At 40.0% G+C, this 100195-nt stretch carries 95 protein-coding genes, 1 other RNA gene and 1 pseudogene (1 of these 97 running past the window's edge); 87 read left to right on the top strand and 10 right to left on the bottom strand.

What is annotated here, in order from left to right:
• The 21 genes from ORH16_RS07895 to ORH16_RS07795 all read left to right on the top strand — a co-directional run.
• Positions 1-759, top strand: a 759-nt coding sequence (locus ORH16_RS07895; RefSeq protein WP_265456670.1) for a sodium ion-translocating decarboxylase subunit beta, incomplete at its 5' end; no start/stop codon positions are given.
• A 91-nt stretch (positions 760-850) separates the two neighbouring features.
• The gene (locus ORH16_RS07890; protein ID WP_265456672.1) at positions 851-976 is read left to right on the top strand and encodes an OadG-related small transporter subunit; all 126 of its coding nucleotides are present in this window, start codon (positions 851-853) and stop codon (positions 974-976) included.
• 367 nt (positions 977-1343) lie between these two features.
• Positions 1344-1652 carry a citrate lyase acyl carrier protein gene (citD, locus tag ORH16_RS07885; protein ID WP_265457755.1) on the top strand — a complete coding sequence of 103 codons (309 nt, stop codon included), beginning with the start codon at positions 1344-1346 and terminating at the stop codon, positions 1650-1652.
• Complete coding sequence (citE, locus tag ORH16_RS07880; protein WP_265457753.1) at positions 1640-2527, top strand: citrate (pro-3S)-lyase subunit beta; 888 nt, start codon at positions 1640-1642, stop codon at positions 2525-2527. Before citD ends, citE begins: the two co-directional genes overlap by 13 nt.
• Before the next feature lie 2 nt (positions 2528-2529).
• Complete coding sequence (gene citF, locus ORH16_RS07875) at positions 2530-4062, top strand: citrate lyase subunit alpha (RefSeq protein WP_265457751.1); 1533 nt, start codon at positions 2530-2532, stop codon at positions 4060-4062.
• Positions 4055-4606 (top strand): citrate lyase holo-[acyl-carrier protein] synthase, encoded by a 552-nt coding sequence (gene citX / locus ORH16_RS07870; protein ID WP_265457794.1) that lies wholly within the window; start codon positions 4055-4057, stop codon positions 4604-4606. The genes citF and citX overlap by 8 nt, the downstream gene beginning before the upstream one ends.
• A complete protein-coding gene (locus ORH16_RS07865) occupies positions 4599-5993 on the top strand; it encodes an oxaloacetate decarboxylase subunit alpha (RefSeq protein ID WP_265457750.1) in 1395 nt (464 codons plus the stop codon). The genes citX and ORH16_RS07865 overlap by 8 nt, the downstream gene beginning before the upstream one ends.
• A 176-nt stretch (positions 5994-6169) precedes the next feature.
• Entirely contained in the window at positions 6170-7216 is a 1047-nt protein-coding gene (citC, locus tag ORH16_RS07860) for a [citrate (pro-3S)-lyase] ligase (protein ID WP_265457748.1), read from the top strand.
• A 221-nt stretch (positions 7217-7437) separates the two neighbouring features.
• Complete coding sequence (gene pcrA / locus ORH16_RS07855; protein ID WP_265457746.1) at positions 7438-9729, top strand: DNA helicase PcrA; 2292 nt, start codon at positions 7438-7440, stop codon at positions 9727-9729.
• A 19-nt stretch (positions 9730-9748) separates the two neighbouring features.
• Complete coding sequence (ligA, locus tag ORH16_RS07850; RefSeq protein ID WP_265457744.1) at positions 9749-11773, top strand: NAD-dependent DNA ligase LigA; 2025 nt, start codon at positions 9749-9751, stop codon at positions 11771-11773.
• 215 nt (positions 11774-11988) lie between these two features.
• On the top strand, positions 11989-12294 hold the full coding sequence (gatC, locus tag ORH16_RS07845) for an Asp-tRNA(Asn)/Glu-tRNA(Gln) amidotransferase subunit GatC (protein WP_265457742.1): 306 nt from the start codon (positions 11989-11991) through the stop codon (positions 12292-12294).
• Positions 12294-13763: an Asp-tRNA(Asn)/Glu-tRNA(Gln) amidotransferase subunit GatA gene (gene gatA / locus ORH16_RS07840; RefSeq protein ID WP_265457740.1), complete on the top strand. Its 1470-nt coding sequence runs from the start codon at positions 12294-12296 to the stop codon at positions 13761-13763. The genes gatC and gatA overlap by 1 nt, the downstream gene beginning before the upstream one ends.
• Positions 13763-15193, top strand: coding sequence for an Asp-tRNA(Asn)/Glu-tRNA(Gln) amidotransferase subunit GatB (gatB, locus tag ORH16_RS07835; RefSeq protein WP_265457738.1), 1431 nt, complete (start codon positions 13763-13765; stop codon positions 15191-15193). The genes gatA and gatB overlap by 1 nt, the downstream gene beginning before the upstream one ends.
• Positions 15194-15203: 10 nt before the next feature.
• Positions 15204-16244, top strand: coding sequence for a diacylglycerol kinase (locus ORH16_RS07830; protein ID WP_265457736.1), 1041 nt, complete (start codon positions 15204-15206; stop codon positions 16242-16244).
• A gap of 327 nt (positions 16245-16571) precedes the next feature.
• The gene (gene rlmD, locus ORH16_RS07825; protein WP_265457735.1) at positions 16572-17942 is read left to right on the top strand and encodes a 23S rRNA (uracil(1939)-C(5))-methyltransferase RlmD; all 1371 of its coding nucleotides are present in this window, start codon (positions 16572-16574) and stop codon (positions 17940-17942) included.
• Positions 17943-17944: 2 nt separating this feature from the next.
• Complete coding sequence (locus ORH16_RS07820; RefSeq protein ID WP_265457734.1) at positions 17945-18082, top strand: hypothetical protein; 138 nt, start codon at positions 17945-17947, stop codon at positions 18080-18082.
• Positions 18083-18444: 362 nt separating this feature from the next.
• The gene (locus ORH16_RS07815) at positions 18445-19845 is read left to right on the top strand and encodes a M24 family metallopeptidase (RefSeq protein ID WP_265457733.1); all 1401 of its coding nucleotides are present in this window, start codon (positions 18445-18447) and stop codon (positions 19843-19845) included.
• 23 nt (positions 19846-19868) lie between these two features.
• Entirely contained in the window at positions 19869-20348 is a 480-nt protein-coding gene (locus tag ORH16_RS07810; protein ID WP_265457731.1) for a hypothetical protein, read from the top strand.
• A 329-nt stretch (positions 20349-20677) separates the two neighbouring features.
• Positions 20678-21313: a helix-turn-helix transcriptional regulator gene (locus ORH16_RS07805; protein ID WP_265457729.1), complete on the top strand. Its 636-nt coding sequence runs from the start codon at positions 20678-20680 to the stop codon at positions 21311-21313.
• A gap of 27 nt (positions 21314-21340) precedes the next feature.
• Complete coding sequence (locus ORH16_RS07800; RefSeq protein ID WP_265457727.1) at positions 21341-22156, top strand: pyruvate, water dikinase regulatory protein; 816 nt, start codon at positions 21341-21343, stop codon at positions 22154-22156.
• Positions 22149-23993, top strand: a complete 1845-nt coding sequence (locus ORH16_RS07795; protein WP_265457725.1) for a fructose-1,6-bisphosphatase — start codon at positions 22149-22151, stop codon at positions 23991-23993. Before ORH16_RS07800 ends, ORH16_RS07795 begins: the two co-directional genes overlap by 8 nt.
• Positions 23994-24071: 78 nt before the next feature.
• Here ORH16_RS07795 and ORH16_RS07790 read toward each other — a convergent pair whose 3' ends face one another.
• On the bottom strand, positions 24072-25616 hold the full coding sequence (locus ORH16_RS07790) for a helix-turn-helix domain-containing protein (protein WP_265457723.1): 1545 nt from the start codon (positions 25614-25616) through the stop codon (positions 24072-24074).
• Between the two features lie 197 nt (positions 25617-25813).
• Here ORH16_RS07790 and ORH16_RS07785 point away from each other — a divergent pair, with 197 nt between their 5' ends.
• The 18 genes and pseudogenes from ORH16_RS07785 (at position 25814) to ORH16_RS07700 (ending at position 42285) form a co-directional block, all read left to right on the top strand.
• Positions 25814-26491 (top strand): hypothetical protein, encoded by a 678-nt coding sequence (locus tag ORH16_RS07785; protein WP_265457721.1) that lies wholly within the window; start codon positions 25814-25816, stop codon positions 26489-26491.
• Position 26492: 1 nt separating this feature from the next.
• Positions 26493-26999 (top strand): hypothetical protein, encoded by a 507-nt coding sequence (locus ORH16_RS07780; RefSeq protein ID WP_265457720.1) that lies wholly within the window; start codon positions 26493-26495, stop codon positions 26997-26999.
• 104 nt (positions 27000-27103) lie between these two features.
• The gene (locus tag ORH16_RS07775; RefSeq protein WP_265457718.1) at positions 27104-27373 is read left to right on the top strand and encodes an ACT domain-containing protein; all 270 of its coding nucleotides are present in this window, start codon (positions 27104-27106) and stop codon (positions 27371-27373) included.
• Between the two features lie 15 nt (positions 27374-27388).
• Positions 27389-28732 carry a PFL family protein gene (locus ORH16_RS07770; RefSeq protein WP_265457716.1) on the top strand — a complete coding sequence of 448 codons (1344 nt, stop codon included), beginning with the start codon at positions 27389-27391 and terminating at the stop codon, positions 28730-28732.
• A gap of 19 nt (positions 28733-28751) precedes the next feature.
• Positions 28752-29363: an HAD-IA family hydrolase gene (locus ORH16_RS07765; RefSeq protein WP_265457714.1), complete on the top strand. Its 612-nt coding sequence runs from the start codon at positions 28752-28754 to the stop codon at positions 29361-29363.
• 36 nt (positions 29364-29399) lie between these two features.
• Entirely contained in the window at positions 29400-29840 is a 441-nt protein-coding gene (locus tag ORH16_RS07760; RefSeq protein ID WP_265457712.1) for a DUF1149 family protein, read from the top strand.
• A gap of 202 nt (positions 29841-30042) precedes the next feature.
• Positions 30043-31433: pseudogene (locus ORH16_RS07755) on the top strand (L-cystine transporter).
• 150 nt (positions 31434-31583) lie between these two features.
• Positions 31584-31955, top strand: a complete 372-nt coding sequence (locus tag ORH16_RS07750; protein ID WP_265457710.1) for a VOC family protein — start codon at positions 31584-31586, stop codon at positions 31953-31955.
• 107 nt (positions 31956-32062) lie between these two features.
• Positions 32063-32968, top strand: coding sequence for a rhodanese-related sulfurtransferase (locus tag ORH16_RS07745; protein WP_265457709.1), 906 nt, complete (start codon positions 32063-32065; stop codon positions 32966-32968).
• 179 nt (positions 32969-33147) lie between these two features.
• A complete protein-coding gene (locus tag ORH16_RS07740) occupies positions 33148-33882 on the top strand; it encodes a metallophosphoesterase (protein ID WP_265457708.1) in 735 nt (244 codons plus the stop codon).
• 94 nt (positions 33883-33976) lie between these two features.
• Positions 33977-36154 (top strand): Tex family protein, encoded by a 2178-nt coding sequence (locus ORH16_RS07735; protein WP_265457706.1) that lies wholly within the window; start codon positions 33977-33979, stop codon positions 36152-36154.
• Positions 36155-36174: 20 nt separating this feature from the next.
• Positions 36175-36651, top strand: coding sequence for a SprT family protein (locus ORH16_RS07730; RefSeq protein WP_265457705.1), 477 nt, complete (start codon positions 36175-36177; stop codon positions 36649-36651).
• The gene (locus tag ORH16_RS07725) at positions 36623-37390 is read left to right on the top strand and encodes an ElyC/SanA/YdcF family protein (protein WP_265457703.1); all 768 of its coding nucleotides are present in this window, start codon (positions 36623-36625) and stop codon (positions 37388-37390) included. The genes ORH16_RS07730 and ORH16_RS07725 overlap by 29 nt, the downstream gene beginning before the upstream one ends.
• Before the next feature lie 347 nt (positions 37391-37737).
• Entirely contained in the window at positions 37738-39072 is a 1335-nt protein-coding gene (gene murC / locus ORH16_RS07720) for a UDP-N-acetylmuramate--L-alanine ligase (RefSeq protein ID WP_265457701.1), read from the top strand.
• A 227-nt stretch (positions 39073-39299) separates the two neighbouring features.
• On the top strand, positions 39300-39788 hold the full coding sequence (locus ORH16_RS07715) for a MaoC/PaaZ C-terminal domain-containing protein (RefSeq protein ID WP_265457699.1): 489 nt from the start codon (positions 39300-39302) through the stop codon (positions 39786-39788).
• 92 nt (positions 39789-39880) lie between these two features.
• Positions 39881-40570 carry a Bax inhibitor-1/YccA family protein gene (locus ORH16_RS07710; protein WP_416207846.1) on the top strand — a complete coding sequence of 230 codons (690 nt, stop codon included), beginning with the start codon at positions 39881-39883 and terminating at the stop codon, positions 40568-40570.
• A 156-nt stretch (positions 40571-40726) separates the two neighbouring features.
• On the top strand, positions 40727-41329 hold the full coding sequence (locus ORH16_RS07705; RefSeq protein ID WP_265457697.1) for an NUDIX hydrolase N-terminal domain-containing protein: 603 nt from the start codon (positions 40727-40729) through the stop codon (positions 41327-41329).
• A 68-nt stretch (positions 41330-41397) separates the two neighbouring features.
• Complete coding sequence (locus ORH16_RS07700; RefSeq protein ID WP_265457791.1) at positions 41398-42285, top strand: alpha/beta hydrolase; 888 nt, start codon at positions 41398-41400, stop codon at positions 42283-42285.
• Positions 42286-42344: 59 nt separating this feature from the next.
• Here the strand turns inward: ORH16_RS07700 and gap are convergent, their stop codons facing one another.
• On the bottom strand, positions 42345-43355 hold the full coding sequence (gene gap / locus ORH16_RS07695) for a type I glyceraldehyde-3-phosphate dehydrogenase (protein ID WP_265457695.1): 1011 nt from the start codon (positions 43353-43355) through the stop codon (positions 42345-42347).
• A 284-nt stretch (positions 43356-43639) separates the two neighbouring features.
• On the opposite strand from gap, the gene obgE reads away from it, so the two are divergent.
• The 17 genes from obgE to ORH16_RS07610 all read left to right on the top strand — a co-directional run bounded on the left by obgE (position 43640) and on the right by ORH16_RS07610 (position 60170).
• On the top strand, positions 43640-44953 hold the full coding sequence (gene obgE, locus ORH16_RS07690; RefSeq protein WP_265457693.1) for a GTPase ObgE: 1314 nt from the start codon (positions 43640-43642) through the stop codon (positions 44951-44953).
• A 151-nt stretch (positions 44954-45104) separates the two neighbouring features.
• Positions 45105-45836 (top strand): polyphosphate polymerase domain-containing protein, encoded by a 732-nt coding sequence (locus tag ORH16_RS07685; protein WP_265457691.1) that lies wholly within the window; start codon positions 45105-45107, stop codon positions 45834-45836.
• Positions 45826-46512, top strand: a complete 687-nt coding sequence (locus ORH16_RS07680) for a DUF4956 domain-containing protein (RefSeq protein ID WP_265457689.1) — start codon at positions 45826-45828, stop codon at positions 46510-46512. The genes ORH16_RS07685 and ORH16_RS07680 overlap by 11 nt, the downstream gene beginning before the upstream one ends.
• 23 nt (positions 46513-46535) lie before the next feature.
• Positions 46536-48341, top strand: a complete 1806-nt coding sequence (locus ORH16_RS07675) for a carbohydrate-binding domain-containing protein (RefSeq protein WP_265457687.1) — start codon at positions 46536-46538, stop codon at positions 48339-48341.
• Positions 48342-48423: 82 nt separating this feature from the next.
• Complete coding sequence (locus ORH16_RS07670; RefSeq protein ID WP_265457685.1) at positions 48424-49002, top strand: DUF1269 domain-containing protein; 579 nt, start codon at positions 48424-48426, stop codon at positions 49000-49002.
• A 67-nt stretch (positions 49003-49069) separates the two neighbouring features.
• Positions 49070-49753 carry a response regulator transcription factor gene (locus ORH16_RS07665; protein WP_265457684.1) on the top strand — a complete coding sequence of 228 codons (684 nt, stop codon included), beginning with the start codon at positions 49070-49072 and terminating at the stop codon, positions 49751-49753.
• Positions 49754-49761: 8 nt separating this feature from the next.
• The gene (locus ORH16_RS07660; RefSeq protein WP_265457683.1) at positions 49762-51150 is read left to right on the top strand and encodes a sensor histidine kinase; all 1389 of its coding nucleotides are present in this window, start codon (positions 49762-49764) and stop codon (positions 51148-51150) included.
• Between the two features lie 68 nt (positions 51151-51218).
• A complete protein-coding gene (gene rnz, locus ORH16_RS07655) occupies positions 51219-52142 on the top strand; it encodes a ribonuclease Z (protein WP_265457682.1) in 924 nt (307 codons plus the stop codon).
• A 12-nt stretch (positions 52143-52154) separates the two neighbouring features.
• On the top strand, positions 52155-52943 hold the full coding sequence (locus ORH16_RS07650) for an SDR family NAD(P)-dependent oxidoreductase (protein WP_265457680.1): 789 nt from the start codon (positions 52155-52157) through the stop codon (positions 52941-52943).
• A gap of 16 nt (positions 52944-52959) precedes the next feature.
• A complete protein-coding gene (locus ORH16_RS07645; protein WP_265457678.1) occupies positions 52960-53406 on the top strand; it encodes a LapA family protein in 447 nt (148 codons plus the stop codon).
• A 309-nt stretch (positions 53407-53715) separates the two neighbouring features.
• Entirely contained in the window at positions 53716-55752 is a 2037-nt protein-coding gene (locus tag ORH16_RS07640; protein ID WP_265457677.1) for a BglG family transcription antiterminator, read from the top strand.
• Between the two features lie 11 nt (positions 55753-55763).
• Positions 55764-56384 (top strand): bifunctional 4-hydroxy-2-oxoglutarate aldolase/2-dehydro-3-deoxy-phosphogluconate aldolase, encoded by a 621-nt coding sequence (locus ORH16_RS07635; protein WP_265457675.1) that lies wholly within the window; start codon positions 55764-55766, stop codon positions 56382-56384.
• Positions 56385-56402: 18 nt separating this feature from the next.
• On the top strand, positions 56403-56861 hold the full coding sequence (locus tag ORH16_RS07630; protein WP_265457673.1) for a PTS sugar transporter subunit IIA: 459 nt from the start codon (positions 56403-56405) through the stop codon (positions 56859-56861).
• Positions 56862-56881: 20 nt separating this feature from the next.
• Positions 56882-57163, top strand: coding sequence for a PTS sugar transporter subunit IIB (locus ORH16_RS07625; protein WP_265457671.1), 282 nt, complete (start codon positions 56882-56884; stop codon positions 57161-57163).
• Between the two features lie 20 nt (positions 57164-57183).
• Complete coding sequence (locus tag ORH16_RS07620; protein WP_265457669.1) at positions 57184-58557, top strand: PTS galactitol transporter subunit IIC; 1374 nt, start codon at positions 57184-57186, stop codon at positions 58555-58557.
• A gap of 1 nt (position 58558) precedes the next feature.
• Positions 58559-59704, top strand: a complete 1146-nt coding sequence (dgoD, locus tag ORH16_RS07615) for a galactonate dehydratase (RefSeq protein WP_265457668.1) — start codon at positions 58559-58561, stop codon at positions 59702-59704.
• Positions 59705-59720: 16 nt separating this feature from the next.
• Positions 59721-60170, top strand: a complete 450-nt coding sequence (locus ORH16_RS07610; protein WP_265457667.1) for a hypothetical protein — start codon at positions 59721-59723, stop codon at positions 60168-60170.
• 61 nt (positions 60171-60231) lie between these two features.
• Here ORH16_RS07610 and ORH16_RS07605 read toward each other — a convergent pair whose 3' ends face one another.
• Both ORH16_RS07605 and ORH16_RS07600 read right to left on the bottom strand, forming a co-directional pair.
• On the bottom strand, positions 60232-61092 hold the full coding sequence (locus ORH16_RS07605) for a sce7725 family protein (protein ID WP_265457666.1): 861 nt from the start codon (positions 61090-61092) through the stop codon (positions 60232-60234).
• Positions 61092-61763 (bottom strand): hypothetical protein, encoded by a 672-nt coding sequence (locus ORH16_RS07600; RefSeq protein ID WP_265457665.1) that lies wholly within the window; start codon positions 61761-61763, stop codon positions 61092-61094. The genes ORH16_RS07605 and ORH16_RS07600 overlap by 1 nt, the downstream gene beginning before the upstream one ends.
• Before the next feature lie 149 nt (positions 61764-61912).
• On the opposite strand from ORH16_RS07600, the gene recJ reads away from it, so the two are divergent.
• From recJ to ORH16_RS07585, 3 genes are all read left to right on the top strand, one after another.
• On the top strand, positions 61913-64207 hold the full coding sequence (recJ, locus tag ORH16_RS07595; RefSeq protein WP_265457663.1) for a single-stranded-DNA-specific exonuclease RecJ: 2295 nt from the start codon (positions 61913-61915) through the stop codon (positions 64205-64207).
• A gap of 89 nt (positions 64208-64296) precedes the next feature.
• The gene (locus ORH16_RS07590; protein ID WP_265457661.1) at positions 64297-64809 is read left to right on the top strand and encodes an adenine phosphoribosyltransferase; all 513 of its coding nucleotides are present in this window, start codon (positions 64297-64299) and stop codon (positions 64807-64809) included.
• A 300-nt stretch (positions 64810-65109) separates the two neighbouring features.
• On the top strand, positions 65110-67248 hold the full coding sequence (locus ORH16_RS07585) for an LTA synthase family protein (protein ID WP_265457660.1): 2139 nt from the start codon (positions 65110-65112) through the stop codon (positions 67246-67248).
• Positions 67249-67390: 142 nt separating this feature from the next.
• On the opposite strand, the gene ORH16_RS07580 is transcribed toward ORH16_RS07585, so the two are convergent.
• From ORH16_RS07580 to lexA, 3 genes are all read right to left on the bottom strand, one after another.
• On the bottom strand, positions 67391-68584 hold the full coding sequence (locus tag ORH16_RS07580) for a peptidoglycan-binding protein (RefSeq protein WP_265457659.1): 1194 nt from the start codon (positions 68582-68584) through the stop codon (positions 67391-67393).
• A 241-nt stretch (positions 68585-68825) separates the two neighbouring features.
• Positions 68826-69029, bottom strand: coding sequence for a hypothetical protein (locus ORH16_RS07575; protein ID WP_265457658.1), 204 nt, complete (start codon positions 69027-69029; stop codon positions 68826-68828).
• Positions 69030-69144: 115 nt separating this feature from the next.
• Positions 69145-69768, bottom strand: a complete 624-nt coding sequence (lexA, locus tag ORH16_RS07570; protein WP_265457656.1) for a transcriptional repressor LexA — start codon at positions 69766-69768, stop codon at positions 69145-69147.
• A 158-nt stretch (positions 69769-69926) separates the two neighbouring features.
• Between lexA and ORH16_RS07565 the strand changes: the two genes are divergently transcribed.
• The 15 genes from ORH16_RS07565 to nth all read left to right on the top strand — a co-directional run bounded on the left by ORH16_RS07565 (position 69927) and on the right by nth (position 85422).
• Positions 69927-70166 carry a DUF896 family protein gene (locus ORH16_RS07565; protein WP_265457654.1) on the top strand — a complete coding sequence of 80 codons (240 nt, stop codon included), beginning with the start codon at positions 69927-69929 and terminating at the stop codon, positions 70164-70166.
• A gap of 111 nt (positions 70167-70277) precedes the next feature.
• On the top strand, positions 70278-72263 hold the full coding sequence (tkt, locus tag ORH16_RS07560; protein WP_265457652.1) for a transketolase: 1986 nt from the start codon (positions 70278-70280) through the stop codon (positions 72261-72263).
• 134 nt (positions 72264-72397) lie between these two features.
• Positions 72398-73327, top strand: coding sequence for a cysteine synthase A (cysK, locus tag ORH16_RS07555; protein ID WP_265457650.1), 930 nt, complete (start codon positions 72398-72400; stop codon positions 73325-73327).
• Positions 73328-73446: 119 nt separating this feature from the next.
• On the top strand, positions 73447-74115 hold the full coding sequence (locus ORH16_RS07550) for a response regulator transcription factor (RefSeq protein ID WP_265457648.1): 669 nt from the start codon (positions 73447-73449) through the stop codon (positions 74113-74115).
• Positions 74106-75209, top strand: coding sequence for a sensor histidine kinase (locus ORH16_RS07545; protein WP_265457646.1), 1104 nt, complete (start codon positions 74106-74108; stop codon positions 75207-75209). The genes ORH16_RS07550 and ORH16_RS07545 overlap by 10 nt, the downstream gene beginning before the upstream one ends.
• Before the next feature lie 224 nt (positions 75210-75433).
• Complete coding sequence (locus ORH16_RS07540) at positions 75434-76702, top strand: ABC transporter permease (RefSeq protein WP_265457644.1); 1269 nt, start codon at positions 75434-75436, stop codon at positions 76700-76702.
• Positions 76699-77379, top strand: a complete 681-nt coding sequence (locus tag ORH16_RS07535) for an ATP-binding cassette domain-containing protein (RefSeq protein ID WP_265457642.1) — start codon at positions 76699-76701, stop codon at positions 77377-77379. Before ORH16_RS07540 ends, ORH16_RS07535 begins: the two co-directional genes overlap by 4 nt.
• A 15-nt stretch (positions 77380-77394) precedes the next feature.
• Positions 77395-78882, top strand: coding sequence for an ABC transporter permease (locus ORH16_RS07530; RefSeq protein ID WP_265457640.1), 1488 nt, complete (start codon positions 77395-77397; stop codon positions 78880-78882).
• Positions 78883-78923: 41 nt separating this feature from the next.
• Positions 78924-79598, top strand: coding sequence for an ABC transporter ATP-binding protein (locus ORH16_RS07525; RefSeq protein WP_265457638.1), 675 nt, complete (start codon positions 78924-78926; stop codon positions 79596-79598).
• Positions 79591-81207: a PASTA domain-containing protein gene (locus tag ORH16_RS07520; RefSeq protein WP_265457636.1), complete on the top strand. Its 1617-nt coding sequence runs from the start codon at positions 79591-79593 to the stop codon at positions 81205-81207. Before ORH16_RS07525 ends, ORH16_RS07520 begins: the two co-directional genes overlap by 8 nt.
• Before the next feature lie 151 nt (positions 81208-81358).
• Complete coding sequence (perR, locus tag ORH16_RS07515; protein ID WP_265457634.1) at positions 81359-81790, top strand: peroxide-responsive transcriptional repressor PerR; 432 nt, start codon at positions 81359-81361, stop codon at positions 81788-81790.
• Positions 81791-81807: 17 nt separating this feature from the next.
• A complete protein-coding gene (locus tag ORH16_RS07510) occupies positions 81808-82191 on the top strand; it encodes a RidA family protein (RefSeq protein WP_265457632.1) in 384 nt (127 codons plus the stop codon).
• Between the two features lie 307 nt (positions 82192-82498).
• Positions 82499-83869, top strand: a complete 1371-nt coding sequence (locus ORH16_RS07505) for an FAD-dependent oxidoreductase (RefSeq protein ID WP_265457630.1) — start codon at positions 82499-82501, stop codon at positions 83867-83869.
• A gap of 205 nt (positions 83870-84074) precedes the next feature.
• Positions 84075-84785, top strand: coding sequence for a DnaD domain-containing protein (locus tag ORH16_RS07500; protein WP_265457628.1), 711 nt, complete (start codon positions 84075-84077; stop codon positions 84783-84785).
• Positions 84778-85422: an endonuclease III gene (gene nth, locus ORH16_RS07495; protein WP_265457626.1), complete on the top strand. Its 645-nt coding sequence runs from the start codon at positions 84778-84780 to the stop codon at positions 85420-85422. Before ORH16_RS07500 ends, nth begins: the two co-directional genes overlap by 8 nt.
• 55 nt (positions 85423-85477) lie before the next feature.
• On the opposite strand, the gene ORH16_RS07490 is transcribed toward nth, so the two are convergent.
• Both ORH16_RS07490 and recU read right to left on the bottom strand, forming a co-directional pair.
• On the bottom strand, positions 85478-87721 hold the full coding sequence (locus ORH16_RS07490) for a PBP1A family penicillin-binding protein (RefSeq protein WP_265457625.1): 2244 nt from the start codon (positions 87719-87721) through the stop codon (positions 85478-85480).
• Between the two features lie 3 nt (positions 87722-87724).
• Positions 87725-88333, bottom strand: a complete 609-nt coding sequence (recU, locus tag ORH16_RS07485) for a Holliday junction resolvase RecU (protein WP_265457624.1) — start codon at positions 88331-88333, stop codon at positions 87725-87727.
• A gap of 62 nt (positions 88334-88395) precedes the next feature.
• Between recU and ORH16_RS07480 the strand changes: the two genes are divergently transcribed.
• From ORH16_RS07480 to ORH16_RS07430, 11 genes are all read left to right on the top strand, one after another.
• A complete protein-coding gene (locus ORH16_RS07480; protein ID WP_265457622.1) occupies positions 88396-88947 on the top strand; it encodes a DUF1273 domain-containing protein in 552 nt (183 codons plus the stop codon).
• Between the two features lie 85 nt (positions 88948-89032).
• On the top strand, positions 89033-89458 hold the full coding sequence (gene gpsB, locus ORH16_RS07475; protein WP_265457620.1) for a cell division regulator GpsB: 426 nt from the start codon (positions 89033-89035) through the stop codon (positions 89456-89458).
• An 11-nt stretch (positions 89459-89469) separates the two neighbouring features.
• An RNA gene (gene rnpB / locus ORH16_RS07470) (RNase P RNA component class B) lies at positions 89470-89834 on the top strand.
• 206 nt (positions 89835-90040) lie between these two features.
• A complete protein-coding gene (locus tag ORH16_RS07465) occupies positions 90041-91198 on the top strand; it encodes a THUMP domain-containing class I SAM-dependent RNA methyltransferase (protein ID WP_265457618.1) in 1158 nt (385 codons plus the stop codon).
• A 12-nt stretch (positions 91199-91210) separates the two neighbouring features.
• A complete protein-coding gene (locus ORH16_RS07460) occupies positions 91211-92707 on the top strand; it encodes a carboxypeptidase M32 (RefSeq protein WP_265457616.1) in 1497 nt (498 codons plus the stop codon).
• A 90-nt stretch (positions 92708-92797) separates the two neighbouring features.
• Entirely contained in the window at positions 92798-93448 is a 651-nt protein-coding gene (locus ORH16_RS07455; RefSeq protein ID WP_265457614.1) for an HD domain-containing protein, read from the top strand.
• 189 nt (positions 93449-93637) lie between these two features.
• Positions 93638-94180, top strand: a complete 543-nt coding sequence (locus tag ORH16_RS07450) for a DUF924 family protein (protein WP_265457613.1) — start codon at positions 93638-93640, stop codon at positions 94178-94180.
• Positions 94181-94219: 39 nt separating this feature from the next.
• Entirely contained in the window at positions 94220-94576 is a 357-nt protein-coding gene (locus ORH16_RS07445) for a hypothetical protein (protein ID WP_265457611.1), read from the top strand.
• A gap of 164 nt (positions 94577-94740) precedes the next feature.
• A complete protein-coding gene (locus tag ORH16_RS07440) occupies positions 94741-95175 on the top strand; it encodes a GNAT family N-acetyltransferase (protein ID WP_265457610.1) in 435 nt (144 codons plus the stop codon).
• A gap of 60 nt (positions 95176-95235) precedes the next feature.
• On the top strand, positions 95236-96417 hold the full coding sequence (locus ORH16_RS07435; protein ID WP_265457609.1) for a VanZ family protein: 1182 nt from the start codon (positions 95236-95238) through the stop codon (positions 96415-96417).
• 67 nt (positions 96418-96484) lie between these two features.
• Entirely contained in the window at positions 96485-97834 is a 1350-nt protein-coding gene (locus ORH16_RS07430; protein ID WP_265457607.1) for a DEAD/DEAH box helicase, read from the top strand.
• 108 nt (positions 97835-97942) lie between these two features.
• On the opposite strand, the gene ORH16_RS07425 is transcribed toward ORH16_RS07430, so the two are convergent.
• Positions 97943-98386: a GNAT family N-acetyltransferase gene (locus ORH16_RS07425; protein WP_265457606.1), complete on the bottom strand. Its 444-nt coding sequence runs from the start codon at positions 98384-98386 to the stop codon at positions 97943-97945.
• 67 nt (positions 98387-98453) lie between these two features.
• Between ORH16_RS07425 and ORH16_RS07420 the strand changes: the two genes are divergently transcribed.
• Positions 98454-99506, top strand: a complete 1053-nt coding sequence (locus ORH16_RS07420) for a hypothetical protein (RefSeq protein ID WP_265457604.1) — start codon at positions 98454-98456, stop codon at positions 99504-99506.
• 81 nt (positions 99507-99587) lie between these two features.
• Positions 99588-100195, top strand: partial view of a DUF4352 domain-containing protein gene (locus tag ORH16_RS07415; RefSeq protein ID WP_265457602.1) — the 5' portion only. Its footprint extends 487 nt past the window's final position; only the first 608 of its 1095 coding nucleotides appear in the window; the start codon lies at positions 99588-99590; its stop codon lies beyond the right edge, outside the window.

Genomic DNA, 100195 nt, shown 5'->3' with positions numbered 1-100195 from the left:
GTGGCTGTATTAATTGGTTTTGATATTAACGATGCGGCGTCAATCGGAATTATCGGCGCGGCGGATGGACCAACCTCCATCTTCGTAGCCAATACTTTGAATTCGAAATATCTAGGGGCCATCATGGTTGCCGCCTATTCCTACATGGCGTTAGTGCCAATTATCCAACCGGTGGCAATCAAAGCGGTGACAACCAAACATGAACGCCGGATTCGCATGAACTACCGGGCAGGGGAAGTCTCGCAAACAGCGAAAATTATTTTCCCAATCGTCATTTCGATTGTGGCTGGGTTAATTGCACCTGCATCACTGCCATTAGTTGGGTTCTTGATGTTCGGAAACTTGTTGCGAGAATGTGGTGTGTTAGACCGTCTGTCGTTAACGGCCCAAAACGAATTGGTAAATATTATTTCGATTCTATTAGGTTTGACAATTTCTGTGCGGATGCAAGCGAACGAATTCCTACAAGTGGATACCTTAATGGTAATTGGCTTAGGGTTAGTTGCATTTGTAATGGATTCAATCGGTGGAGTACTCTTTGCCAAAGTCTTGAACCTATTCCGTAAAGAAAAAATCAATCCAATGATTGGGGCTGCTGGGATTTCAGCGTTTCCAATGAGTAGCCGAGTGATTCAAAAAATGGCAACCGAAGAAGACCCGCAAAACTTTATCTTGATGCATGCGGCGGGTGCCAATGTTTCTGGACAAATCGCTTCAGTAATCGCTGGTGGATTAGTTTTAGCCCTGTTAGGCGGTTAAGACAATTTTTGTTTCCATTCCCTCAACGAGTTACACGTTGAGGGAGCTTGTCAAAGTGCATTACACGATATAAAAATGAGGAGGAACCAACATGTCAGAAGCGTTACAAACAGCGTTGCAGTTATTAGTTTTTGGTTGGGGCGGCGTTTTCGTCGTGATTCTAGTCATCTACTTTGCCTCAATGATTTTGAGTAAATTATTTCCAGTTAAAAAATAAAAGGATTATGGCATAAGTCGTTTTACAAAGACATTACTCACATTATTTATAATGGGAGCTCACTCCAACAGAGCCTCTACAAAAAGTGGAGGCTCTGTTGGACAAGACGATTTGAAATATAAATTGAAATTGTTTAACAGCTTCTATTTTAAATAATATTTGGCTAGTACAGGTTTAGATGAACTTGTGCCATAACCCGAATTGTTACAAATATTCAGCAACGAAGGTTGTTTTAAATGCTGCTATTATTCTGGAAACACCAGATGAAGCCGCTTACCATGACGGTAAAAAAGTCATGCCTAAATTACTTTCGCTGAAAAAGCTATCACGATTTGCAATAAACCATCAATTACAGAGGTGAAGAGAAGTGGAAATTATCAAAAATGCTGTAGCTGGCACAGTTGAATCTAGCGATATTATGATTACGGTCAAACAAAATGATGCCAATGAAGTGGCCATCTCGTTAGACAGCAGTGTTGAAAAACAATACGGCCAACAAATTCGTCAAGTTATCAAAACAACTCTTAATAATCTTGGTGTCACTTCAGCAAAAATTGATGCTGTCGATAAAGGTGCCTTAGATTGTACAATCCAAGCCCGTTTAATTACGGCTGTTTATCGCTCAGCAGGGAAAGATGCTTTTGATTGGAAGGAGATTGACTCATGGAACGCTTAAGAAGAACAATGATGTTTGTACCAGGCGCTAATGCAGCCATGCTAAGAGATGCTCCTTTATATGGCGCTGATTCTATTATGTTTGATTTAGAAGATGCGGTATCTTTGAAGGAAAAAGATTCAGCCAGAGCTTTAGTGCATTTTGCTTTAAAAACATTTGATTACAGTAGCGTTGAAACCGTCGTGCGGATTAATGGCTTAGATACCGTTGGCGCACAAGATGTTGAAGCAATGGTCTTAGCTGGCGTTAACGTCGTCCGCTTACCTAAAACTGAAACTGCTCAAGATATTGTCGATGTAGATGCTGTGATTACACAAGTGGAAAAAGACAATGCCATTCCTGTTGGCACTACTAAAATGATGGCAGCTATTGAATCAGCTGAAGGTGTTTTAAACGCACGAGAAATTGCCGTCGCTTCAGATCGATTAATTGGGATTGCTTTAGGTGCTGAAGATTACGCAACCAATATGAAAACAGTTCGCTATCCAGATGGGCAAGAATTATTATTTGCCCGCAGCATGATTATCCACGCTGCTCGGGCGGCTGGTATCGCTGCAATCGATACCGTTTATTCAGATGTTGACAATACTGAAGGCTTCGAAAATGAAGTTCGCCGAATCAAACAGCTTGGCTTTGATGGCAAATCAGTCATCAACCCACGTCAAATTCCATTGGTGAATGCTATTTATGCGCCAACAGAAAAAGAAATTCAAAATGCTAAAGAAGTCATTTGGGCGATTCGTGATGCCGAAGCAAAAGGTTCCGGCGTTATTTCACTAAACGGCAAAATGATTGATAAACCAATTGTTGAGCGGGCAGAGCGTGTGATTGCCTTAGCTAAAGCAGCTAAATTGATTACTGAGGAGGATATTTAATCATGGTTTTAAATAAAGTAGGTAAAGATATTCCTCAAGAATATGCTGACCAATACGGAGTGTTTGAAGGCGAATTAGCAAATATTAAAGATTATCAAGAAGCTAGTCGGAAAATTAAGCCGGTAAAACCTAGAGATACAAAATTAGTCAGCAGTATTCGTGAAGCTGTTGAAAAAACTGGCTTAAAAGACGGTATGACGATTTCCTTCCATCACCACTTCCGTGAAGGTGATTATGTGATGAACATGGTCTTAGCTGAGCTGTCAGAAATGGGCTTCAAAAATTTATCAATTGCACCAAGTTCTATCGCCAATGTTCACGAACCAATTATTGACCACATTAAAAGTGGTTTGATTACTAATATTACTTCCTCAGGCTTAAGAGATAAAGTTGGAGCAGCAATTTCTCAAGGCATCATGGAAAATCCAGTTGTGATTCGTTCCCATGGCGGTCGAGCAAGAGCGATTGCGACAGGCGACATTCATATTGACGTCGCATTTTTAGGTGCGCCAAGTTCTGATCCTTACGGAAATGCCAACGGGACTGTCGGAAAAGCAACCTGTGGTTCACTAGGATATGCGATGATCGATGCGAAATACGCTGACCAAGTGGTAATTATTACCGACACTTTAGTTCCTTTCCCTAACACGCCAATTAGTATTCCGCAAACGGATGTTGATTTTGTTGTGGAAGTTGATGCTATTGGGGATCCTCAAGGGATTGCTAAAGGCGCAACACGCTTTACTAAAAATCCAAAAGAATTATTGATTGCTGAATATGCAGCAAAAGTTATCACTAATTCACCTTACTACAAAGAAGGTTTTTCTTTCCAAACTGGTACAGGTGGCGCGGCTTTAGCAGTGTCACGTTTCCTAAGAGAAAAAATGATTAGTGATGGCATTACTGCCAGCTTTGCTTTAGGCGGCATTACCAATGCGATGGTGGAATTATTAGAAGAAGGCTTAGTTGAAAAAATTATCGACGTGCAAGACTTTGACCATCCATCAGCAGTTTCCCTTGGCAAAAATAGCAACCATTACGAAATTGATGCCAATATGTATGCTTCTCCATTAAGTAAAGGCTCTGTGATCAATCAATTAGATACAGCAATCCTTTCTGCATTGGAAATTGATACAAACTTTAATGTAAATGTTATGACCGGTTCTGACGGTGTTATCCGGGGAGCTTCAGGCGGACACTCAGATACAAGTATGGCTTGTAAAATGAGTTTAGTGATTGCGCCAATTATTCGCGGTCGAATTGCGACTATTGTTGATCAAGTGAATACCGTTGTGACACCAGGTTCAAGTGTTGACGTTGTTGTAACCGAGATTGGGATTGCTATCAACCCTGAACGTCAAGATTTAATTGAACATTTCAAAAAATTAGATGTACCACAATTAACCATTGAAGATTTAAAAGAAAAAGCCTATAGCGTTGTTGGAACACCTGAAGCGATTCAATATGGCGACAAAGTGGTTGCGTTAATTGAATATCGTGATGGAAGTTTAATTGACGTGGTTAGAAATGTCTAATTCAACCTTTGCTGGTCCAGAGGTGAATCTTTTTGAAATGCTTGATGCAAGAGAAATGCGACGGAACACCCAGTTAGACATTCTTCAAATTGCCGCAGATACAGCTTTATTATCGGCTACGATGAATATTCCGGGTCCGGTTAAACGTTCTGATGAATTAGCTGAGATTTTTAAAGACATCCAGCTAGCAATCGAAGAAGCGTTGGCGGATACACCGCCTTCTGCCAATTTATATCGAGATGAAAAAACTGGACTAGAATATTTTGCCCTGACCACTTTAACACCACAAGAACTGAAGCGTCGGATGGTACAGTTGGAAGAAAATCATCCCCTTGGTCGCTTGGTTGATTTAGATGTGTTATGGTTAGCTGATGATGAACTGACTTCAATCAGTCGAGAGGATTTAGGATTGCCCCAAAGACGTTGTCTGATTTGCGAAAAATCGGCCAAAGACTGCGGGCGTAATCGGACCCACTCCGTTGAAGACATGCAGGCTAAAATTGTAGAAATTATTGAGAAAGGAAGGATGCACAAAAATGACTAAAAAAATTCGTTTCATGGAAACCGTCTTGCGGGACGGTCAACAGAGCTTAATCGCCACCAGAATGCCGACATCCGATATGTTACCCATCTTAAAAACAATGGACGAAGCCGGCTTCCATTCTTTAGAAATGTGGGGAGGGGCAACATTTGATTCCTGCCTGCGCTTTTTAAATGAAGACCCGTGGGAAAGATTACGTGCCATTCGCAAAGAAGTTAAAAACGCTAAACTACAAATGCTGTTACGAGGACAAAACCTCTTAGGCTACAAAAATTATGCCGATGATGTGGTGAAGGATTTCGTGACCAAATCGATTCAAAACGGGATTGATGTGATTCGTGTGTTCGATGCCTTGAATGACACACGGAATTTAAAAACATCAGTTTTAGCTGGGAAAGAAGCTGGCGGACATATCCAAACGGCTATTTCTTATACGACTAGTGACTTCCATACGGTTGATTATTTTGTAAAGTTAGCCAAGGAAATGGCAGATTTAGGTGCAGATTCAATTTGTATTAAAGATATGGCGGGAGTGCTTACGCCTGAAACTGGTTTTGAATTGGTGAGCCGTATCAAAGACAGTATTGATTTACCATTAGAAGTTCACACTCATGCAACTAGCGGGATTTCTGAAATGACCTATTTGAAAGTCGCAGAAGCGGGCGCAGATATTATCGATACAGCTATTTCTTCTTTTGCTGGTGGCACGAGTCAGCCAGCAACGGAATCTGTTTCGATTGCGTTAGAAGGATTAGGCTTTGATACAGGTTTAAAACAAGATAAATTAACCGAAATTGCCGAATACTTTAATCCGATTCGTGATCGATTCCGCAATGAAGGCATTTTGAATCCCAAAGTGAAAGATGTCGAACCAAAAACATTAATTTTCCAAGTGCCTGGTGGGATGTTGTCGAATCTGTTGAGCCAATTAACAGAACAAGGCTTACAAGATAAATACGATGAGGTACTAGCTGAAGTGCCGAAAGTGCGGGCAGATTTAGGTTACCCTCCTTTGGTAACGCCATTGTCTCAAATGGTAGGAACTCAAGCGTTGATGAACGTGATTTCTGGTGAGCGTTACAAATTAATTCCAACTGAAATTAAAGACTACGTGAAGGGCTTATACGGCCAGCCACCTGTCGCTATTTCAGAAGACATTAAAGAAAAAATCATCGGCGACGAAGCAGTGGTGACCGTTCGTCCAGCTGATTTAATTGCGCCACAGTTACCTGAATTCAGAGAAGAAATCAAAGAGTATGCAAAATCAGAAGAAGATGTCTTAGATTACGCCTTGTTCCCACAACAAGCCAAAGACTTCTTAGGCCGCAGAGAAGATCCTTTCTATGATGTGCCAGTGCAAACAGTAAGTGTCACAATTGAAGCTGAGTAAGCTTGAAAAGTCTGCGATAATGAGGTCTGACCTTTTATCGCAGCTTTTTTTAAATAAAATGCTAGTTTTACTTGCTGCCAATAAAAAAATCCTTTTGAAAAAACATTAGCACTTTTTTACCATACATAAAACGATTTTCAATCGTTTGTTAGTTTAAAAAGGAAGGGAAATTTAAAATGAATGATTATCTGATTGGTGAGATCTCACCAAGAAATAAACAGGAAATGTTGATTGTCGAAGGACTTTTAGAACAAGAAGGTATTACCTTAGACGCAAATTTGGATTATACCTGTGGTGTTTTCGACCGCAACCGAAAATTGGTGGCCACCGGCAGTTGTTTTAAAAATTCTTTACGCTGCATTGCAATTGATGAACATTATCAAGGGGAAGGCATTATGAATCAGCTGATTAGTCATCTGATTCAATATCAGTTTGAAAGAGGCAATGATCATCTTTTTGTTTACACAAAAAAAGAAACAGCCATTTTTTTTGAGGACTTAGGTTTTTATACAATTGCGAAGGTCGACAATCGCCTTGTCTTTTTAGAAAATCGACGGGATGGTTTTAAAGAATATTTGACGAATCTTGTACAGACACCAGCAGATAAAAATACGGTGGCGGCAATTGTTATGAATGCCAACCCGTTTACTTTCGGACATCAAAAATTAATCGAAAAAGCAGCAGCAGAAAATGACTGGCTTCACCTTTTCATGGTTAGCGAGGATGAGAGTTTAGTCCCTTATGCCGTCCGGAAAAAATTAATGATGGAGGGCACTCAGCATCTAAAAAACATCAGCTATCAAGAAACTGGCAGTTATTTGATTAGTATGGCGATTTTTCCCAGCTACTTTTTAAAGGAAGAAAATCAAGTCATTGATGCGCAAGCTAGTTTAGATGGGACAATCTTTGCTAATATTTCTCAGCAATTAGGTATTCAGCGGCGCTATATGGGAACGGAACCGACTAGTCGAGTGACTGAATTATATAACCAAAATACGATTAAAGAATTAGCTAAAGTGGGCGTTGAAGTGGTGATTGTGCCTCGCTTTGAAGCTGAAGGTGAGATGATTAGTGCCTCAACGGTGCGACAGCTGCTAGTCGATCATCAGTTTGCACAAGTAGCTGAATATGTTCCTAAGACGACATTAGCCTTTTTTGAAACAGCTGCTGGTCAAAAAATTATTGATCAAATGTCTTTGGCAAAAGAAATCAAGCATTATTAACAAAATTATCATTTGAAAAGAAGACTCGCCTCTAATTTGCTCAAGGCTAAAAGCCGCTGAGCTTTAGAGGCTCTTTATTTTGATTATTTCAAATTATTTAGAGGTAAATGTTTCATCGGATGTGCTGGCAATGCTATAATGTGAAGGATGATTTTTTAGTTTGCTCGTCTGCGGCAAAAACTTACTGAGAAGCTTTTTAAGCAAATAGAAAGGAATTAAGCATGACTTCAACCAATGAACTATTAAAAAGCATGAATCCCCGGCAAAAGGAAGCCGTCTTGCATACTGAAGGACCCTTATTATTAATGGCGGGTGCCGGCAGCGGAAAGACCCGTGTGCTGACCCATCGCATCGCTTATTTAATTGAAGAAAAAGAGGTTAATCCTTGGAATATTTTAGCCATCACCTTTACTAATAAAGCTGCTCGAGAAATGAAGGAGCGGGTCAACGGTCTGTTAGGTCAAGGTGGAGAAGATGTCTGGGTCTCGACTTTTCACTCCATGTGTGTTCGTATTTTAAGACGAGATGTTGACTTTATCGGTTATAGTCGTAATTTTACGATTGTTGATTCCTCTGAACAGCTGACTTTGATGAAACGTGTCTTAAAAGAATTAAATATTGATCCAAAAAAATACGATCCCCGTTCCATTTTAGGAACCATCAGCAACGCTAAAAACCAATTGCTCTCTCCAGAAGATTATGCCCAAATGTCTGGCAGCTTTTACGAGGAAATTGTGACAAAGGCCTATGAGCGCTACCAAAAGGAATTGCGGAACAATCAAAGTATGGACTTTGATGATTTGATTATGAATACTATTCGCTTGTTTGAGGAAAATCCGGATTCATTAACTTATTATCAAAATAAGTTTCGCTATATTCATGTGGATGAATATCAAGATACCAATCATGCGCAATACACGTTGGTCAATTCTTTGGCTGCCCGTTTTAAAAACTTATGTGTGGTGGGGGACGCCGACCAAAGTATTTATGGCTGGCGGGGAGCCGACATGCAGAATATTTTGGACTTTGAAAAGGATTATCCGAATGCGAAGGTCATCTTATTAGAACAAAATTATCGCTCGACTAAAAATATTTTAGCGGCCGCCAATCAAGTGATTGAAAATAACCAAAACCGCCGTAAAAAAGAACTCTGGACGGAAAATTTAGACGGGGAAAAAATTGTGTATTATCGGGCGGATAATGAGCGGGATGAAACCCGTTTTATCGTCGCTCAGATGCAAAAAGAAATGCAGGATAATCAACGTCAGTATGGAGATTTTGCGGTATTGTACCGGACCAATGCCCAATCGCGGGTGATGGAAGAAACCCTGCTAAAATCAAACATTCCTTACACGATGGTCGGCGGGCATAAGTTCTATGACCGCAAGGAAATTAAAGATATTTTGGCTTATCTGACTGTGATTGCGAATCATAAAGATTCTTTGAGTTTTGAACGGGTGGTCAATTCGCCAAAACGAGGTATCGGCCCTGGTTCGATTGATAAGTTGCGGCAGTTCGCTGAAATCCATGATTTTTCATTGCTTGAAGCAGCTGAAAATATTGATTTAGCAAATATCTCCGGTAAAGCTGGGCGGGAGCTGGGAAATTTTGCGACGATGATTGACCAACTGACAAAGATGGTCCCTTACATGTCAATTACAGAATTGGTTAAGGAAAGTTTGGAGCGCAGTGGCTATCAAGAGGATTTAGTTCGCCAAAATAATTTGGAAGCCCAAGCCCGCATCGAAAACTTAGAAGAGTTTTTAACCGTGACAAAAGAATTTGATAAACGTTATGAAGCCCAAGAAATTGATGAAACACAAGAAGAATCCCCAGTTGATAAACTGGTAATTTTTCTGAATGATTTAGCTCTTGTTTCAGATTTAGATAATTTGGAGGAAAGTACCTCACAAGTCACTTTAATGACTCTCCATGCTGCCAAAGGATTGGAATTTCCAGTAGTCTTTTTAATCGGCTTGGAGGAGGGCGTCTTTCCGCTGTCTCGGGCGATGATGGAAGAGGCAGAATTAGAAGAGGAACGACGCTTGGCTTATGTCGGCATCACCCGTGCGGAAGAAGTGCTCTATGTCACCAATGCGTTTTCCAGAACGTTATATGGTAAAACTCAGTACAATCGGCCATCACGCTTTTTAAATGAAATTGATGAAGAACTGATGCAGGTACAGGGCATGCGGACAGCAGGCAGCAGTCAACCGACGCAAACGTTCAATCCGAAAGTTTTTCAACCGGGAGCAGCGGGACAAAAAGTCTCGACTAGAACCGGTAGTACCCCGAGCCGAACCCTACCTAATCAAAAAGTCACCAGCAAAGTTTCAACTGGTGGGGAAGCGACAGGTTGGGCCGCTGGCGACAAGGTGAAACATAAAAAATGGGGCATCGGCACCGTTGTCAAAGTCGGTGGCAATGCCAAAGATATGGAATTGGATATTGCTTTTCCAGAGCAAGGCATCAAGCGACTGCTAGCAGCCTTTGCACCAATTGAAAAAGTTTAAACGTGAAGGAGGAGTTTTTGTGGGCCAATTAAATTTAACTGAAGCGACGCAGCGAGCTGCCGAGCTGCGGCAGGAATTGAATCATTATTCTTACGAGTATTATGTTAAAGATCGACCTAGTGTCGAAGATTACGTTTACGATAAATTATATGCAGAATTAGTCGCAATTGAAACAGACTATCCTGATTTAGTGACCGAGGATTCGCCAACCCAACGAGTCGGCGGCAAAATTTTACCTGGATTTGAAAAAGTGACCCATGATGTCCCTCTGTATAGCTTGAATGATGTTTTTAGCAAAGAGGAGCTAATTGCTTTTGATGCACGAGTGCAAAAAGCAGTCGGTCAGCCAGTAACGTATGAATGCGAATTGAAAATTGATGGACTTTCCATTTCTCTTAAATATGAAAATGGTCGCTTTGTGCAAGGAGCGACTCGAGGGGATGGCACAGTCGGCGAAAATATCACGGAAAATTTGAAAACTGTAAAATCAATTCCCTTAACTTTAACCGAACCAATCTCAATCGAGGTGCGGGGTGAATGCTATATGCCGAAAGCTTCTTTTGTGAAATTGAATCAGCAGCGGGAGGAAGCCGGGCAAGAAATTTTTGCCAATCCCCGTAACGCAGCGGCTGGTAGTTTGCGGCAATTAGATACCAGAGTTGCCGCAAGCCGCAACCTGAGCACTTTTTTATATACGGTGGCGGATTTTGGTCCTATGACTGCGACTACGCAAGAAACAGCATTACAGGAGCTTGATCAGTTAGGCTTTCGAGTGAACCAAGACCGGAAACTGTGCCAGACAATAGCTGAGGTTTGGGATTACATTGAAATGTACCATGAAAAAAGAACACAGCTGCCTTATGAAATTGATGGAATTGTCATAAAAGTAAACGAGTTTGATTTACAAGATGAGTTAGGTTTTACTGTCAAAGCTCCTCGTTGGGCTGCAGCTTATAAATTTCCGCCGGAAGAAGCAGAAACAATAGTCGAAAATATTGAATGGACGATTGGGCGCACTGGTGTTGTAACACCGACCGCTGTTATGAAACCAGTTCGAGTTGCTGGCACAACCGTGAGCCGCGCTAGTTTGCACAATGTTGACTTCATTAAAATGAAGGATATTCATTTGAATGATCCGGTGATTATTTATAAAGCTGGCGACATTATTCCCGAGGTTGCTAAAGTAATTTTAGATAAACGACCAGCTGACAGCGTGCCTTATGAGATTCCGACCCATTGTCCTGTCTGCGATAGCGAGCTGGTTCATTTGGAAGATGAGGTTGCCTTGCGCTGTATCAATCCAAAATGTCCCGCACTTTTAAAAGAGGGATTAAATCATTTTGTCTCCCGCAATGCCATGAACATTGATGGCTTGGGACCACGGGTTTTAGAGCAGATGTATGATAAGGGCCTAGTCAAAGATGTGGCCGATTTATATAAGGTTACCGAAGAAAACCTCTTAACGCTAGATAAAATTAAAGAAAAATCCGCCAATAATATTTTATCGGCGATTGCTGCCAGCAAAGACAATTCGGTTGAACGCTTGATTTTCGGCTTGGGAATTCGCCATGTCGGAGCCAAGGTGGCAAAAATTTTGGCAGAGCATTTCGGAAATTTAGATAGCCTTAGCCAATCTGATGCCGAAACAATTGTCAATTTGGAAACAATTGGCCAGATTATCGCTGATAGTGTGGTGACCTATTTTTCTAACGAAGAGGTGCATGAACTATTAGCAGAATTGAAAGCTGTGGGGGTAAACTTTGAGTACAAAGGCCTCCGGACGGCTGACTTGGTAGAAGTTAGCTCGCCCTTTAAAGATAGAACAGTGGTCTTGACTGGCAAGCTGACCCATTACACGCGGGAAGAAGCCAAAGAAAAAATTGAAACTCTAGGCGGTAAAGTGACCGGCAGTGTTTCTAAGAAGACGGATATTGTTGTTGCCGGCGAAGAGGCCGGTAGCAAATTGACAAAAGCCCAAAGCTTAGGAGTTACCGTTTGGGACGAGGCTCAGATGGTAGAGGCCTTAGATAACAGCAGTCTTTAAAAAAAACTTTGATATTTTTTATGAAATATTACAGAAAAATGGAAAACATATGATAGAATAAAGAGAAATTTTTGTTGAAGACCTTGACCTCAGCAGAGTTTGCTTCAGAAAATTATTTTTAATAATTTTTTTAACCCGGTAAAGGCATTCGGTCCTTTAGAATTTTATTTCAGCAAAATTATAATCCTTTACAGGAAGTAGGAGGAGACAAAACGATGGCAATTAGTGAAGAACAAGTCCAACACGTAGCCAAGCTTGCCAAGCTTTCATTTAACCAAGAAGAATTGCAGGGATTTACTGAACAATTAGGCAAAATTATTGATATGGTGGAATTATTAGAAGAGGTTGATACGACAGGCGTTCCGTTTACTTCAAATGTCGCTGAAGCAATCAACGTGATGCGGGAAGATGTGGCAGCACCTGGTTGGAACCGTGACGAATTAATGCGCAACGTTCCAGAATCTGAAGACGGATTTATTAAGGTTCCGGCAATTATTGACAATGGGGAGGCCGGTGCCTAATGGAAAAATTATACGATAAAACGCTAGTCGAATTACATGACCTATTGGTTTCAAAGGAAGTTACCTCAGCGGATGTCACTGGGGCCACCTTTGAGCGGATTAAAGCGACAGAACCTGAAGTTGAAAGCTTTATTACTTTGAATGAAGAAAAAGCGATGGCGATGGCCAAAGCAATCGATGTCAAAGGTATTGACGAAAATAATGTTTTAGCCGGTTTACCGATTGGCATTAAAGACAATATTGTGACCAAAGATCTATTAACGACGGCGGCTTCAAAAATTTTATACAACTTCAATCCAATTTACGATGCAACCGTGATGGATAAAGTTTATCAAGCGGATTTAATTCCTGTTGGTAAATTGAACATGGATGAGTTTGCCATGGGTGGGAGTACCGAAAATTCTTATTTCAAAGAAACGAAAAATGCCTGGGATCATACAAAGGTTCCCGGCGGTTCCTCTGGCGGTTCTGCTGCAGCTGTTGCAGCAGGTCAAATCCCGGTTTCTTTAGGGAGCGATACCGGCGGCTCAATTCGTCAACCGGCTTCTTTTAACGGAATTGTCGGTATGAAACCAACTTATGGTCGCGTATCCCGTTTTGGTTTGATTGCCTTTGGTTCTTCTTTGGATCAAATTGGGCCATTGACTCGAACAGTAACAGACAATGCGTTAACTTTGAACGCTATCAGCGGATACGATCCAAAAGATGGCACCTCTGCTGGCAATTCTGTTCCTGATTTCACCGCTGGTTTGACCGGCGATATCAAAGGCATGAAAATTGCCTTGCCAAAAGAATATTTAGGCGAAGGCGTTCAACCGGATGTGCGAGCAGCTATTTTGAAAGCTGCTGAAACCTTTAAAGAACTTGGTGCAACTGTTGAAGAAGTCAGCTTACCCCATTCAAAATATGGAGTAGCCGTTTATTATATCATCGCCTCTTCTGAAGCGAGCTCCAATCTGCAACGTTTTGATGGCATTCGTTATGGCTATCGTTCTGAAAATGTCAAAAACTTAGAAGATGTCTATGTGAATTCTCGTTCTGAAGGTTTTGGTCTAGAAGTGAAACGCCGGATTATGTTGGGCACTTTCTCATTGAGTGCTGGTTATTATGATGCCTACTTTAAAAAAGCTGGACAAGTAAGAACCTTAATCATGAATGACTTTAAAAAAGTCTTTGATAACTATGATTTAATCATTGGCCCATCTTCGCCGACGGTGGCCTTTGGCTTAGGAGAAAATATCAACGATCCAATCACTATGTATATGAGTGATATTTTAACAATTCCAGTCAACTTGGCAGGACTGCCAGGGATGTCCATTCCGGCTGGATTTTCTGAAGGCTTACCAATTGGTTTGCAAGTGATCGGTAAGCATTTTGATGAAGCTAGCATGTATAAAGCCGCTTACGCTTTTGAGCAAGCGACTGATTTCCACAAACAAAAACCAGTGATTTTAGGGGGAGAAGCATAATGAATTTTGAAACAGTTATCGGCCTTGAAGTCCATGTTGAATTAAAGACCAACTCTAAAATCTTTTCACCAGCGCCAGCTCATTTTGGTGCGGAACCCAATAGCAATACTAATATTATTGACTGGGGCTATCCTGGTGTTTTGCCAGTGATGAATAAGGCTGCTATTGAATTTGGTATGAAGGCCGCCTTAGCTTTAAACTGTGAAATTTCTAAGGACACCCATTTTGACCGGAAAAATTATTTTTATCCGGATAATCCAAAAGCTTATCAAATTTCACAATTTGACCAACCGATTGGTCATGATGGCTGGATTGAAATCGAAGTCGAAGGCCAAAAGAAAAAAATCCGCATTGAACGGGTCCATTTAGAAGAAGATGCTGGTAAAAATATGCACGGCATCGGCGGTTATTCTTACGTTGACCTAAATCGTCAAGGTACACCTCTGATCGAAATTGTTTCAGAAGCTGACATGCGTTCACCTGAGGAAGCTTATGCTTATCTGGAAGCACTCCGGTCAATTATTCAGTTTACCGATGTTTCTGATGTGAAAATGGAAGAAGGCTCAATGCGTTGTGACGCCAATATTTCTTTGCGCCCTTATGGTCAAGAAGAGTTTGGGACTAAAACAGAATTGAAAAACTTAAACTCCATGAGCTTTGTTAAAAAAGGTTTGGCCTTTGAAGAAAAACGCCAAGCGAAAGTCTTATTATCCGGCGGCAAAATCGATCAAGAAACCCGTCGTTTTGATGAAACGACAAACAAAACAATTTTAATGCGGGTTAAAGAAGGTTCTAGTGATTACCGGTATTTCCCTGAGCCTGATATTCCTCGTTTTGTGATTGATGATGAATGGATTGACCAGGTTAGAGAAAGTCTACCGGAAATGCCAGCGTCACGTCGTTTACGTTATATCAAAGACTTAGGCCTGCCAGAATATGATGCGATGGTCTTAACCTTGACGAGAGAAATGTCTGATTTCTTTGAAGATACTTTGAAAGCCGGTGCCGATGCTAAACAGGCTTCGAACTGGTTGATGGGGGAAGTTTCTGCTTATTTAAATAGCGAAAAATTAGAATTGACTGAAACGAAAATTACCCCTGATAATTTAGCCGAGATGATTGCTTTAATTGCTGATGGCACCATTAGTTCTAAGATGGCGAAAAAAGTCTTTAAAGAATTAATCGAAAATGGTGGTGGCGCTCGTGAAGTCGTGGAAGCAAAAGGTTTGATTCAATTGTCAGACCCTGCTCAATTACTGCCAATTATTAATGAAATTTTGGATAACAATGAACAATCTGTTAATGACTTTAAAAACGGCAAGGATCGTGCGGTTGGCTTCTTAGTTGGCCAAATTATGAAGGCGACAAAAGGACAAGCCAATCCAGGCGTTGTCAATAAATTATTACAAGAAGAATTAGCAAAACGTTAAGAGGAAGTTTATGAGAAAAGCACGCGTCATTTATAATCCTACTTCTGGTAAAGAAGTCTTAAAAAGAAATTTAGCAGATATTCTTCAAAGCTTAGAAGAGGCCGGTTATGAAGCCAGTGCTTATGCCACAACACCAGAGCCGAATTCTGCTAAAAGCGAAGCCCGCCGAGTTGGTGAGCTAGGTTTTGAAGTCGTGGTGGCAGCCGGTGGTGACGGTACGATTAACGAAGTGGTCAATGGTTTAGCACCGTTAGCTATTCGCCCTAAAATTTTGGTGATTCCAGCGGGGACCACCAATGACTATGCACGGGCGTTACGCATCCCGAGAGGCGACATTAAAGGGGCTGCTGAGATAATTAAACGCAATCAAACGGTTAAGATGGATATCGGGAAGGCTGCTGACACTTATTTTATTAATATTGCAGCCGGCGGTTATCTGACAGAACTAACTTACGAAGTTCCTTCGGAGTTGAAAAGCATTTTTGGCTACTTAGCGTATTTAGTCAAAGGAGCAGAAATGCTGCCTCGGGTAAAACCAGTCCAAATGCATATCGAATACGATGATGGCGTTTATGACGGACAAGCATCGATGTTTTTTATCGGCTTAACCAATTCAGTTGGCGGCTTTGAACAAATTGTGCCGGATGCTAAATTGGATGATGGTAAATTTTCTTTAATCATCGTCAAAACGGCGAATATTTTTGAAATTGTCCATCTGATTGCTTTAATGATGAACGGTGGCAAACACGTCAACGACCCGCGGATTATTTATCAAAAGACCAACACTCTTTATGTGGAAACCGAAGAACTGGATAAACCGTTGATGATTAATTTAGACGGAGAATACGGCGGTGATGCGCCGATGCGTTTTGAAAATCTCCATCAGCATTTGGAATTTTTTGCCAATACCGATGCGATTCCTGACGAGGCTATCACTGGCGTTGATCCAGAAGAAGCCGAATATGAAGAAGTCGGTAAAGAATTTGTCAGAGAAGTTGAAAAATTAACTGATGAAGACCTCGATGGCGACGGTCAGATTGAAGATAAATAATAGTCATGATGAGTGGCTGTGACACAAGTTATTACAGAAAAGTTTTTCCGAAGAATATTCAGTAGAAGTTGGTAATGGAGCTTTTAGCTAGGGATTTTAAATAAATTTTTAGTTAGAGCTTTTAAGATAACCTGCTGAGTATTGAGATAATGTTGCTTTGCCTTTGAGGAACAACTGGACCACAGAAGCAAAGTCTTTATTTTTCGGGATATTCTGTAAGAAAAACTTGTGTTACGGTCACTCTCTTTTAAGGTTACAAGGAATTGATTGCTTTTTAGCGGGGAATTCTTTATGATGTAGCGAGAAGAAAATTTTAAGGAGCACACAATGAAAGAGTACCCTGTAGAAAAAAATCAGCAAATAATTGTTGTAATTACGGATTTGACCCATGAAGGATTAGGGGTTGCCAAAATTGATGGCTATCCCATTTTTATTGAAAATGCCTTGATTGGCGAGGAAGTCAAAGCGTTAGTCGTCAAAGTTGGGAATAAGTTTGGCTATGGTAAGGTGTTAGAATTATTAACAGAAAGCCCAGACCGTCAGCCATTGGCTAATTTAGATTTACTAAGAACTGGCATTGCACCTTTAGGCCATTTGAAATACGAAAAGCAGTTGTTGTTTAAACAACAGCAAATCGAGAAAGATTTAGCCCGCATCGCTAAATTGCCGGAGGTGCCTGTTTTGCCCACCATTGGCATGGCCAACCCAGTCGGCTATCGTAATAAGGCTCAAGTGCCGGTAAGAAAGATTGATGGCCAGTTGGAAATCGGTTTTTATCGGAAAAATTCCCATGATGTCGTACCGATTGAAGATTTTGTTATTCAAGATCCAAAAATTGACGAAGCTTTGCAAACAATTAAAGCAATTTTATGTCGCTTCAATGTTAAACCTTATAACGAGACAGATAACAGTGGCTTTTTACGCAATATTATTATTCGTCGGGGCCATTATAGTCATGAAATGATGGTAACATTAGTAACCAGATTAGAAAAATTCTTTAAGGGTAAAGAATTGGCGGAGCAAATTGCCAAAGAACTTCCCGAAGTGGTGTCGGTCATTCAAAATGTCAACGAAAAAGTGACCAACGTCATCTTAGGTGATAAAGAAATTTTGCTTTATGGCAAGCATTATATTGAAGATCAGCTTTTAGATAATAAATTTGCTATCTCTAGTCGTTCATTTTATCAAGTGAATACTTTACAGACGGAATTTTTGTATCAAACGGCCTTTGACTTTGCTGGTTTGACTAAAGAAGATGTTGTCGTCGATGCTTATTCGGGGATTGGCACAATCGGTCTGTCATTGGCAAAACGTGTGGGACATGTCTATGGTGTGGAGGTAATTGCTGAAGCAGTTGCCGATGCTAAAATGAATGCTCTGTTAAACGATATCGACAATGCTGATTACAAACTGGGTTCTGCTGAAAAAATGATGGCCAAATGGGTTGCAGACGGAATCAAACCTTCTGTGGTTTTTGTTGACCCGCCTCGTAAAGGCTTGACCAATAGTCTGATTGACTCGATTGCCGAAAGCGATCCAAGTCGAGTGATTTATATTTCTTGTAACCCAGCTACTTTGGCACGGGACTTAAAACTTTTTGCCGACTTAGGCTATCAAGCGGAAAAAATTCAGCCAGTGGATTTATTTCCGCAAACTTATCATATAGAAAGTGTCACACTGCTGACAAAAAGAGCGTAAACATGACTGAAAAAAATACCAAAGAAAAAATGTTAGAAATTATCAAAAAGAAACAAGGGGGCGGCAAGTCAGCCAACACGAATACTCCCCGCAACGACCGCAAAAATATGCGCAAAGGACCAAAAATTTATAATAAATAAGTTTTGTGCTGAGTCAAGATTCCGTCAAAGAATCTTGGCTTTTTCTTTGTCTTTTTTGAATATGCAAGTAAGGAAGAAACAAATTTCTAAGAAAACAGTGGTTGTGAGAAGCTGAACTCTGTTATTGGTCATTAAGCATTTGCTAACACTAATCTAAGAAATTCGATAGCGAAAGTATTTTCGGCCTACCGATAAACTTGAAAGCAAGACAACTGACTTACAATTAAATTTCGAAGCAGCCACAGAGGTCAAGCTTATTTTTCAAGAATAAAAATGTTATAATAATAGGAATCTAAGATTCATTATTAAAATTGCTTCCTAAAAAAATAATCGTTAAAAATCACAATAGAAATGAGCGACTTATGACAATCACATCCGCAAAGCAAATTAATTTGACGAAAATTCAATTACCAGAATTGACAGAATTAAAACGAGTGCCTCTGACTGACGAAACGCTGGCCGCTCGAAGAGAAAAAGTCCTAAACCTAATGAAAACCAAGCAACTGGACAGTCTAGTAATTTATTCAGACTTGGAGCATGGCGGCAATTTTGAATATTTGACTGGCTTTGTCCCCCGCTTTGAAGAGGCGCTGCTAGTTTTACATCAAGATGGTCGAGGGTTTTTATTATTAGGAAATGAAAACTTAAACAAAGCCGATAAAGCTCGTCTTTCAGCAAAAGCGATTCATGTACCTCATTTTTCTTTACCAAATCAGCCAATGACCGACGATAAGCCGTTAACGGAGTATCTTGTTGAGGCTGAATTAAAGGAAAATACTCGTGTTGGTTTAGTCGGTTGGAAATTATTTACTAGTAATCATGCAGACAATCAAAGTTTGTTTGAAGTGCCCTATTATTTAGTAGCGGCTTTAAAAAATGTCGTTGGAGAAGATAACTTAAGCAACGAAACAGGCTTGTTCATTGATAGCAGTCAAGCTGGTGCCAGAACGCAAAATAATGCGAACGAAATTGCCCACTATGCCTTTGGCGCACAATTAGCCGGGCAGGGGATTTTTTCTGCTATTAAGAATCTGCAGCTAGGCGTCAGTGAATTTGAAATTGGCAGACAGCTAAATCAATTAGGTCAGTCAAATAGTGTTGTTACGATTGCTGCTTTTGGGGAACGTTTTAAAAAGGCTAATTTATATCCAACCGAAAAAAAATTGATGCTTGGCGAGACGATTTCTTTAACTGTTGGGTATAAAGGTGGCTTGTCCTCTCGAGCAGGTTATGGCGTCAATGAGGCGAGTGAATTACCTGAAGGGCAGCAGGATTATTTGGAGAAATTGGCGAAGCCGTATTTTGCCACTGTCGTTACTTGGTTAGAAAATTTGCAGGTTGGTCAAACCGGTGCTGAGGTGTATCAATTAATTGAAGAGGCTCTGCCAAAAGCCACTTATCATTGGCATTTGAATCCAGGTCATTTAGTTGCTGATGAAGAATGGCTGTCATCGCCAATCTATCCTAATTCAAAAGAAATTCTAACCAGCGGCATGCTCTTACAATTAGATATTATTCCTTCAATGGCGGGTTATGCCGGAGCCAGTTGTGAAAGTACCTTATGCCTTGCCGATGAAAAGCTGCAAAATGAATTAAAAGCCAGCTATCCAATTTTGTGGCAGGCGATTCAAACACGGCGAGCCTTTTTAAAAGATGTGTTAGGTATCCAAATAAGCCCGCAACTTTTACCGCTTTCTGATACAGTGGCTTTATACAGCCCGTTTATGTTGCAGGCCGACCAAGTGTTAACCAAAAAAATGTGATCGCAATCAAGGGGTGAACAGCGATGCCAGTTGAAGTTTCACAAACATTACAAAAACAGCTCCAAACTGATTTTACGAAAGGCTATCGGCAATTTATTCAAAACTCGCCAGTAGAAGAAGGGCTGGCGGAAACTATCGGCAGTCAGTTGGGTATTTTTTATTTGCTAGGGCAGACCGCTTCTTTAGATAAGACTCGTGTGCTGTCATTTGATGTTGACGGTCAACGACACGCAACTTATTTTCACTGGTCTGAGGATTTGGCAATTCAAGGGGCACAGAGCAGCCGCTTTTTTCTCCTGCTGACGGAGTTTGGCTTACTATCGGGTATAGAAATTCATCATAGTGAGGGAGTGGAGGAAAAAATCTGGCAGGATTTTCTGGGAGAAAAAAGTGTCACAGAGATTCGTGCCAGTTTGAGGAACCTTCAAGAAAAGGGTCATTTTTCTAAAGACCTGCCTCTTATCACAAAGTATGCAGAAATTTTACAAAGTCTAGCTGATTAAATGGCGGGTAAATAATCACAGAGACTCAGATATTAATTAAATCAAAATCAAATTTTCTGAAACGAGCTGGCAATTTCTGTCAGCTCGTTTTTATTTTTGAGGCTGTCTATTAGATTTCAGCGGTAAAGCTACTTTCTAGTGTATAAATAGATTGGTTTATTGCAGCCGAAAATCTGCAGATTCATCTATTGCTAAGATTAATAGCATGGCTTCTTTTTAGTATGTCTTAAATGCAATTAAAAGAAATATATATTATATAAAAAACGTTATTGAAAATATATAGCGTAACATATATAATTAATTATGATCTTGTTGGAGGAGGTGTCTTAGTGGAATTAAGCAAACGTCAATTGAAAATTATCGATATCGTGAAAAGTAACCAACCCATCAGTGGTGAAAGCATCGCCAGTCAATTAGGCTTGAGTCGCGCAACGTTGCGCAATGATTTATCAATCCTGACGATGACTGGACTTTTAGATGCTCGCCCGAAGGTTGGTTATTTTTATACCGGTCAAATGGTGGAGCCACTGATTTATGACCAACTATTTACGATTAAGATACAAGATATCATGGTCAAGCCTTTATTAATCTCTCAAGAAATGTCAGTGTACGATGCCATCACTAGTTTATTTATGTATGATGTCGGCTCTTTGTATGTCAAAAATGCTGATGAGGAATTAATCGGAGTAGTCTCGAGGAAGGATTTGTTGCGCTCGGCCGTCAGTAATTCAAATCTTGAGCGCACACCTGTAGCGATGATTATGACGAGAATGCCCAACATTGTCACCGTTACCCCGGAGGAAACTATCATGCAGGCGGGTAATCTGCTGTTGCAACATCAAGTTGACTCGCTGCCGGTGGTATCGTCAGAGAATCCTAAAAAAGTTGTCGGGAAAATTACTAAAACAAAATTGATGACTTATTTTGTTGAGTCAGGCAATGCCTTCAAAAATGAAACATATTAATTTAAAAACTTATTAGAGGTGGAGAAAATGAAAGCTGCAAAAATTTACTTAGTGTCTGATTCAGTAGGGGAAACAGCCCAAAAAATTGTCACAGCGGTTAGCGCCCAATTTCCAAGTGTGGATTTAAGTGATGTCACGTTGTATCCCTTTACAACAGACGAGGAAAACCTGATTGACATTTTACGGGATGCTTTAAAGGAAAAAGCGATTGTCGTGACGACTTTGGTGGAAAAAAACTTAGTCAACGCTGTCAAGGATTTTGCCAGCCGGACTGGTTTACAGACGGTGGATTTAATGTCACCTCTTTCGACGATTATTGAATCAACCTTTGGCGTGCCACCCTTGGAAGAGCCTGGTGCGATTCATCGGTTAAATCAAGAATATTTTAATCGGGTAGCGGCGATTGAATTTGCTGTAAAATACGATGATGGGAAAGATGCTAAAGGCTTTTTAGAAGCGGATTTAGTAATTCTGGGTGTTTCACGAACATCTAAAACACCTCTAAGTTTGTATTTGGCAAATCGAGGCATTAAAGTTGCCAATCTCCCTTTGATTCCAGAAGTAGAGATGCCTAAGGAAATTTTTGAAATTCCCCATGAAAAAATTGTCGGCTTGACCACCAATGCAGATCGTCTAACAAATATTCGTAGATCAAGAATGGCTTCTTTAGGCTTAAAGGGCGAATCAAAATATACGAATCCAGAGCGGATTACGGAAGAATTAGCTTACGCAGAAGAAATTTTTGCCAAGCTCGGAGTAGAAGTTATCAATGTCAGCGAACGCTCAATTGAAGAAAGTGCGGTCATCATCGAAGATTCTTTGAAAGCGACCGCAAATGGATAAAACAAAAGCACTAGAAGATTTAGTAGAAGTTATCAATCTTGATGCCATCCAGCATTTACCGAAGCCAACTGAGCATTTTATCAGCGATCTTCACGGCGAATACGATGCCTTTGAGCATATTTTGCGAAATGGCTCCGGCAGAATTCGTGAAAAGGTTGACTATTTGTTTAAGCGACAGCTGCGCTCTGAAGAAATTTCTGAACTGTGCTTTATTATTTATTATCCAGAGGAAGTCTTAAGCGAAAGCGATTACGACGAGCAGCAGTGGTTTGTGTTGATGGAGCGTTTGGTTAAAGTGGCGCGTTTTAGTGCCGGCAAGTATACCCGCTCAAAAGTTCGTAAGGCGTTGCCGCAGGATTTTGCTTATATCATTGAAGAACTTTTGTATCAATACGATCAAGAGTATGAAAAAGAATGGTATTACGGTTCGATTTTTAATAAAATTATTGAACTGGATTTGGCTCAAAAATTCTGTGAAATTTTAGGTCACCTCATTCAGCGTTTGGTGGTGGACCACTTACATGTGTTGGGGGATATTTATGATCGAGGACCTGCTCCGGATAAAATTATGGACAGTTTGATGACACTGCCTTCTTTAGATATTCAACTAGGCAATCATGATATTTTATGGATTGGAGCTTTTTGCGGCTCTTTAGGCTGTTTGACGAATTTACTGAGGATTTCAGCCCGCTATGGCAATTTAGAGCTACTTGAAAAATACGGGATTGATTTAGCGCCTTTAAAAAAATTTGCTAAAAAAAATTACCAAGAAAATGCGGCTTTTGCTCCGAAAATTGAAGCGGGAGAACTGTCGGCAGAAGATTGCAAGGATGCCATGCGGTTGCAGCAGGCACTGGCCATTATGCAATTTAAAGTTGAAGGTACCATTATTAACCGGCGGCCAGAATTTCAGCTGGATGAGCGTCTGCTGTTGGATAAATTAACAAAGGACCAGACAGAGTTAAACTATTTCGGAACCAAAATTCCACTGATTAACGGCTGCTTTCAATTAGTCGGTCAAGACGCCTATCAACTTACCGATGAAGAGAAAATAGTCTTAACAGGTCTGCTGCAGGATTTTCAAAATTCTGAGCGGTTGCAAAAGCACATTGCATTTTTAGTGGAAAAAGGCACATTGTATTTGCGCTATAATGGCAATTTGCTTTTTCACGGTTGCCTGCCCTGTGACCAGCAGGGGGAGTTCCTCAGCTATCAGTTTGGCGGTCAAACCTATCAAGGAGTCGAGTTGTTGGACTTTTATTTAGAATCCATCCGAACTAGTTTTAAAAATCCTCAGGAGCATGAGGATTTAGCGACAGATATTATTTGGTATTTGTGGTGCGGAGCTGGTTCGACTTTATTTGGTAAGAAGGCAATGAAAACCTTTGAACGCTATTTTATTGCGGATAAAAAGCTGCACACAGAAGAAAAAAATGCCTATTATCAACTGCGGGAAAAAGCCGCTTTTTGCGAAACTATTTTACGTGCCTTTGATTTATCAGAAAACGGCCATATTATCAATGGCCATACGCCAGTAAAAGTTGTGAAAGGCGATATTCCTATCAAAGCGGATGGGCGCTTGTTGGTGATTGATGGCGGCTTATCCAAGCCTTATCAAAAGGTCACCGGCATTGCCGGCTATACTTTAGTGGCGAATTCTTTTGGGATGACGCTGGTGGCCCATCAGCCCTTCACGAATCGGCAAGAGGCCATCAAAAATCGCCAAGACATTTTATCACAAAAGGAAATTGTCGTCCGCAAAAATCAACGTCTCTATGTCAAAGATACTGACATCGGCCAAGAACTAGCCCGACAGATTGATAAGCTATTGGGATAATCGAATAAAAAACCTCAAAGAGCTGGCCGCTGCCAAATTCTTTGAGGTTTTTTGTGTTTCGTTAGATAGGAAGCATTTCTAATTTGTAACAGCCGTTTTCTGATCGATTAACTGATTAATCTGCAACTGCAATTCTTCAAAGCCCCGCAATGACATGTAAGGCTCAATCACGTACATCGGTTTGTCGAAATAAGTATAGTGGGGAGCAAAACGTGTACTGACAGAGGAAGTGGAGATAATTAAATCGACCTTTTCAATTAACTGGGGTGTTTGATCCAGCTGACTTAAGCTATCTACAAAAAAGTATTCAATCGGACCCTTCAATTTTTCCTTGAAACGGCCCAGAATAAAACTGTCTGGCAACGAATAGGCCATTGAAACAATTAACACATTGAGTTTATCCTGCTGATTGGCCAGCTTCAATAATAAATCAGGAAAGTAGGCAATCAGTAAAAATAAATGGGTGTAATACAAGTCTTGAGGAATATCAAAGGTCAGCTGCCGATAAATATCTTTTAAAACAGCAGCAATTTTTTTTATTTGATTTGGATACATTTGTGTATGGGAAATAATAAAAATTTTCCGGAATTCCCCTAAAAGCGAAATATAATCACCGGCCACTAAGAACAAATAGTCATCCATACATAATTTTATGCATAACGCCTCTCTTTGAGAAATGGCAGAAGTTTCTTCATCAGTTAAGGTTAAAGCCAATGCTGTTTCAAAAATCGCCAATGCAGAATCGGTGTCCTTTTTTAAAGAGGCCATCATTTTGTTGGTGGATAACACTAGCTCCCATTGGATCTTACTGCTGATTAGATAATCGCCATAATAAAGCCAAAGACATTCCCGATACATCCAGCTATCAAACAACAGAGCAAAATGTTTTTCGATTTCCAAAATGGCACTTTGAATCGGTGCCAAATCCGGGGTGATAACAGCGGTTGAATTGTTGCGGTTTTCTGGGAAAAAATGTCCGTTAGCGATACGAATCAAGCTGACATAAAAGGAATATTCCAATTGAACTTTCGTCGCATAGCCTTCACTAAAATGATTGCTCAGCATAAAATCTTCAATTAATAGACGAATGGCTTGACTGCCTCTAATTGAGCCGGAAAGCTCAGCGAAATCTATTTTTTTTTCACGATAATATTCTGTAAACAGATAGCGAATGGTGGCTTCATTTCCGACTAGCCGCATCGGTCGGCGGGTAATCGAAATATCCAATCCTTTTAAGGCGTTTGCAATTTTTTTGAAGATCCGGGAGACTGTTGCGGGACTTGTATACAGATAATTGGCTAAATCGTGAATATTTTCATGATTTTCAAAGAGTAGCTGTTCTAATAAATCAAATTCCAATGAGGATTGAAGAACTTGTGTATAGAGTAGATCAATGCCGTATTCGGAATTGTGGAGGATTGTGTAGCCCGAATGATTATGAATGATTGTGAATAGCGGGAAGACTTGATTGATGGTTTTAATGTCTGCATCGAGGGCTTTGATGGGAAAGCCCCAGAGCTGATCGATTTCCTCGCGGGTTTTCTCTTGTGTCGAAATATAAAGAATTTCAATCAGGCGAATTTGTCGACGAACAGCATTTGGCAATAAACTGCGTAAATTCATCTTCATCCCCCCTTTTTTCCTCACTTTAATTATATCATTGAAGTGAGGAAATCGTGGAAGTCCTTGCTTCAGCTTTTTCTGCTAAAAAACAAAAAATGAAATTTTAAGAAAACCTCAAATATGGTAAAATCATGTGCTGATTTTCTGAGAATATGTTACTTTGAGAGGGTATTATTCAAAGGAAGGATTCAACTTTTATGAATATTCTTTTAGCAGTTGAGTGCGAGGCAACAGCCTATGATTCAACTTTCACTTTTATTTCTTATCAGCAAAAAAGCTTGCTCCTGCAATTTTCGCCTGATTTTCATCTCCGCAGTCTTTCATTAGGGGAGATTTTTCAGGAAAATGGCATTCAGGGCGTCAAGGATTTTTTTGAGAAAAATTTTCAGCTGGCAATTGATGGCAGCGTTGTCGTCCGGGAAAAGGATTTAATGCAGATTTTGAATATCTATTTTCCTAAGGGCATCCCTGGATTGACAGCTTCACAGCTGATTGCTGACCCCAAAGAGATTAGTGAGTTACTAGCTTATCAGCGAAACATGGAGGGGCCAGAATCAACTTTTGTCTATCAGCGGCATTTTTTGAGAATTCTTAAAAATCAAATCATCCGCAAACGCAATCTCTTGAAGATGAATGTGATTACTCGTCAACTGATTCAATATATGACGACTGACATTAGTCAACAGCAATTTTTAAAATTGTTGCTGAGTTTAGTCCGCCAGTCGGCTTCACTAGAAAAATATGTGTTTCCCCTCGAAAATACCTATCGCATTTTACCAGCTGGTCAAAAACAGCGGCTGAAGATGGTGGACGTGGGGCAAAACGAACGCCTGCTGCGGAACTTTTTGCAGGGGGCATTATTAAAGGAGAGTTAGGATGTCCAACAACTGGCTGAGTAAAATGATGAGCAGCTACTTAAATTACCGCAAATTTATGACGGGCCGCTACGGTAGCTTTGATACGATAAATCGGGCACTTCTGGTGGTTGCCTTGATTGCGCTATTGTTTAGACGCTGGTTAAACGGTTATCTGGTTTTGGCGATTGTTGCTTTAACAATTGGCTTAATTATTTTCCGTTTTTTATCTAAGAAAATTTATGTAAGAAGCAATGAAAATCAGCGCTTAAGTCGTTTTTTCGCCGGTGCAGCTCAACGAAACAGCGAGCAAACCCATGAACGGCATCAGCGCAATGCCTACAAAAAGGCCCAAAAACAGCAACGGCAAGCTGCTAAAATGAAAAATCAACGGCAGCAGGCGGCTAATATTCAAGCTGTCATTTTCAAATGTGACAATTGTGGTCAAAGCTTGCGGGTGCCACAAGGCAAAGGCAAAATTAAAATTACCTGTAAAAATTGCCAGCATACCTTTATTAAAGAGACTTAAATCCGAATAATCTGAAATAAAATTGCTCTTTAGTTCACAATTCGTGTACTAGAGAGTTTTTTTCTATGCTATAATGAAAAAAATTTGATACAGGAGTTGTTTATATGAAGGCAATTGTAACAGTTATTGGAAAAGATAAAGTCGGCATCGTAGCCGGTGTCAGTAGCAAGCTGGCGGCATTAGAAATCAGCATTCAAGATGTATCACAGACAATTATGGATGATTATTTCACCATGATGATGCTTGTGACTTTTGGCGTGGGCGATATTGATTTTGAAAACGTGCGTAAAGAGCTCAATCAAGTCGGCGATGCACTGGGCGTTAAGGTCAGCATTCAAAACGAAGAAATTTTTAATGCGATGCATAAATTATAACAGGAGGCGTAAACTGTGGAAACCAATCAAATCTTAGAAACGATTCGCATGATTGAAGAAGAAAATCTTGATATCCGCACCATCACGATGGGAATTTCTCTTTTAGACTGCATTGACAGCGACAGTGAGCGGGCCTGTCAAAAAATTTATGATAAAATTACCCGTTTAGCGAAAGACTTGGTAAAAGTTGGCGAAGATATTGAAACAGAATTCGGTATTCCAATTATTAATAAACGGATTTCTGTGACACCGATTGCGATTATCGCAGCGGCAACGCAGGAAACTAGCTACGTTAAATTTGCGAAAGTTTTGGATAAAGCGGCGGCGGCTGTGGGAGTTAATTTTATCGGTGGCTTTACTGCTTTAGTGGAAAAAGGCTACCAGCATGGCGATATTATTTTAATTGATTCAATTCCTGAGGCCTTAGCCGAAACGGATTTTGTCTGCTCCTCAGTCAATATCGGTTCAACAAAAGCCGGCATCAATATGGATGCCGTTGCCCACATGGGAGAAATAATTAAAGAAACCGCAGCAAAATCCGACATGGGCTGTGCCAAGTTAGTCGTCTTTGCCAATGCGGTTGAAGATAATCCTTTTATGGCCGGAGCTTTTCACGGTGTCGGTGAAGCCGATTGTGTCATTAATGTCGGCGTCAGCGGACCGGGAGTTGTTAAAAGAGCGTTAGAAAAAGTCAAAGGTCAATCCTTCGATGTTGTGGCCGAAACGGTTAAACAAACGGCCTTCAAAATTACCCGCATGGGCCAATTAGTCGGCCAAATTGCTTCGCAGCGCTTAGGCGTTCAATTCGGAATTGTTGATTTATCTTTAGCGCCGACACCTGCGATTGGCGACAGTGTAGCGTATGTATTGGAGGAAATGGGCTTGGAGTCTGTGGGAACCCACGGAACAACTGCAGCGCTAGCTTTATTAAATGATGCCGTAAAAAAAGGTGGCGTGATGGCTTGTAATCATGTGGGCGGTTTGTCTGGTGCTTTTATTCCCGTTTCAGAAGATGCTGGTATGATTGCCGCAGTAGAAAACGGCTCCTTAAATTTAGAAAAATTAGAAGCGATGACTGCGATTTGTTCAGTGGGCTTGGATATGATTGCGATTCCTGGAGATACACCAGCGCAAACAATTGCAGCCATGATTGCCGATGAAGCCGCAATTGGCGTTATCAATCACAAGACCACTGCTGTGAGAATTATTCCAGCCAAAGATACGAAGGTAGGGGACATGGTGGAATTTGGCGGTCTGTTAGGTCGAGCACCAGTTATGAAAGTCAATCCGAATTCCTCAGCTGATTTTATTGAGCGGGGCGGGCGGATTCCTGCACCAATCCATTCCTTTAAAAATTAAAACACCAAAGGAGAAGAATTTGTTAAAACATTTTATTTGGGATTTTGACGGTACTTTATATAATTCTTATCCAGTGATTACCCAAGCAGCACTGGGCACATTTAGGGAATTTAATCAGCCCTACACAGATCAAAATGATTTTTATCGGCAGATTAAGATTGGTTCTTTGGGAGAATTAATTCAAAAAGCTGGTATTGATAAAGGGGCCTTCGATAACATTTTTGTTGCCAAAGAAGGTCAGGAGCTGGCAAAAATTTTACCTTTTGCAGAGACGAAATCAACGGTGATGGCTTTAGCAAAAAGAGGCGGTCAGCAATTTATTTTAACCCATCGGCAAGTTGCTTCGGCTGAAAAATTATTGCAACGGGATGGCTTATTGGGTTATTTTTCAGAAATTGTCGGCGCTGATAGCGGTTTTCCCCGTAAACCTCAGCCGCATTCGCTGACGTATCTATTAAATAAATTTCAGTTAAATCCTACTGAAACTTTGATGGTTGGTGATCGTCGTTTAGATGTAATCGCTGGAAAAAATGCCGGCTGCCAGACCTGTCTGTTTGACCAGGATGGTTTTTTGGGAGAAATTCCGGCAGATTATCTCGTAAAAGATTTAGCAGAAATTCTATCTTTATAGTGTTATACTAAAAAGAGAACAATAGGAGGGATAATTTTGGAACTTGTTAGATTTAAAGAGTTAGTTGAGGCCTACCATTACGATGCGCGTAATCCTAAAGGCGAATACAAAACAGAATTGAAAGTTGGTTTTTCACCACTGAAAACAGAGGATGAAAAATTTCCTAAAGAGGATACTTTAGTCGGCACTAGAATTGAATTTGTTTTACCTTTTGACCGCTATGTTATTTCTGGTCGGGTCAGCCAGGTCAATCAAGTAAAAAACCGTAAAATTGAAACGCCTAAAGATTTAAGTCAAGCTGAGGTCGATGAGTTAGCGGCACCTTTATTTGATTTAATTCAACGGTTAACTTATGAGGTAACAGAAATTGCCTTGGATGAGCCGGGCATGAAATTAAACTTCAAGGTTGATCCTAATAGCGATCCGAAACCAATGGCTGAGCCAGATGCTGCAGCTGAAGAAAAAACTGAAGAATAAAATCAGTATTCCGTGATAGTTTGAAGCTATCACGGTCTTTTTTTATTATCAAGAATCTAAAGCAGATAAGTCCCTTCTGACAAAAGTTTGTGTTACGATGAATTTGTCACTGAGTCAACTCAGTGTGATTCTTGAAGAAGAGTCACAGGGAACCTTTACTTCCTTGATGGACTTGTCATCACATTTATTAGGAGGAAATAAAATGACAACATTCATCACCGTTTTAGTGGTTCTGGCTTTTGTAGCAATTTTATTTGGATTTTTCCTGTTGCAAAAACGCCATACCAAATTTTCAACCCGCGTATTCTTGGCCTTAGGCGTCGGAATAATTTTTGGCGGGCTACTGCAATTATTTTTTGGCACCGATAGTGAGATTACCACCAATGCCATGAGTTGGATTGGCATCGCTGGTTCAGGTTATGTCCGGCTATTACAAATGCTGGTTATTCCACTAGTTTTTGTTTCAATCGTCGGCGCATTTACTAAGATGCAGGCCTCTAAAAAATCGGCAAAATTAGTTTTACTGTCTTAGCGACTTTGCTAGGAACAACAGCAATTGCTGCCTTTATCGGCTATGGTTCAACCATTTTATTTGGTTTGAATGGCGCAACCTTTACAGAAGGTGCCGCTGAAACCGCTCGGATTGCTGAATTAACTACTCGTTCAGAAACTGTTGCTAATTTAAGTATTCCAGATCAAATCTTATCTTTTATTCCCACAAATGTCTTTGCCGACTTTGCTGGTACTAGATCAACTAGTACGATTGCTGTCGTTGTTTTTGCGGCCTTTGTTGGGGTAGCGTATCTCGGTATCAAACGCAAAGCAGAAAAAGAAGCAGAATTTTTCGCAAACTTCATCGAAAGCTTATATAAAATTGTCATGCGCATTGTGACCCTGGTTCTGCGTTTAACGCCTTACGGGGTAGCAGCTTTGATGACCAATGTCTTGGCAACCAGTGATTTTGAAGCAATCGTCAACTTGGAACTCTTTGTAATTGCCTTTTATGTGGCCTTATCTGCAGTCTTGATTGTCCACTCGTTGATTTTAGTTGGCGTGAAGGTCAATCCAATCACTTATTTCAAAAAAGCTTTCCCAGCCTTGAGCTTTGCATTTACCTCACGATCAAGTGCAGGAACTTTACCGTTAAATATTGAAACACAAACCCAAGCATTAGGTGTTGATGATGCGACTGCGAATTTTGCCGGTAGTTTTGGCTTATCGATTGGGCAAAACGGCTGTGCCGGTGTTTACCCAGCGATGTTGGCAACGATTGTTGCACCAGCGGCTGGTTTAAATATTTTCAGTTTGGAATTTGTTTTGATGTTGATTGCGATTGTCACTATCAGCTCCTTTGGGGTTGCCGGTGTCGGCGGTGGGGCAACTTTTGCTTCTTTAATCGTTCTTGGTTCAATGAACTTGCCAATCGCAATTGTCGGTTTGGTAATTTCTGTAGAACCTTTGATTGACATGGCAAGAACAGCTGTTAATGTGAGTGACAGTATGTTAGCCGGTGTTGTGACTAGCACTCGTATTAATGAATTAGACCGAGATGTCTTAAATGACGCAGAAAAAATTATTGATGCGAACGCATAATTTATTTTAAATAAAAGTAGAGTTGTAATTGACTGTCTGCTGTGTTGAAAGTTTAGCGCAGCGACCGTAATTGCAACTCTACTTTTTTAGTAGGCGTTGACGCTAAAATTTGCTACACTACAAAGGAATCAAAAAAGAGGAGCGTGACCTATGTTTTCAAATGAAATAAAAATTATGCTGTATGTCAATGATGTGCCGGCTAGCAGTCAATTTTGGCAAGCTATCGGCTTTGTTGAGCGGGAACGGGCAGCCGTTGACGGGACTGTTGTTGTCGAATTGTCCCCGACAGCAGAAAGCCAAACTAGAATTGTCCTTTACGATTTAGGCTTTATTCAACAACATTCACCTGAAGTTGCCGGCAATTCACCTTCACTGATGTTTGCCAGTGACACTATTTTTGACCTGTATAAAAAAATGCAGGCAGCTCACGTAACGCTGGGAGATTTAGTGCAATTGGGGGAAGAGTATGTCTTTAATTTTGCCGACAATGAAGGCAATTATTTTGCTGTCTCAGGAAAATAAGGTTAACGAAAACAAAGATTTGCGAAAAATAGCACAAGCAGAAACTTAGGTGATTCGCTTTTTTTTCTCTATAATTAATTTCTGAAATTATGCTGAAGGAGATTAGTATGGATTATCAAGTATTGCTTTACTATAAATATGTTAAAATCGCCAATCCGGAGGAATTTGCCAAGGAACATCTGGCTTTATGTAAAAGTTTGAATTTAAAAGGCCGCATTTTGGTGGGGGAAGAAGGCATCAACGGCACGTTATCTGGTTTAACTGCTGATACACAGGCTTATATGGAATATATGCAAGCAGATGAGCGCTTCAAAGATATCTTCTTTAAAATTGATGAAAGTCCTGAGCACGCCTTTAAAAAAATGTTTGTTCGGCCCCGCAAAGAAATTGTCAGCTTAAATTTAGAAGATGATGTTGATCCCAATCAATTGACCGGTCAATATCTAGAGCCTAAAGAATTTAAAGCGGCATTATTAGATGAAAATACCGTTGTCATTGACGCCCGCAATGATTATGAATATGATTTAGGTCATTTTCGTGGCGCTATTCGCCCGGATATTCGCAACTTTCGGGAACTGCCCCAGTGGATTCGCGACAACAAAGAAGAGTTTATGGAAAAACGCGTAGTGACCTATTGTACCGGTGGCATCCGCTGTGAAAAATTTTCCGGCTGGCTCGTTAAAGAAGGCTTTAAAGACGTTGGTCAATTGCATGGTGGAATTGCTACTTATGGTAAAGACCCTGAAGTCCAAGGAGAATTATGGGACGGCCAGATGTATGTCTTTGATGAACGGATTGCTGTTGAGATTAATCATGTCGACAAAACAATTATCGGCCGGGATTGGTTTGATGGTACTCCCTGCGAGCGTTACATTAATTGTGCCAACCCGGAATGCAACCGTCGCATTTTAGCCTCTGAAGAAAATGAGCTAAAATACCAAGGCAGCTGCAACGAGGAATGTCGAAAACATCCCCGCAACCGTTTTGTCTTAACGCATCCACAAGCAGTTTGAGTATCGACTTAAGCTGTATCCATTTTTAAAATGAATAGCTAAACGAGCTCTGCAAAAGCCAGCTGGTAAATTTTTGAATGAACCAGCTGACAACTTTCGCCAGAGCTCGCTTTTTTGAAAACAATTACACCTTTTGCCAAAAAAAGGTATAATTGAATGGTAGAAAAGGAGTCTTTCATATGCTGAAATTAGTTTATGCCATCAGTGACATCCACGGACAATTAGACTTGTTTGAAAAATTATTAGCAGATTTTGATCCCCAGCTGCATCATCTGGTTTTGATTGGCGATTTAAATGATCGGGGCCCGCAATCAAAGGCCTGCTTGTTAAAGGGCCAAGAATTAGTGGAGGAGTTCGGGGCAACTTATTTGCGGGGCAATCATGAAGAATATCTTTTGCAATTTCTCAATAGCCCTGAAGACTGGTTTGCCGGCTATGTGCGCAATGGTGGCGGTGAAACCATCAATAGTTTGCTGCATTCAGGGGCAACGTTAGAATATTCTCCAACAGAAATTGCCATGATGATTCATAGCCGTTACCAAGATTTAATTACATTTTTAATGGAGCGGCCCCTCTATTTTGAATGGGAAAAATATATTTTTGTCCACGCCGGCGTTGATTTAACTAAAGCTGATTGGCATGCTACCTCTGACCGGGATTTTTTATGGGTTCGTGAACCCTTCCATCAGGGAAAAAACAATACCGGCAAGACAATCGTCTTTGGCCACACGATTACGCCGCAACTACATGGAGATATGGAAACAACCGATCTCTGGCAGGAGGATGACAAAATTGGCATTGATGGTGGCGCCATTTTTGGTGGCTCCGTCCACGGGGTAATTTTTGATGCAAAGGGCATTGTCCAAGATATTGAATACCAAAACATGAATGGTCCTTGGCAGCCACAGTTTTAAATCTTTAAGAGAATCTCGTTTCGACGGGATTCTCTTTTTATGTGACAAGAATTTGTGCTAAAATAAATAGCGATTGAATAGTTGGAGGATGAAGATGGATAGTTTAAATCAAACAATTTTAGCCTTAGTATCACAGGAATTAAATGAATTTAAAGGCGGGCAAATCAAAGCAGTTTTAGAATTATTAGCAGATGGCAACACCGTGCCGTTTATCGCCCGCTATCGGAAAGAAATGACCGGCAGTCTTGATGAAGTACAAATTCGTTTAATTGAAGACCGCTATACGTATTTAACCAATTTAGAAAAGCGCAAAGAAGAGGTTGTGCGCTTAATCGCTGAGCAGGAAAAATTAACGCCTGAGTTAGAACAGGAAATATTAAAAGCTACTAAGATGCAGCAGGTTGAGGATTTATATCGGCCCTATAAGCAAAAGCGGCGAACTAAAGCGACCATTGCTAAAGAAAAAGGATTGGAACCTTTTGCAACTTGGTTGATGAGCCAACCACAGGCTGGTGATGTTTTAGTTGAAGCTCAAAAATATTTGAATGATGACTTAGAAGTTTTTTCAACAGAAGAAGTTTTGGCAGGCGCTCATGAAATTTTAGCTGAACAAATCGGCGATAACGCTAAGTTTCGAACTTGGATTCGTTCCTATACCTTTAGTAAAGGCGCTTATGTGAGCCAAGTCAAGGCTGCTGAAAAAGATGAAAAAGAAGTCTACCACATGTACTATGATTTTTCAGAACCAATTCATAAGATGGTTTCCCACCGGATTTTGGCTACTAATCGTGGTGAAAATGAAGATATTTTAAAAGTCAGTCTTGTGATTGATGAAGCAAAAATTATGGAATATTTTGACAAGCAGTTAATAAAAAATTCTAGTTCACCGACAGTGCCACAAATTGTTGACGCCTATAAAGATAGTTATAAACGCTTTATTGGTCCAGCGATTGAGCGGGAAATTCGCAATGAGTTAACAGAAAAAGCCGATGATCAGGCCATCGCTATCTTCGGTGAAAATTTACGAAATTTATTGCTGCAGCCGCCATTAAAAGGCAAAGTCGTTTTAGGATTTGACCCAGCATATCGGACTGGCTGTAAATTAGCCGTCGTTGATGCAACTGGTAAAGTTTTGGCGATTGAAGTGATTTATCCCCACAAACCAGCAGGGGAGGCCAAACGCCAAGCAGCCGGTCCAGCCTTTTTAAAACTGATGGAAACACATCAAGTCGATGTAGTTGCCATTGGAAATGGGACGGCGAGCCGAGAGTCAGAACAATTTGTCTCCGAACAAATTAAAAAATTGCAACGAGAAGCCTTCTATGTAATTGTCAACGAAGCTGGGGCGTCTGTCTATTCAGCCAGTGACATTGCCCGTAAAGAATTTCCTGATTTACAGGTAGAGGAAAGAAGTGCCGTCAGTATCGCCCGCCGCCTGCAAGATCCTTTAGCAGAATTAGTAAAAATTGATCCAAAAGCCGTTGGCGTGGGACAATACCAGCATGATGTTTCACAAAAACGTTTGGCGGAGCAATTGGACATCGTTGTTGAAACAGCGGTTAACCAAGTTGGCGTTGATTTAAATACCGCCAGTCCGCAATTACTGCAATATGTTTCCGGCTTAAATAAAACAACCGCTCAAAATGTGGTCAATTATCGGGAGGAGAACGGGGAATTTGCTAGTCGGCCCCAGCTTAAAAAAGTGCCCCGCTTAGGACCTAAGGCATATGAACAAGCGATTGGATTTTTGCGGATTCCCAATGGTAAAAATATTTTAGATAATACTGCGATTCACCCGGAATCCTATGCCGGTGCCAAAGAAATTTTGAAAATGGCAGGGATTACTGAAAAAGATTTAGGAACTGAAGCAGCGACTACGGCCTTAAAACAAATAAAACTAACTGAGGTAGCTCAAAGCTTAGAAATTGGCCATGAGACTGCCAAGGATATTCTGGCAGGCTTGATTCAGCCCGGCAGAGATATGCGGGAAGAAAGTGCTAGTCCATTATTAAGAAAAGATGTCTTGACGATGGAGGACTTAAAGCCCGGCATGGAATTGCAAGGCACTGTCCGCAATGTGATTGATTTTGGTGCCTTTGTTGATATCGGTGTGAAACAAGATGGCTTGGTGCATATTTCAAAACTTAGCAACAAATTTGTTAAACACCCAACAGATGTCGTGGCAGTCGGCGATATTGTGACAGTTTGGGTTGAACAAATTGATGTTAATAAAGGCCGCATCAGCTTGACAATGATTGCCCCGCAGGGATAAAGAAAGTAATAGGTAAGACGATGACAAATCAAGAATTAACCGAGTTGGTGGAGGAAATTTCACTGACCTATTTTAAAAAGCCTTTTGTTCATCAAGCTTTTTTCAATCGGCGCCTGAAAACAACAGGCGGCCGCTATCATTTAAAAGACCATCATCTGGATTTTAATCCGTTAGTGTTTGAAAAATATGGCAAAGCTGAGCTAATCAGCGTTATTAAACATGAATTATGCCATTACCATCTGCATATCGCTGGCCGTGGTTATCAGCATAAGGACGTCGATTTTAAACGGCTTTTAAAAGCTACAGGAGGCGCCCGTTACGCTAAGCCATTAGCTGCGCCTAAAAGTCTTTTTTGCTATCAATGCGCCAGCTGCCAGACACCTTTGTATCGCCAGCGGAAAGTTGATACAAAAAAATATGTCTGCGGCCGTTGTCGTGGCAAATTAATTTTTATCGGGAGAAAAACTTATGACCACTCAATCCAGCAAACTGGCTGATCTTAATCTTGTGTTAAATTATCTGGCTGACCAGCCTAGCGCAAAGCTTTTTGCCGAAAATAAAACCTATCCTCTATTAATTCTAGCTGGCAACAGTCTGCCGCCTTTGACCGAGGCAGCAGGTCAACTAGTCAAAGAGGGAAAAGTTGAAAAAATTTTGTTAAGCGGTGGCATTGGTCATGCTACTCAGTTTTTGCAGAAAAATTATCAAAAAACAGGCTACAATTTTTCTAAGGAGCTGTCAGAAGCTCAGATGAATCAATTGTTTTTAATTGAAGCTTGCGGCTTAGTTGAGGAGCAATTGCTCTTAGAAAATACCTCGACTAATTCTGGTGAAAATTCCAGCTTTTCTTTAACTGCTTTACGAGAAATTTACGGAGTAGCCTTGCCAAAGGATATTTTGCTAACCAATGATCCGCTTTTACAAAAGCGGACCAAAGCGACATTTAAATTTAATTGGCAGGCAGAAGCGAGCCAGTTTGAAAATTTTGTGCCGATTGTTCCTCAAGTAAAAGAGCTGACGGAAGAATTGCGTTTCACTGATAGCAGACTGAATCAGCTGTGGCAAAAAGATTATTTTTGGAATCTGGTTTTAGGGGAATACACCCGCTTAAAAGATGATGAAAACGGCTATGGATCAAAAGGGAAAGGCTATATTGAGACCGTGGGGATGCCTGCTGAGGTCACAGCTGCATTTGAAAGGCTGTTAGAAACAGAGAAATTTAATTTGCAACGCTAAGAAAGTAAATTTTATTGAATACAACTGTATTGGATGAGTTTTCATAGAATCGTTTTCCAACAAAATTTGTCGGCCAGATTTATTAATAAAAATTTAACTTAAAATGATTCAAGTCGGTAAGATTCGGGTTCAATTCCTGTAATTCTTGTCAGCTTGGATTTTTTATTAATGCCGATTATTAGGAAAATTTTGTCAGGTTTTAAAATGTCAAGCCTCCTTATCATCAAGGATTAATAATGATTGAAATTTTTTTTTATTTGTTAGATAATGATAGGCGTGCCATAAGGTATAAGTTTGTTATTACATATAGCTGAAATAAGCTCTGAGTTAAGAGAAGAGGATAATCAATGGAAAATCAAGATTTAGTTTATCATTTTGTAGGGATTAAAGGTTCCGGTATGAGTTCGCTGGCTCTTGTGCTACACCAAAAAGGCTTAAAGGTTCAAGGCTCTGATGTAACGGAATACTTTTTTACCCAACGGGATTTAGAAAAAGCCAATATTACTATTTTACCTTTCGCGGCTGACAATATTCATCCAGGATTAGTTGTTATCGCAGGGAATGCCTTTCCTGATAGTCATGAAGAAATTGTTCGGGCTAAGGAATTAGGCATTGAAGTGATTCGTTACCATGACTTTATCGGTCAATTTATTCGTCCCTTCACCAGTGTCGCAGTAACTGGTTCCCACGGAAAAACCAGTACGACTGGTCTTTTGTCCCATGTATTAAGCGGAGTAGCACCGACTAGTTATCTAATCGGTGATGGCACAGGTCACGGGGAAGTCGATGCAAAGTTTTTTGCCTTTGAAGCCTGTGAATACCGCCGTCATTTTTTAGCTTACTCTCCTGATTATGTGATTATGACCAATGTTGATTTTGATCATCCAGATTATTACAAGAGCATTGATGATGTGTTCGATGCATTTCAAACGATGGCTCATCAAGTGCAAAAAGGCATTTTTGCCTACGGTGATGACCCTTATTTAAGAAAATTGCAAGCGGAAGTGCCGATTCATTATTACGGTACCAATGACGATGATGATATTCAAGCAAAAAATATTGAACGGACAACAGAAGGTTCCGCCTTTGATGTCTATGTTAAAGATCAATTTATCGGTCATTTTGTTTTGCCGGCATACGGACAGCACAATATTATGAACGCATTAGGTGTGATTGCCATTGCCTATTTTGAAGGCTTAGATATGAATTTAATTGCTGATGAAATGAAAACTTTTCCTGGCGTTAAACGCCGCTTCAGCGAAAAGAAGGTCAATGACATGATTATTGTTGATGACTATGCTCATCATCCTTCTGAAATTGCTGCGACAATTGATGCCGCCCGCCAAAAATATCCAACGAAGGAAATCATTGCAGTTTTTCAACCCCATACCTTTACGAGAACGATTGCTTTAATGGATGATTTTGCAAAAGCCTTAGACTTAGCGGACCAAGTATTCTTGTGTGACATATTCGGTTCGGCCCGTGAACAAAAAGGCGATGTAAAGATTGAAGATTTAGGCGCTAAAATTGAAAAAGGCGGCCAGGTCATTCAAGAAGACAATGTGTCACCATTGTTGGATTATCACGATGCGGTGATGGTCTTTATGGGCGCTGGTGATGTTCAAAAATTTGAACGGGCCTATGAAAAACTCCTCAGCGAAACAACAAGAAACGTTCTTTAATAAATAACCAAGCTGTGGTAAAAACAGCTTGCCGAAAAAGTTTGACTCCTTTGCTTAATTAATTTTTAGCTTGTGCTGAAAAATTTTAAGTTAAGGACAACTATGCGGCAGGTTGTTGATGCCACAGTTTTTCATTCCTCTAAAATTTAAATAAGTAAATTCAGAATGCTTGTTTTTTTAACGCAATTTGATAAACTTATACTAATGAATAATGGAGGGGTTGTACTTTGAATATAGGCAAGCCGCGAAAAATTGGCAAGACGATTGATGAAATTGAGGAAGGGGACTCGTTATCCTTAACGGAGTCAATTGAAGACAATCAGCTTTTACTTTATTTAGGATTAACGAATGACGCTAATCCTTTATATATTCAGCATGACTATGCTGCCAAAACTGAATACGAAAAACCGATTGTGCCGTCGGTGATGCTGATGGGCATCATCACCAGTGCTGTCTCCAAGCATTTGCCGGGACCGGGTTCCCATGTGGTTAATTTTTCTATCAATTTTATCGAACCGGTCTATCACTATGAAACGATTACTTTTTTATTGGAAGTCATCAAGGTCGATAAGATGAAAGATGTTATCACGATTTCAGTGGAAGCAGTCAACGAGCAGGAAAATCGGATTTTAGATGCGGTTGTGATGGTTCAGCCACCACAATTGGCTACTGAAGCCCTGCAAGAAGATGAAGTCATTTCACAAGCAGCGGAGTAGTTGTATTCATTTTTTTAAAATATCATTAATGCAGTGAACAGGACCTTGTGTCCGAATTAAAAGGAGGAATCTTTATGAATGAAATGCCCGAAATGAATCCTCAGCATGTCCAAGATCAGACGGCTGGGATTAATAAGTTTTACTCAAAGGTTTATGGATTTTTAGGCTTAGGTATTTTACTAAGCGGAATAGTTGCTTACCTTAGTATGCAGGTCTTTCCTGCACAGGTTGCCAGTTTTATCCAAAACTTTCCATTAGGAATTTTAGGGATTTGGATTGTCGAAATTGGCTTGGTGATTTTATTAAGTGCTAAGGCGGAAAAAAATCCCAGCCTCGCAATTGGCGGCTTTATCGGTTATTCCTTGATTAACGGAATTGTATTGGCGATCACAGTTTCTTATTATACAAATGCCAGTGTTGCTAGAGCGTTTATTACAGCGGCGGCGATGTTTATCGGCCTATCGATTTTCGGAGTGGTTACTAAAAAAGATTTATCTGGTATCGGTCGGGCAGCGTATAGTGCCTTAATCGGGATTATCATTGCGATTTTGTTAAACGCCTTTATCTTGAACAGCCAACCAGTTGATTACCTCATCAGCTTTTTAACAATCATTATTTTTTCAGGGATTACTGCCTATGATAATCAAATGATTCGTACCTTATACGTACAAAGCAATGGCACAGTCGGTAACGGCGTAGCAGTTTACATGGCGTTATCCTTGTACTTAGACTTTATCAACTTGTTCTTAGCCTTATTGAGAATTTTCGGTAAACAAAACTAATCGTAAATTAGTTGAAAAGCAGATTCTTCGGAGTCTGCTTTTTTGTTTGCTTTATTTGTAGAGATGTTACGACTTCGCTATAATACAATGGAGAGTCAATTGTATTTTTGTTTGAAATAAAGTCATGTAAAATACAAAATTACTAAGGAGTTTGCTATGAGTAAAATGGAAGAATATCGGCAACTGTTGAACCTTGCCCAAGCGGGAATACATTACCAAAAGGATATTTATGATTTGGAGCGCTATCAGGAAATTCAACGGCTGGCTGTAAAATTAATCGCCGAGAGCAGTCAGGTGACAGAAGCTGAGCTTTATCAAAAAGTCAGCATTGAAGCAGGCTATCCGACACCAAAAGTAGATGTCAGGGCCGTCATTGAAAAAGACGATAAAATTTTATTTGTTGAGGATATTAATACGAAGAAATGGGCGCTGCCGGGAGGCTTTGCCGATGTGGGTTTAAGTCCCATTGAAAATATCAAAAAAGAGGTCAAAGAAGAAACTAATCTAGACGTCCTTTCAGCTGAACTGATTGGCGTATTTGATACCAATCAACGGCAGGATATTTTTCAATTCTTTCAATATTACAAATTGTTTTTTTATTGCCTAGTCGAAGAAAATCAAGCATTTGAAGTCAATAGTGAAACCTCAGCTATCGGTTATTTTTCTTTGGATAATCTGCCGCAACTTTCCTTAGACCGCACGACTAAAGAGCAACTAATCAGACTTCGCCAGCGGGGTAAGCAGGTGGTTTGCGATTGAATAGTCGGAGTAAGGGTAGTAGCCGAAAAAAATTAATTTGGCGTATCGGAATTGGTTTAGTTTTATTGATGATATTAGGCTTGTTTGGAATTGGTAATTATTTTTATGAATATGCCTTTGTACCTGGAGATAAGGATTTTATCAGCCAAGGCTCAGCTGCCAGTACCGAAAAGGAACAAGCTGCAGAACAATGGTACCAAGACTCAGAAAATCGGCAGGCTTGGTCGCTGACTTCTGAGGATAATTTAAACCTGCAGGCGCTTTTTTATCAAAATAATGCCAGCGAAAAAACGGTTATTATCGCCCATGGTTATATGGGCTCAAAGGAAGACATGGCGGATTATGCTCAGATGTTTTATCAACTGGGCTATAACGTTCTAGTGCCAGATGCTCGTGGTCATGGAGAGAGCCAAGGGGATTATGTTGGTTTTGGCTGGGATGAACGCAAGGATATGCAGCAGTGGATTGCTGAAGTGCTGACTCAATTAGGCAGCACCCAAGAAATTGTCCTCTTTGGTGTTAGCATGGGCGGGGCTACAGTGATGATGACCAGTGGAGAAGACTTGCCTGACAATGTGGTAGCGATTATCGAAGATTGCGGCTATGCATCGGTGAGGGAGGAATTAAGTTATCAGCTGAAACAATTATTTAATTTGCCGGCCTTTCCAATTATTCCCGTCACAAATTTAGTAACGAAGGTCCGAGCCGGTTATTTTTTCAGTCAAGCCGATGCAACTAAACAATTGGCTAAAAATACACGGCCAATTTTATTTATCCACGGCACTGAAGATAGCTTTGTACCACTTTCAATGCTGGCACAAGTTTATTCGGCAACCTCGGCTCCTAAGGAAAAGTATGAGGTCGCAGGTGCGGAACATGCAGCCAGTTTTTCCGTCGATCCAGAAATGTATCAAACACGGATCACCGCGTTTTTGAACCAGTATGTCGGCCAATAAAAAAAGCATCTGTTGATTACCTGCTTGGCAGGAAAATCAACAGATGCTTAAAATTTAAATTAGATGTTTGCAAATTTTTCTAACAAACGAATCATTTGGCAAGTGAAGCCATATTCATTGTCATACCAAGCAACTGTTTTAACTAATTGGTAGTCGCCAGCAGATGTTACTTCAGTTTGAGTTGGGTCAAAGATTGAACCTTGAGTTGTGCCAATCACATCACCAGAAACAATTTCACGGTCGTCATAACCAAATGATGGGTTATCAACAGTATGTTTTTTAATTGCTTCGTTAACTTGGTCAGCAGTTACTTTAGTTTTCAAAATTGAAACCAATTCTGTTAATGAACCATCGACAACAGGTACCCGTTGAGCATGTCCTTGTAATTTACCGTTCAATTCTGGAATTACTAAACCGATTGCTTTAGCAGCACCAGTGCTGTGAGGAATAGTATTGTCAGCAGCTGAACGAGCAGCTCTTAAATTGCCGCCACGAACGGGTCCGTCTAATAACATTTGTGTTGAAGTGTAAGCATGAACAGTTGTCATGGTTCCAACTTCAATTCCAAATTCATTATTTAAGAAGTAAGCCATTGGTGCAAGACAGTTCGTTGTACATGAACCAGCTGAAATAATTTTATCGTCAGCACTTAAAGTATCATCGTTTACGTTATAAACGATTGTTTTCATTGCGCCAGCTGGAGCGGAGATAACGACACGTTTTACGCCTGCATCCAAGTGAGCTTGAGCTTTTTCAGCAGAAGTGTAAAAACCAGTACATTCTAAAACGATGTCAACGCCGTTTTCTTTTACCCAAGGAATTTTGCTTGCATCAGGTTCTGCATAAATCCGTGTTGCTACACCATCATCGACGATTGAATCTTCAGTTGCAGTTACATTACCTTTATATGTGCCATGAGTTGAGTCAAATTGCAAAAGATGAGCCAACATTGTTGGGCTAGTTAAGTCATTGATTGCTACTACTTCGATGTCATCTGAAACTTCTTTAATACGGCGGTATGCTAAACGTCCAATCCGTCCAAAACCGTTAATACCTACTTTTACTGTCATAAGAGAATTCCTCCTTAAAATTTGAAGCAAGGCTTCGAATTACAATCATAGTTTCCTACTCTTTGTTATTTTTGTCAAAGAAAAGCCCTTGTACCATTCGTTTCTAAATATTTCATCATTTTTTTCATGGATTGACAGTTTAACGTGGACAAAAGCCGCCGACACCGCTAAAATGAGAAGGACTTTTGTTTACTGTGGACTGCTTTACAAAGATTTTTTAAAATAAATTAAAGTGGAAATAAAAGAAAATAAATAAAATTAATTTTTAGACTTGGAGGAAGACAATGTCCATGTTTTTGGATCAAGTAACAATTGATGTTAAAGCCGGTAAAGGCGGAGACGGAATGGTTGCTTTTAGAAGAGAGAAATATGTGCCTGATGGCGGACCGGCCGGCGGTGACGGCGGTCGTGGCGGTGACGTCGTGTTTGTAGTGGATGAAGGCCTGCGAACTTTAATGGACTTTCGTTTTAATCGGCATTTTAAAGCACCAGCCGGCGAAAATGGCATGAGTAAAGGCATGCACGGCCGTGGCTCAGAAGATTTATTAGTTAAGGTGCCACCAGGTACAACGGTGAGAGATGCAGAAACGGGTAGCTTGATTGGCGATTTAATTGAAGACGGTCAAAGCTTAGTCGTTGCCAAAGGGGGTCGAGGCGGTCGAGGCAATATTCGCTTTGCTTCACCGCGAAACCCAGCACCGGAAATTGCTGAAAATGGTGAGCCTGGTCAAGAACGACGCATTGAAATGGAATTAAAAGTTTTAGCAGATGTCGGCCTAGTTGGTTTTCCTTCTGTCGGGAAATCGACGCTGCTTTCAGTAATTTCGGCAGCTCGACCAAAAATCGGTGCCTATCACTTTACGACTTTAGTACCGAATTTAGGAATGGTAACCACCAATGATGGCCGCAGCTTTGTGGCCGCTGACTTACCCGGTTTAATTGAAGGAGCTTCCCAAGGTGTCGGTTTGGGTACGCAATTTTTGCGCCACATCGAACGGACGCGAGTTATTTTACATGTGATTGACATGAGTGGCATGGAAGGCCGTGACCCGTATGAAGATTATTTAGCCATCAATAAAGAATTGGCAGAACACAATCTGCGTTTACTGGAACGTCCGCAAATTATTGTAGCTAATAAAATGGATATGCCAGATGCTGAGGAAAACCTGAAAGTCTTTAAAGAAAAATTAGCCGCCGAGCAAGAGGATGAATTTGCAGAACCAATCCCTGTATTTCCAATTTCCGGCGTGACAAGGAAAGGTATTGAACCACTATTAAGCGCAACCGCCGATTTATTAGAAACAACCTCAGAGTTTCCTCTATATGATGAAGAGTTGGAGGAAGAAGTTGTTAATTACGGCTACCAATCTGACGAACCGGAGTTCACGATTGATCGGGCTCCCGATGCTTCTTGGATTTTAGCCGGCGAAAAATTAGAAAAATTATTTGAGATGACCAATTTCGGCCATGATGAAACCATCATGCGCTTTGCTCGACAATTGCGGGGCATGGGTGTCGATGATGCACTGCGGGCTAGAGGAGCAAAAGACGGTGACATCGTGCATATTGGCAAATATGAATTTGAATTTGTCGAATAATTTTTGCTAACAAATTTTTAAAGTCTGTGACGAAATTATGAAAATAGTTTGAAAAGACCGCTAAACCTTGCGTTTAGCGGTCTTTTTTAAGTTAGCTTTATGGTAATCCGCTTAAGCTAAGTCCAGAATCTAAAATTTGAGGTGATTGGATATGGTAAAACTTAAACGGGTATTTGAACGAAAGGAAAAAAAATATTTGCTGAGTCTAGCAGATTTTGAATTGTTAAGTGAGTTTCTCGATCCTTATATGGAGGAAGATCAATTTGGTCTCCACACGATAATCTCTGTTTACTATGATACAGATGATTATCGGATGATTAATCGTTCAATTGAAAAACCAAAGTACAAAGAAAAATTTCGTCTAAGGAGTTATGGCGTGCCCCAAAATTCCAGCGAGGCCTTTTTAGAAATTAAGAAAAAGGTTCGGGGAGTTGTCTATAAACGACGAGTGGCGCTTTCCTATGAGGCAGCTAAAAATTATCATCTTGCAAAAAATTCTCAAGAAGCTGTTGCCCATAAAGACCAACAGATTAGAAACGAAATTGATTGGTTGATTGCTCGTCAAAAAATCACTCCTAAAGTGATGATTGCCTATGATCGTCGAGCGTATCAATTACGGGATGAACAAGAGACTGATTTTCGTGTGACCTTTGATTTTAATATTCGTTATCGGACAAATGATTTAGATATTTCCCATGGCAGTCAAGGAAAATTAGTCGCGCCGGATGTTGAAGTGCTGATGGAAGTCAAAGCGCTAGGAGCTTATCCTGTCTGGTTTACCGAAATTTTATCTGAGCTGGGGATTTATGCGGGCACGTTTTCAAAATATGCCCAAACCTATCTACGTCATCTGTCAAAGGAGGAAATGCAACATGTTATCTAGTCTCTTAACGGATGCCAGCGGCAATGCCATTACTGCGACACTGCCAGTTGTTTTAATTTGTACGGCAGTTGCCTTAGTCGCAGGTTTAATTGTCGCTTGCGTGCATATGTATCGAAATGTTTATTCGAAAAATTTTGTGATTACTTTAGCCGTGATGCCAGCCTTAGTACAATTGGTCATCATGCTAGTCAATGGAAATTTAGGGACAGGTCTTGCTGTCCTTGGCGCCTTCAGTCTCATTCGGTTCCGCTCAGTAGCCGGCGGTTCCAGAGAAATCACCTCAATTTTTTGGGCAATGGGTATCGGTTTAGCAACAGGAACTGGCTATGTCGGCTATGTTGTTATCTTCTCAGTGATTATCAGTGCCTTTTTAATTGTATTGAACACCGTCAAGTTTGGCGAAAATAATAAAGTTGCTGAAAGAGAGCTGCGGATTACGATTCCTGAAGACTTAGATTATCCCGGCTTGTTCGATGATTTATTTGAAAAATATACTTACGAATTTTCAAATACCTCTGTTCGGACAACGACAATGGGTTCCCTTTATGAACTGAGATATTTACTCAAACTAAAAGATGTCTATTTAGAAAAGAATTTAATTGATGAAATTCGCGTCCGCAATGGGAACTTGCCGATTGTTTCAGGCAAAGTTGCGACAAATAAAGATGAATTATAATTTATAAAGCAGGTGAACAACTAATGAAGAAAAAATATATTCTCGGATTAACCCTCTCAACGGTTTTAATAATGCTGGCAGCTTGTTCAACAGCCAGTGGTGAGACCAGCACTAGCAGCTCAACGACGACTAGCAGTACAACTAGCTCAGAAGCCACAACTGTTGCAACCGACAGTGCTGCTCAAAATACTGACGGCACTTATGGTTCTTATACAGATGATGACTACGACGAATCATATGATGAGAGTACCGCTACCACCATTACTTTAAATGGTGATTCAGCAGAAATTGACGGCGAAGGGGCGACAGAAGGTGATGGTGTAATTACAATTACAACCGGTGGCACCTACATTTTAAGCGGCGAGTACGATGGTGAAATTATTGTCAGCGGTGATGCCGACGCCGACGAAGTTCAACTAGTTTTAAATGGCGTGACCATCACAAACGACGATTCTTTAGCCATTTATGTGGAACAGGCTGAAAAAGTTAAAATTACTTTGGCGGAAGGCACTACGAATACTGTTTCAGATGGCAGTGACTATGTCTATGATTCGGCTGATGAAGATGAGCCAGATGCCGCAATTTTTAGTAAGGATGATTTAACCATCAACGGCTCAGGTACTTTAATTGTGAATGGAAATTATAATAATGGGATTCGTGGTAAAGATGACGTGGTCATCACCAACGGGAACATCCAAGTAACGGCCGTCAATAACGCAATTAAAGCCAAAGATTCCTTATCGATTGCTGGCGGGACCTTCGACTTAACGACGACCAGCGGTGATGGGATTCAAGTCAACGGGACAGATGCGGACACCGGCTGGATTGCTATTGACGGAGGTGATTTTACAATCAACTCAGGCAACGATGGTATTCAAGCTGAAACAAATCTTTCTATTTCAGAAGCGACGATTGAAATTACAGCCGGTGGTGGTGCAGACGCAACTGTTTCTGATACAACTCAAAGTTACAAAGGAATGAAGGCAGGTGCCAATTTAATTATTGATGCTGGTACGTTTACAATTGATTCAGCCGATGATAGCATCCACAGCAACAATGATGTCACAATCAACGGCGGCAGCTTGGATCTCAGCTCTGGTGATGATGGTATTCACGCAGATAATGCTTTACTAATTACAGATGGGCAAACAACCGTTAACACTTCTTATGAAGGCTTAGAGGGCACGACTGTGACGATTACCGGTGGGACCAATGAAGTGAGAGCTTCTGATGACGGCATTAACGCAGCCGGTGGCAGTGACGATGCCACATCATCAGGTGGCTTTGGCTCTGATTCCTTTATGGGCGGCGGTGGCGGTGGAGACACCACCGATGAAGATGCCTTGATTGATATTCAAGGCGGCACAACGACAGTGATAGTCTCAGAAGGTGATGGTATCGACAGTAACGGCAATGTGACCATGAGCGGGGGGACTTTAATCGTTGATGGACCCAATAGCAATGACAATGGGGTCCTTGATTATAACGGCACCTTTGAACTCAGTGGCGGTACTTTATTAGCCGGGGGAACGTCCGGAATGTCACAAACTGTCAGCAGTGACTCTAGCCAATATAGTTTGGCGGTAGTTCCAGACAGTACAATTGCTGCTGGTTCAACGGTGACAGTCAGTACAGACAGCGGTGAAGTGATTAGCTATACGTTTGAGAACCAAGTCAACTATTTAGTGACCAGTTCTGCTGATATGAGTAGCGGCACCAATGTAACACTTTCTGCAGATGGCTCGACTGTCGGCACTTACAGTTTGACTTCTGTCACGACGACTTCTGGAACAAGTTCAGGAAATGGAATGTCAGGCGGTCGTCGCTAAACCTTAGCGAAGGGAAAGAATATTCTTTCCCTTTTTGCTTTTTTCTTGGTACACTAGGTTTAAATTAAAAGGAGGCAATCAAATGAGTAAACGCGTAATTATTATGAACTTTGATATTGAAAGCAAAGCTTATCAAGCATTTTCTGAGGCTAAAAAAATTGTTGCACAAAACAATATGAAAGCAGAACAAATGGCTGTGATTCGCCATACTAATGATGGCGCCCATAAATTTGAAATCGAAGACTTTTTAGATTTCACAGGTAATAATAAAGCATCTACCGGTGGCTTTATCGGGATGCTAGTTGGGATTTTAGGCGGACCACTAGGAATTTTATTAGGTTGGTTTGCTGGTGGCATGATTGGAGCTTCTCAAGATGTTAAAGAAATTCGCAATGCCCAAAGTGTTTTTGAATTTTTAACTGATAAAATTGGTGAAGGCGATACTGGTCTGATTTTAATTGCCAACGAAGAAGACAATCGTCCTTTAAATGATTTAGCGATGTTTCGCTTAGGTGGCGAGATTACTCGTTTAGATTATGATGATGTGGAAGCCGATTTAAAGGATGCTCAGGAATTAGAAAAACAACCGGATGAAGCAGCGAAAAACAAATGGGCTGAAAAGCATCCGAAAAAAACCAGTGACCATCAAGAAGATAAATAAGTGATTCCGCTAGGGCTGGCGCCAAAGCCGTCCTAGTTTTTTTGTCAACGGAGAAAAGAGGGTTCCCATGAAATTATTAATTGTCGAAGATGATGTGATTCTTTCTGACAGCATTAAAGATGTGCTGCAGGAATTAGGTGAAATCGTGCAGGTCTACGATGGCTCTGAGGCTGTCTATGAAGGAGAACGGGAAATTTATGACTTGATTGTCTTAGATTTGATGATTCCCGAAATGTCCGGTGAAGAGGTCCTCGCCAGCCTAAGAAACAAACAAATTTACACACCCGTCTTGATTTTGACCGCCAAAGATGCCTTTGAAGATAAAATCAACGGCTTTGAAATTGGAGCGGATGATTATTTAACCAAGCCTTTCCATCGTGAAGAACTATTCTTACGGGCTCAAGCGCTTCTGAGACGCTCTTTGGGAATGCATGAAGGCAATGAGATTGAGGAGATGGGACTAACCATCAGTTTAAAAAATCGGCGTGTGACCTATGGAGGAACGGAAATTGCATTGCAAGGGAAAGAGTTTGACCTCTTGACCTATTTGTTGCAAAACAAAGGCCGGATTGTCACCAAAGATCAGCTCTTCGATCGAATTTGGGGCTTTCAATCAGACACGACATTAACCGTCGTGGAAGTTTATATGAGTAATTTACGAAAACATTTAAAACCCTTTGGCTTAGACAGTTGGATCAAAACATTGCGCAATGTTGGCTATATTTTACAGCCGATTGCCATTGAGTCCTAGGTGTTGCGATGGGAGAAGACTCATTAAAAAAACAACAGACTCGCTATTTTGTGCTGACCTTCATTTCCTTTGCGGCCATTTTTATTCTTTTAGGCATTTTAGTGTTTCATTTTGTCCAGACTTCGATGTATTCGCAAGTCGACACGAATCTGACAAAATTTTACAGCAATGAAAAAATTTTAGCAGACACGATTTCCCGTACACAAAGCATTGATAACACCATGAACAGCGGTGAGCTGACTAGTCCAAAAATTGATTCAAAAAGTAGCGATGATAAAGAAAAAGTCGACAATTTTCAAGAACAGATTATTTTATGGTCCTCAGATGGGGAAATTTTGAATAGTAATTCTCTGGGCATTCGGATGTATGATTTTGTCAATCTCAGTTTAGACACGTCAAAATTGAACGAAATCACTAACTTAAGTCTTTCAGATGCTGACGACCAAACATTAGGTTTTCGTTCAATTGTTGTTGAAAATAATACGGATGAAGAAGATTATAGCGACCAAGCTACCTCCGAAACGACAACTTCAGAATCTGCTGAAGCCGCAAGTCAAGTGGCCTATGTTCAAATCTTAACCAATACCGATCAGATTACTCAATCGGTACATAGTTTCCGCAAGATTTTAATTATTTGTATGCTCGTTTTTGCGGCCTTTTCGATTTTGCTCAGTTATTATTTATCCGGCCGCTTTATCCAGCCGATTATCGCATCATGGCGTAAGCAACAGCAGTTTGTCGAAAATGCTTCCCATGAATTACGGACACCACTGACGATTATTCAGGCCAAATTAGAAGGACTTTTTACCAAGCCGGAGCGAACGATTTTAGAGGAATCAGAAGACATCGCTCTGTCATTAAATGAGGTGCAGCGCCTCAGTCGTTTGACTAATGATTTGCTGATGCTGGCTCGTTCCGATAGCGATGCCGTTTTAGCTGTGAAGCAGCCTACGAAGGTCAATGACTTCTTAAATAAAACGTTGGAACCTTACGGCGAAATCTTAGCCGCTGAAGACAAAGAATTTTCTTTAGTCTTGGGAGAAAATCGGCAAATCTTGATTGATCCGGAAAAAATCCAACAGCTTTTATTGATCTTGATTGATAATGCGATGAAATATACGATTGCCGGTGAGAGTGTCACAGTTGTCTCAACATTCCGCAGCAACGATTGGCTGCTAGAAGTCAAAGATACTGGTTCTGGCATTTCAGATGAAGCCAAAGCCCATATTTTCGATCGTTTTTATCGGGCAGACGCCTCCAGAAATCGTGACACCGGCGGCTATGGTATCGGCTTATCCATTGCGATGTGGATTGTGAAACTCCACGGTGGCAAGATTTCAGTCTTGGATAATCAACCTCGAGGCACTGTCTTTCAACTGCAACTGCCTTTAAAATAAGGAAATGATTTACATTCTAAAAGTTATCTTTTAAAATGAAGTGATTTGAAGAGAAAGTCAGGTAGATTATGGAATTAGAATTTTTAGGAACAGGGGCTGGTGTGCCAGCGAAACATCGCAACGTAACAGCGGCCGCTTTAAAATTATTGAACGAACGGAATGAAATTTGGTTGTTTGACTGTGGGGAAGGTACCCAGATGCAGATTTTGCACACGACCATTCGGCCAGGGAAAATTAATAAAATTTTTATCACTCATCTTCACGGTGATCATATTTTTGGACTGCCGGGACTTTTAAGCAGTCGCTCTTTTCAAGGTGGAGAAGAAACCCTTGAGCTCTATGGTCCTCGTGGGTTGCAGGATTTTGTGGAAACCGCACTAAAAATTTCCCAGACTCGCTTAAGCTATCCGCTGAAATTTATCGAAGTTCACGAAGGCTTGATTTTTGAGGATAAAACTTTTTCAGTTTATTGCAGCCAGCTGGATCATGGGATTACCAGCTACGGTTACCGAATTGTCGAGCAGGACTATCCAGGGGAGCTGCAGGTTGAAAAATTACAGGCGTTAAACATCCCTTCTGGACCGCTTTATGGTAAATTAAAAAAAGGCGAAGTGGTTGAGCTTCCCGACGGTCGTCAGATTGACGGCAAAGAATTTTTAGGGGCAACCAAAAAGGGTCGTGTGGTGACAATTTTAGGAGATACCCGCAAAACAGATGCTGCCATTCGACTGGCAGCCGGCAGCGATCTTTTGGTCCACGAAAGCACCTTCAATAAAGATCAAAAGAAAATGGCTAAAAATTATTACCATTCCACCACCCATCAAGCCGCTGAAGTGGCAAAAGCGGCTAATGTCGGTCAGTTATTATTGACCCACATCAGCGCCAGATATTTGGCTAAAGAAAGCCAAGAATTGGAAAAAGAAGCACAAGAAATTTTTGTAAATACAAAATTAGTCAAAGACTTTGATATCATTGACATAAAATTTTCTTAGGGGGATTTGAAAATGAATTTACAGGATAAAGTCGTCGTTGTAACCGGTGGCTCAGCTGGATTAGGCGAGCAGCTGTGCTATGAAGCAGCACGGCAGGGGGCTATTGTGGTCACCTGTGCCAGAAGAATTAACCTGATTGGCAAAGTGAAAGAAAACTGTATGGAAATCAGCGGCAAACCAGCCTACGCTTTACAATTGGACGTTGCCAATCCAGAAAGTATCGACAATTTTTTTGTAAGATTAAAAGAAGAAGTCGGTCAAGTCGATGTTTTAGTTAACAATGCCGGCTTTGGTATCTTCGAAAATTTTGTGGCCTTTGACTTTGAAGACGTCCGCAAGATGTTTGAAGTGAACATTCTTGGGATGATGTACCTGACGCAAAAATTTGCAATTGAGATGGTCGAAAGAGCAGATGGTCAAATTATTAATATTGCATCAATGGCAGGGAAAATGGCCACTGCAAAATCGGCAGTTTACTCGGCAACCAAATTTGCCGTTTTAGGTTTCTCTAATGCCCTGCGCTTAGAATTAAAACCGGCTAATGTGCGGGTGATGACGGTCAATCCCGGACCGATTGCGACAGAATTTTTCGATAAGGCAGATCCAAGCGGTGATTATTTAAAATCTGTCGACATGTTTGTTCTGCAGCCGCAAAAATTGGCCCGCAAAATTATTCGCGGCGTCCAAAGGGAACGACGGGAAGTCAACGCACCACAAGTGATGGAAGTTGCTGCTCGTTTTTACACACTGTTTCCTCATGTCGGTGATTTTTTAGCAGGCGGTTTATTTAATAAAAAATAGTTGGGGGGAGTTTTCTATGAAAAATCAATGGCGGATTATTGTTGGTTTTATTTTAATTTTGATTATTGTGTTGTTTGCCATTAGCAATAATAATCAAGTGGACGTTAGCTTTCTGGTGACTTCCATGCAAGCTCCGCTGATTTTAATCATTTTAGGTTCGGCGATTATTGGTGGCCTAATTGGAATTTTAACCAGTACAGCGACGGTTTGGAATCAGAAAAAAACCATTAAAAATCAAGAAAAAGAATTGGCTATCTTCAATGATGACCTAGATAAAAAGGTTCAATCAGCTAATGAAAAATTGATTCGTGATTATGAAAATCAAATTTCTGAATTACGGGCCACCTATGAAGCACAAATTGTCGATAAGAATCGCAAAATTGATGAATTGCTGCATCAGGAGCAGGCGGTTGAAGAAACATCAGCAGCGAAAACAGAGAATCATGTGGATTATTTTGATTGATAATTAAAATATGAATAAATGCTGAGTAAAAGCATCAGATAGAAATCCGTAAAGCGGATATTCTACCTGATGCTTTTTTTATGGCTATTATGAAAAAATATCACTGCAATTATTGTCACAGTAAAACTGTAATATTTATTTCTTTTATTTGAGTTAAAATCAAGTGTTATGTGATTCTTGACGAAAAAACTTGCTTAAAAAACGAAAAGTGTAACATTTTACTTTGGCAGCTGTGACAAAATTGGGGATGAAAGGGTTAACAAAAAATGAGTTTCCAAGGCTATAATGAAATGCATCAGGAGGAATATTATGAATGAACGGATCCGCACCATTCTGACTTTACTGATTAAAAATCCGAATATGAAAATTGGACAACTAACAGAGGAGTTGGGACTCACTAAAAGACAAATTAATTACTCGATTAATCAATTTAATCAAGAGTTGGAACTTCAAGGCCTTCCAATTATTGAAAGAAATCATGTTGGTGATTTTTTAATTCCTTTAGCCATTTTGAAAAATTTTGACAGTTTAGTTGGCCAACAACAGCTAACGGAAACGACTCTTAATGAAAATGAGCGCAGTGCGTTAGTTCTCTTTAGTTTAATTGCAAACACTGATTATGTCAGTCTCCAACATGTTATTGATTATTTAGAGGTAAGTAAAAATACTGCATCTGAAGATATTAAAAGAGCAGGATGGCTTGCAGAAAAATACCAGTTGACGATTCAGTATGACCGAGTAAATGGCTACCAATTAAAGGGCTCAGAGCATCGTATTCTTCAACTTTTATCAGATTTGGTAAAACATTACAACTTTATCCAAAAAGAAGAGTATCGAGATCAATTTCAATTAAGTATTACAGAAAATGAAGTGATTCATCTTATTCACGGTATGGAACAATTATTGCATTTGAGCTATTCAGACGAATCAATCGATTATTTGCAGGCAACTTTACGTTTCTTACTTCACCGAGGAGTGAAAAGTCCAGCAAAGACTAATTTTTTTGAAGGCAATGTAAAGGATACCCCTGAGTATAAACTACTATTAATTTTACTTAGTGAGTTTGAGTGGCGCTTAGCAACTGATTATTTGGAATGGCTTAGTCTGTTATTTTTATCTTCTAATATTTTTGAGAAAAAAACAACTCAAGAATATGACTCTGATATAAAGCTAAAAAGTCTAATTGCTGCAATGGTTTCCAAGTTTGAGGAACAGACCTTAATCGTTATCGAGGAACGTCAAGATTTTCAACGACGGATTTTAAGTCATTTAAGACCGGCTTGTTTTCGAATTTCGTATAACTTAAGTCTGGGTGCTTATTCTTTGGACAATTTAGTTCAAGAAAGTAGTCACGGAATCTTAGTCGAATTGATGAAGGAATTGATAACGCCAATTGAAGATTGGTTGGGTAAGGCTTTTCCGAATGATGAATTGGAGCTTCTCTCTTATTATTTCGGCTATCAATTGGCTAATGATAGCAACTTAGTTAAACAAAAGCCAAGAGCTGTTGTTGTCTGTCGCAACGGAGTGATGGTTTCAAAATTAATGCGGGAAAATTTAAAAAGCTTGTTTCCGGAAATACATTTTATTGCCTCTTTGTCAGTTAGAGATTTTTATCAATTTCAAGAAGATGCTGATTTAGTATTTTCAACTACACCTTTAGATAGTGGCCTATTACAATTTATTATTAATCCTTTGATGACGTATAAAGAGCAGATTAATTTACGCTATCGAGTGTTAAATGAGTTGGGTTTCAATGAAATTGACCAAGCTATTGAAGATGTTACTAAGATTATTCAAAAATACGCTAAAGTGACAGATTTAGTTATGCTGAAAGAAGAATTACAGATGTTTCTGATTAAAAATTCCCATGAAACTTCTTTAGAAAATTATGACGTGTTGCCTTCTTTATTGCATTATCTACAACCATCAGCTGTCAAGTTGGTTTCAGAAGAACTTACTTGGCAATCTGCGGTGGAACTTGCCTGCCAGCCTTTATTAGACAAGCAAATTATCACAGCAGATTTTGTTGCTGATTGCATTCGACAAATTGCTGAAACTGGCTATGCAGGCTATCTAGGAACGGAAATGTGTATTCCCCATACAACTGTTGAGCATGGGGTGTTAAGAGATGGTGTCAGTTTTTTAGTCTCTCAAAAAGCAATAGTTTTTCCTAACGGGCGACGCTTGCATTTAATTGCACCTTTGGCATTTTTTGATTTAACCAAACATTTAAGAGCCATTAATCAATTAGCCCAAATCGCTGATAATCAGGAGCTGATTCAGACAATTTTGACCGCAAAGGATGAAAAAACCATCTATCAATTAATCAGACAAATAACTTAGGAGGAGCATCAATGGAGTTAAGGGAGTATCCTAAACTAACAATTATTATGCGAGGCTATACGTATGCTCAAGCAGAAGCCATTTTACAAGCAATGTCGGGATTTGAAGAAGACTATGCTGTGGAAATGACATTAAATACGGAAGGCGCTTTAGAGCATATCGCAAAATTATCAAAACAATTTGGTGAAAAAATAAATATTGGGGCTGGTACGGTTAGAACCTTAGATCAAGCTAAAGCTGCTTATCAAGCAGGGGCAAAATTTTTACTTGGTCCGCACACATTTACCAAAGAGATGCTAAATTTTGCTAATCAAAATAAAATTTTGGCAGTTCCGGCGGCAATGACACCTTCAGAAATCAATCAAATGTTTAACCAAGGAGCGGATATTGTGAAAGTTTTTCCAGCAGGAACCGTTGGACCGAAATTTTTTAAAGATGTCCAAGCACCACTTGGAAAATTGCCTTTAATGGGCGTTGGCGGCATTAACAGTGGTAATGCGAAGGATTTTTTTGAGCAAGGAGCATCTTATCTAGGATTAGGTTCGGGAATGTTCAACAGTGACGACATCAAACATTTACAAATTGATCAATTGCATGAATCGTTAGCGGCATTGCTGGCAAAAATTAAATAAGTTTAAGGAGGCCTTTTGATGGATTTAGAGTTAAAAGAAGAACTAGTTTTTAGAGATATCTCAGCTGAGAATCAAGAAGCTGTATTAGATTATTTAGCAAAACAACTATACGAAAAAGACTTTGTTAAAAAAGAATATATTGCAGCGATTAAGGAACGAGAGTTGGAATACCCAACAGGCTTACCTTCAACACCTCCGGGTATTGCAATTCCCCATGCAAACTTTGAATTGGTGAAAAAGACAACGCTAGCAATAGCTACATTAAAAGAACCAGTCTTGTTTCACAATATGGAGGATAACAAAGAGGAGATACCTGTCCAAATTGTCATTATGATGGCGATTGGTGAACCTCATGGACAGATTGAAATGCTGCAAAAAATCGTGGGGATTATTCAAAATGAACCTTTACGTCTAGCTATGATCCAAGCCAGTAATAACCAAGAATTATTAGAATTAATTAAAAAAGCAATACTTTAAAAAGAGAGGAAGAAAATATTATGAAAAGAATTTTAGTTGCTTGTGGAAATGGAATTGCTACTTCAACGGTGGTTGCTTCGAAAGTGAAAAGCTATTTAACTGAACAGGGCGTTCAAGTTGAAACTACACAAACAAAACTAATGGAAGTGCCAAGTAAAGTTCAAGACTATGATTTATTAATTACGACTGGCCAATTTGAAGGACAAACAGGGGATGTTCCTGTAATTAAAGGGATGCCAATTTTAACTGGCATTGGGGTAGATCAGACAATGGAAGAAATCTATAAAAAAATAACTGAATAAAATAATAGGGAGGAAATGAAATGCAGTATATAATGGGTGTTTTTAATTTTTTTATTGATGCTGGGGCAACAGTTATGTTGCCAGCTATTATTACGATTGTTGGATTAATTTTTGGTTTGAAAATTACAAAGGCTTTTAAGTCGGGTCTGACTTTAGGGATTGGTTTCGCTGGTATTAAATTGATTTTAGACTTTATGACAACCAATGTTGGTCCAGCGGCTAAAGCAATGGTTGATCGAACTGGAGTCCAACTTGATGCATTGGATGTTGGCTGGGGTTCAATTGCTGCCGTTACTTGGGCGTCACCGATTATCCCTATTTTGATTTTCGGCATTTTAATCGTCAATATTGTGTTGCTTATCTTAAAGAAAACTCATACATTAGATGTTGATATTTGGAATTATCACCACATGGCGATTGTCGGAGTAATGGTCTATTTTGTAACTGATAATGTCTTTTTAGGTGTTGGTTCTTCTTTAGTTATGGCTGTCATCACGTTCAAAATGTCAGATTGGTCTCAGCCTCTAGTTGAAAATTTCTTTGGTATTCCAGGTGTCTCACTACCAACTGTTTCAGCCCTTTCATCTTTGGTCATTGCTTGGCCATTAAATTGGTTATTAGATAAAATTCCTTTTTTTAGAAAATCTAAATTTACTATCAAGGATGCTCAGAAGTATTTAGGATTTTTCGGTGATTCTATGATTATGGGACTAGTTATCGGTATGGTTATTGGTATTTTAGCCGGTTATGATATTAAGGCCATCTTACAATTGGGAGTCAGTATGTCAGCTGTTTTAGTATTAATTCCTAAAATGACTTCTCTATTCATGGAAGGGTTAATGCCAATTTCAGATGCAGCTCAAAAGTGGTCTCAACAAAAATTTAAAGGCCGTCGCCTATTTATCGGTTTGGATGCAGCCGTTGTCGTTGGGAATCCTGACGTTATCACAACAGCTTTAATTATTATTCCGTTGACAATTGCAATGGCACTTGTATTACCTGGCAACCGTGTGTTACCTTTTGCTGATTTAGCTGTTGTACCTTTCCGAGTGGCAATGGTTGTTGCGTTGACTCGGGGAAATCTGCTGAAAAATATTGTAATTGGGTTAGTCGTAACAGCTTCATTGTTATGGTGCGGAAGTGCAACAGCGCCAGTTTTAACAGCGATTGCTCAAAAAGTCGGAATTGATTTAGGTACTTCATCATTATTAATTTCCTCTTTTGCAGCTACTTCAATGATTCAAAGTTACCTAGTCTTTCTTGCTTTTGCTTACAACCCAATTATTGGTATCCCAATTTTATTAGTGGTCTTCGGCGGAATATGGTATTACTTTGACAAAGTGAAAAAAGTTAATTATTTACAAGATGAGTTAGTAACTGAAGGAGGCAAATAGAGTGAAGATTTCTAAAATTACAGTTTATAAAGTTAAACCCAGATGGATTTTCGTTAAAGTTTCAACTGACGAAGGGATTGAAGGCTGGGGGGAAATGATTTCCGGAACGAAAACCGAAACTGTAGTTGCAGGTGCTTATGAAATTGGCAACCGTTTAATCGGTCGGAATCCCTTTGAAATTGAAAGACTGTTTCAGGAGATGCATCGGTCTTTTTTTAGAGGAGGACCGATTAATGGCACGATTGTTTCCGGTTTGGAGATGGCTCTATGGGATATTAAAGGAAAGGCCTTCAATGTTCCTGTCTATGAATTATTAGGTGGGGCTGCTCGGGATAAAATCAAAGTATACTCATGGATTGGGGGTGATCGCCCTGACGAAGTTGCTGAACAAGCTCAAGATCGTTTTGATCGTGGTTTTACCGCCGTTAAAATGAACGCCACTTCAGAATTGCATTATATTGACTCGTATGAAAAAGTAGATGAAGTGGTCCAACGAGTGGCTTCTATTCGTAATCGCTTTGGGGACAAGATGGCAATTGGTGTTGATTTTCATGGTCGCGTGCATAAACCGATGGCCAAAGTCTTAGCCAAAGCATTAGAGCCATATCACCCAATGTTTCTAGAAGAAGTTGTTTTGCCGGAAAACGAAGAACATTTTAAAGAAGTAGCTCAGACGGTAGCTGTACCTCTAGCAACTGGTGAGCGATTGTACACTCGCTGGCAATTCAAAAATATTTTTCAACAGGGAGCAATTGATATTATTCAACCTGATGTTGCTTTGTGTGGTGGAATTTTAGAAACTAGAAAAATTGCAGCAATGGCAGAAGCTTATGATATCGCTGTCGCCCCCCACGCCCCATATGGTCCAATTGCTTTGGCGGCGACGTTGCAGGTAGATTCTTGTACTCCTAATGTTTTTATTCAAGAACAAAGCTTAGGAATCCATTACAACAAAGGCTTTGATTTATTAGATTTTGTAAAAAATAAAGAGATTTTCCAATACCAAGATGGTTTTGTCAATCTTCCGACAAAACCTGGTCTTGGCTTAGAGATGGATGAAGATAAAATAAAAGAAATCGCTCAAGAAGGATTAGTATGGACTAATCCTCAATGGAAAAATTACGACGGTACGATAGCTGAGTGGTAAAGGATAGGTGAAAAATATGGCAGAAGCAATTGTGATTGTTTTCTTTTTGCTAGTTTTATTAATAATGGAAATCCGGGAGCAGCGACAAATTATCATTAAAGCTCAGACAAACCGAATTAAACTTGTGTTATCGCTTGTTTTATCAATCGGAATATTAGCCGTATTTTGGCCAATCGATTTAGCAAATCAAATTAAACTATTGTCTTTTGTAATTCTGATTCTTTCGGTGGGTTTCTTAAAAGAAGGGCTAGCTAACAATCATATCGTACGTTTAGGTGTTTTAAACGGTCAATTCGAAATATACGATAAAATTGAAATTGAAGAAATAGCTGCCAATCGAACGTTTATTACGTTCTATCATAAGAAAAACAGTTTCTCTATGTTTTTCTCCCACAACGGTATTACCATGCAAAATTATTTTGCTGAACAAAAATTTAAAGGTGAATTAATCTTTCAACTCGACTAAGAAGTAAAAACTCTTTCCAAAAAATTTGGCTGACCGCCTAGTTTTTGGAAAGAGTTTATTTTTAGACATCCTTCCTCAAAAACCGCCCCATAATCTCCAGCTGATGCATCACGCTAGCTTTTCTCAAAACGCCCATTCCCGGAAAATGGCCTCTGTCAAAGGCCTCAAAAAGAATTTCTCCGCCTAAGGTCAGCTTGTCTTCCCATAATTGGTCCTGCCAGTCTTTAATTTCTGTCATTACCTGCAGAAAATTTTCCTTTTGAGTGGGTAGTTCCTCGGAGACAAAATGGTGAATGCGGACATTTCCATCCTTCATATAAATCAAATGCAGCGCTAACCGTTTTGAAGGATAGCCGTGTTCATAATAGATTCGGCTGTCGATTGAAAAATCAGAAAAACCGCTAAAGCCCCGCAGTGCTAAATTTTGATTGCCCTTAAAAAGTAATTCATCAGGGACTTCTGTGTAATAACTATTAGAACCAAGGCGGGTAAAGCCATCTTGGGATAAAATTTTTGGGCCCTTAATTTTAGCCAATAAGCGAAATTCTTCGGGCACGAGGACTAAGGCCTGATTTTGTTGCCAATCTGATTCCAGAACAATTTGTGGACTTTGGGTGATAATTAAAGGATAGGAATTTTCTAATGACTCTAAAGGCTGGTCTAAAATAAATGCTTTCTCAACTGCCAGCTGTTCCAAACTAGTCAAGCCTTCTTCTGTGGCAAATTCGCCCACCTGTGGATTCACAATCAAATAAAAGGGTTGATGGGCCGCTTGAAATTTCGCAATTAGTTTCAAGAGGGCTTTGTTTTGCTTAACCGGCTCAATAATCGGGATGATGCCTTCAGGAAAACGGTCGGCATCTAAGAGCGCCTGCAGCGCCAGCAAATCAAATTGTTTGCTTCTAAAATAAGGATAGTACATCAGCGCTCTCCTTCAAATTTTTCCAAAAGTTCAAAATAGGCAGCACGGGTCGCCTCCAATTCTTCTTTTAGGCTTTCAACGGCTTGACTCTCGTTGTCAGTGGCAAAACGATCGTAATAATTTAAATTGCCGCCGAACAAGTCATATTCTGGTTGGCGCTTTTTTAATTCTTTATATAATAAATCCGTTGAAAATGCCCTCAGTCCCCGTGTCGTTTGCTTGGCCTTACCGACTTCTCTGGCTTGAGAAGAAATCAAGCGAAAGAGAAGCGCTTGTTCATTGACCAAAAGCTCTTGGCGTTTCGGTTTCTTGGCAACGGTAAAATAGCCCGGCAGATTTTGCTCGTCTTTAATAGCGTATTGATGGTAAACCAAGACGCCAATTTCTAGAGGGATTTCCGCTTCAACTTTTTCGTATAGGGCTTTTGGCAAAACAAAATAATTGTAATGGCCGATAAAAGACAATTTTGCTTTTGAACGAAAGTCAGCCTTCGAGACCTTCAGCTCAAAACAACGCCATTCAAATTGATTGTCCAAAAGTAACCGACAGCTCAAAGTATCGACAATCCCTTGATCTTCTGGCATCATCACTTCTTCGACAACAATATCGCCATTTTCCCGACAATAGCGGTACAAGACTTCTTCCATTTCGATTGTTAAAGGTGTTTTCATAGGCTTCCTCACAAAAAATTTATTGCGTGACTCTTATTAACTATAAAACATACGTTCCCTTTTTTAAAGGGGACTTTATAAATTTTTATTTTTTTGACTATTCTTTTTAGGGAAGCCTCTGCTATAATACCTAGGTTAGGAGTGACGACGTGAAAGCAGCGAAATTTCAATGGCAACTACCTGAAAAACAAATTTTACCAACAGAATATGAAGAATGGTTGAGTGCTCATCAGCTCTCGCCGTTTCTAGGAAAAATTCTTTGGCAAAGAGGTTATCAAACAGTAGCGGATTTAGAAAGTTATTTTGATAACGACTTAAATAATTTACCTGATCCCTATCTTTTTTTTGAGATGGAAAAAGGTGTGGAACGAATTAAAGCCGCCGTTTTATCCGGTGAAAAAATTATGATTTACGGCGATTATGACGCAGATGGCATCACCAGCACGACTGTCATGAAGGAAACGTTAGAGCTGTTGGGAGCCGACGTCAATTATTTTCTGCCGAATCGTTTTAAAGAAGGCTATGGCCCCAATTTAGCTAAGTATCAAGAATTTGTGGCGGCGGGCTATCAATTGTTAATTACAGTTGATAATGGTGTTTCTGGCATGGAGGCTATTAGCTATGCTCAAGAAAACGGCTTAGATGTGGTTGTCACCGATCATCACGAACTCCCGGCTGAGCTACCGCCGGCGTATGCAATTATCCATCCTCGGCATCCTGAGGGCAAATACCCGTTTAAAGATTTAGCAGGTGTTGGCGTTGCCTTTAAAGTGGCCACCGCTTTATTAGAAGAGGTGCCCGCTGAATTTTTGGATCTAGTGGCGATTGGAACCATCGCCGATTTAGTTTCATTAACCGGTGAAAATCGGCTCTTGGTCAAGGCTGGACTAAAAGCTATTCAGCAAACCGAACGGATTGGGCTGAGTGCCTTAATTCGCAAAAGTGGCATTGAAATCAGCAATTTTTCTGAAGGAGATATTGGTTTTGGCATCGGACCTCGTTTGAATGCGATTGGTCGCTTAGGCGATGCTTCCCCCGGAGTTGAGTTGATGTCAACCTTTGACGAAGAAGAAGCCGATCAGCTGGCAGAGTTTTTAGAGGAAAAAAATAATCAGCGAAAAACAATCGTCGAAAAAATGACAGCAGAAGCTTTGGCTGCAGTCGACCCGACAAATGAAATCCAATTGATTGCCCAAGCTGGTTGGCAAGAAGGTGTTTTAGGGATTGTTGCGGGTAAAATTTTACAAACAACCGGCAAACCGGCAATTTTATTAACATTAAAAGAAGACGGTACGGCAAAAGGCTCAGGCCGCAGTGTCGCTCAATTAAATATGTTTGCGATGCTAGATAGCATGCGGGAATTATTCACTCATTTTGGTGGCCATCATGCGGCGGTAGGACTGACCTTACCAGCAGAAAATCTTGGCGAATTACAAGAGCGAATGAATGATTATATTCGTTCTAATAATATTGATCTAGCACAGGGAGGTCCGTTGCAAATTGATGAAATTATACAACCAGAAGCCGCGACGATTGCCTTAATTAATGAATTAAACACTTTGGCTCCTTTTGGAACGGATAATCCAATTCCGACATTTTTGTTCAAAGATGTTTTGCCGCAAAATGTTAAAGTGATTGGTGCTAATCAGCAGCATTTAAAGTTTGCGATTGGTGAGGCTGCTGATTTAGATGTCTTGGCCTTTAGTTTTGGTCCAGAAGCTAATGAATTTAGCGGACCAATTGATGTCGCCGGCCAGCTCAATATCAATGAGTGGAACGGGCGTAAGAAACCTCAGGTGATGCTGCAGGATTATCAAAATGAGGCACTGCAATTCTTTGACTGGCGCAATAAATACCGTTGGCAAGAAGTGCTGGCTACTGAGAGCACTCTGATTTTGGCCTTTCAAGAGGCCAGTCTAAAAATTTTACCTGAAGCGATGAAAAATGCCGCTGTTGTCTATAATAATTTAGCAGATATCCAAAAGCGAATAGCAAAAAATAATTATCAACAGCTAGCATTTGTAGATGTGCCGAAGGATTTGACCTTTATTAAAGAGATTTTAGCTGCTGGCAGCTTTTCTAGAATTTATTTTTACGGGCACTCTCCAGACGAAGCCTATCTAAATGGAATGGGCAGTCGTGAGCAATTTGGGCGCCTGTTTAAGTTAGTTCAACAGCAGGAAAAAATCGATGTCCGCTTTAAGCTAGATCAGCTGGTTAATTATTTAAAAATTCCTAAATCCCTCTTAGTTTTTATGATTCAAGTGCTTTCTGAGCTGAAATTTGTTACAATAGAAAACGGTGTTTTATCAAAAGTGGCGGTAACAGAAAATCAGCCTTTGACAGCTAGTCAATTGTATCAAGATCGTCTGCAGCGCATCAAGAATGAAGAATTTTTACTGCTGACCGACAGTGAAGGCCTGAGAAAATGGCTGCTGTCTTGAAATTGCTAAACGTGTTACCAAATTTTTGATAAAAAGAGTTTAGATTGCTCCTAAACAGTGAGCAGACAATGAAAGGAACCAGAAACAAAATGAACTTAAAAGATTATATTGCAAGTATTCCCGATTATCCCTCTGAAGGTATTGTCTTTAGAGATATTTCGCCATTGATGGCAGACGGGGCGGCCTATCGTGAAGCCACCAACCAAATCGTCAATTATGCCAAGGAAAAACAAATTGATATGGTAGTTGGGCCAGAAGCACGGGGCTTTATTGTCGGTTGTCCGGTGGCTTATGAGCTTGGCGTTGGTTTTGCGCCTGTCAGAAAAAAAGGGAAATTACCCCGTAAAACGATTGAAGTTTCCTACGAAAAGGAATATGGTTCAGATATTTTGACCCTTCATGAGGATGCGATCAAACCGGGCCAACGAGTGTTGATTTGTGATGATTTATTAGCAACGGGCGGCACGATTAAAGCCACCACTGATTTAGTTGAACAATTAGGCGGTGAAGTAGTCGGCTGTGCCTTTTTGATTGAATTGATGGACTTAAAGGGCCGTGATTTGATTCAACAATATGATATTTTAACTTTGATGGAATACTAATTTTAAAAGACTGTAGGATGATACTTAGCCTAGAAATCTTATTTTGCTTTTAATGGCACTTTATTGGTGAGCCTTGCTGACGATAGAAAACTCAAGGTGAGCAAAAGCAAAAGATTTCTAAGCAAAGATTCCTCCAGTCTTTTTGTTTGTTCTCGTCATACTTTCTTATAAGAAAATTCATATTTAGCCAATTTTTTTAAGGTATCGTTAAATAGATAAATTATGATGAAAATAAATGGATTTTTTCATGAAAGAGTTTTATGATGAAGTGACTACGGAAAAGAAAGTATGGAGGCTGTTATGAAGAAGAAACTAGCAACAATTTTTCCATTGTCTCGTGGAAAGTATATTATCTTATTGGCTGGATTGCTGTGGCTTAAATCAATTTTTGCATATCTCGTGGACTTTAAACTCAGTTATGATGAAGTGTATCAATATTTAATCCTCTTAGTAAATCCCCTTGGATCTATTGTTTTATTACTAGGATTAACCCTCTTTATTAAACGCAAGTCGGCCTTCGCCATCACCAGCATGGTGGTTTATACCTTGATGAATGCGTTGATTGTCTTTAATGTATTGTACTTTAGAGAGTATACGGATTTTATAACAATTAATACGGTTCTAGGCTTTGGCAAAGTTGCCAGCGGGCTAGGGGAGAGTGCTCTACAGCTATTTCGCCCTTATGACCTGATTTATTTAGCTGATTATGTTATTTTGATTATCTTGTTTGTCCGCAAAAAAGTGGATTTCAGTGAAGTGCGGTTGCCAAAACGTAAAGCAGTAGCCACCTTGGCTTTATCGGCAATTCTGTTGAGTGTTAATTTATTTACGGCAGAAATTTTCCGTCCAGGCTTACTGACTAGAACTTTTTCTAGAGAATACATTGTGAAGTTTTTAGGACTGAATGCTTTCGTCGTTTATGACGGAGTAGAGACTTATAATACCAACCAAGTGCGGGCCGAAGCTAGTGCAACTGACTTGGATTCAGTTGAAGAATATGTTAGTGAACATTATGCTGCTCCCGATACAGAAATGTTTGGCACCGCCGAAGGTAAAAATGTGATTGTGATTCACCTGGAAAGCTTCCAACAATTTCTAATTGATTACAGCTTGGTGGATGAAGATGGCGTTGCTCATGAGGTGACTCCTTTCTTAAATAGTTTATATCACAGCAATAGCACCTATAGCTTTAGCAATTTCTTTAATCAAGTTAGCGCCGGGCGGACAAGTGATGCGGAAACACTGATGGAAAATTCACTGTTTGGCCTAAGCGAAGGCTCGCTCTTTACCAAATTGGGGAGTGAAAATACTTTCCAAGCAGCTCCGGCAATTTTGGATCAGACGCAAGGTTATACCTCAGCTGTGTTCCATGGAAATTCTGGAAGCTTTTGGAATCGTAACGAAACCTATAAGCAATTTGGTTATGATTATTTCTTTGATTCTTCTTATTATGATGTGACGGATGAAAATTCCTTCCAATATGGTTTGATGGATAAACCATTTTTAAGCCAGTCAATTCAATATTTGGAGCATTTACAACAACCGTTTTATACGAAGTTCATCACCGTTTCTAATCACTATCCTTATAATAATTTAACTGGTGATGATGTTGGGTTCCCATTAGCGACTACTTCTGATGATACAATCAACGGTTACTTTGCAACAGCCAATTATCTTGATTCAGCGATTGAAGAATTTTTCAATTACTTAAAAGAATCAGGCTTGTATGACAATTCGATTATTGTTTTATATGGTGACCACTATGGTATCTCAAACTCCCGTAATACCGATCTTGCGCCATTACTTGGTCAAGACAGTGCCACATGGGATGATTTTGACAACACACAAATGCAACGGGTACCTTATATGATTCATGTTCCTGGTGCGACGGATGGCTATGTAAATGACACATATGGTGGCGAAGTGGATGCCTTACCAACACTGCTACATTTATTGGGTGTGGATACTTCCAGCTATCTGCAACTAGGACAAGATTTGTTCTCTGCAGACAATCAACAATTAGTTGCCTTTAGAAATGGGAACTTTATTACACCGGATTATACTTATGTCAATGAAACCATTTACGATAATACAACCGGCTTAGCCATTGAAGAGCCTTCTGAAGAGCTCCTTGCACAAATTGAAACGTGGAAGGAAGAAGTCAATTTACAATTGACGACTTCTGATGAGATTAACAACGGTGATTTATTACGCTTCTACACGGATAGCGGCCTAACTGCTGTGGATTCCTCTGATTATAATTATCTGAACCAAACTCAGCAATTAAGCGACATTGAAGCGGAGTTGGGGGATGCGTCAACTAGTTTGTATAGTCAAAATAATGACGTTTCCACCGTTGATTTATTCAAAATTGAATCTTACCAAGAAGAAGCGACTGGCACTAGCACGACTAATTCGACTGCTGAGACCAGTAACTAAATCAGTTTAACATTTAAAACAGGAACTGAATTCACTAAACTAAAGTGAGTTCGGTTCTGTTTTTTTTTCGTGAAAAATAAAAAACCAAACCAATCGGAAAAAATTCCTCAATGGTTTGGTTTCTAGTTTGTGTGCTTAAAGATTAATTATTCATTGCCGCTTCAGCTGCTTCGATAATTGCTGATAAGTAACCAGCAGAATCAGAGAAGGTAGCACCAGTGACAACATCCGTTGGGCTGTCGTCTTCACTTAAACCTTCTAATTCAGTAACAGCTGCTTTTAGTTCATCAATTGTTTTGCCTTTAGCAAATTCATCAATTGCTTCAACGTTTTCCATCCAAGTTTGAGTTGCGCCACCGCTTGAAGCCATCATTTCAGAATAAGCTTCGTTGTTTGCAAATTTAGAAGCTAAAACTTGACCATCTGCAACACCTTCGCCAAAAGTAGCGTCAGAGTTTGGCACGCCGCCGTAGGAAGCAGGATCAGAATATTGGAATTCATCGACAAAGGTATTGGCAACAACATCGCCATCCATCGCAACAGTTACCACTGCAAATGAACGATCTCCGTGAGGTGCAGCCAGAACCATTGCTTCACTTAAATCAGTATTGCTGGTTTCAATTCCTGTTGAAACCATACCTTTTGTCGCTGTGTCGACAATTGCTTGCAAGTAACCAGCTGTATCGGCAAAAGTTGCTCCCGTTACAACATCAGCTACTTCGCTGCCGCCAGTTAATTCATCAATTGATGTTTGAATTTCTGCTGCTGTTTTACCAGCTACGAAATCGGTGATGGCTTCCATGTTGTCTTTCCAAGTTAAAGTAGCACCAGACTCAGCCATCATTTCAGAATAAGCTTCGTTGTTTTCTTCTTTACCAGCTAAAATGGTTCCTTCTGGATAAGATTCACCAAAAGTTGCGTCTGAGTTAGGCACGCCAGTCCAAGTACCAGAGCCATCGTCTTCAATATATTGGAACTCATCCATGCGGGCGGAGATAATCGTGTCGCCAGCCATTGTTACGTTTGTAATGGCAAAGGCGCGATCTCCATGGGGTGCAGTATACAATTGACGCATGTAAATTGTACCAGCTGCTGGAATTTCTTGTGTTTCACCAATTTCTGATCCATCAGAAATCCAAATAGTTCCAGCTTCGCTTTCGCTAGCACCAGAAGTGGCATCGCTAGAAGCTTCAGTTGCTTCCTCGCTTGATGCGGTTGTTGATTCTACGGTTGAAGAAGCACTAGTGGAATATTCCAACGTGTCTTCGTCTGCCTGACAAGCTGCTAACGTCAGCACAGAAAATAAAGTAATGCTAGTTAATAGCACTTTTTTCATAATGATACCCCCAAAAATAAAATAGAATAATAAAAATATTATGCTAGTTAATTATATCACAAAATAACAAAAGACCAAACTTAAAATGTGTTAGCTTTGATTAGTCTTTTCTAATTTTTTTCTAGCTAAATCATGAGAATTTCTTTTAGAAAGATTTTTTTGAAGGGAAGAGAAATAACAGGCTTTTAAAAGTAAAAAAGTCTGCAGCGGCAGACTTTTTCAAAAATATTTTAGAGAATCTCTACTGATTGTAATGGGGATAATACTCATCCTTTTTTGCCTGTTTGCGTTTTTGCACACGATATTTTTTTTCATCCCACAAAATAAACCAAATAATAAACAACGGAGCTACTATTAAAATGGCATTTTCCATACCAAGATTACCGACGAACATCCCAACAACTAAAATTAACAAGACTAGACCAAAGCGACGAATTGCAATCATGTTATTCACCTCATTTTTAATATACGAACAAATGTTTGTATTTGTATTATACGAACTTTTGTTCGATTTGTAAAGAAAAAAATAAAGCCATTTTTAAATGACTTTATTTTGCCTTCTAATAGATGTGGTCACGATACAGGCTAACAACTTTTCCTAAGATGGAAACATCAGCTAAAATGATTGGAGCCAATTTATCATTTTCTGGTTGTAGTCGAATATGATCGGTTTCTTTAAAAAATCTTTTACAGGTTGCTTCGTCTTCATCGGTCATCGCAATGACGATGTCGCCGTTTTGTGCGGTGCTTTGCTTGCGGACAATCACGAAATCGCCGTCAAAAATACCAGCATTAATCATCGACTCGCCGCGAATCGTCAGCATAAACAACGAACCTTCTTCATTTGATAAATTTGGTGGAATCGGGAAGAAATCAGTCGCTTCTTCGACTGCTAAAATCGGTTCGCCGGCCGTTACAATCCCCAGCATCGGGATGGTCTCACTGCGAATGCCCAATTTTTCTAGACCCCGCTGCGTTAATTCAATCGCCCGTGGTTTTGTTGGGTCCCGTTGGAGTAAGCCTTTTTTTTCTAGTCGTGATAAATGACCATGGACAGTTGATGTAGAGGAGAGGTTAACCGCCTCGCCAATTTCCCGGACAGTTGGCGGGTATCCTTTAGCTGTGACACGATCATGAATATATTGCAGGACTTCTAACTGGCGACTCTCTGTTCGCTTAGCCATTGTCGCACCTTCTTTCTATAGTAACCAAAGTTTACCATAGCTTTTTAGCTAAATCAAACGTTTGTTCGCTATTTTGTCATTAGCAAAATAATTGCTTGGCTTTGAGTTGTAAATCTTTAGAGTTTTTACTATGATAAACAAAGAGAGGAGCTGGTAATATGCTTTCAGAAGAAAAAATTAATCGAATTAACGAATTGGCTCGTAAGAAAAAAGCTGAAGGGCTGAATGAAGCTGAATCAAAAGAACAAAAAAGTTTGCGGGAAGAATACCTAAAAGCTTTTCGTTCTGGCATGAAACATCATATAGAAGGAATGAAAGTTGTCGATCCTGAGGGAACTGATGTGACTCCGGAAAAATTAAAACAGATTCAAAAAGAAAAGGGCTTGCATAATCGCTGATTAATTTCAGTAAAAAAAACTAAAAAAAGTTTGCTTGATAAAATAGAATCGGTTACAATAAAAACAGAATAAAAGTAAAATAAACCAAAACCAAAAAACGGAGGGATTCTTTTGTTTGATACAATCGACCAACTAGGTGTAAATGCAATTCGTACTTTGAGTATTGACGCAATCCAAAAAGCTAACTCAGGACATCCAGGTTTACCAATGGGAGCTGCCCCAATGGCTTATACATTGTGGACCAAACATTTAAAAATTAATCCAGCAACTTCAACGAACTGGGTAGATCGCGATCGCTTTGTTTTGTCTGCCGGTCATGGCTCTGCAATGTTGTACAGCTTATTGCATCTTGCCGGTTATAAAGTTTCGATTGATGATTTGAAAAATTTCCGTCAGTGGAATAGCTTAACTCCAGGACATCCAGAAATTCATCATACAGATGGTGTGGAAGTGACAACGGGTCCTTTAGGGCAAGGAATTGCTATGTCTGTTGGGATGGCAATGGCAGAAGCTCATCTGGCAGCTACTTACAACCGCGAAAGTTTTAACGTGATGGATCATTACACATTTGCGTTGTGTGGCGATGGCGACTTGATGGAGGGCGTGTCTCAAGAAGCAAGTTCTTTAGCAGGTCATTTAAAACTAGGTAAATTAGTTGTCTTGTATGATTCAAATGATATTTCTCTTGATGGTCCAACCAGCAAAGCCTTTACTGAAAGTGTTAAAGGTCGTTATGAAGCTTATGGTTGGCAATATATTCGTGTGGAAAATGGCAATGATTTAGATGCCATCAACAAAGCGATTGAAGAAGCGAAGGCTGAAAAAGATAAGCCTACTTTAATCGAAGTCAAAACAATTATTGGTTTTGGTTCACCAAAAGAAGGCACTTCTGCTGTTCACGGTGCACCTTTAGGTCAAGAAGGCATTGACATGGCTAAAACAGTTTACGGTTGGGATGCACCAGCATTCACGGTTCCTGATGAAGTAACTGCTCGTTACCAAGAAGCAATTGGTGAAAGAGGAGCTAAGGCGGAAGCTGAATGGGATGAAATGTTTAAAAATTACAAACATGCTTACCCAGATTTAGCAGCGCAATTTGAAGCAGCCTTTGCCGGTCAATATCCTGAAGATTGGGAAGCCGCATTACCAAGCTATGAAGTTGGCACAAGTCAAGCCAGCCGTGTTTCCAGCAAAGAAATTATCCAAGCGATTTCAAAAGAAGTGCCAAGTTTCTGGGGTGGTTCTGCTGATTTATCTGCTTCTAACAACACGATGGTCGCAGCTGAAAAAGAATTTCAGCCTGGCCAATATGAAGGTCGCAACATTTGGTTTGGTGTGCGGGAATTTGCGATGGCAGCAGCTATGAATGGGATTCAAGTCCACGGTGGTACTAAAGTTTACGGCGGAACATTCTTTGTTTTCGTTGATTACTTGCGTCCGGCGCTAAGATTGTCAGCTATTCAAAAAACACCAGTAGTTTATGTGTTAACCCATGATTCTGTGGCAGTTGGTGAAGATGGCCCAACCCATGAGCCGGTTGAACAATTGGCAAGTGTTCGTTCCATGCCAAACGTGCAAGTGATTCGGCCAGCTGATGGCAATGAAACAGTTGCCGCATGGAAAATTGCGATGAAGACAACAGATAAACCAACTGTCTTAGTTTTAAGTCGTCAAAACTTGCCAGTTATTGAAGGGACAAAAGAACACGCTGATGAAAATGTTCAAAAGGGTGGCTATGTAATTTCTGCTCAAAAAGGCGCAACACCTGAAGGCATTTTAATTGCAACTGGTTCTGAAGTAAACTTAGCTATCGAGGCCCAAGCTGAATTAGCTAAAGCTGGTAAAGATGTTTCAGTTGTCAGCCTGCCAAGCTTTGATTTATTTGAAGCACAAGATGCTGCCTATAAAGAAAGCGTCTTACCAAAAGCAGTTACTAATCGTCTAGCAATTGAAGCAGCCTCTCCATTTGGCTGGGACCGTTATGCGAAGGCTTCTGTTACAATCAATCATTTCGGCGCATCTGCACCTGGTGATAAAGTTTTAGCAGAATTTGGTTTCACTGTTGAAAATGTTGTTGCTCGCTTCAACGAACTATAAAGAGAACAATAAATACTTTTACCGTTTGTCGAAATTTGGCAAACGGTTTTTTTTGAGTTGAATTGCTTTGAAAAAAAGCAATTTTTCGCTATGATTATTGGTACAAACAGGTTAGCTGAAAGGAAGTAACGTATATGTCAAAAATTTATTCATCGATTACCGAGTTAATTGGCAAGACACCGATTGTAAAACTAAATAGAGTTGTCCCTCAAGATGCGGCGGAAGTTTTCGTAAAGCTTGAATTTTTTAATCCCGGCAGCAGCGTAAAGGACCGGATTGCTCTAAGCATGGTGGAACAAGCGGAAGCGGATGGCCGTTTAACGCCTGGCACGACCATTATCGAACCGACCTCTGGGAACACTGGTATTGGTTTAGCGATGGTGGGAGCAGCCAAAGGATATCCAGTTAAAATTGTAATGCCTGATACGATGAGCATTGAACGCCGCAAGCTGATGCAGGCCTATGGAGCAGAATTAATTTTAACACCAGGTGCTGAAGGTATGAAGGGTGCGATTGCGACAGCAACTGAATTAGCAGAAGCGAACGGCTACTTTATGCCCTTGCAATTTGATAATGAAGCCAATCCGGAAATTCATCAAAAGACAACAGGTCCTGAAATTGTCGAAGCTTTTGGTGATGCTGGCGTGGATGCTTTTATTTCCGGCGTTGGAACTGGCGGCACTGTGACTGGTGCTGGTCATGAGCTGAAAAAAGTTTATCCGAATATTCAAGTCTATGCAGTGGAACCGACAGAATCCCCAGTTCTTGAAGGTGGCCAACCTGGTCCCCACAAAATTCAAGGTATCGGAGCTGGCTTTGTTCCAAAAGTCTTGGATACTAAAGTCTATGATGGTGTCTTGGCGGTTTCTAGTGACAATGCGATGGCAATGGCCCGCAAAGTCGGACAAGAAGAAGGAATTTTAGTTGGAATTTCTTCAGGTGCGGCAATTTTTGCGGCAATTGAAAAAGCGAAAGAGCTGGGTGCTGGCAAAAAAGTTGTCGTGATTGTACCTGATAATGGCGAACGTTACTTGTCGACAACCCTTTATCAATTTGAAGATTAAAAAAGCTATCTAAAAAGCAAAGTTGTTCGCAGCTTTGCTTTTTTTTATGAAAAGGCTAATAATTTTCCTGCTTTTCTGTTTTAATAGTAATGAAGACACGAGGCAGTGGAGGAAAATTTATGCGGGTTTTAATCATCGAGGACAATCAAAAGTTGGCAGACTCAGTAAAAGTGGGTCTTGAAAAAGAAAACATTTCGGTAGATTTAGCTTATACCGGTGTTCAAGGGGAAGAAAAAGCCTACATCACGGATTACGATGTCATTTTATTAGATTTGAATTTGCCGGATAAAGATGGCTTAGAAATTTTGGAGTTTCTTCGTTCAGAAGGAATTCAAACACCAGTGATTATCGGTTCTGCCCGTGACGAAATCAGCGACCGCGCATTAGGCTTAAATATTGGCGCAGATGACTATCTAGTAAAGCCTTACGATTTAATCGAATTAATTGCCCGCTTGCGGGCGGTGGTCCGCAGGTTTCAAGGCCGCAGCAATCCTACTATTATCATTCGTGATTTGGAAATCAATCCAATTCGTCATGAGCTACTTTTAAAAGGAAAAAAGGTCAAATTAAAACCAAAGGAATTTGATATCTTACAGTTTATCGCTGAAAAACATCCCGCTGTGGTTTCTCTAGAGGAAATTGCAGAACACGTCTATGATGAAAACTTTGATCCTTTCTCTTCAGTTTTACGGGTCCATTTAGCCCGCTTAAAAAAACAATTAAAGGAAAGTGGCGGCGAAGAAGTGCTTTTGACGATTCGTTCTAAAGGGTATCGTTTATGGGAATAAAACACAATATTAATTTTTGGCTACGTCTGTTAATCAGTGCATTAGCGATCAGTTTAGGTATCATTTCTTTGATTGTCTTTATTCTGTGGATTACCGACTTTCAGCATGTGCTAGTTAATTATTATGGACAAACCCAGTTTCATACGGAATTGACTACACAGTATTTTAGTGACGATGCAGCCTCATTTAGCTCTGATTACAGTTTTCAACCAGGAGAGACAATTAGTGGATTACAGCTGAATACTTTAATCTTACGAGAATTATTTAATCGCCTGGGCCTATTATTTTTATTACTATTTTTAATTAGCTTTAGTTTACTGGTCGTTTTTTGGCGTCTATTCGAAGGCTATCACCGCAAAAAAACTTTACGGATGATTGAAAACTTAAAACAAGTGGAAACGTTAGCTGATTATCAAGGGGACGACAGCCAAGAGGTGCAAAAGGTGTTACACGAGCTGCAGGAATCCTACAGTCAGCGGTATGAAAACTTTCGCCGTCTCAATAGTTATTTGGCCCACGATCAAAAAAATACGATTGCGATTATTAAAACCCGTTTAGCTCAAAGTAAAGAATATCAAGAGGAAGCAGTGCTACTGGATTACTTGACCCATTCCGTCGATGATATTTTAACCCTGTCCAGCAGCGAATCTGAGACAACAGAATTTGTCGATGTTGCCTTGCTAGCAGCGGAGGTTTGTGACGCTTATAAAAAGGTGTATCCTCAATTGAGTTTTGAATTTTCTGAGATTGCTGAGACGACTATTTTAGCAAAAAATCGCTGGATTTACCGTGCTTTAGCTAATCTAATTGATAACGCGATTAAATATGGTGAAGATCAAAAAATTGAAGTTTCTGTCAGCTGCCAGTATCAAAATGTTGTGGTGGCAGTAAAAGATCAAGGGATAGGACTGACAGAAGCTGAGCAGGAAAATATTTTTAAAGAGTCTTATCGGGTCAGAGGCTTGAAATCCGATGGCTACGGCATTGGACTAGCCGTTGTCAGCCATGTGTGCGATCTTTGCCAAGGCTATGTCTTTGTCGACAGTCAGGTCAAAAAAGGGTCCACCTTCTACATGAGCTTTCCCCTTGCTTAGTGGAGGCAAGTTCAAAAAATAAATCAGATAATATCTCAACCATGACAAACTTTTTAGTCGATGAAATTTCTAGCGGGCGTTTTAAAAAGCTGCTGGGAATTTTTGGCTGAAGGGTTTGTCATTTTCTTTTGCAATATTTTTTTATTTACTGGATAAAAAAGAGTTAACAAAAAGTTAACAAAGTTTTTGGTATGATAAAAAAACGAAGGGAGGGTGTCGTGCAGATGATAAAAGATTTTTTTCATCGAAAAAAAATACTATTGTTGCTGCTGCTGTCTCTTACTTTGTGTTTTTCAATTGAACTATTTTTATTGAGTGGGCAACAAAAATTTCAACGTACCGCCCATCAGGTGGAAAATCACTATCGCTCTCAGGTTAGTTTAAATCAAGTTTATTACGATGATAATACGACAGGATATGAATATAAGCCACTATTCCTTTCAGATATTCGCAAATTCGGCAGCTCAAATTATGTGAATTACTATACGATTCGTGGCACAGCCTTTTTTATGGTAGAGGAGTTAAAATTACCCGAATCGGATTATCTGACAACAACTGAAGAAAATCCTTACATCAATCTAACGTTCATTAAAGAATCACAGTTCAGCGGAAGTTTAGAGAAAAAATTAATTGCCGGAAAGATACCGGAGAAAAATCGAGAATGTATAATCAGTAAAGAATTAGCTGATTTAAATAACTTGCAGGTCGGCGATAGTTTAGAGGGATTGATACAGAATAATCAATCCACTACTTTGACCATTAGTGGCATTGTCTCGGAGACGCTCTTTGATTTTCCAGAAATCATGCTAACTGTTGACGGGGCCGAGGCCTTGTTTAAAGATGATCCGACGGCTGTCTATTGGGAGGCCAATTATACACTGAAAGATCAGACGATGTTGCGACAATTTGAAGCGCAGCTGCGGCATTGGGGCTTGCCGATTGATTACGAGCTTTATACGAATCGGGAATTTGGCGATTTATTGGCTGAACCCTTAAGAGAAGCGCAAAATCAATTTCAAACCGTCTTAATCTTGTTTAGCGCCCTCAGTTTAATTTTGTTAGGAATCGGTATGATGCTTGTCCTAAAGCGCCGCAAACAACGAATTATCTATCAACTAGTAATTGGCTTTAGCAAAATGGACTTAATCAAGAAGGCACTATTAGAAGGCGGCGGTACTGTCGCAATCAGCGGAGTCATAGCTTACCTCTTAAATCTAAAATTCAGTCCCGCTGTTGGTCAGCTTTTCTTAAATTGGCAGGAAAATCAGCTGGGCTTAAATGTTGAAAATGTCTTAGCCGAGATTGGCTTAGACAACCTCGATGCAGCAGAAGTTTTAGGAACTGTCAGCAATCTAACAATTCAGCCACAGGTTAGCTGGCTGTTAATCGGTCTATTATTCAGCTACTTTTTGGTTCTTTTGGTACCGCTCATCTATCAGATTAGACAGTTGGATTTGCGGAGGATTTTAAAGGAGGGAGGACGAGGACTATGACCTTAGTATTAGATCACGGAACACTCTATGCTCAAAATCAGGAGCGGCCACTTTTGGAAAATCTCAATTTTAGTTTTGAGAAGGGAAAAGTCTATTTTGTTTATGGGACTCAGCCACAGGAAAAAACGATGTTGGCGGCAGCGATGGCAGGTTTAGTTCAATTTGACAAAGGCGGGCTAAAATTTGCTGGACAATTGTTGACCCGTAAACAATTGACTTATTATCGTAAGCAGCAGGTCGGCTTGATTTTGCGGGAGTATAACTTCCTGCCGTTTGAAAGTCCTTTGACCAATTTATTGTATTATTGTCGGTTAACCGATAAAAAGGTGACACTAGCAGATTGTTTGGCCCGGTTAAAAAAAGTCGGCATTGAAAAAGAAACCAGCAAGCTGCCGTTAGAAAAATTAGATTTGATTACACAAAAGAAGTATGAGTTAGCCAAGGCAGTTGGTCGCAATCCTGAGATATTTGTTGCAGACGGATTATTGGAGGACCTTGATAGTTATACCGAGCGTTTATTTTTAAACTTTTTGGATTATCTAGCCAAAGAACTGGCAATTTGTGTGGTTGTGATGGTTAGTCAACAGCATTTAAATCATTTTCCTGATGTCGTCTTAGGACTCAATCGTGGGAAGTTGAATTTTATTAAAGCTAAGGAAACTATTTTGAAGGGATAATTGGGGGGAATTGAAATGAATTTTATACAACGTGCATTAGCGAGTGTCACCCGGCGTAAAGGCAAGTCTTTGATTTTATTTTTAGTAATTTTTATTTTAGGGAATGTGATTGCCGGAGCGATTGCCATTCAACAGTCAACAGCCAATGTTGAAAAGAAAATGAAAAATGATTTAGGCGCTACCGCCACCGCTGAGATTGATCCGGAATTTGACTGGGAAACCAGTGAAGCGCCAGAGAACTTATCGGAGGAAACCATTCAAGAAATTGGCAACTTATCCTATGTGAAGGAATATGATTATAGTGTCCGCGCCTATATCAACACGGCTAATTTTAAAACCATGCAGCCTGATTATGGGGATGAAGGGGGCGTTGTCTATGGCAATTCAGAGCAGCCACAGCTAGAATTAGTCGGAACCAATTTGGAAACCCCGCTAAGCTTTTCTGATAAAATTGTCGATTTAGTTGATGGCCGTTATTTTACCGCTGAAGAGATTGCCAATGGTGCTCAGGTCGGCATCTTTTCTAAAAAAGTTTCCGAAGAGAACGGCTTTAGCGTAGGAGATCAAGTCGTTGTCGATTCGCAAAATTATATTTATTCGGAAACAGAAGAAAGTACCTATGAAAAAGGCATCGATTTTCCAGTTGAAGTCATCGGCATTTTTGATCCGCAGGTGATTGAGACAAAACAAGAAGACAGCGAACAAGGCAATCAACAATTTTTTGATCAAGTTTATGTGGAGGCTACTCAGTTTAATTCCGTTTATATGCCAAACCGAGCAGTTCAGGAAATTAATGTCCAATATTGGCGTAGCCAGTTTGAAGCTGATCCAGATATGTACGGTGGCGAGTTCGATGAAGAAGAAACCAATCAATTTTATGCGACACCAAATTATCAATTGAATTCACCAGAGGATGTTGAGGCCTTCCGTCAAGAGGCCGAAACATTGCTGCCAAGTGCTTATATTATTCGTGCTTCGACAGATACCTATGATGAAGTCGGCGGCAGCATGAAGAAATTATCGCAAATCTCTGGTTATGTTGTGATTGTCGCGGTGATTGCCACCTTAGTGATTATCTCATTAGTGGTTGTCTTGTTCTTAAGAGACCGCAAGCATGAGCTGGGGATTTACCTGGCAATCGGCGAACATCGCCGCAATGTTGTGCTACAGATTTTAATTGAACTCTTGATTATCAGCATCATTGCAATGGGACTTTCATTAGTTACTGGAAACTTTTTAGGCGGCAGCCTTTCAGAGTCTCTGCTGCAAAGCGACATGTTAGCTTCCAATGGCAATAATATGGATAATATGAGTTATTATTATGATGTCTTTGCCAACAATCCGACTTTGACGGCAGATCAAATTCAAAATGCTTATGAAGTGACTTTCTCAATGGGCTACATTGTTACCTTTATCTTGACAGGACTTTTAACGGTCTTTGCTTCAGCTCTGTTGCCATTGATTTATATTTTACGCTTAAATCCTAAGAAGATTATGATGTAATTGGATTTAACGACTTGTAAAAAAGAGAGGATGGAAAGCAAATGGCCTTATTAAAAACAGAAAAATTAGAATATTTTTATCAAGATGGTGATCGGCGCAGACGGATTTTAAAGGAAACCTCCGTCAGCTTTGATAAAGGAAAATTTTATACGATTTTGGGGCAATCTGGTTCCGGGAAAACAACCTTTTTATCTTTAATTGCGGCCCTTGACGAACCAAAGGCCGGCAAAATTTTATTTGAAGGCAAGGACATTAAAAAAATCGGCTATGAACAATACCGGCGAGATAACATTAGCATTGTCTTTCAAAGTTATAATTTAGTTCCTTATCTAACGGCGATGGAAAATGTATTAGTCGCAATGTCGATTACCGACAATCAACTACCGGACAACCATCAAGAAATTGCCTACAATCTTTTAGATTATATCGGAATCGACCGAACGAAGGCTGATCGCAAGGTGAATCAGCTCTCTGGGGGAGAACAGCAGCGGGTAGCTATTGCTCGTGCGCTATCTACGAATGTCGACATTATCTTAGCAGATGAGCCGACGGGAAATCTTGATGAAGAGATGGAGCTGGAAATCGTCGAGATCTTTAAAGAGCTGGCTAGAGATCATGGCAAATGTGTCATTGTCGTGACCCACTCCAATGATATTGCCAATCAGGCAGATCAAACTTTTTATCTGAAAAAAGGCGAGCTGAAGGCCTATGAGTGATTTTTTATCCAACTTCAACAAGGAGAATTATCAAAAGCGGGAGCCTCGTGAAAACAAAGATAAGGGCCCAAAAAAAGACGCTTTAGATCAGGATTCGTCTAACACTTTGACAGAAAAAAAGCAGCCAACACCTGTCGAAAAAAAAGAAAAAGTTGTTGAAGAAGCCGAAAGTTCCAAAGTGCCCCATTCAGCTGTGACACCTGCTGACACTTCAATGCATCATAAAAAAAGAAGTAAAGAAAACCAGAAAAAGACAAATGAGAAAGCCAATCATAAAACCAAAGACCAGCCGGTTGATCAAGACCTAACGGGACAACGAAGCCCGAAGAAAAAAAAGTCTCTCTTTAAAAAGAAGAACGAAGACCAAGGAGAGCCGACAATCTTAGCTGACGGCAGCGAATTTGACCCTACTTATAAGCGCAAAAAAATTATTCGTTGGTCAATTATTGGGGCAATTATTGCGATTGTGGCAGTAGCAGGCGGTTTTGGCTACTATCAAGTGAACCATGTGCAGCTGCCTGATTTTACCGGTGAATCTTTAGGGGATGCTAGAGGCTGGTTGACCGAAAACAATCTGCAAATTGAAGTAATTCAAGAGTATGATGATTCTGTTGCAGTCAACCAGGTGATTAAGCAATCACCTAATACTGCAAAAAAAGTCAAGAAAGGTTCTGTAGTAGCAATCACTGCCAGCAAAGGCCCTGATCCTGATGCGGTAATTGCCATGCCAGATTTTATGACTATGAGTAAGGCGGCAGCAGAAGAGTGGAAGGAACAAAATCAGGCCAATAATTTTTCAATTATTGAAGAATATAGTGATACTGTTGAAAAAGATCAACCGCTGCGGTTAGAATTTGGCAATAAAGAAACCACTAGAGAAACGTATCAGCGCAAAGAAATGGCCAAGCTGTATATTTCTAGAGGCAAAGAAGTTTTTGAAAAAAATATCACGATGCCTGACTTTACCAATAAACTGAAAAGCGAAGTCGAAAGTTGGGCCAAAACCAATGAAATTTCGGTGACCTATGAGGAGCGAGCTAACAATGAGGTGGAAGCTGGAGCAATCATTGAACAAAGTGTGCCTAAGGATGAAAAAGTTGCCAAAAGAGATGCTCTGACAGTTGCAGTTTCTCTAGGCAAGGCCATCATTGTGCCGAATTTTGGAAACTATACAGCGGAAGAAGCAACATCGGTTAGTGCCGATTTGTTAGTGCTAGTGAAAACAGTTTATTCAGATAGTGCGGCATATGGAAAACTGATTTCTCAAAGTGTTGCTGCCGGAACGGAATTGACCGCCAACAGCAATACGCAAGTTGAAGCAATCTATTCGTTAGGCCGTCCTTATATTAAAGATTTGCGGGGCACGATGGTCGAAGGTGATTTACCGAAGTATTTCTTTGATGAATACCAATCAAAAGGTGCTCAGATTACACCTCAGGTCCGTTATGTCGATTCTGCTGAAACCAAAGGCACCGTTGTCGGAATGAGCGTCTTTAATCAATATTTGGCGATGACGGATTCAGTCACTTTTGATATCAGCAAAGGCAATCTAACAGCGCCACAAAATTATCAGTCAGATGACTTAGAGGACGCTGCAGCATTTGAATAATTTCAGCCAATAATCTTTTTGTGGTCAAAACTTAAAGATTATTGGTTTTTTTATGATTAAACTGATTAGTAGTTTACAAACATGCTAAAAAACCTTACAATAAAGCTAATAAAAGGGTTACAAACAAAACTATAGAAAAGGAGGGTAACGAATGGAAAATGAAATGGTCAAAGATGCCATTAGTAAGTTAAAAGAAGCTAACATTCGTATTACACCTCAGCGGTATGCCGTACTGGAGTATCTAGTCGAATATCATACTCATCCGACTGCTGACGAAATTTATCGTGCATTAGAAAGCCGTTTTCCTAACATGAGTGTGGCAACTGTTTACAATAACTTAAGAATGTTAACAGAATTAGGACTCGTACAGGAAATGAAATACGGAGATGCCTCTAGTCGTTTTGATTTTAGTACCCATCGACATTATCACGCTATCTGTCAAAACTGTGGTAAGATTGCGGATTTCCATTATCCAAGTCTGGATGATGTGGAGATTGCAGCGGGCCGTTTGACAGGCTTTGATATTCAAGATCACCGTTTAGAAGTCTATGGCATTTGTCCTGAATGCCAAGAAAAAATGTAGAAGAATAGAGGTCTCTGATGAAAATTATTCAAACTGATCAAGCGCCAAAAGCGATTGGTCCATATGTTCAAGGCAAAGTGGTGAATGGTTTTCTTTTTGCTTCCGGTCAAGTACCTTTGGACCCCGAGAGCGGCGCAGTAGTTGGGACAACTATTAGCGAACAGACCACACAAGTATTAAAAAATATTGCAGCGATTTTAAAAGCGGCAGACACTGATTTTGATAATATTGTGAAGACTACCTGCTTTTTGAAAAATATGGAAGACTTTGCTGCCTTCAACGAAGTTTACGCCACTGCCTTTCAAGCCGACTTACCAGCACGTTCTGCTGTTGAGGTAGCTCGACTGCCAAAGGATGTCCTAGTGGAAATCGAAATTATCGCAGCAGTAAAATCAGTATAACTCTAACGAAAGTTCAAAGTTTCAGTCACCTTTGATTGGAACTTTGAACTTTTTTGAATTGGCAAGTAAAGAAACTTTAAATATATTTTCACTTTTATTTTCCGAAAATTTATTGAACAAGAATGATTTTCAATTAAAAACTTATCTTCACTGTCAGAAAGCCTTTTGAAAAAAGCTTTCTTTTGAAAATTCATTCTATTACCAATTAGAATAAGTATTGTGAAATCACAAGCAAAAAACTGTTTCTTATGACAGACCTTTGATATATTCAAAATGTACCAAAAATTTATCCGAAGGAAGGTCTCAAATGAAAGTAGTTGTAATTGGCTGTACCCATGCCGGCACAGCAGCAGTAAAAAATATTTTAGCAACAGAGCCAAACGCAGAAGTGATTGTTTACGAAAGAAACGATAATATTTCTTTCTTATCTTGTGGAATCGCCCTTTATGTCGGCGGTGTTGTCAAAGATCCAGCGGGGTTGTTTTATTCTAACCCTGAAGAACTAGCGGGCCTTGGCGCCACTGTAAATATGGAACACAATGTAACAAGTGTTGATGTTACTGAGAAAAAAATTGTCGCTGAAGATTTGAAAACTGGCACGAGTGAAACCGTTGCTTACGATAAATTAGTATTAACAACCGGTTCTTGGCCGATTATTCCGCCAATTCCTGGCATTGATTCAGAAAATATCTTGTTATGTAAAAATTACAACCAAGCCAACGAAATCATCGCAAAATCCCATGATGCTCAAAAAGTAGTTATCGTAGGTGGCGGTTATATTGGGATTGAATTGGTTGAAGCTTTTGCTGAATCAGGCAAAGAAGTGACCTTAATTGATGGCTTAAGCCGCATTTTAAATAAATATCTTGATCAGCCCTTTACTGATATCTTAGAGGAAGATTTAAAAGAGCGGGGTGTTACCCTTGCTTTAGGCGAAAATGTTGCTTCCTTCGAGGCGGATGAAGCTGGTAAAGTCAAGATGGTGAAAACTGCCAGTCAAAGTTTTGACGCTGACATGGTGATTTTATGTGTTGGCTTTATGCCAAACAATGAATTAGTCAAAGGTCAATTGGAAACTATGCCAAATGGTGCCTTAAAGGTAAATGACTACATGCAAACTAGCCATCCAGATGTTTTTGCAGCTGGTGACTCTGCAGTTGTTCATTATAATCCAACTGGCGAATTGGCTTACATTCCATTGGCAACCAATGCCGTGCGTCAAGGAATGATTGTCGGTAAAAATATTAAACAAAATCAACTTCGCTACCGGGGAACGCAAGGAACTTCTGGGTTGTACTTGTTTGGCTGGAACATCGGCTCGACTGGCTTAACTAAAGAAAGTGCCCGCCTGCAAGGAGTTGAAGTCGATTCAATCATTATCGATGATAATTATCGTCCAGAATTTATGCCAACAACTGAAAAAGTTTTCATGGAGCTGGTTTGGGAAAAAGGTACCAACCGGATTGTTGGGGGGCAATTATTGTCTAAGTATGATATTACACAATCTGCTAATACCTTATCAGTAGTTGTGCAAAATAAGATGACCTTAGAGGACTTGGCTTTACAGGACTTCTTCTTCCAACCGCATTTCGATCGCCCTTGGAACTATTTGAACATTTTAGCTCAAGCGGCTTTAGAACAAGCCAACGGCAATCTGCGGAACGACTCCTCAATTTAATTTAGTTAAATGAATAGCTGTGGTATCAGTTTACAAAAATTCTTAGAAGGCCTGCTGAAGATAGCAGATTTTCTGAATTTCCTTTTGAATTTAAAAATCTTTAAAAGGAAAAAAATGGATTTTTGTTAAAAGCTGAGGCCACAGCTTTTTTTGCTGGAAAAAACCGGTGATTTTAGTATACTTGTAAAAGAAGCGGGGGAACAAGATGAGCAATTTAAAAGATTATTATCGGGATGACGGGGTATACATTCCGAATTTATTATTAAATAATTACCAGAAGCTGTTAATTTCTCCAGAGGAAATGATGCTGTGGATTCATTTAGCCGGAAAACAGCGGACGGGTGATTTTTTTCCGGATTTAAGCCAGATTGCTGAGACGATGGGCATTCCTCAAGAGCGGGTCTTTTTATTATTAAATCAGCTGGTGGGAAAAAAAATGATTGAAATCATTACCACCGATGATGCCAATGGCCGCAGCAGCGATCAATATGATTTAAGCTTAATTTTTGACCGATTGGAAGAAAATCTTGCACAGCAGGCGGACGCCATTAAAGAACAGGCCGAAGAATCAAAGGTTGCTGGAATTTATCAAAGCTTTGAAGAGGAGTTTGGACGGCCCTTATCGCCAATTGAGTATCAAAGAATTGGCCAGTGGTTAGAAGAAGATTCCTATCAGCCTGAATTGATTCAGCTGGCTTTAAGGGAAGCTGTTTTGAATCAGGCGTATAATTTAAATTATGTTGATCGGATTCTATTGGCATGGCAGAAAAAAAATATTACCACCAAAGCGCAAGTCCAACAGGAGCAACAAAAGCGTAAAGATGCTTTGTTAAAAAAAGAAGCACCAGAATTAAGTAGAGAACCATTACCTAAAGTCAGTCTTCACAATTGGTTAAAGGAGGAGCCTCGTGATTAGTAAAGAAAAAACTCAGTGGGCCTTAGCGCAAATGTATCAAATGTTTCCTGATGCGTATGGAGAATTGGTTCATCGCAATCCCTTTGAATTATTGATTGCAGTCATTTTAAGTGCTCAGGCGACCGACGTTTCGGTCAATAAAGTCACTCCACAGCTTTTTGCAGCCTATCCGACACCTGAGGCTTTGGCGGTAGCTCCTTTAGAAGGTATTATTGAAAAAATAAAATCGATTGGCTTGTATCGTAATAAGGCCAAAAATATCAAAGCTTGCGCCCAACAATTGTTGGATAATTTTAATGGGCAAGTGCCGCAAACTAGAGAGGAATTGACTTCTTTAGCAGGTGTAGGCCGTAAGACGGCTAATGTTGTGATGGGGGATGCCTTTGGAATTCCGGCGATTGCCGTGGATACACACGTTGAACGAGTGTCAAAGCGCTTGAGAATCTGCAAACTAGATGCCAATGTTTTACAAGTAGAAGAAACTTTGATGAAAAAAATTCCCAAAACAGATTGGGTTAAAGCTCATCACACGATGATTTTCTTTGGTCGGTATCACTGCTTAGCCCGTAGTCCCAAATGTGATCACTGTCCTTTGTTGAGTATTTGTCAAGAGGGAAAAGAGCGCATGAAAAAATAAAAGGAGCTACAGTCATGAGTTTTTAACTCATGACTGTAGCTCCTTTTAAATTCAATTAAGCTGCTGGTTGTTCAGAATTGTTAGTTGTCGGTTGGCTATCCTGGGTTTGACTAGAACTACTAGTTGGCGTTTCTTCACTAGAGCTCGGTGATGTTTCTTCTGAGCTACTCGGCGGCGTTTCTTCAACGCTGCTAGACGAGCTAGAAGAACTCGATGAGCTAGACGAGCTACTGGAGGAAGAACTACTCGAGGAACTTGAAGAAGAGGCGTCGGTTGTGTAGCCATCTAAATAAAGTTCACCATTAATTCGACTGACACCATCAGGCATTACCCAGTCTTGATTTTCTACGCTGCCAGCTAGATAAGACATTAATTCTCGATAAACAGAACTGGCAACAGAAGTTCCATTTGAAAGAATTGGTGTTAAGCGGTCGTTGTATCCAGTCCAGACGGCTAATGAATAGCTTCTCGTATAACCGACAAAATTACTATCTGGTACAGCGCCATAAGTCGTTGTGCTGTTCAAGTTGGCATAATCACTATCCTCATAATTTGAGGTTCCCGTTTTTCCTGCCTGATACAAGCCACTGATAGCTGCGTTGGTACCAGTTCCCATACTGATGACATCTTTTAACATATCAGTAATCATATAAGCGGTTGTTTCAGACATTGCTTGGCTGCCTGTTGAGGCAAAGCTTTGTTCTGTTCCATCGGAAAAGACAACTCGATTGATATAACTTGGCTGGTAATAGGTTCCACCATTAGCAAAAGCTGCATAGGCTGCTGCTAATTTTTCCGAAGAAATACCATAAGTGGTCGTGCCATCAGTATTTGTGCTGCTGGAAATAGCATTTGAATCATAGATTGGATTATATTGAATTCCCAAGCCGCTTAAAAAGGCGGCGGCATCTTCCTGGCCAACATCTTCAAAGACTTGAGCGGCCACTGTGTTACGGGAGAGATAAAGTGCCCGGCGAATACTCATTGTGCCTAAATAGGTTCTGTCGGCATTGTTGACAGCATCATCTGTACCCGGCCAATCATAAGCCTTATCTTGATAAGTTTTAGCGGTTGAATAATGCAAATTTTCAATTGCTGGCGCATAATCGGTAATTGGTTTTACTGTTGAGCCGACATCACGGGTGACGTTGACTGCTAAATTCTGACCAAGAGAAACATCAGCAGAAATGTTGCGTCCGCCAATTTGAGCGACCACATTGCCGGTATTGACATCAACCAAAGTTGCAGCGACTTGCATGTCGGCATCGGGATAAGAAACATAATCTTCTGAATTGACGATATCATAGAGTCGTTGTTGTGCATCCATATTAATATTTGTATAGATTTCCAAACCGTCATTGTAAACATCCAATCCAGCTTCTTCGGCTTGGTTTAAGACTTCAACCAAATACGGATCGATTAAGCGGGCCTCAGTATTATCATTCGTTTGAGCTACAATTCCGTCATTAATATCTGTCGCCACTGCTGCATCGTAATCAGACTGACTGATGGTGTCATTGTTTAGCATGGCGCTTAATACAATATCTCTGCGTTCTTTAGCGGCTTCTGGATTTGTATAGGGGTCATAAGCACTCGGGGCATTAGGTAAGCCTGCGAGTAAGGCTGTTTGAGCCAAAGTCAAATCAGCTAAAGTCTTATTATAATAAGATTGAGCCGCAGTCGCCATGCCATAAACACCATTGCCCATGTAAACTTTATTGATGTAATAGGTTAAAATTTCTTGTTTAGAAACTTCCCGTTCTAATTCAATTGACATCCAAGCTTCTTGGATTTTTCTTTCTAGAGTCTGGTCTGAGGCATCTGTTGAGAAAAAGGAAAGTTTAATTAGCTGCTGGGTTAAGGTGGAACCACCTTGCAGTCCTGAGTCGCTAGTTAAGTTGCTAACAGCGGCCCCGGCAATCCGAATTGGGTCAACCCCGATATGATCGTAAAAACGGCGATCTTCGACGGATACGATGGCATCTGTTAACTGCTGAGGCACATCGGTTGCCGTAACTTTTTCCCTATGTTCGCTACCTAAATCTAAAACTAAATTGCCACTGCCATCAAAAATTTGTGTTGACTGGATAGAATCGATTTTACTTAAATCTAATTCAGGAGCATCCTTGGCGTAATACCAAAAAACACCCGCTCCTGTAAGTCCTCCGACAATCAGCAGGGCAAATAAGACAAGGAAAATCCGCAATAGCACTTTTCCAAAGGTCAATTTTTTCTTTGGTTTCTTGTCCGGCTGCTGTTGCTTTTGAAACTCAGCTCGAGACATTGGTTGATCTGACATAATTTAACTCCTTTGTTGCAAGTATTGGTCGACAGCCGCTAAAAAAGGTACGCGGGGTGCCACACCTAGGTGAATTTCAATCCCATTTTTTTCAAGAAAACTAAGGGTTAATGATTTCCGCTCAGTTGACTGTTGATGCCATTTGGAAACAAAAATTTCGCTTGGTAAAAAAAAACAACGATTTAAAGCAGAAAACCACATGAGAATAAAACAGATTCCCTCTTGGGCCAAACAATCCTCCATGTGTTTAATTTGATGAGGATGAAAGTTTTTGAAGGGAAAGGAGGTTTTATTTTTAGTTTCCTTAGCTTCGAAATCGAGATAACGTCCGCGATAGACACCATTATAATCCGTAGTTGACGGCTGACGAAAATAGGCTTCACGAATAACGGCAGCACTTCGTCTTGGATAATCTACCTTGACGATTTGAACAGGGGTGGGTTTTTTATGAATGACTGCGATTTGATGATTTAAGTAATAGTCATTGCTAATGTTAATGGCCTCTTCAAAGCTCATCCCCCGATTGGCGAAATCGACTTTTTTTTCTTGCACTTTTCGCTGATTTGCGCCACTATGAAGAGGAGTCTGGCCATTGGGATAGCGAATTGTCATGGATGATCACACTCCTATGGGTCATTATACCAGAAAAAAAGTTAGGGAGGAAAGAATCAGCGATGGATGCGATTAAAACCTTGGTCTTAACTGGCTATCGCACCTTTGAGCTAGGTGTTTTTCAAGATAAAGACCCGAAAGTTGCGGTCATTAAGAAAAGTTTAAAAATGACACTGCTGCCCTACGTTGAAAACGGCTTAGAATGGGTCTTAACCAGTGGACAATTAGGAACAGAAATTTGGGGAGCTGAGGTGGTTTCAGAATTAAAAGAGGACTATCCAGAGCTGCGTTTAGGCTTAATTTTTCCTTTTGCTGATTTTGGTCAACAATGGAATGAGAACAATCAGCAAAAATTAGCCCTCGTTAAAAGTCTTGCTGATTTTGTTGACAGCACTAGCCATAAACCCTATCAAAATCCACAACAGCTGCGAAATCACACCAAATTTTTACTAGAGCATTCCGGGGGCTGTGTCATTTTATTTGACGAGGAAGCCCCTGGAAAGCCGGAATTTTTTTATCGAGATGCCAAGCAATTTCAAGAAAGATTTCCCTATGAAATTATTCAAATTACCTTTGAAGATTTACAGAATTCTTTAGAAAACCCTTATGAATGACAGAATCTATTTGATTTTATAGTTTTTTTTTAATACAATGATACAGGAAAACATTAAGAAGACAATAACGAGGTGTAAATAGAAGATGGCAAACCCCAATTATAACCCCAAAGATATTTTACAACAGGAATTCAAAACAAAAATGCGGGGCTACGATCCTGCAGAGGTAGATGAGTTTTTAGATAATATTATTAAAGACTATGAATACTTCAATAAACAATTAATTGGCTTAAGAGAAGAAAACGAGCGTTTAAACGCCCGTGTTGGCCAATTAGCTAAATCAAACGAAGTCGCTTCAAGAGTCTCATCAGACAATAAGAGCACGACTGTAACTAACTTTGATATTTTAAAACGTCTGTCAAACTTGGAAAAAGAAGTCTTTGGCAGCAAAATTAATCAAGAAGAAAATTTTAGCGGCGGCTACAGCAGTCCTTCAAGAAGTTCTGTCAATGCTGAAAATTATTCCAATGCAGACAATAGTTCTGAGTTGGATAAGACCCGCTTATTTTAAGAAATTTTATGATTTTCGGGTGATCGCGGCTAATTTTTTAGCTGAGGAAAGTCCATGCTCGCACAGACTGCGATGTCTGTAGTGTTCGTGCTTAGCGAAACCATAAGCTAAGGTACCAATTTTGGTAACGGCAGAAAAAACAGCTAAGGCTTCGGCTATGCTGAAGTATTCTTGAAAGTGCCACAGTGACGAAGCGTCTGGAGAAATCCTGACGGTGGAACGCGGTAAACCCCTCGAGCGAGCAACCCAAATAACGGTAGGGGCACTCTTTTTAGTAGGAAATGAACGAATGAAGGAGCCAGTTTAACTGGAGATAGATGATGACCCCTGTTTATTTCTCCCTGGAAATGGACAGGACAAAACATGGCTTATAGAAAATCATAGCTCAGGGGACCTCCAACGCTTGTTGGAGGTTTTTGTTTTGAAAAAATTACGGATGCGTGGAAAAGATTGCTTTTAGGCAGTTCTTTTGATAAAACTAAGTAGTAATCAACTTACAGCGATAGTATATGAATGCTTTTCATTATGATTGGAATAGCTTAAGTAGTTTAGAGAAATTTTTATTAATTAAAGGAGCATATGATGGAACAAAAATTTAATTTAGTGGCGACAGCTGCCAGCGGCTTAGAAGCTCTTGTCGGCAAAGAGCTGCGGGATTTAGGGATTGAATGCCAAGTTGAGAATGGTCGCGCTCGTTTTCAAGGGGATTTAACTACCATTGCGAAAACCAATTTGTGGCTGCGAACAGCGGACCGGATTAAAATTGTGGTGGGGGAATTTGATGCCTTTACCTTTGATGAATTATTTGAAAAAGTCAAAGCTTTGCCGTGGGAAGATTTTTTACCGCTGGACGCTAATTTTCCAGTAGCCGGTAAATCAATTAAATCGAAATTGTATAGCGTACCTGATTGTCAGGCCATCACCAAAAAAGCAATTGTTGAAAGATTGCGGCAAATTTATCACCGTCCTGCCAGTGTGCCCTTTGCTGAGACAGGGGCTTTATACAAATTAGAAGTTGCTCTATTAAAAGACCATGTGATGGTAACCTTGGATACTACTGGGCCAAGCTTGTTTAAACGAGGCTATCGTTTAGAAAAAGGCGGCGCTCCTTTAAAAGAAAATATGGCGGCAGCTTTAGTGATGCTGACCAATTGGCGCAAAGATCGCCCGTTTTATGATCCAGTTTGTGGTTCTGGCACACTGTGTATTGAAGCAGCTTTAATCGGGCACAATATCGCTCCAGGCTTCAATCGAGAATTTGCTTGTGAAGCTTGGCCTTGGTTTACACCAGACGTGTTTGAAGCAGTCAGAAAAGAAGCGGATGAAGCGGCGAATTATGACGTGCAATTAGATATCACGGGCTCTGATATCAATGGGCAATTAATTGAAATCGCTAAAGCCAATGCAGATGAAATTGGCTTGGGGGATTCCATCACTTTTAAACAACAAGCGGTCAAAGATTTCAAAACGGAAAAAGAATATGGTGTGCTAGTAGCCAATCCGCCATATGGTGAACGTTTAGGTGAAGAGGAAAGTGTCCGCCGTCTTTACAAAGAAATGGGCACTGTCTTTCATCCGTTGAAAACCTGGAGCAAATATATTTTAACCAGTGATTTGTCCTTTGAAGAATATTATGGCGCTAAAGCAACTAAAAAACGCAAATTATACAATGGAGCTTTGCGGACAGATTTATTCCAATATTGGGGTGAACGGCCACCACGGGTCAAAAAAGTAGATTAAGGATGTGTTGAAATGTTAGAAGCAGATTTTTTAAATGAATTAAAAGAAATTAATGTTCTTCAGCAGGCTTTAGCTATTTTAGAATGGGATATGCAAACGGGCATGCCCCAAAAAGCCAGTGAATATCGCGGGGAAACGGTTGGCTATTTGACTAAATTGAAATTTGAAAAAGAAATTGGCCCAAAAATGCAGGAGTATTTAACTTATTTTGCTGAACACCCAACAGAGCTGAGTGAAGTCGGTCAGGCAGCTTATCAAAAAGTCAAAGAGGAATTTGACTTGAACCATGCGATTCCAGTTGAGCAGATGCAGGCGTATAGCAAAGCCATTTCAATGGCGGACAGTGCTTGGCAACAGGCCCGCAGCAGCAAAAGTTTTGCCGATTTTGAAACAGCTTTAGCAGAAAACATTCGCTTTACGAAGGAATTTATTCCTTATTGGCAAAAGGATGAAAAAACGCCTTATGATGTTTTGTTGAATCAGTATGAACCAGAGATGACGACTGAAATTTTGGATCAAGTTTTTGACCAAGTGTTGACAGGGATTACGGAAATTAGAGAAAAATTAGCGACAGGCACAGCGCCAAGAACTGACTTTCTAAATCGTTTTGTTTCCCGTGAAGAGCAGGAGGAATTTGTTAGAAAAGTGATCACTCAGTTGGGCCTTGATTTTTCTCGCGGGCGTTTAGATGACACGGTACATCCTTTTATGACCGGAATTAATCCTGATGATGCAAGAATCACCACCCGTTGGCATGAAAATGATTTTACGATGGCGACCTTTGGCGTGATTCATGAAGCAGGTCATGGCATGTACGAACAAAATATTGATAAAAAATACGCTTATACCCCTTTGTATGCGGGCACCTCGATGGGCATTCATGAGTCCCAATCCCTTTTCAATGAATTAATTATCGGCGGCAATCGCAATTTCTGGGAAAAACAATTTCCTTTGTTTATCGAAATCACCGGTGATACTTTTAAAGATATTGACTTTGAGACTTTCTATAAAGGCTTAAAGGAAACCAAAGCCAGCCTGATTCGAATTGAATCGGATAGTTTGACCTATCCAATTCATATTATTATCCGCTATGAGATTGAAAAAATGATTTTCAATGAAGATTTAGCCGTTGCGGATATTCCGGCTGTCTGGAATCAAAAATATCAGGAATACTTAGGTGTAGCACCAAAGGATGATTTAGAAGGCGTCTTGCAGGATGTCCATTGGGCGGGGGGCAGCTTTGGCTATTTCCCATCTTACGCTTTAGGCTACATGTATGCTGCCCAATTGCATCATAAAATGATTCTGGAGCTACCCTTTGATGAGATTTTAAAATCAGAAGATTATTCGCCAATCCGCAAATGGTTGACTGCAAATATTCATCAATATGGCGCTAGCCGCAAACCAAATCAATTGATTAAAGATGCGACTGGTGAGAGCTTGAATCCACAGTACTTGTTAGATTATTTAAAAGCAATGTATTACCCTGTTTATAATGTGACAGACTAAAAAACAAACTGCAGCAAAATAGGTTCAACGGCTTTAAAAATATTTCAGCTGTTGAAGTCACTTTGCTGCATTTTTTTGTCGGAGGAAATTATGGAAAATAAGATGCGTGCCATTTATGATTACGCAAAGGAAAAAATGGCTCAAGATTTTTCCGGTCATGGCTTTGACCATATTTTACGAGTGGTAGCCAACGTTGAGCGATTGTTAGAAACTGAGACACAGGCAGATGCTTTTGTCACCAAGGCAGCTGCTTATCTACATGATACAGTTGATGATAAAGTGGTCGCTGATGAGCAAGCTGCTTATTTAGAATTGCACAACTTTTTAATTTCTTTACAATTATCTGAGTCACAAGTTACCGCAATTTTGGACATTTTACATAATATGTCCTTTTCAAAATCTTTAGATAAAAAGGAAATTCGTTTGAGCCTAGAAGGGCAACTTGTGCAGGATGCTGATCGTTTAGATGCATTAGGCGCTGTCGGAATTTTGCGAACCGCTTATTTCGGTGGGAAAAAGGGGCATCCGATTTATGATCCGGAGATTCAGTCAATCGATTACCAAAGCAAGTCTGACTATCGGAAAGGCTCAACGGTCATCAATCATTTTTACGAAAAATTGCTATTATTGGCAGCAACGATGAATACTGAAGCTGCTAAAATCGAAGGGCAGAGACGGACCGAATTTATGGAAAACTTTTTAAAAGAGTTTTTTTATGAATGGCCCAAAAGTGAAAAATAGTCTTGATATAGTAAATATTTATCAATAATTGCCACTTTAAAAGGTTTTTTTGAAAACCTTTTAAAGTGTTATTTCTTGCCTTTTTTTCATTTTTGATAGACACTAACGATAGAAGGACGAATTAATCGTTGAACTATATCAGATATAGCTGATTTAACTTATTTAGGTAATGGGGAAAGAGGGACGTTTTTGGGAACGGAAAAAGAGGTGCTCCAGTTTTGGTTTGAAGAACTCACACCAGAGCAATGGTTTAAAAAAGATGAGACACTTGATGACACGATTAAAGAGCGTTTTAGCGCTACGTTACTAGCAGTCGCTCACGGTGAAACCTATGAATGGCGAACAACAATTGCTGGCCGTTTAGCAGAAATTATCGTCTTGGATCAATTTTCTCGGAATATTTATCGGGGACTGCCAGAAAGTTTTGCTTATGATGGACAGGCGTTAATTTTAGCTCAGGAAGCACTAAAAGATCCACAATTGAATCAATTGACTACGCCGCAAAGAAGTTTTCTTTACATGCCCTTTATGCATTCTGAGTCACCGATGATGCATAAAATTGCCAGAGAGTTGTTCACTGAACCGGGCATGGAAAACAATCTTGAATTTGAAGAGAAACACTGGGCAATTATTGAAAAATTCGGTCGTTACCCCCATCGCAATCAGATTTTAGGACGGATTTCCACCCCGGCCGAGATTGCTTTTCTCCAAGAACCAAATAGTTCTTTTTAGAATCTGGATTCATCAGAAAAGTTGAAAGGGGGCTTTAAGATGTTTTTCCAACAAGTAGTCAAGCTCAAGGAATTAATCCGCCAACTGACCTATGTATCTGAATGCTGTTTTTTAGTGGACAGTGATTTGCAGGAAAAAAAATACCATGTCGCTGTTTATAAATATTTAAGTGAGTATTATCTTTTGCAAGATGATCAAGTCATTGAGGCGATTAGTAATATTGTCGACAAAACCGGTAGCGAAGAAGATGTGTTGTCCTTGATTGAAGAAGCCTTAAATCGCAATCATTACATTATTGTCGATGAAAATTTAGTTTTTTTAGATTTGAAAACACTCAGTCAAGTAGACAAGGAGAAGCATCAAATTAAATCGCGAATTTTTGAATTTGGAAAATAATGAAATTTTGATAACATGAACTAAGCTGTGACCTAAGACCTTTAAGATGACTTATCCAAAAATTAATTTTGTACCCTCTGTAAGATTTTAGCAGAGGGAAGATTAACTTTGGTTAAGTTTATCAGTGGGATTATGTTACAGTTTTTTTGTAGGAGGAAAATACAATGGCAATTGTAATTAGAGAGGTACAGGTTGCGGACTATCAGATGTTGGCACAAATTATCTCAGAAGATTTAGGCTATCAGATAACCCAAGAATTTTTAGCAGAACGTCTAGAAACTGTCAGTCAACTTTCAGATAATCATTTATTTGTGGCAGCTGATGAAAATAATGTGGTGGGCTTTATTCAATTTGAAGAATATCAGACTGTTTATTTTGCGCCATTGCTAAATATTCTAGGTCTAGCCGTTGCGAAAGAGGCGCAAGGGCAAGGTGTTGGTCGTCAGCTCGTCAGTTTTGCTGAAGAATGGGGACAAGCGGCCGGTTTTGCCGGTGTTCGGCTTAATTCTGGTGCTGAACGAGTTGAAGCCCACCGCTTTTATCAAAAAATCGGTTATACTTTAAGAAAACAGCAGGCAAATTTTTCCAAAATGTTTTGATGGAAAATGAGCCGATGCACTTGTTTATAGTTTAAAAAAATTTAGTTGGAGGAGCAGTCAATGAACGCTTATACGACGCCAATTTTAAATGCCATTCTTTGGTTTCCTTTTATTGCTTTATTAGTCTCACTGCCTTTTTTTGTAGGGCAATATCGCCGCTATGGCCGTTTTACCATAGGCCGGGGCTTAATTCTTTATGCCTTTGTCTTTTATTTGCTATGTGCTTATTTTCTGGTGATTTTACCGCTTCCCGCCAGAGAAGCGGTGGCTGAGATGACCGGACCAAGATACAATTTGGTTTTCGGAAAATCGTTAACCGATTTTCTTTCCCAGACGGTTTTTAGAATTAGCGAGCCGAGTACTTATCTGCCGGCTTTACGGCAAGAGGTCTTTTTAGAACCGGTGTTTAATATTTTACTTCTTTTTCCTTTGGGAATTTTTCTAAGATATTATTTTAAATTTAGTCTGAAGAAGACAATTTTATTCAGCTTTTGCTTGTCATTGTTTTTTGAGTTGACGCAATTATCTGGGCTGTACTTTATTTATCCTAGGCCGTATCGTTTATTTGATGTCAATGATTTGTTTCATAATACGCTGGGTGGCACTTTGGGTTATTTTTTTGCACCGCTTTTTACCTTTATGCTACCCACCCGTCGCCAGATGGACGAATCTGCCTATGTTAAGGGGCAGCAGGTTACTTTAATTCGTCGGCTAGTCGCCTTGGTGATTGATTGGCTAATTATTTCTGTTGTTTATTTTTTGGTGGCGATGATTTTATTATTAATCAATCAAAACTGGCGTATCAGCGATTCGACCTTTATTGGTTATACTGTCCAGATTTTATTGTACTGGGTATTGTTAAATTATCTGATGAAGGGGGCGACGCCAGGTAAGCGGCTAGTTAAAATACAAATTGTCCAAGAAGGGCGTGTTCGGGTTTCTCTATGGGCTTTATTTGTTAGGTATAGCTTATTGTATTTGGTGTTTAACTATTTAGGTCGCATCAGCGGATTATTAGTCCCTTATCTGAATGATAGCAACCATAATGTGCAGGTGGTAGCTCTCTTGGTATTTATTTTCACAGCCATCTTAAGCCTTTTATATGTCGTGAATATCCTTTTAGCTTTTATTTTACGCAAGCGGGTCTTGTTTTATGAAAAAGCCAGCCATACGCATGTTATCAGCCGAGTGTACAACCAAAAATTAGCCGAAGAAGTGGTTGAGGATCATTTGAAGGGATAATTTTTTTACGAGTAGCGGCGAAACTGTGTTATAATCCACAAGATGATTTAAGAAAAGAGGTGTCACCTTGACAGATTTTAAAGAATTTACGTTTCAAGATTTTATTTATACGGCATTGGCAGACAAAGGTTTCCAACAACCGACAGAAGTGCAGGAAAAATTAATTCCAGTCATTCAAAAAGGTCGGAGCGTGGTGGGACAATCACAAACCGGTTCCGGAAAAACCCATACGTTTTTATTACCTTTAATGGATAAAATTGATACTGTCCGTGATGAAGTGCAGGTTGTAATTACGGCTCCCAGCCGCGAGTTGGCCGGTCAGATTTATCAAGCCGCTCTGCAGATTGCTAAATTTTCCAATCCGGAGATTCGTGTGACAAATTTTGTCGGCGGTACGGATAAACAGCGGCAATTAGACCGTTTGAAATTTCAACAGCCCCATGTGGTCGTGGGCACACCAGGCCGCATTTTGGACATGATGAACGAGCAGGCTTTAAAAATTCACACAGCTTTTGCTTTTGTTGTCGATGAAGCTGATATGACATTAGATATGGGCTTTTTAACGGAAGTCGATCAGATTGCCGCTCGATTGCCGGAAAAAATCCAAATGCTGGTTTTTTCAGCGACAATTCCAGAAAAATTGCGACCTTTCCTCCGCAAATATATGGAAAACCCTTTGATTGAAGAAATTCGTCCCAAGGCAATTATTTCCGAAACGATTGATAATTGGCTGATTTCCACTAAAGGAAAAAATCGCAATCAATTGATTCATCAATTGCTGACGATTGGTCATCCGTATTTGGCGATTGTCTTTGCCAATACTAAACAGCGGGTGGATGAGCTGACTGAATTTTTGAAGGGCAAAGGTCTAAAGGTTGCCAAAATTCATGGGGATATCACTCCGCGGGAACGCAAGCGGGTGATGCGCCAAGTACAAAATTTAGAATATCAATATGTTGTGGCAACAGATTTAGCTGCTCGTGGTATTGATATTGAAGGTGTCTCCCATGTCATCAATGCCGAAATTCCGGATGATTTAGAATTCTTCATCCACCGAGTGGGCCGGACTGGTCGTAATGGTCTGCCGGGAATTGCCATCACTTTATATGACCCAAGTGAAGAACAAGCGGTGATTGTGCTAGAAAAAATCGGCGTTAAATTTGAGCCCCGGGAAATTAAAAATGGGGAAATTGTTGAGACCTATGACCGTAATCGCCGGGACAAACGGGAAAAATCCCGGGATGTTTTAGATCCGACTTTAATTGGTTTGGTGAAAAAGAAAAAGAAAAAAATCAAACCCGGCTACAAACGCAAAATTAACAGGGCTATTTCTGAAAGCAATAAGCAAAAACGCAAGGTGGCCCGCCGTCAAGAAGGTCGGACCACCCGCAAGAACAAAAAAAATTCCAACAGCTAATTGCTGTTAATTTAGAAAATAAAAGCACTTCATCCGGTTTTTCAGACAGGATGAAGTGCTTTTGATTTGTATTTTTTAATTGATAAGAACAATGTTAAAAATTTGCCGCTACTTATTCGTTTCAAGCAAGTCTTTTTTCATGGAGACACATAAAATTCCATCCTCGTAAAAGGGTTTAGAGACAATCTTGTAGCCTAATTTTTGGTAAAAATTTGCAGCAGCCATTTCTGCAGATAAAAGCGAAGTTTTGCAGCCAGCAGCGATGCCACGCTTTTCTAGTTCGGTGAAGAGCGTTTTGCCGATACCTTGATGGCGATATTCTTTGGTAACACAAAACCTATCTGGGTGCAGCTGGCTTGGTGAATCCAGTTGCCAGCGAATCGTGGCGACCGGCTGGCCAGCGATAAAAGCTACGCCGTAAATTCTGTCGTTGTCATCTAATGCATCAAATTCATCGGTCGGTTTGATTCCTTGTTCTAAAACAAAAATCTGATAGCGCAGGTAAAATGCGCTGGCTTTCAGCCAAGCCTTGTGGCCCCATAAAATCTCCATTTTTAAAACACCACCTTTTTATTGTGCTATACTATATTAGCATAAACATTTGAAGGGAGTAGACTTTGTGGATTTCATTTCGATGCTAGAGTGGTCCGTTTGGAAAAAACTGACAGATCAAGAAAAAACGATGGTGATGAATCAGGTGACGATGTATTTTGTCTCACCTTTATTAAAAATTTCTGATGTTCGCCTAGAGGAGCATGAATTATTTGGCATTAAAAGCCGGACCTTCTCTTTAAAAATTAATGACGAGGAATTTCTTTTAGTTCCCGGTAATTCAGAAGCAATATTAGGTTGGGATTTAGGTGTCAAGGGGCTGCCGCCTTTTGAAATTATTTCCGATCAGAAAAATCTGCGCAAATTAAAGCTGGCTGTTGAGACTGAATATGATTTCAGTGATTTAGAATCGATTGGTCAGTATATTAATGATTATACGACACCTTTAAGGCGGGTTAGTGTACCGCCGATGCTAGTTCAAAAGTATTCTTTACCAGCTGGAACCTCCTACATGGGTACTCTGAATATGATTACCGGTGAATTTACCGGTGATATCGGCAGCTATAATCTATTTGAAACCCAGATTAAAAATATTATCTATCCTGAACTTTCTGCCGAGGAATCTTTAAGCTGGTCATTTCCCCGCAGCGCCCTCAAGGAAGAAAAATTCTTTATGGAATTAACTGCCGGCGGAGAAAGCTATCGGATTTACCGTCACCATAATTGGAATTATTTTGAACAGGAAAAAGTTTTAAATAAATATGCCTTTGAACTCTTAACGGAAGATCAATGGGAATTTGCAGTGGGTGCTGGCACCCGCCGATTATTCCGTTGGGGCAATGAATTAGTCTTTGACGAGAGTATTTCCCGACGAATGATTCAAAATCAAATTAGTCTTGCCAATATGTTTGGACTTGTTTTTGATGCTACAAAATCTCGTTTGGAATTAACCCGCAGCCCCCAAGTTTTAAAAATGGATGATTATGGGGAGGCTTTTTATCCAATTGTCAATATGCTGCCACTAGCCTCTTATTATCACAGCGGCAAGGCTTTGAACCCGCAAGAAAAATTAGATCCTAGCAAGTATCTTTATCGCAAAGCCGTGATTATCGAAGCGTGAAAATAGTAAAAAAAAATTAATTTCAGCAGACATCTGCTAAAATAGATAAAGGATGACTAAATTTATTTTAGGAGGAAGCCTATGCCTATGAAGGATGGGAACAAACGGCCAACTAAGCCAGCGCAGCCGAGAAAAAAAGGCAAACGCAAAAAAAGTCAATACAGCCAAAAATTATTGCCTTTTAATTTAGCCAGTGGTATCTTGGCTATCTTCAATAGTATTTTTTGTTTCGTGTATGTAATTGCTATTTTCGTCTCAGCAATTCTGTCTAGTGGAGCCTTTTTAGGATTTTTAACCGTCTGTTTTACAGCATCACTAATCTTGCATATTATTGGTCTGTACTACAACGGCCAATATAAACTAGGGAGTGGCGGTCACATCTGCGGAATTATCGCTTCTGTGATGATGATTATTTTGCCGGCCTTCTTATTTCTCCCAGCCTTTATTTTGTACATCATTGCCGCTGCGATGAACTTAAAAAAAGTTCGCTATCGTCTGATTCCAGCCCGCCGTTTAACGGCTTTTTATAAAAAGCCATTGGTAGATATTTTTATTGTAGTTGCCGTTATACTCGGGGCTATTGGAGTGTTTGCTTTTAATGCAGCTAGTGATGGAGACAATGGGCCAACTTCTTCAACAACAAATTCTGAGGGAAGTTCAGACGACAGTAGTCAGGCTTCAGAAGGAAG

Origin of the sequence: Enterococcus sp. HY326 (assembly GCF_026157065.1) — a bacterium.
Taxonomy (GTDB): domain Bacteria; phylum Bacillota; class Bacilli; order Lactobacillales; family Enterococcaceae; genus HY326.
This window is presented reverse-complemented; position numbering and strand designations above follow the sequence as displayed.

Excerpts from the sequence above, each read along its gene's own strand:
- ORH16_RS07535 (WP_265457642.1), top strand. The coding sequence starts at position 76,699 with ATGACCTTAGTATTAGATCACGGAACACTCTATGCTCAAAATCAGGAG.
- ORH16_RS07505 (WP_265457630.1), top strand. The coding sequence starts at position 82,499 with ATGAAAGTAGTTGTAATTGGCTGTACCCATGCCGGCACAGCAGCAGTA.
- citF (WP_265457751.1), top strand. The coding sequence starts at position 2,530 with ATGGTTTTAAATAAAGTAGGTAAAGATATTCCTCAAGAATATGCTGAC.
- ORH16_RS07670 (WP_265457685.1), top strand. The coding sequence starts at position 48,424 with ATGAGTAAACGCGTAATTATTATGAACTTTGATATTGAAAGCAAAGCT.
- ORH16_RS07830 (WP_265457736.1), top strand. The coding sequence starts at position 15,204 with ATGAGAAAAGCACGCGTCATTTATAATCCTACTTCTGGTAAAGAAGTC.
- ORH16_RS07585 (WP_265457660.1), top strand. The coding sequence starts at position 65,110 with ATGAAGAAGAAACTAGCAACAATTTTTCCATTGTCTCGTGGAAAGTAT.
- ORH16_RS07730 (WP_265457705.1), top strand. The coding sequence starts at position 36,175 with ATGACAAATCAAGAATTAACCGAGTTGGTGGAGGAAATTTCACTGACC.
- ORH16_RS07665 (WP_265457684.1), top strand. The coding sequence starts at position 49,070 with ATGAAATTATTAATTGTCGAAGATGATGTGATTCTTTCTGACAGCATT.
- murC (WP_265457701.1), top strand. The coding sequence starts at position 37,738 with ATGGAAAATCAAGATTTAGTTTATCATTTTGTAGGGATTAAAGGTTCC.
- obgE (WP_265457693.1), top strand. The coding sequence starts at position 43,640 with ATGTCCATGTTTTTGGATCAAGTAACAATTGATGTTAAAGCCGGTAAA.
- gatA (WP_265457740.1), top strand. The coding sequence starts at position 12,294 with ATGGAAAAATTATACGATAAAACGCTAGTCGAATTACATGACCTATTG.
- ORH16_RS07455 (WP_265457614.1), top strand. The coding sequence starts at position 92,798 with ATGGAAAATAAGATGCGTGCCATTTATGATTACGCAAAGGAAAAAATG.
- ORH16_RS07735 (WP_265457706.1), top strand. The coding sequence starts at position 33,977 with ATGGATAGTTTAAATCAAACAATTTTAGCCTTAGTATCACAGGAATTA.
- ORH16_RS07620 (WP_265457669.1), top strand. The coding sequence starts at position 57,184 with ATGCAGTATATAATGGGTGTTTTTAATTTTTTTATTGATGCTGGGGCA.
- ORH16_RS07745 (WP_265457709.1), top strand. The coding sequence starts at position 32,063 with ATGGATTATCAAGTATTGCTTTACTATAAATATGTTAAAATCGCCAAT.
- pcrA (WP_265457746.1), top strand. The coding sequence starts at position 7,438 with ATGACTTCAACCAATGAACTATTAAAAAGCATGAATCCCCGGCAAAAG.
- ORH16_RS07810 (WP_265457731.1), top strand. The coding sequence starts at position 19,869 with ATGCCAGTTGAAGTTTCACAAACATTACAAAAACAGCTCCAAACTGAT.
- ORH16_RS07725 (WP_265457703.1), top strand. The coding sequence starts at position 36,623 with ATGACCACTCAATCCAGCAAACTGGCTGATCTTAATCTTGTGTTAAAT.
- gap (WP_265457695.1), bottom strand. The coding sequence starts at position 43,355 with ATGACAGTAAAAGTAGGTATTAACGGTTTTGGACGGATTGGACGTTTA.
- ORH16_RS07815 (WP_265457733.1), top strand. The coding sequence starts at position 18,445 with ATGACAATCACATCCGCAAAGCAAATTAATTTGACGAAAATTCAATTA.
- ORH16_RS07440 (WP_265457610.1), top strand. The coding sequence starts at position 94,741 with ATGGCAATTGTAATTAGAGAGGTACAGGTTGCGGACTATCAGATGTTG.
- ORH16_RS07775 (WP_265457718.1), top strand. The coding sequence starts at position 27,104 with ATGAAGGCAATTGTAACAGTTATTGGAAAAGATAAAGTCGGCATCGTA.
- recU (WP_265457624.1), bottom strand. The coding sequence starts at position 88,333 with ATGACAATTCGCTATCCCAATGGCCAGACTCCTCTTCATAGTGGCGCA.
- ORH16_RS07550 (WP_265457648.1), top strand. The coding sequence starts at position 73,447 with ATGCGGGTTTTAATCATCGAGGACAATCAAAAGTTGGCAGACTCAGTA.
- ORH16_RS07780 (WP_265457720.1), top strand. The coding sequence starts at position 26,493 with ATGTCCAACAACTGGCTGAGTAAAATGATGAGCAGCTACTTAAATTAC.
- ORH16_RS07460 (WP_265457616.1), top strand. The coding sequence starts at position 91,211 with ATGTTAGAAGCAGATTTTTTAAATGAATTAAAAGAAATTAATGTTCTT.
- ORH16_RS07490 (WP_265457625.1), bottom strand. The coding sequence starts at position 87,721 with ATGTCAGATCAACCAATGTCTCGAGCTGAGTTTCAAAAGCAACAGCAG.
- ORH16_RS07800 (WP_265457727.1), top strand. The coding sequence starts at position 21,341 with ATGAAAGCTGCAAAAATTTACTTAGTGTCTGATTCAGTAGGGGAAACA.
- ORH16_RS07480 (WP_265457622.1), top strand. The coding sequence starts at position 88,396 with ATGGATGCGATTAAAACCTTGGTCTTAACTGGCTATCGCACCTTTGAG.
- perR (WP_265457634.1), top strand. The coding sequence starts at position 81,359 with ATGGAAAATGAAATGGTCAAAGATGCCATTAGTAAGTTAAAAGAAGCT.
- ORH16_RS07530 (WP_265457640.1), top strand. The coding sequence starts at position 77,395 with ATGAATTTTATACAACGTGCATTAGCGAGTGTCACCCGGCGTAAAGGC.
- ORH16_RS07795 (WP_265457725.1), top strand. The coding sequence starts at position 22,149 with ATGGATAAAACAAAAGCACTAGAAGATTTAGTAGAAGTTATCAATCTT.
- ORH16_RS07580 (WP_265457659.1), bottom strand. The coding sequence starts at position 68,584 with ATGAAAAAAGTGCTATTAACTAGCATTACTTTATTTTCTGTGCTGACG.
- citE (WP_265457753.1), top strand. The coding sequence starts at position 1,640 with ATGGAACGCTTAAGAAGAACAATGATGTTTGTACCAGGCGCTAATGCA.
- gatB (WP_265457738.1), top strand. The coding sequence starts at position 13,763 with ATGAATTTTGAAACAGTTATCGGCCTTGAAGTCCATGTTGAATTAAAG.
- ORH16_RS07520 (WP_265457636.1), top strand. The coding sequence starts at position 79,591 with ATGAGTGATTTTTTATCCAACTTCAACAAGGAGAATTATCAAAAGCGG.
- ORH16_RS07545 (WP_265457646.1), top strand. The coding sequence starts at position 74,106 with ATGGGAATAAAACACAATATTAATTTTTGGCTACGTCTGTTAATCAGT.
- ORH16_RS07675 (WP_265457687.1), top strand. The coding sequence starts at position 46,536 with ATGAAGAAAAAATATATTCTCGGATTAACCCTCTCAACGGTTTTAATA.
- ORH16_RS07610 (WP_265457667.1), top strand. The coding sequence starts at position 59,721 with ATGGCAGAAGCAATTGTGATTGTTTTCTTTTTGCTAGTTTTATTAATA.
- ORH16_RS07820 (WP_265457734.1), top strand. The coding sequence starts at position 17,945 with ATGACTGAAAAAAATACCAAAGAAAAAATGTTAGAAATTATCAAAAAG.
- gatC (WP_265457742.1), top strand. The coding sequence starts at position 11,989 with ATGGCAATTAGTGAAGAACAAGTCCAACACGTAGCCAAGCTTGCCAAG.
- ORH16_RS07640 (WP_265457677.1), top strand. The coding sequence starts at position 53,716 with ATGAATGAACGGATCCGCACCATTCTGACTTTACTGATTAAAAATCCG.
- ORH16_RS07705 (WP_265457697.1), top strand. The coding sequence starts at position 40,727 with ATGAGTAAAATGGAAGAATATCGGCAACTGTTGAACCTTGCCCAAGCG.
- ORH16_RS07680 (WP_265457689.1), top strand. The coding sequence starts at position 45,826 with ATGTTATCTAGTCTCTTAACGGATGCCAGCGGCAATGCCATTACTGCG.
- ORH16_RS07740 (WP_265457708.1), top strand. The coding sequence starts at position 33,148 with ATGCTGAAATTAGTTTATGCCATCAGTGACATCCACGGACAATTAGAC.
- ORH16_RS07635 (WP_265457675.1), top strand. The coding sequence starts at position 55,764 with ATGGAGTTAAGGGAGTATCCTAAACTAACAATTATTATGCGAGGCTAT.
- ORH16_RS07630 (WP_265457673.1), top strand. The coding sequence starts at position 56,403 with ATGGATTTAGAGTTAAAAGAAGAACTAGTTTTTAGAGATATCTCAGCT.
- rlmD (WP_265457735.1), top strand. The coding sequence starts at position 16,572 with ATGAAAGAGTACCCTGTAGAAAAAAATCAGCAAATAATTGTTGTAATT.
- ORH16_RS07785 (WP_265457721.1), top strand. The coding sequence starts at position 25,814 with ATGAATATTCTTTTAGCAGTTGAGTGCGAGGCAACAGCCTATGATTCA.
- ORH16_RS07540 (WP_265457644.1), top strand. The coding sequence starts at position 75,434 with ATGATAAAAGATTTTTTTCATCGAAAAAAAATACTATTGTTGCTGCTG.
- ORH16_RS07445 (WP_265457611.1), top strand. The coding sequence starts at position 94,220 with ATGTTTTTCCAACAAGTAGTCAAGCTCAAGGAATTAATCCGCCAACTG.
- ORH16_RS07645 (WP_265457678.1), top strand. The coding sequence starts at position 52,960 with ATGAAAAATCAATGGCGGATTATTGTTGGTTTTATTTTAATTTTGATT.
- ORH16_RS07865 (WP_265457750.1), top strand. The coding sequence starts at position 4,599 with ATGACTAAAAAAATTCGTTTCATGGAAACCGTCTTGCGGGACGGTCAA.
- ORH16_RS07465 (WP_265457618.1), top strand. The coding sequence starts at position 90,041 with ATGGAACAAAAATTTAATTTAGTGGCGACAGCTGCCAGCGGCTTAGAA.
- citX (WP_265457794.1), top strand. The coding sequence starts at position 4,055 with ATGTCTAATTCAACCTTTGCTGGTCCAGAGGTGAATCTTTTTGAAATG.
- ORH16_RS07525 (WP_265457638.1), top strand. The coding sequence starts at position 78,924 with ATGGCCTTATTAAAAACAGAAAAATTAGAATATTTTTATCAAGATGGT.
- ORH16_RS07575 (WP_265457658.1), bottom strand. The coding sequence starts at position 69,029 with ATGATTGCAATTCGTCGCTTTGGTCTAGTCTTGTTAATTTTAGTTGTT.
- ORH16_RS07600 (WP_265457665.1), bottom strand. The coding sequence starts at position 61,763 with ATGAAAACACCTTTAACAATCGAAATGGAAGAAGTCTTGTACCGCTAT.
- ORH16_RS07625 (WP_265457671.1), top strand. The coding sequence starts at position 56,882 with ATGAAAAGAATTTTAGTTGCTTGTGGAAATGGAATTGCTACTTCAACG.
- ORH16_RS07500 (WP_265457628.1), top strand. The coding sequence starts at position 84,075 with ATGAGCAATTTAAAAGATTATTATCGGGATGACGGGGTATACATTCCG.
- lexA (WP_265457656.1), bottom strand. The coding sequence starts at position 69,768 with ATGGCTAAGCGAACAGAGAGTCGCCAGTTAGAAGTCCTGCAATATATT.
- ORH16_RS07750 (WP_265457710.1), top strand. The coding sequence starts at position 31,584 with ATGTTTTCAAATGAAATAAAAATTATGCTGTATGTCAATGATGTGCCG.
- ORH16_RS07790 (WP_265457723.1), bottom strand. The coding sequence starts at position 25,616 with ATGAATTTACGCAGTTTATTGCCAAATGCTGTTCGTCGACAAATTCGC.
- gpsB (WP_265457620.1), top strand. The coding sequence starts at position 89,033 with ATGGCAAACCCCAATTATAACCCCAAAGATATTTTACAACAGGAATTC.
- ORH16_RS07660 (WP_265457683.1), top strand. The coding sequence starts at position 49,762 with ATGGGAGAAGACTCATTAAAAAAACAACAGACTCGCTATTTTGTGCTG.
- ORH16_RS07700 (WP_265457791.1), top strand. The coding sequence starts at position 41,398 with ATGATATTAGGCTTGTTTGGAATTGGTAATTATTTTTATGAATATGCC.
- ORH16_RS07710 (WP_416207846.1), top strand. The coding sequence starts at position 39,881 with ATGAATCCTCAGCATGTCCAAGATCAGACGGCTGGGATTAATAAGTTT.
- ORH16_RS07650 (WP_265457680.1), top strand. The coding sequence starts at position 52,155 with ATGAATTTACAGGATAAAGTCGTCGTTGTAACCGGTGGCTCAGCTGGA.
- ORH16_RS07425 (WP_265457606.1), bottom strand. The coding sequence starts at position 98,386 with ATGGAGATTTTATGGGGCCACAAGGCTTGGCTGAAAGCCAGCGCATTT.
- ORH16_RS07435 (WP_265457609.1), top strand. The coding sequence starts at position 95,236 with ATGAACGCTTATACGACGCCAATTTTAAATGCCATTCTTTGGTTTCCT.
- rnz (WP_265457682.1), top strand. The coding sequence starts at position 51,219 with ATGGAATTAGAATTTTTAGGAACAGGGGCTGGTGTGCCAGCGAAACAT.
- ORH16_RS07890 (WP_265456672.1), top strand. The coding sequence starts at position 851 with ATGTCAGAAGCGTTACAAACAGCGTTGCAGTTATTAGTTTTTGGTTGG.
- ORH16_RS07510 (WP_265457632.1), top strand. The coding sequence starts at position 81,808 with ATGAAAATTATTCAAACTGATCAAGCGCCAAAAGCGATTGGTCCATAT.
- ORH16_RS07605 (WP_265457666.1), bottom strand. The coding sequence starts at position 61,092 with ATGTACTATCCTTATTTTAGAAGCAAACAATTTGATTTGCTGGCGCTG.
- ORH16_RS07685 (WP_265457691.1), top strand. The coding sequence starts at position 45,105 with ATGGTAAAACTTAAACGGGTATTTGAACGAAAGGAAAAAAAATATTTG.
- ORH16_RS07565 (WP_265457654.1), top strand. The coding sequence starts at position 69,927 with ATGCTTTCAGAAGAAAAAATTAATCGAATTAACGAATTGGCTCGTAAG.
- citC (WP_265457748.1), top strand. The coding sequence starts at position 6,170 with ATGAATGATTATCTGATTGGTGAGATCTCACCAAGAAATAAACAGGAA.
- ORH16_RS07590 (WP_265457661.1), top strand. The coding sequence starts at position 64,297 with ATGAACTTAAAAGATTATATTGCAAGTATTCCCGATTATCCCTCTGAA.
- cysK (WP_265457650.1), top strand. The coding sequence starts at position 72,398 with ATGTCAAAAATTTATTCATCGATTACCGAGTTAATTGGCAAGACACCG.